At 69.9% G+C, this 113413-nt stretch carries 99 protein-coding genes, 10 tRNA genes, 1 other RNA gene, 3 pseudogenes and 1 riboswitch (1 of these 114 cut by a window edge); of the genes and pseudogenes, 45 read left to right on the forward strand and 68 right to left on the reverse strand.

The window, feature by feature from the left end; all coding sequences use genetic code 11:
* Positions 1 to 364: 364 nt before the first annotated feature.
* Positions 365 to 898: a MarR family winged helix-turn-helix transcriptional regulator gene (locus tag ACFYMC_RS12890; protein WP_388523431.1), complete on the reverse strand. Its 534-nt coding sequence runs from the start codon at positions 896 to 898 to the stop codon at positions 365 to 367.
* A 115-nt stretch (positions 899 to 1013) separates the two neighbouring features.
* Here ACFYMC_RS12890 and ACFYMC_RS12895 point away from each other — a divergent pair, with 115 nt between their 5' ends.
* On the forward strand, positions 1014 to 2306 hold the full coding sequence (locus tag ACFYMC_RS12895; protein WP_388523434.1) for an MFS transporter: 1293 nt from the start codon (positions 1014 to 1016) through the stop codon (positions 2304 to 2306).
* A gap of 97 nt (positions 2307 to 2403) precedes the next feature.
* Here the strand turns inward: ACFYMC_RS12895 and ACFYMC_RS12900 are convergent, their stop codons facing one another.
* A complete protein-coding gene (locus ACFYMC_RS12900; protein WP_388523437.1) occupies positions 2404 to 4176 on the reverse strand; it encodes a SpoIIE family protein phosphatase in 1773 nt (590 codons plus the stop codon).
* Between the two features lie 156 nt (positions 4177 to 4332).
* The gene (locus ACFYMC_RS12905; RefSeq protein WP_388523439.1) at positions 4333 to 5799 is read right to left on the reverse strand and encodes an NAD(P)/FAD-dependent oxidoreductase; all 1467 of its coding nucleotides are present in this window, start codon (positions 5797 to 5799) and stop codon (positions 4333 to 4335) included.
* A 349-nt stretch (positions 5800 to 6148) separates the two neighbouring features.
* Here ACFYMC_RS12905 and ACFYMC_RS12910 point away from each other — a divergent pair, with 349 nt between their 5' ends.
* Both ACFYMC_RS12910 and ACFYMC_RS12915 read left to right on the forward strand, forming a co-directional pair.
* Positions 6149 to 6907, forward strand: coding sequence for a TetR/AcrR family transcriptional regulator (locus ACFYMC_RS12910; protein ID WP_388523105.1), 759 nt, complete (start codon positions 6149 to 6151; stop codon positions 6905 to 6907).
* Positions 6908 to 7051: 144 nt separating this feature from the next.
* Positions 7052 to 8956 (forward strand): sigma-70 family RNA polymerase sigma factor, encoded by a 1905-nt coding sequence (locus ACFYMC_RS12915; protein ID WP_388523107.1) that lies wholly within the window; start codon positions 7052 to 7054, stop codon positions 8954 to 8956.
* A 9-nt stretch (positions 8957 to 8965) separates the two neighbouring features.
* Here the strand turns inward: ACFYMC_RS12915 and ACFYMC_RS12920 are convergent, their stop codons facing one another.
* The gene (locus tag ACFYMC_RS12920; RefSeq protein ID WP_388523110.1) at positions 8966 to 11158 is read right to left on the reverse strand and encodes an asparagine synthase-related protein; all 2193 of its coding nucleotides are present in this window, start codon (positions 11156 to 11158) and stop codon (positions 8966 to 8968) included.
* Between the two features lie 586 nt (positions 11159 to 11744).
* Between ACFYMC_RS12920 and ACFYMC_RS12925 the strand changes: the two genes are divergently transcribed.
* The 4 genes from ACFYMC_RS12925 (at position 11745) to ACFYMC_RS12940 (ending at position 16660) form a co-directional block, all read left to right on the forward strand.
* Complete coding sequence (locus tag ACFYMC_RS12925; RefSeq protein ID WP_388523112.1) at positions 11745 to 13397, forward strand: sporulation protein; 1653 nt, start codon at positions 11745 to 11747, stop codon at positions 13395 to 13397.
* Positions 13398 to 13520: 123 nt separating this feature from the next.
* Complete coding sequence (gene lhgO / locus ACFYMC_RS12930; RefSeq protein WP_388523115.1) at positions 13521 to 14765, forward strand: L-2-hydroxyglutarate oxidase; 1245 nt, start codon at positions 13521 to 13523, stop codon at positions 14763 to 14765.
* 64 nt (positions 14766 to 14829) lie between these two features.
* On the forward strand, positions 14830 to 15627 hold the full coding sequence (trmB, locus tag ACFYMC_RS12935; protein WP_388523118.1) for a tRNA (guanosine(46)-N7)-methyltransferase TrmB: 798 nt from the start codon (positions 14830 to 14832) through the stop codon (positions 15625 to 15627).
* A 43-nt stretch (positions 15628 to 15670) separates the two neighbouring features.
* Positions 15671 to 16660 (forward strand): PrsW family intramembrane metalloprotease, encoded by a 990-nt coding sequence (locus ACFYMC_RS12940; protein ID WP_388523121.1) that lies wholly within the window; start codon positions 15671 to 15673, stop codon positions 16658 to 16660.
* Here ACFYMC_RS12940 and ACFYMC_RS12945 read toward each other — a convergent pair.
* The 4 genes from ACFYMC_RS12945 to ACFYMC_RS12960 form a co-directional block, all read right to left on the reverse strand.
* The gene (locus ACFYMC_RS12945; protein WP_388523124.1) at positions 16593 to 17537 is read right to left on the reverse strand and encodes an aldo/keto reductase; all 945 of its coding nucleotides are present in this window, start codon (positions 17535 to 17537) and stop codon (positions 16593 to 16595) included. The two genes, ACFYMC_RS12940 and ACFYMC_RS12945, sit on opposite strands and share 68 nt — an antisense overlap.
* Before the next feature lie 50 nt (positions 17538 to 17587).
* Positions 17588 to 18730: a M23 family metallopeptidase gene (locus ACFYMC_RS12950; protein WP_388523442.1), complete on the reverse strand. Its 1143-nt coding sequence runs from the start codon at positions 18728 to 18730 to the stop codon at positions 17588 to 17590.
* A 50-nt stretch (positions 18731 to 18780) separates the two neighbouring features.
* Positions 18781 to 18914, reverse strand: a riboswitch (cyclic di-AMP (ydaO/yuaA leader).
* Between the two features lie 187 nt (positions 18915 to 19101).
* The gene (locus ACFYMC_RS12955; RefSeq protein WP_388523127.1) at positions 19102 to 20316 is read right to left on the reverse strand and encodes a PP2C family protein-serine/threonine phosphatase; all 1215 of its coding nucleotides are present in this window, start codon (positions 20314 to 20316) and stop codon (positions 19102 to 19104) included.
* A gap of 116 nt (positions 20317 to 20432) precedes the next feature.
* Positions 20433 to 20506: transfer RNA gene (locus tag ACFYMC_RS12960), tRNA-Met, on the reverse strand.
* A 449-nt stretch (positions 20507 to 20955) separates the two neighbouring features.
* Here ACFYMC_RS12960 and ACFYMC_RS12965 point away from each other — a divergent pair.
* The 7 genes from ACFYMC_RS12965 to ACFYMC_RS12995 all read left to right on the forward strand — a co-directional run bounded on the left by ACFYMC_RS12965 (position 20956) and on the right by ACFYMC_RS12995 (position 26797).
* Entirely contained in the window at positions 20956 to 21762 is an 807-nt protein-coding gene (locus ACFYMC_RS12965; RefSeq protein WP_388523130.1) for a hypothetical protein, read from the forward strand.
* A gap of 1056 nt (positions 21763 to 22818) precedes the next feature.
* Positions 22819 to 23301, forward strand: coding sequence for a hypothetical protein (locus ACFYMC_RS12970; protein ID WP_388523132.1), 483 nt, complete (start codon positions 22819 to 22821; stop codon positions 23299 to 23301).
* A gap of 146 nt (positions 23302 to 23447) precedes the next feature.
* A complete protein-coding gene (locus ACFYMC_RS12975; protein ID WP_388523135.1) occupies positions 23448 to 24677 on the forward strand; it encodes a helix-turn-helix domain-containing protein in 1230 nt (409 codons plus the stop codon).
* 56 nt (positions 24678 to 24733) lie between these two features.
* The gene (locus tag ACFYMC_RS12980; protein WP_388523138.1) at positions 24734 to 25174 is read left to right on the forward strand and encodes a hypothetical protein; all 441 of its coding nucleotides are present in this window, start codon (positions 24734 to 24736) and stop codon (positions 25172 to 25174) included.
* On the forward strand, positions 25171 to 25362 hold the full coding sequence (locus ACFYMC_RS12985; RefSeq protein WP_327284155.1) for a hypothetical protein: 192 nt from the start codon (positions 25171 to 25173) through the stop codon (positions 25360 to 25362). Before ACFYMC_RS12980 ends, ACFYMC_RS12985 begins: the two co-directional genes overlap by 4 nt.
* Positions 25363 to 25445: 83 nt before the next feature.
* Positions 25446 to 25907, forward strand: coding sequence for a glycine-rich domain-containing protein (locus tag ACFYMC_RS12990; protein ID WP_388523141.1), 462 nt, complete (start codon positions 25446 to 25448; stop codon positions 25905 to 25907).
* An 86-nt stretch (positions 25908 to 25993) separates the two neighbouring features.
* Positions 25994 to 26797 carry a phosphotransferase gene (locus ACFYMC_RS12995; RefSeq protein ID WP_327284157.1) on the forward strand — a complete coding sequence of 268 codons (804 nt, stop codon included), beginning with the start codon at positions 25994 to 25996 and terminating at the stop codon, positions 26795 to 26797.
* A 1011-nt stretch (positions 26798 to 27808) separates the two neighbouring features.
* On the opposite strand, the gene ACFYMC_RS13000 is transcribed toward ACFYMC_RS12995, so the two are convergent.
* The 5 genes from ACFYMC_RS13000 to ACFYMC_RS13020 form a co-directional block, all read right to left on the reverse strand.
* On the reverse strand, positions 27809 to 28786 hold the full coding sequence (locus ACFYMC_RS13000; protein WP_327284158.1) for a DUF4231 domain-containing protein: 978 nt from the start codon (positions 28784 to 28786) through the stop codon (positions 27809 to 27811).
* 298 nt (positions 28787 to 29084) lie between these two features.
* Positions 29085 to 30653 carry a hypothetical protein gene (locus ACFYMC_RS13005; protein WP_388523144.1) on the reverse strand — a complete coding sequence of 523 codons (1569 nt, stop codon included), beginning with the start codon at positions 30651 to 30653 and terminating at the stop codon, positions 29085 to 29087.
* A complete protein-coding gene (locus ACFYMC_RS13010; protein ID WP_388523147.1) occupies positions 30650 to 31696 on the reverse strand; it encodes a bifunctional DNA primase/polymerase in 1047 nt (348 codons plus the stop codon). The genes ACFYMC_RS13005 and ACFYMC_RS13010 overlap by 4 nt, the downstream gene beginning before the upstream one ends.
* 4 nt (positions 31697 to 31700) lie before the next feature.
* Positions 31701 to 32003 (reverse strand): hypothetical protein, encoded by a 303-nt coding sequence (locus tag ACFYMC_RS13015; RefSeq protein ID WP_079428917.1) that lies wholly within the window; start codon positions 32001 to 32003, stop codon positions 31701 to 31703.
* On the reverse strand, positions 32000 to 32221 hold the full coding sequence (locus ACFYMC_RS13020; RefSeq protein WP_388523445.1) for an integrase: 222 nt from the start codon (positions 32219 to 32221) through the stop codon (positions 32000 to 32002). Before ACFYMC_RS13020 ends, ACFYMC_RS13015 begins: the two co-directional genes overlap by 4 nt.
* Before the next feature lie 128 nt (positions 32222 to 32349).
* Between ACFYMC_RS13020 and ACFYMC_RS13025 the strand changes: the two genes are divergently transcribed.
* Together ACFYMC_RS13025 and ACFYMC_RS13030 are read left to right on the forward strand one after the other, a co-directional pair.
* Positions 32350 to 32853 carry a helix-turn-helix domain-containing protein gene (locus tag ACFYMC_RS13025; RefSeq protein WP_388523150.1) on the forward strand — a complete coding sequence of 168 codons (504 nt, stop codon included), beginning with the start codon at positions 32350 to 32352 and terminating at the stop codon, positions 32851 to 32853.
* Positions 32850 to 34448, forward strand: a pseudogene (locus ACFYMC_RS13030) (tyrosine-type recombinase/integrase); the annotation flags it as partial. The gene ACFYMC_RS13025 and the pseudogene ACFYMC_RS13030, both read left to right, overlap by 4 nt.
* Positions 34449 to 34485: 37 nt before the next feature.
* On the opposite strand, the gene ACFYMC_RS13035 reads toward ACFYMC_RS13030, so the two are convergent.
* From ACFYMC_RS13035 to ACFYMC_RS13050, 4 genes are all read right to left on the reverse strand, one after another.
* Positions 34486 to 34558: transfer RNA gene (locus tag ACFYMC_RS13035), tRNA-Lys, on the reverse strand.
* A gap of 261 nt (positions 34559 to 34819) precedes the next feature.
* Complete coding sequence (locus ACFYMC_RS13040) at positions 34820 to 36934, reverse strand: DEAD/DEAH box helicase (RefSeq protein ID WP_388523152.1); 2115 nt, start codon at positions 36932 to 36934, stop codon at positions 34820 to 34822.
* Between the two features lie 955 nt (positions 36935 to 37889).
* Positions 37890 to 38261: a fluoride efflux transporter CrcB gene (gene crcB / locus ACFYMC_RS13045; protein WP_388523155.1), complete on the reverse strand. Its 372-nt coding sequence runs from the start codon at positions 38259 to 38261 to the stop codon at positions 37890 to 37892.
* A complete protein-coding gene (locus tag ACFYMC_RS13050) occupies positions 38258 to 38773 on the reverse strand; it encodes a CrcB family protein (protein WP_388523158.1) in 516 nt (171 codons plus the stop codon). The genes crcB and ACFYMC_RS13050 overlap by 4 nt, the downstream gene beginning before the upstream one ends.
* Positions 38774 to 39082: 309 nt before the next feature.
* Here ACFYMC_RS13050 and ACFYMC_RS13055 point away from each other — a divergent pair, with 309 nt between their 5' ends.
* The 7 genes and pseudogenes from ACFYMC_RS13055 to ACFYMC_RS13085 all read left to right on the forward strand — a co-directional run.
* The gene (locus ACFYMC_RS13055) at positions 39083 to 39433 is read left to right on the forward strand and encodes a metallopeptidase family protein (protein ID WP_388523160.1); all 351 of its coding nucleotides are present in this window, start codon (positions 39083 to 39085) and stop codon (positions 39431 to 39433) included.
* A 299-nt stretch (positions 39434 to 39732) separates the two neighbouring features.
* Positions 39733 to 39805, forward strand: a tRNA-Glu gene (locus ACFYMC_RS13060).
* 38 nt (positions 39806 to 39843) lie between these two features.
* Positions 39844 to 39918, forward strand: a tRNA-Asp gene (locus ACFYMC_RS13065).
* Between the two features lie 48 nt (positions 39919 to 39966).
* Positions 39967 to 40043: transfer RNA gene (locus ACFYMC_RS13070), tRNA-Phe, on the forward strand.
* 278 nt (positions 40044 to 40321) lie between these two features.
* Positions 40322 to 40516: a hypothetical protein gene (locus tag ACFYMC_RS13075; protein WP_388523163.1), complete on the forward strand. Its 195-nt coding sequence runs from the start codon at positions 40322 to 40324 to the stop codon at positions 40514 to 40516.
* A complete protein-coding gene (locus tag ACFYMC_RS13080) occupies positions 40513 to 40905 on the forward strand; it encodes a type II toxin-antitoxin system death-on-curing family toxin (protein ID WP_388523166.1) in 393 nt (130 codons plus the stop codon). Before ACFYMC_RS13075 ends, ACFYMC_RS13080 begins: the two co-directional genes overlap by 4 nt.
* A 28-nt stretch (positions 40906 to 40933) precedes the next feature.
* Positions 40934 to 41044: pseudogene (locus ACFYMC_RS13085) on the forward strand (hypothetical protein); the annotation flags it as partial.
* A gap of 196 nt (positions 41045 to 41240) precedes the next feature.
* Here ACFYMC_RS13085 and ACFYMC_RS13090 read toward each other — a convergent pair.
* Entirely contained in the window at positions 41241 to 42077 is an 837-nt protein-coding gene (locus tag ACFYMC_RS13090) for a cytochrome c biogenesis CcdA family protein (RefSeq protein WP_388523169.1), read from the reverse strand.
* 10 nt (positions 42078 to 42087) lie between these two features.
* Positions 42088 to 42870 (reverse strand): DsbA family protein, encoded by a 783-nt coding sequence (locus tag ACFYMC_RS13095; RefSeq protein ID WP_388523172.1) that lies wholly within the window; start codon positions 42868 to 42870, stop codon positions 42088 to 42090.
* Between the two features lie 76 nt (positions 42871 to 42946).
* On the opposite strand from ACFYMC_RS13095, the gene hrpA reads away from it, so the two are divergent.
* Both hrpA and ACFYMC_RS13105 read left to right on the forward strand, forming a co-directional pair.
* Positions 42947 to 46930 (forward strand): ATP-dependent RNA helicase HrpA, encoded by a 3984-nt coding sequence (gene hrpA, locus ACFYMC_RS13100; RefSeq protein WP_388523175.1) that lies wholly within the window; start codon positions 42947 to 42949, stop codon positions 46928 to 46930.
* 87 nt (positions 46931 to 47017) lie between these two features.
* Positions 47018 to 47092 (forward strand) — tRNA-Asp (locus ACFYMC_RS13105).
* A gap of 468 nt (positions 47093 to 47560) precedes the next feature.
* Here the strand turns inward: ACFYMC_RS13105 and bldC are convergent.
* Positions 47561 to 47767: a developmental transcriptional regulator BldC gene (gene bldC / locus ACFYMC_RS13110; protein ID WP_003949541.1), complete on the reverse strand. Its 207-nt coding sequence runs from the start codon at positions 47765 to 47767 to the stop codon at positions 47561 to 47563.
* 525 nt (positions 47768 to 48292) lie between these two features.
* Positions 48293 to 49141, reverse strand: coding sequence for a hypothetical protein (locus ACFYMC_RS13115; RefSeq protein ID WP_388523448.1), 849 nt, complete (start codon positions 49139 to 49141; stop codon positions 48293 to 48295).
* 159 nt (positions 49142 to 49300) lie between these two features.
* On the opposite strand from ACFYMC_RS13115, the gene ACFYMC_RS13120 reads away from it, so the two are divergent.
* Positions 49301 to 50407, forward strand: a complete 1107-nt coding sequence (locus ACFYMC_RS13120; RefSeq protein WP_388523178.1) for a Leu/Phe/Val dehydrogenase — start codon at positions 49301 to 49303, stop codon at positions 50405 to 50407.
* A 306-nt stretch (positions 50408 to 50713) separates the two neighbouring features.
* Positions 50714 to 50977: a DUF3073 domain-containing protein gene (locus tag ACFYMC_RS13125; protein ID WP_388523181.1), complete on the forward strand. Its 264-nt coding sequence runs from the start codon at positions 50714 to 50716 to the stop codon at positions 50975 to 50977.
* A gap of 70 nt (positions 50978 to 51047) precedes the next feature.
* Here the strand turns inward: ACFYMC_RS13125 and purM are convergent, their stop codons facing one another.
* From purM to purS, 7 genes are all read right to left on the reverse strand, one after another.
* Positions 51048 to 52142, reverse strand: a complete 1095-nt coding sequence (gene purM / locus ACFYMC_RS13130) for a phosphoribosylformylglycinamidine cyclo-ligase (protein WP_388523183.1) — start codon at positions 52140 to 52142, stop codon at positions 51048 to 51050.
* Positions 52143 to 52174: 32 nt separating this feature from the next.
* Complete coding sequence (purF, locus tag ACFYMC_RS13135) at positions 52175 to 53692, reverse strand: amidophosphoribosyltransferase (protein ID WP_388523186.1); 1518 nt, start codon at positions 53690 to 53692, stop codon at positions 52175 to 52177.
* 165 nt (positions 53693 to 53857) lie between these two features.
* A complete protein-coding gene (locus ACFYMC_RS13140) occupies positions 53858 to 54670 on the reverse strand; it encodes an META domain-containing protein (RefSeq protein WP_388523189.1) in 813 nt (270 codons plus the stop codon).
* A gap of 60 nt (positions 54671 to 54730) precedes the next feature.
* The gene (locus tag ACFYMC_RS13145) at positions 54731 to 55522 is read right to left on the reverse strand and encodes a sterol carrier family protein (protein ID WP_388523192.1); all 792 of its coding nucleotides are present in this window, start codon (positions 55520 to 55522) and stop codon (positions 54731 to 54733) included.
* 148 nt (positions 55523 to 55670) lie between these two features.
* Entirely contained in the window at positions 55671 to 57920 is a 2250-nt protein-coding gene (purL, locus tag ACFYMC_RS13150) for a phosphoribosylformylglycinamidine synthase subunit PurL (RefSeq protein ID WP_388523194.1), read from the reverse strand.
* Positions 57917 to 58648: a phosphoribosylformylglycinamidine synthase subunit PurQ gene (gene purQ / locus ACFYMC_RS13155; protein WP_388523196.1), complete on the reverse strand. Its 732-nt coding sequence runs from the start codon at positions 58646 to 58648 to the stop codon at positions 57917 to 57919. Before purQ ends, purL begins: the two co-directional genes overlap by 4 nt.
* A complete protein-coding gene (gene purS, locus ACFYMC_RS13160; RefSeq protein WP_388523199.1) occupies positions 58645 to 58890 on the reverse strand; it encodes a phosphoribosylformylglycinamidine synthase subunit PurS in 246 nt (81 codons plus the stop codon). Before purS ends, purQ begins: the two co-directional genes overlap by 4 nt.
* 359 nt (positions 58891 to 59249) lie before the next feature.
* On the opposite strand from purS, the gene ACFYMC_RS13165 reads away from it, so the two are divergent.
* The 4 genes from ACFYMC_RS13165 (at position 59250) to ACFYMC_RS13180 (ending at position 60265) form a co-directional block, all read left to right on the forward strand.
* Positions 59250 to 59567, forward strand: coding sequence for an Lsr2 family protein (locus ACFYMC_RS13165; protein ID WP_388523202.1), 318 nt, complete (start codon positions 59250 to 59252; stop codon positions 59565 to 59567).
* A gap of 88 nt (positions 59568 to 59655) precedes the next feature.
* Positions 59656 to 59727 (forward strand) — tRNA-Gly (locus tag ACFYMC_RS13170).
* Positions 59728 to 59806: 79 nt separating this feature from the next.
* Positions 59807 to 59879 (forward strand) — tRNA-Gly (locus ACFYMC_RS13175).
* A gap of 313 nt (positions 59880 to 60192) precedes the next feature.
* Positions 60193 to 60265 (forward strand) — tRNA-Gly (locus tag ACFYMC_RS13180).
* Between the two features lie 83 nt (positions 60266 to 60348).
* On the opposite strand, the gene ACFYMC_RS13185 is transcribed toward ACFYMC_RS13180, so the two are convergent.
* The 6 genes from ACFYMC_RS13185 to ffs form a co-directional block, all read right to left on the reverse strand.
* On the reverse strand, positions 60349 to 61263 hold the full coding sequence (locus tag ACFYMC_RS13185) for a phosphoribosylaminoimidazolesuccinocarboxamide synthase (protein WP_388523205.1): 915 nt from the start codon (positions 61261 to 61263) through the stop codon (positions 60349 to 60351).
* A gap of 106 nt (positions 61264 to 61369) precedes the next feature.
* Positions 61370 to 62866 carry a N,N-dimethylformamidase beta subunit family domain-containing protein gene (locus ACFYMC_RS13190; protein WP_388523208.1) on the reverse strand — a complete coding sequence of 499 codons (1497 nt, stop codon included), beginning with the start codon at positions 62864 to 62866 and terminating at the stop codon, positions 61370 to 61372.
* 203 nt (positions 62867 to 63069) lie between these two features.
* Positions 63070 to 64887, reverse strand: coding sequence for a hypothetical protein (locus ACFYMC_RS13195; RefSeq protein WP_388523451.1), 1818 nt, complete (start codon positions 64885 to 64887; stop codon positions 63070 to 63072).
* Positions 64888 to 65445: 558 nt separating this feature from the next.
* Positions 65446 to 66699: a phosphoribosylamine--glycine ligase gene (gene purD, locus ACFYMC_RS13200; protein WP_388523210.1), complete on the reverse strand. Its 1254-nt coding sequence runs from the start codon at positions 66697 to 66699 to the stop codon at positions 65446 to 65448.
* Positions 66700 to 66759: 60 nt separating this feature from the next.
* Positions 66760 to 68940 (reverse strand): DNA polymerase III subunit gamma and tau, encoded by a 2181-nt coding sequence (locus tag ACFYMC_RS13205; protein ID WP_388523213.1) that lies wholly within the window; start codon positions 68938 to 68940, stop codon positions 66760 to 66762.
* A 67-nt stretch (positions 68941 to 69007) separates the two neighbouring features.
* Positions 69008 to 69106: signal recognition particle sRNA small type (ffs, locus tag ACFYMC_RS13210), an RNA gene on the reverse strand.
* A 72-nt stretch (positions 69107 to 69178) separates the two neighbouring features.
* On the opposite strand from ffs, the gene ACFYMC_RS13215 reads away from it, so the two are divergent.
* Positions 69179 to 69266 (forward strand) — tRNA-Ser (locus ACFYMC_RS13215).
* Positions 69267 to 69411: 145 nt separating this feature from the next.
* Here the strand turns inward: ACFYMC_RS13215 and ACFYMC_RS13220 are convergent.
* From ACFYMC_RS13220 to ACFYMC_RS13275, 12 genes are all read right to left on the reverse strand, one after another.
* Complete coding sequence (locus ACFYMC_RS13220; RefSeq protein WP_388523216.1) at positions 69412 to 70698, reverse strand: tyrosine-type recombinase/integrase; 1287 nt, start codon at positions 70696 to 70698, stop codon at positions 69412 to 69414.
* Between the two features lie 76 nt (positions 70699 to 70774).
* Positions 70775 to 71008, reverse strand: a complete 234-nt coding sequence (locus ACFYMC_RS13225; RefSeq protein ID WP_366259378.1) for a helix-turn-helix domain-containing protein — start codon at positions 71006 to 71008, stop codon at positions 70775 to 70777.
* Between the two features lie 486 nt (positions 71009 to 71494).
* Complete coding sequence (locus ACFYMC_RS13230) at positions 71495 to 72970, reverse strand: ATP-binding protein (protein ID WP_388523219.1); 1476 nt, start codon at positions 72968 to 72970, stop codon at positions 71495 to 71497.
* Between the two features lie 2 nt (positions 72971 to 72972).
* Positions 72973 to 73830, reverse strand: a complete 858-nt coding sequence (locus ACFYMC_RS13235; protein ID WP_388523222.1) for a bifunctional DNA primase/polymerase — start codon at positions 73828 to 73830, stop codon at positions 72973 to 72975.
* A gap of 88 nt (positions 73831 to 73918) precedes the next feature.
* On the reverse strand, positions 73919 to 74407 hold the full coding sequence (locus tag ACFYMC_RS13240; protein ID WP_388523225.1) for a hypothetical protein: 489 nt from the start codon (positions 74405 to 74407) through the stop codon (positions 73919 to 73921).
* A gap of 12 nt (positions 74408 to 74419) precedes the next feature.
* On the reverse strand, positions 74420 to 74863 hold the full coding sequence (locus ACFYMC_RS13245; RefSeq protein ID WP_388523228.1) for a hypothetical protein: 444 nt from the start codon (positions 74861 to 74863) through the stop codon (positions 74420 to 74422).
* Positions 74864 to 74877: 14 nt separating this feature from the next.
* On the reverse strand, positions 74878 to 75072 hold the full coding sequence (locus ACFYMC_RS13250) for a hypothetical protein (protein ID WP_376641185.1): 195 nt from the start codon (positions 75070 to 75072) through the stop codon (positions 74878 to 74880).
* A gap of 84 nt (positions 75073 to 75156) precedes the next feature.
* Positions 75157 to 75465, reverse strand: coding sequence for a hypothetical protein (locus ACFYMC_RS13255; protein ID WP_388523231.1), 309 nt, complete (start codon positions 75463 to 75465; stop codon positions 75157 to 75159).
* A 140-nt stretch (positions 75466 to 75605) separates the two neighbouring features.
* Positions 75606 to 77837, reverse strand: coding sequence for a cell division protein FtsK (locus ACFYMC_RS13260; RefSeq protein WP_388523234.1), 2232 nt, complete (start codon positions 77835 to 77837; stop codon positions 75606 to 75608).
* A 94-nt stretch (positions 77838 to 77931) separates the two neighbouring features.
* A complete protein-coding gene (locus tag ACFYMC_RS13265; protein WP_388523236.1) occupies positions 77932 to 78909 on the reverse strand; it encodes a DUF2637 domain-containing protein in 978 nt (325 codons plus the stop codon).
* Positions 78906 to 79436 (reverse strand): hypothetical protein, encoded by a 531-nt coding sequence (locus ACFYMC_RS13270; protein ID WP_388523238.1) that lies wholly within the window; start codon positions 79434 to 79436, stop codon positions 78906 to 78908. The genes ACFYMC_RS13265 and ACFYMC_RS13270 overlap by 4 nt, the downstream gene beginning before the upstream one ends.
* Entirely contained in the window at positions 79433 to 79726 is a 294-nt protein-coding gene (locus ACFYMC_RS13275; RefSeq protein ID WP_388523241.1) for a hypothetical protein, read from the reverse strand. Before ACFYMC_RS13275 ends, ACFYMC_RS13270 begins: the two co-directional genes overlap by 4 nt.
* A 712-nt stretch (positions 79727 to 80438) precedes the next feature.
* Here ACFYMC_RS13275 and ACFYMC_RS13280 point away from each other — a divergent pair.
* Together ACFYMC_RS13280 and ACFYMC_RS13285 are read left to right on the forward strand one after the other, a co-directional pair.
* On the forward strand, positions 80439 to 81209 hold the full coding sequence (locus ACFYMC_RS13280; RefSeq protein ID WP_388523244.1) for an XRE family transcriptional regulator: 771 nt from the start codon (positions 80439 to 80441) through the stop codon (positions 81207 to 81209).
* Complete coding sequence (locus ACFYMC_RS13285; protein ID WP_388523247.1) at positions 81206 to 81679, forward strand: NUDIX domain-containing protein; 474 nt, start codon at positions 81206 to 81208, stop codon at positions 81677 to 81679. The genes ACFYMC_RS13280 and ACFYMC_RS13285 overlap by 4 nt, the downstream gene beginning before the upstream one ends.
* Here the strand turns inward: ACFYMC_RS13285 and ACFYMC_RS13290 are convergent.
* From ACFYMC_RS13290 to ACFYMC_RS13300, 3 genes are all read right to left on the reverse strand, one after another.
* Positions 81667 to 82236 (reverse strand): HD domain-containing protein, encoded by a 570-nt coding sequence (locus tag ACFYMC_RS13290; RefSeq protein WP_388523250.1) that lies wholly within the window; start codon positions 82234 to 82236, stop codon positions 81667 to 81669. The genes ACFYMC_RS13285 and ACFYMC_RS13290 overlap by 13 nt on opposite strands.
* A gap of 11 nt (positions 82237 to 82247) precedes the next feature.
* Positions 82248 to 82694, reverse strand: a complete 447-nt coding sequence (locus ACFYMC_RS13295; protein ID WP_362266396.1) for a GntR family transcriptional regulator — start codon at positions 82692 to 82694, stop codon at positions 82248 to 82250.
* Between the two features lie 418 nt (positions 82695 to 83112).
* Positions 83113 to 83724 carry an HNH endonuclease gene (locus ACFYMC_RS13300; RefSeq protein ID WP_388523254.1) on the reverse strand — a complete coding sequence of 204 codons (612 nt, stop codon included), beginning with the start codon at positions 83722 to 83724 and terminating at the stop codon, positions 83113 to 83115.
* On the opposite strand from ACFYMC_RS13300, the gene ACFYMC_RS13305 reads away from it, so the two are divergent.
* The 4 genes from ACFYMC_RS13305 (at position 83690) to ACFYMC_RS13320 (ending at position 88184) form a co-directional block, all read left to right on the forward strand.
* Entirely contained in the window at positions 83690 to 84784 is a 1095-nt protein-coding gene (locus ACFYMC_RS13305) for a serine hydrolase domain-containing protein (RefSeq protein ID WP_388523257.1), read from the forward strand. The two genes, ACFYMC_RS13300 and ACFYMC_RS13305, sit on opposite strands and share 35 nt — an antisense overlap.
* A gap of 368 nt (positions 84785 to 85152) precedes the next feature.
* Positions 85153 to 86304, forward strand: coding sequence for a hypothetical protein (locus ACFYMC_RS13310; RefSeq protein ID WP_388523260.1), 1152 nt, complete (start codon positions 85153 to 85155; stop codon positions 86302 to 86304).
* Positions 86305 to 86359: 55 nt separating this feature from the next.
* Positions 86360 to 87646, forward strand: a complete 1287-nt coding sequence (locus ACFYMC_RS13315) for a NucA/NucB deoxyribonuclease domain-containing protein (protein WP_388523263.1) — start codon at positions 86360 to 86362, stop codon at positions 87644 to 87646.
* Between the two features lie 16 nt (positions 87647 to 87662).
* The gene (locus ACFYMC_RS13320) at positions 87663 to 88184 is read left to right on the forward strand and encodes a hypothetical protein (RefSeq protein WP_388523266.1); all 522 of its coding nucleotides are present in this window, start codon (positions 87663 to 87665) and stop codon (positions 88182 to 88184) included.
* A gap of 221 nt (positions 88185 to 88405) precedes the next feature.
* On the opposite strand, the pseudogene ACFYMC_RS13325 reads toward ACFYMC_RS13320, so the two are convergent.
* Positions 88406 to 88689: pseudogene (locus ACFYMC_RS13325) on the reverse strand (site-specific integrase); the annotation flags it as partial.
* Between the two features lie 264 nt (positions 88690 to 88953).
* Positions 88954 to 89481, reverse strand: coding sequence for a hypothetical protein (locus ACFYMC_RS13330; RefSeq protein ID WP_388523268.1), 528 nt, complete (start codon positions 89479 to 89481; stop codon positions 88954 to 88956).
* Between the two features lie 428 nt (positions 89482 to 89909).
* Between ACFYMC_RS13330 and ACFYMC_RS13335 the strand changes: the two genes are divergently transcribed.
* From ACFYMC_RS13335 to ACFYMC_RS13360, 6 genes are all read left to right on the forward strand, one after another.
* Positions 89910 to 90218, forward strand: a complete 309-nt coding sequence (locus ACFYMC_RS13335; protein WP_388523271.1) for a hypothetical protein — start codon at positions 89910 to 89912, stop codon at positions 90216 to 90218.
* 62 nt (positions 90219 to 90280) lie between these two features.
* Positions 90281 to 91702, forward strand: coding sequence for an ATP-binding protein (locus ACFYMC_RS13340; RefSeq protein WP_388523273.1), 1422 nt, complete (start codon positions 90281 to 90283; stop codon positions 91700 to 91702).
* Positions 91703 to 91844: 142 nt separating this feature from the next.
* On the forward strand, positions 91845 to 92804 hold the full coding sequence (locus ACFYMC_RS13345; RefSeq protein ID WP_388523276.1) for a phosphorothioated DNA-binding restriction endonuclease: 960 nt from the start codon (positions 91845 to 91847) through the stop codon (positions 92802 to 92804).
* Positions 92805 to 93172: 368 nt separating this feature from the next.
* Positions 93173 to 93307, forward strand: a complete 135-nt coding sequence (locus ACFYMC_RS13350) for a hypothetical protein (RefSeq protein WP_388523279.1) — start codon at positions 93173 to 93175, stop codon at positions 93305 to 93307.
* A 19-nt stretch (positions 93308 to 93326) separates the two neighbouring features.
* Positions 93327 to 93536 carry a hypothetical protein gene (locus ACFYMC_RS13355; protein ID WP_388523282.1) on the forward strand — a complete coding sequence of 70 codons (210 nt, stop codon included), beginning with the start codon at positions 93327 to 93329 and terminating at the stop codon, positions 93534 to 93536.
* A 181-nt stretch (positions 93537 to 93717) separates the two neighbouring features.
* Positions 93718 to 94542, forward strand: coding sequence for an alpha/beta fold hydrolase (locus tag ACFYMC_RS13360; RefSeq protein ID WP_388523285.1), 825 nt, complete (start codon positions 93718 to 93720; stop codon positions 94540 to 94542).
* A gap of 25 nt (positions 94543 to 94567) precedes the next feature.
* Here the strand turns inward: ACFYMC_RS13360 and ACFYMC_RS13365 are convergent, their stop codons facing one another.
* From ACFYMC_RS13365 to ACFYMC_RS13400, 8 genes are all read right to left on the reverse strand, one after another.
* Positions 94568 to 96109 carry an HD domain-containing phosphohydrolase gene (locus tag ACFYMC_RS13365; protein WP_388523288.1) on the reverse strand — a complete coding sequence of 514 codons (1542 nt, stop codon included), beginning with the start codon at positions 96107 to 96109 and terminating at the stop codon, positions 94568 to 94570.
* Between the two features lie 84 nt (positions 96110 to 96193).
* The gene (locus ACFYMC_RS13370) at positions 96194 to 96511 is read right to left on the reverse strand and encodes a hypothetical protein (RefSeq protein ID WP_388523290.1); all 318 of its coding nucleotides are present in this window, start codon (positions 96509 to 96511) and stop codon (positions 96194 to 96196) included.
* Positions 96512 to 96612: 101 nt separating this feature from the next.
* Positions 96613 to 98163 carry an ATP-binding protein gene (locus ACFYMC_RS13375; RefSeq protein WP_388523293.1) on the reverse strand — a complete coding sequence of 517 codons (1551 nt, stop codon included), beginning with the start codon at positions 98161 to 98163 and terminating at the stop codon, positions 96613 to 96615.
* A complete protein-coding gene (locus ACFYMC_RS13380) occupies positions 98160 to 98897 on the reverse strand; it encodes a response regulator transcription factor (protein WP_388523296.1) in 738 nt (245 codons plus the stop codon). The genes ACFYMC_RS13375 and ACFYMC_RS13380 overlap by 4 nt, the downstream gene beginning before the upstream one ends.
* 96 nt (positions 98898 to 98993) lie before the next feature.
* Positions 98994 to 100475: a streptophobe family protein gene (locus ACFYMC_RS13385; RefSeq protein ID WP_388523299.1), complete on the reverse strand. Its 1482-nt coding sequence runs from the start codon at positions 100473 to 100475 to the stop codon at positions 98994 to 98996.
* A 104-nt stretch (positions 100476 to 100579) separates the two neighbouring features.
* Complete coding sequence (locus ACFYMC_RS13390; RefSeq protein ID WP_388523302.1) at positions 100580 to 102796, reverse strand: MMPL family transporter; 2217 nt, start codon at positions 102794 to 102796, stop codon at positions 100580 to 100582.
* 355 nt (positions 102797 to 103151) lie between these two features.
* Positions 103152 to 103754, reverse strand: coding sequence for a TetR/AcrR family transcriptional regulator (locus tag ACFYMC_RS13395; RefSeq protein ID WP_388523304.1), 603 nt, complete (start codon positions 103752 to 103754; stop codon positions 103152 to 103154).
* Positions 103747 to 104094 (reverse strand): darcynin family protein, encoded by a 348-nt coding sequence (locus tag ACFYMC_RS13400; RefSeq protein ID WP_388523305.1) that lies wholly within the window; start codon positions 104092 to 104094, stop codon positions 103747 to 103749. Before ACFYMC_RS13400 ends, ACFYMC_RS13395 begins: the two co-directional genes overlap by 8 nt.
* Positions 104095 to 104185: 91 nt before the next feature.
* On the opposite strand from ACFYMC_RS13400, the gene ACFYMC_RS13405 reads away from it, so the two are divergent.
* Positions 104186 to 104953 carry an SDR family oxidoreductase gene (locus ACFYMC_RS13405; protein WP_388523307.1) on the forward strand — a complete coding sequence of 256 codons (768 nt, stop codon included), beginning with the start codon at positions 104186 to 104188 and terminating at the stop codon, positions 104951 to 104953.
* Positions 104954 to 105038: 85 nt separating this feature from the next.
* Here ACFYMC_RS13405 and ACFYMC_RS13410 read toward each other — a convergent pair whose 3' ends face one another.
* The 9 genes from ACFYMC_RS13410 to ACFYMC_RS13450 form a co-directional block, all read right to left on the reverse strand.
* On the reverse strand, positions 105039 to 106091 hold the full coding sequence (locus ACFYMC_RS13410; protein ID WP_388523308.1) for a TauD/TfdA family dioxygenase: 1053 nt from the start codon (positions 106089 to 106091) through the stop codon (positions 105039 to 105041).
* A 4-nt stretch (positions 106092 to 106095) separates the two neighbouring features.
* A complete protein-coding gene (locus tag ACFYMC_RS13415; RefSeq protein ID WP_388523310.1) occupies positions 106096 to 107196 on the reverse strand; it encodes an aspartate kinase in 1101 nt (366 codons plus the stop codon).
* A complete protein-coding gene (locus ACFYMC_RS13420) occupies positions 107193 to 108245 on the reverse strand; it encodes an aspartate-semialdehyde dehydrogenase (RefSeq protein ID WP_388523313.1) in 1053 nt (350 codons plus the stop codon). Before ACFYMC_RS13420 ends, ACFYMC_RS13415 begins: the two co-directional genes overlap by 4 nt.
* Positions 108242 to 109291 carry a DMT family transporter gene (locus ACFYMC_RS13425; protein WP_388523316.1) on the reverse strand — a complete coding sequence of 350 codons (1050 nt, stop codon included), beginning with the start codon at positions 109289 to 109291 and terminating at the stop codon, positions 108242 to 108244. Before ACFYMC_RS13425 ends, ACFYMC_RS13420 begins: the two co-directional genes overlap by 4 nt.
* A 49-nt stretch (positions 109292 to 109340) precedes the next feature.
* On the reverse strand, positions 109341 to 110327 hold the full coding sequence (locus ACFYMC_RS13430) for a transporter substrate-binding domain-containing protein (protein WP_388523318.1): 987 nt from the start codon (positions 110325 to 110327) through the stop codon (positions 109341 to 109343).
* Positions 110324 to 111634, reverse strand: a complete 1311-nt coding sequence (locus ACFYMC_RS13435; protein ID WP_388523454.1) for a methylaspartate mutase — start codon at positions 111632 to 111634, stop codon at positions 110324 to 110326. The genes ACFYMC_RS13430 and ACFYMC_RS13435 overlap by 4 nt, the downstream gene beginning before the upstream one ends.
* A 2-nt stretch (positions 111635 to 111636) precedes the next feature.
* Entirely contained in the window at positions 111637 to 112101 is a 465-nt protein-coding gene (locus tag ACFYMC_RS13440; RefSeq protein WP_388523321.1) for a cobalamin B12-binding domain-containing protein, read from the reverse strand.
* Between the two features lie 186 nt (positions 112102 to 112287).
* A complete protein-coding gene (locus tag ACFYMC_RS13445) occupies positions 112288 to 113223 on the reverse strand; it encodes a LysR family transcriptional regulator (protein WP_388523324.1) in 936 nt (311 codons plus the stop codon).
* A gap of 57 nt (positions 113224 to 113280) precedes the next feature.
* Positions 113281 to 113413, reverse strand: partial view of a hypothetical protein gene (locus tag ACFYMC_RS13450; protein WP_388523327.1) — the 3' portion only. Its footprint extends 56 nt past the window's final position; the window shows 133 of its 189 coding nt (coding positions 57–189); its start codon lies off the right edge, out of view; it ends in the stop codon at positions 113281 to 113283.

The following is a 113413-nucleotide window of genomic DNA, read 5'->3' on the forward strand; positions in this document are numbered from 1 at the left end:
ATTTCCCCTTTCGGCGTTTCCGACTCTACCAGATCCTTTCGGACCTGACTCCCAGTCAGCGGGCTTCGCCTTCCCGGCTGTTGGGCCGTTCCGACACCCAGAACTCTAGCGGATTTCCCAGGCGGCTCATAATCGAGCCTCGGTATTGAATTCGGGCATGCCGAATTCACCCCTACTGGGAGATCGTGCTGAGTTGGGCTGCCGCAACAAGGCGGCGGATGTGTGTCCCTAAAACCGTTGAGCTCCGGGACAACTCGAAGTACCTTACGGACCCGGACGGCGGGTGTCAACCTGCCCCTCAGGACTACCTCACGGTCCCCGGCGGGCGCACGGCGCTGATCCACCGCCCATCACGGGAGCGTCCTCAGCCGCGGTCCTGCAGGTCCTCCACGCGGTCCAGCAGGCGGGTGAGCATGTCTCCCAGGAGGCCTCGTTCGCCGATGGAGAGGTCCTGGAGGAGTTCCTCCTCGAAGACGGTCGCCATCCGCATCGCGTCGAGCCACTTGCTGCGACCCTCGTCGGTGAGCTCGACGATCACGCGGACCCGGTTGGACTCGTCCCGTTCCCGGGTGACCAGGCCCTCCGCCGTCATGCGGTCGATCCGGTGGGTCATCGCAGCCGGGGTCAGGCCCAGTTGCTTGGCGAGCTCGCTCGGGCCCATCCGATAGGGGGCGCCGGACAGGACCAACACCTTCAGCACCTCCCACTCGGCGTTGCTGATGCCGAGCGCCGCGGTCTGCCTGCCGTACGCAACGTTCATCCGGCGATTCAAGCGACTGAGGGCGGAGACGACCTTCTCGACCTGAGGGTCCAGGTCCTGGAACTCGCGCTGGTAGACCGCGATCTGCTGGTCAAGGGTGAGTTCGCTCAGGTCGTCGTTGTCCGCGGTGTCGCCCATGCCGCGAAGTATGCCACGCATGCGTTGGCTTCTAACTCCTTCGATGTGTACTCTTAACCATCGAAGTTTAGCTCTGAAGTCTTCATACCTAAGGTTGGTGAACGTGACCACGGCCATGGGCGCAGCGATGCGTCGGATCCAGTTGGGCAACGCGCTGAGCGCGTTCGGCATCGGCTTCACCGTTCCGTTCCTGTACGTCTACGTGGCGCAGGTCCGAGAACTGGGCGCGAGCGCGGCGGGTCTGGTGCTCGCCGTCTTCGCCGTGGCCGCCCTCGTCGTACTGCCCTTCACCGGTCGGGCCGTCGACCGGCGCGGTCCAGTGCCGGTGCTCATCGCCGCCGCACTCCTCGCCTCTGTGGGCGCCCTGGCGCTCGGACTGGCCGGCAGCCTGCCCGCCGTGCTGCTGGCGGCGGCCGGGCTCGGGGCCGGGCAGGCCGTGATGCAGCCGGCGCTCGCCACGATGATCGTGTGGTCGTCCACCCCCGTCACCCGCACCCGTGCCTTCGCCACCCAGTTCTTCCTGCAGAACCTGGGCCTGGGCATCGGTGGCCTCATCGGCGGCCAGATCGTCGACCCCGACCGTCCGGACAGCTTCCTCCTGCTGTTCTCCATTGAGGCGGTGATGTTCCTGGTGCTGGCTGCGATCGGGACGACCGTGCGCCTGCCGCGGGTACCGCACTTCAGCGGGGCCGCGCCCCGGCAGGCGGCCTCGACTTCCGGTGGCGGTTGGAAGCGGATCTTCCAGCACCGGGCCATGGTCCAGCTGTCGGTGCTGGGGTTCGTCCTCTTCTTCGCTTGCTACGGGCAGTTCGAGTCGGGTCTGGCCGCCTACGGCACAGAGGCCGCCGGCATCACGCCCTCGGCTCTCGGTCTGGCCCTGGCCGCCAACACCGCGGTGATCGTCCTCGCCCAGTTCGTGGTGCTACGGCTGGTGGAGCGGCGTCGCCGGTCCCGGGTGATCGCGCTCGTGGGGCTGATCTGGACGTTCGCCTGGGTCGTCGCCGGCTATGCGGGGCTGGGGCACGGTAGTCAGGCCATGGCCACGGCCGCCTTCATCTCCACCTATGCGCTGTTCGGCCTCGGTGAGGCGATGCTTTCGCCGACCGTGGCTCCGCTGGTGGCGGACCTGGCCCCGCAAGCCGCGGTCGGGCAGTACAACGCGGCTTTCGCTCTGGTCAAGCAGCTGGCGCTGGCCGTGGGCCCCGCGGTCGGCGGTCCGATGGGGGCCGCGCTGCACGGGCCGTACATCCTCACCTTCGTCCTCTTCTCACTCGGCATCAGCTGGCTGGCGCTGCGCCTGGGGCGGCAGCTGACCCCGGCGCAGGACAACCCGTCCCTGGTCCGGGTGTCTCGGACGGTCGCCTCCGGCCCGGTAGTGCCCCGGCCCGGCGAAGCGGTATCCGTCTGAGTACCGCTTCCCCGTCGCGAGGTGGAGGTCCGCCAGGATCACCCCCGGACGGCCCTTGAGGCCCCTGCGCCAGCCCGCAGGGGTCGACGGGCGTGGCTCAGTCGGGCAGGGCGAACTCGCACCAGACGGCCTTGCCGCCACCCGGCGTGCGACGGGAGCCCCAGGAAGAGGCGATGGTCGCGATGATCGAGATGCCCCGGCCCGCCTCGTCCGCGGGCTCCGCGCGACGGCGGCGCGGCAGGTGGTCGTCCCCGTCCGTCACCTCGATGATCAACCGGCGGTCGGTGCGGCGCAGCCGCAGCCGCATGGGGGGTGTGCCGTGTTGGAGGGAGTTGGCGACGAGTTCACTGGCCGCGAGGACCCCGAGGTCGCACAGCTCCACGGGGAACCTCCAGGAGGCGAGGACACCGGAGGCGAAGGCCCGGGCGCGGGGTGCGGCCTCGACTCCGCCCAGGAGTTCCAGCGCCGCGTTGTGGAAGAGCTCGGCATCCGGGCCGGTGCGCGTCGGGTGCTGGAGGACCAGGACCGCGACGTCGTCATCGTGGTCGGCACCGACGCCGAGGGCCCGCATCAGACGGTCGCAGATCACCTGGGGAGTACCGGTGGCCCCGGACAGCGCCCGCTCCAGGGCCGCCACGCCCTCGTCGATGTCCTCGCTGCGCCGTTCGACGAGGCCGTCGGTGTACAGCACCGCGGTGGCGCCGGGGCTCAGTGGAATGGTTCCGGAGGTGTGGAGCCAACCGCCGGTGCCCAGGGGCGGGCCGGTGGCGTCGTCGGCCCGGCGGACGGTGCCGTCCTCGTCGCGGACGAGGATGGGCAGGTGGCCGGCGGAGGCGTAGACGAGCCGACCCTCGTTGGGGTCGTGGACCGCATAGACGCAGGTGGCGATCTGACTGGCGTCGATCTCGGCGGCGAGGCCGTCGAGGAGTTGGAGCACCTCGTGCGGTGGCAGGTCGAGGCGGGCGTAGGCGCGGACCGCGGTGCGTAGTTGGCCCATGACCGCGGCGGCGCGCACCCCCCGGCCCATGACGTCGCCGATGACGAGAGCGGTACGGCCGGCGCCGAGGGTGATCACGTCGTACCAGTCGCCGCCGACCGCCGCCTCGGTTCCGCCGGGTTGGTAGGTGGCGGCGACGCGTAGATCGTCGGGCTCCTCCAACTCCTGTGGAAGGAGCGAGCGTTGAAGGGTGACGGCTGCCTCGCGCTGACGGCGTTCGCTGGTCCGAAGACGCTCGGCCGCTTCGGCGTGGTCGGTGACGTCCGCAAGGTGGACCATGACGCCGCCGGGTTGCGCTTCGCCGCCGTCCTCGGGAGTGCGGCCGGCGCCGGGCGCGCCGGCTTCGCCGTTCTCGGGCTCGGGGAAGGTCACCGGGGTGCAGGTGATCGTGTACGAGGAACCACTGGGCGCTCTACGGCTCTTGACCGTGCGTGGCTTGCGGCTGCGCAGCACCTGTTCGAGGAGCGGCAGCAGGCCGAGTTCCTCGAACTCCGGGAGGGCCTCGCGGGCGGGCGCTCCGATGGATCGGGCGCCGAACGCGGCGGCGTAGGCCTCGTTGACGTAGGCCACCCGGTGTTCAGGGCCGTAGACGAGCGCCACGTGGGCGGGGAGCCGACCGAGGATATCTCGGGCTGACAGGTCGTCAGGCGAGGGGAGGATCTGGGCGGAGGTGGAGCCGGCCGCGGTCGGACCGTGGCCCTCGTCCTCGGGGCCGCGGGGTGCGGGCTCTGGACCGCTCGGGTCGTTGCGACCGCCGCGGGCCGCGGGGACGGAGCCCTCACCGCGTTTGGACGGGCTGACCCCATGGTCGGTCCGCGCTGCTGCGCGGCGCTGCGTTCCGGGAAACCGGGCGCTCCAGCGGGTGAAGTTCACTGCGTTCAAGCCTCGTGGTGTCGCTCGTGGTCGCTGTGTCGCTGGTCCGGGGGTCCCCCGGCGGAGTTGACGGAAGGCGTCGCGGGGCGGGGGGCACTCGGCGGGCTGAGGCCACCTATGGTCACACGTCCAGTGTGACCGACCGCACTGATGACGTCAGGCCCCGCCGTCGGCGGTCGCCCCCCGTCCGTCTTCCCGCGGGGGCTGCGCCCCGGGATCAGGGGACGCGGAGGGAGGGGGTTGGGGGAACGGTGCGGCGGGGCCGCCGGTGGCGGCGAGTTCAAACTCGGCCCGCGGATGTTCGAGCGAGCCCAGGGAGACGATCTCCCGTTTGAAGAGCCCGGCGAGCGTCCACTCGGCGAGCACCCGGGTCTTGCGGTTGACGGTGGGGAGCCGGCTGAGGTGGTAGGCACGGTGCATCAGCCAGGCGGGGTAGCCCTTGACCTTGCGGCCGTAGACGTGGGCGACTCCCTTGTGCAGGCCGAGTGAGGCGACGGAGCCGACGTACGCGTGTTCGTAGTCGGTGAGGGGGCCTCCGCGGAGCGCCGCCACGAGGTTGTCCGCGAGCACCTTGGCCTGGCGCATGGCGTGTTGTGCGTTGGGGGCGCAGAGCACTCCGGGTTCGGTGGCGGTGATGTCGGGGACCGCGGCTGCGTCACCTGCCGACCAGGCGTGTTCAACGCCTTCGACGGCGAGTCGGGCGGTGCAGCGGACCCGGCCGTGTTCGTTGAGGGGCAGGCCGGAGGCGGCGACGATCGGGTTCGGTTTGACCCCGGCGGTCCACACGACCGTACGAGTGGGGAAGCGCTGGCCGTCACTCAGTACGGCGACCCGGTCGAGGCAGGACTCCAGACGGGTTTCGAGGCGGACGTCGATATTGCGTCGGCGCAGCTCACGCACCGTGTACGTGCCCATCTCGGGACCCACCTCGGGGAGGATCCGGTCGCTGGCCTCGACCAGCACCCATTTCAGGTCCGTGGCCTTGATGTTGTGGTAGTAGCGGGTGACGTAGTGGGCCATGTCCTCCAGCTCGGCGAGCGCCTCCACGCCGGCGTAACCGCCGCCGACGAAGACGAAGGTGAGGGCGGCGGCGCGGATCTCCGGGTCACGGGTGGCCGAGGCGATGTCCAACTGTTCGATGACGTGGTTGCGCAGGCCGATGGCTTCCTCGACGGTCTTGAATCCGATGCCGTGGTCGGCGAGGCCGGGCACCGGGAGGGTGCGGGAGACCGAGCCGGGCGCCAGCACCACTTCGTCGTAAGGGATCTCGACGGCGCCCGCGCCGTCTTCCTCGGTGGCGAGGGTGTGCACGGTGGCGGTCCGTTTGTCGTGGTCGATACGGCGGGCTTCGCCGATGACGATCCGGCAGCCGGGCAGTACCCGGCGCAGCGGTACCACGACGTGGCGTGGGGAGATCGAGCCTGCAGCCGCCTCCGGCAGGAAGGGTTGGTAGGTCATGTACGACTCGGGGGTCACCACCGTGATCTCGGCCTCCTCGGGCTTCAGCTCGTGCTGGAGTCCGAGTGCGGTGTACATGCCCACATAACCACCGCCGACGATGAGAATGCGCGTGCGCGACGGGGTTCCTGTGGCGCTTTCCTGGGAGTCTGCAGCCTTCACCAGTCCATGACGCACCGTGGCCGCCCGTTTGTCCACAGGCCCGGCAAATTGTGTGACCGCGAATCGCGCTGGCGTAGCGCCGGGGCACCTGCCGGGTGACCGTGTGTGTCCGCAGGTCAGGTCGGGGTGTCGAGGGGACGGCTAGGGACGGATCGGAGAAAGTGGACCCGAATGCTCCGATCGGGCGGTGGTCCGTACCTGACTCCCTCTGTTGTATTGACTCTCGCTCAACTATGTTCGTCATTGCCGGGGTGTCGGACCAGGAATCGACGGACCCTCGATGGCCATGACCCCTCGGCAACAGAGAGCGGGGAGTCTCCGGGGGGAGACATCATTACCGGGGGATACACACATGCATATGTCGGATTTCCATGGCACCACCGCTGTGGCGGCTGAAAACAACAGCCGCTTCGTCACCAGCGGCGGCTCGGGGCCTTTGATGCGTTCCACTCCGCTGCGCGTGGACGCACAGCGAAACCTGGAACACGTGCTTCGCGCCGCGCGCGAGGTCTTCGGCGAACTGGGCTACGGCGCCCCCATGGAGGACGTGGCCCGGCGCGCCAGGGTCGGGGTGGGCACCGTCTACCGACGGTTCCCCAGCAAGGACGTGCTGGTCCGCAGGATCGCCGAAGAGGAGACCGCCCGACTCACCGAGCAGGCCCGGGCCGCGCTCGGGCAGGAGGACGAGCCCTGGCAGGCCCTGTCCCGCTTCCTGCGCACCTCGGTCGCCTCGGGCGCCGGCCGGTTGCTGCCGCCGCAGGTGCTGCGAGTGGGCGTGGAGGGCGAGGAGACCGCGCCCGGGGCGCAGGCGGCGGTCGAGGCTCGGGTGCCTCAGCAACGCCAGGCCCTCGCCCCCGTCGGGCAGCCGGAGCCGCGTGCCGCAGAGTCGTCCTCGGCGGCGGAGCAGGACGGCGGGGCGGGTGCCCTGCTGGAGGTGGTCGGCCGACTCGTGGACCGAGCCCGGGCCGCGGGTGAGCTGCGCCCCGACGTCACGGTGGCGGACGTCCTCCTGGTGATCGCCACCGCGGCACCCGCGCTGCCGGACGCAGCCCAGCAGGCGGCGGCCTCGGCCCGACTGCTGGACATCCTGCTAGAGGGCCTGCGCACCTGAGCGACCGAACTACGGTACGTAGTACGGCGGTTCGCCAACCACCCTCGGATGAGTGGATGCGGACCGCTGTACTCCGCAGGATGCCTTCGATATGACACGCTGAGTCCGTGTTCAGGTCTGAGGATGTCCTGGAGGGCTAGCGCAATGAGCGCGGACGGACGTGAGGAGCCGCACCTCCGCGACCCGGACCCGGGCGCCAGTGAGGTGGAGGCAAAGACTCCACCCGCCCGCCAGGTGCCGCCCCAGCGCGCCGGCCGAGGCGGCCCGGGCGCCACTGACCTGCCGCCTTCCGACGGGGACCTGGTGCTCCGGCTACGGGCCGGCGACGACAGCGCCTACGCCGAGCTGTTCCGACGCCACTCGGACGGCGTACGGCGCTACGCCCGCAGTTGCTGCCGGGACGCCCACACCGCCGAGGACCTGACCGCCGAGGTGTTCGCCCGCACGTTGCAGGCGGTACGCGGCGGCGCGGGCCCGGACCAGGCGGTACGGGCGTACCTCCTCACCACCGTGCGCCGGGTCGCAGCGGCCTGGGCACAGACCGCACGCCGCGAACAACTGGTCGAGGACTTCGCCGTCTTCGCACAGGAGGCGGCACGCGGCGAGGACGGCGCCGTGGCCGCACGGGACACCGTCGCCGTGGGCGCCGATGTGCGGGCGATGCACGAGGCGGAACAGAGTCTCGCCCTCCAGGCCTTCCGTAGCCTGCCGGAGCGATGGCAGGCGGTGCTGTGGCACACCACGGTGGAGGAAGAGTCACCCAGCGAGGTCGCCCCGCTGTTCGGACTGACCGCGAACGCCACAGCGGTTCTGGCCAGCCGTGCCCGTGAGGGACTGCGACAGGCTTACCTCCAGGCCCATGTCAGCGCCTCCCTGACGGCCGGAGGCGACTGTGCCCGCTACGCCGACCGGCTGGGCGCCTTCGCCCGCGGCGGGCTACGGATGAGGGCCGAACGGGGGCTGCGCAAGCACCTGGAGGAGTGCGCGAGCTGCCGGCTCGCGGCCGGTGAGATCAAGGACGTCAACTCCGGCATTCCCGCGCTGCTCCCCGTCGCGGTCATCGGTTGGTTCGCCGCCGGCTACTCGATCAAGGCGGCCGGGGTCGTCGCGGGCGGGGCCGTCGGCGCGGCCGGCGCCGGAGCGGCGGCTGCCAGCGGATCGGGCAGCTCCGGCACGGGAGCCGGCGCAGCGGCGGTCGAAGGATTGGGGATGCCCGTCAAGGCGGGCCTCGCAACGGCGCTCGCGGCGGCGACGGCGGCGGGAGTGGTCTTCGCGTTGGTCGGCGAGGACACCGAGCCGCAGTCGCGGCCCGAGCCTGCGCCGCCGGTCGTCGCACCGGTCACCTCCGCCCCGCCACGGCCCCCTACCGAGCGACCGCCCACCAGTGCACCGGTCGTACCGGCGCCGGCGCCCCCACAGCGGGCGAAGCCGCAGCCCGCCCCCGTCCCGACAGCGCGGCCCACTCCCAGGCCAAGGCCTACGCCGAGCCGGAAGCCGTCGCCCGCCCCCGAGCCGACGCCGAAGCCGACACCCCCGAAACCAGCACCGAAGCCGCAGCGGACCCCGAAACCGAGCCCCAGCCCGCCGAAGCCCGCGCCACCGGCCCCAGCCGAGGACTTCCGGCTCCATCAGCTGCGCTATTCCGTGCTCGGGCGCCACCTGGACCCCGAACTCGAACTCGACCGGAGCAGTTGGCTGTGGAAGCGCTGGGGGCTGCGGATCGCCGGTCGGCAGTTCACTCACGGGGTGACCGTCAGCGACCGTTCCCGGGTCACCGTCACCCTCAACCGCCGGTGCACCGCCTTCTCCGCCTGGGTGGGCATGGACCATCTGCTGCCGCAGCACGGGGCAGCGCTCTTCTCCGTCTACGCCGACGGCACCCGGCTGTGGAAGTCGCCGTCCCTGACCGCGGGCGCACCGGCGGTCCCAGTGCAGGTGTCGCTGCGGGGGCGCAGCACCATCCAGCTGGTGGTGGAGCCCGATCCCGCCGCACGGCCGGCGCCGCCGTCCATGGCGAGCTGGGCGGACGCCGTGCTCAGCTGCCGCTGAGTGCTGCGCTCACAGGGCCCGGCGCTGCGGTACCCCCGCGGAGACGGCGCGTCGGCGCGGGGAGGACTCGCCCGTCCAACAGGTACCGCGGCGGGCGATGAGGCGGCGCAGCCACAGCTCGACGGAGACCAGTTCCGCGATGCCGTCCAGCGGTGCCGGGCGGCCCTCCGCGGCGTCCAGCAGCGCCTGGCGGACCACTCGGGCCTCGACCAGGCCAGCATCTGCCAGCAACGGGGCGGCGAAGAGCGCGAGGAGGTCATCGAGCGCTGCTCTCAGGCCCGCGCGGACCGCGGAGATGCCCGGCCCGGGCGCACTGGCACCCCAGCCCGCCGGCAGCTCGCGCACCCCGGCCCCCGACAGTACGGCCCGGAGGATCGCCGCCCGGGCACCGGGCTGGACCCGCAGGGCCTCCGGCAGGCCCCGGGCGGCGCGTACCACCTGGTTGTCGAGGTACGGGGCGTGCAGGCGTTGGCTGCGGACCTCGGCGGCCTGTTCGAGGACCCTCAGGTCACCGGCGTGCCGGGCGAGGGCGGCCCGGGCGCGTGCCTCTCCGGGACGGAGCGCCACCGTCGGGCGCCCGGCTGCCGCTTCCAGACGGACCGACACCTCGGCGAGGGCCTCCCCGGTCAACCACCGCGCCGCAGGACCTGGCCGGGCCCAGGCGAGCGCGCAGAGCGAGGCGTCCACGGGGCCGTCGGAGGTCGAATCAGCGTCCTGTTCGCGCAGCCGCAGGGCGGCATCGGACAGCCCCACACGGTAGGAGGTGCGTGCCAGTCGACGGGCCGCCAGGTAGACGGTGAAGGGCACGAACAGCGATTGCGCCGTCGGGCCTTCGGCGCGGGCGAGGGCCGCCACCGGACGCACCAGGTGGCGGCGACGGCGGTCCAGCAGCAGGTCCGCCAGCCTGGCCGGATGGGCGTCCAGGACTTGGCGGGCGCCGTAGCCCACGAGGTGGTCCGCGCTGCCGGCGGAGAGTCGGCGACGGTGCCGGTCGGCCGCCACCAGGCCGGGCCCGGGCTCGTCGGTCAGGGGTCCTTCGAGTTCGGCGAACGGAAGGGTGTCCGCTTCCCCCGTGACCACCACGTGGTGGAGCTTGGGGTTGGTGGCGATGGCCCGGGCCCGCTCCAGTTCGGCTTCCCGGCCACGCGGCGTGGCCAGGTCGTTGAAGGTGACGGCGAGCAGCCGCTCACCGGAGCCGGCTCGGTGTCCCAGGACGGATCCGGGCGGCCCGGGCAGGCCGGCGGCGAGCAGTGCCAAGGTGGCCGAAGCGCTGCCGCCGGAGAGGTCGGCACCGATGCCGGCGGCGGGCGCGCCGCGGGCCGCCCGGCGGTCGGCGGGCCCCATACCGGGCACCGGGCCGGGGTCGTACGGGAGCGTCTGGGGCGCATGGCGCGGTGCCGTCAGCCGCGCCCGCACGGCGTCGACGAGGGCTTCCCGCACCCCTTCCACCGCCCGGTCGGCTTCGGGCTGTGGCGCGGCGACGGCGAGTGAGGCCACCGGCTCGTACCCGGTGATCTCCCGCGAACCCTCGCGCAGGATCAGTGCGTGGCCGGGCGGGATCCGACGAACGCCCATGTAGGGGGTGCCGTCGCCGAGTGCTTCGGGGCTTTCGGGGCAGGCGAGCAGGGCGGCCAGGTGTCCGATGTCGAGCTGCGCCTCGATGAGGTCGGCGAGCGGCAGGGCGGCGGTGGCGTACGCGGTGCCGTTGGCCCACGGGGTGTAGAAGACGGGGCGTGCTCCGGCGAGGTCGCCGACCACCGTGATGCGGCGCCCGACCTGGACGACGGCGGTGTAGCTGCCGGGCCAGGTGGTCAGGTGCCGCAGTGCGCCGCCGCGCGCCGCGTAGAGGCCGACGCGCAGAGCTTCCTCGCTCGCGCCGCAGCAGCCGAGGACGGCGAGACGGGTGAAGGGGTCGGCGGGGTCGGCGACGACGGTGCGGATCTCGTCGGGTCGCCAGTCGCCCACGGCCCACAGGGGATCGGGGTCGCCCCACAGGAGTTGGGCGCCGACGGGCTGGACGGTGCGGGAGCTCTCCGCTGGACCGCCGTGGGGTTCGGCGCCGTGGTGACCGCCTCGGTGGGGGTGGGCGTCGGGGCCGCTGCCGGTGCGGGTGGCCCTCGCACGGCCACCCGCTGTCTCCCGTACGGCTCCGGCCGTACCGAAACTGGCGGCGATACTGCTCCAGCCCACCAACCATCGCATCGCCGCCTCCACAGGCTGTGGACCATTCCGTGCGGACAACTGGACGCGCGAAGGCGCGTAGTTGGGGTCCATGCTGCCACGGCGGAGGCGCGCGGGAACCGCCAAGGGGGGCGCACATGCAAATGAATGCGCCCCTGCACGGCGGTTTTTGGTGTTCCGTGACCCCCACCCGATAGGCGGCATTCAGCCATTCTTGGACGGGGCCTGGCAGGCGTGCGGGACTCCCGGCCCGGGAGGCGCAGACCACCCCCCGGACCAGTCCGCCACCCGCGGGGAAACAAGGCGGCGGCATCCCCCGGCCCACTGGTACCTGTGTATCCCTCGGATCCACGGAGCGGGCCGACCCACGCACCCCACATGGAAGCCGGGGGCCCAACGGGCCAGCCAGAGCGCACGGGCGGGCGCACGGCCACACGGCCGGAGCACGCCACCCCACGCCACCCCGCCCGCTGCACATCCGTACGGGCCACAAATCCGCCATAGGGAAGGCAGCCCCTTAACGCTTGGGATGCGGCGAACTACGCTGGGTTTACGAATGCCGGGTGCCTATGCCCCGGCGGCCGTCTGCGTGACTGAGGGGTGGCGCATGTCCAGGGAGCTCCGTGAGCCGAACGAGAAGCTCGGCGCCGTCCTCGCCCTCGCGGGCATCAGCAACGCGGGGCTCGCACGGCGCGTCAACGACCTCGGCGCCCAACGCGGGTTGACGCTGAGGTACGACAAGACCTCCGTCGCCCGCTGGGTGTCGAAGGGAATGGTGCCGCAGGGCGCCGCTCCGCACCTGATCGCCGCGGCCATCGGCGCCAAGCTGGGTCGCCCGGTGCCGCTCCACGAGATCGGCCTGGCCGACGCGGACCCCGCGCCCGAAGTCGGGCTGACCTTCCCGCGGGACGTGGGCGCCGCCGTCCGTTCCGCCACCGAGCTGTACCGGCTGGACCTGGCGGGGCGGCGCGGCGGCAACGGGATCTGGCAGTCGCTCGCCGGCTCCTTCGCGGTCTCGGCATATGCGACACCCGTCTCGCGCTGGCTGATAACGCCCGCCGACGGTTCGGTGGCGCGTGAGGCCCCTCCAGCCCTGGCGGAGCCGCCCCGGGGCGCATCCCGGCCGGCAGGCGCGGTACGTACCCGACACGCGCCGCCCGACGCCCCGCCCACGGTGCCGCTGCGGAGCCCGCGGGCGAGGGCGGTGGCCATCCCACCGCCCCGGGCCGCGGGCGACGACGGCCCGGTGGCCACGGACACCGCGCCCGCCGCGGGGCCCGCACCGGAAGCCGCAGCCACCCCGGCGGTCGCAGCCGAACCCACCGAGACCGTTCCCCAGCGCGTGGGGCACAGCGACGTGGCCAAACTCCGCGAGGCCGCCGAGGACGCCCGGCGCTGGGACTCCAAGTACGGCGGGGGCGACTGGCGCTCCTCGATGGTCCCTGAATGCCTCCGGGTGGACGCGGCACCCCTGCTGCTCGGCTCCTACACGGACGAGGTGGGACGGGCGCTGTTCGGGGCCACCGCCGAACTCACCCGCCTCGCCGGCTGGATGGCCTTCGACACCGGCCAGCAGGAAGCCGCCCAGCGCTACTACATCCAGGCCCTGCGGCTGGCCCGGGCCGCGGCCGACGTACCGCTCGGCGGTTACGTCCTGGCCTCCATGTCGCTCCAGGCCACCTACCGGGAGTTCGCCGAAGAGGGCGTGGACCTCGCCCAGGCCGCGGTGGAACGCAACCGGGGGCTCGCCACCGCACGCACCATGAGCTTCTTCCGACTGGTAGAGGCCCGGGCGCACGCCAAGGCCGGCGACTCCCAGGCCGCCGGCGCGGCCCTGCGGGCCGCCGAGAGCTGGCTGGAGCGTTCCCGGGCGGGCGACCCCGACCCGTCCTGGCTGGGCTTCTACTCGTACGACCGCTTCGCCGCGGACGCCGCGGAGTGCTACCGGGACCTGAGGCTGCCCCGGCAGGTGCGGCGCTTCACCGAGCAGGCGCTGTCCCGCCCCACCGAGGAGTACGTGCGCTCGCACGGTCTGCGACTGGTGGTGAGCGCGGTCGCGGAGTTGGAGTCGGGCAACCTGGACGCGGCGTGCGCGGCCGGCACCCGGGCGGTGGAGGTGGCCGGCCGGATCTCCTCGGCCCGCACCACCGAGTACGTGCGGGACCTGCTACACCGTCTGGAGCCTTATGGGGACGAGCCGCGGGTGGTGGAACTGCGCGAGCGGGCGAGGCCGCTGTTGGCGGCGACCGCCCCCGGGTGAGCACCCACCGGTGGCTGCTGGCCGGTTGGGGTTCCGTCCTGTGGGCATTGTCAGTGGGCGGGTGCAGTATCGGGGTGGGAGGTGGGTGCGGTGACGCGCCACAGGACGCGAGCGAGGCGGGGCGTGGGGCGGAGTACGAGTCAGGTCGAGGCGCGCGCCAGGTTCGCGGGAGCCGCGCTCGACTGTGACGTGCTGGTGATCGGCGGGGGCATCGTCGGACTGTCGACGGCCTACGCACTGTCCCGGCTGACACCGGGCACCCGGGTGGTCGTCTTGGAGAAGGAGTCGGGCCCGGCACGCCACCAGACAGGGCGCAACAGCGGGGTGATCCACAGCGGGATCTACTACCGGCCCGGTTCGCTGAAGGCGCGCTTCGCCGTGCAGGGTGCCGCGGAGATGGTGAAGTTCTGCGCTGAGCACGGGATAGCCCACGAGGTCACCGGCAAGGTCATCGTCGCCACCGACCGCTCCGAGCTGCCCCGGCTGCACGGCCTTGTGCAGCGGGGCCGGGAGAACGGCATCCCGGTCCGGGAGCTCGGGCGCTCCCAGCTCGCCGAGTACGAGCCCTGGGTGAGTGGCGTCGCGGCCATCCACGTGGCGACCACCGGCATCTGTGACTACGGACAGGTCACCGCTCAGCTCGCGGAGAGCTCGGCGGCCGAGGTGCTCTACGGCGCCGAGGTCACCAGGATCAGCCGCCGACCCTCCGGGATCGCCGTCGGCACCGCCGACGGGCGGGTCGTACGGGCGAAGGTCCTGGTCAACTGCGCGGGCCTGCACTGTGACCGCATCGCGCGGCTGGCCGGCGACGACCCGGGCATGCGGATCGTGCCCTTCCGCGGTGAGTACTTCGACCTGGCCCGACCCGACCTGGTGCGCGGTCTGGTCTACCCGGTGCCCGACCCGGCCTTCCCCTTCCTCGGCGTGCACCTGACGCGGGGCATCGGCGGCGGCGTCCACGTCGGGCCGAACGCGGTCCCGGCGCTGGCCCGCGAAGGCTACGGCTGGGGCGCGGTCAGCCCGCGCGACCTGGCCACTTCGCTGAGCTGGCCGGGTTCGTGGCAGATCGCCCGCAGGCACTGGCGGTACGGAGCGGGCGAGCTGCACCGCTCCCTGTCCAAACACGCCTTCACCCAGGCCGTCCAGCGACTGCTGCCCGCCGTCACGGAGGCAGACCTCCAGCCGGCCGCCGCGGGAGTCAGGGCGCAGGCGGTGCTGCGCGACGGCACCCTGGCGGACGACTTCCTGATCGAACAGACTCCGCGCGCCGTCCACGTCCTCAACGCTCCCTCGCCGGCGGCGACGGCCTCCCTGCCGATCGGCCGCGAGGTCGCCCAGCGAGCGCTGCGCGCGCTACAGGACGTCTGAGGCCCTGCCCCCGCCGGCGGCCCAGGCCGCTCGTCTGCGTGGAGCGCCATAGAATCGGCTCATTGTGTCTGAGCTTCGAAACCCCCAGCCCCAGCCGGACGCGGAGTCCGCGTACCAACCGCCGCGTTGGCGTACCGAGCCGCGCTTCCCAGACGGGCCCGCGCCCGACCCGGCCGGTTCCCACCACGAACGTCGGATCCGTAGCTTCCAGCCGCGCCGGAGTCGGGTGACCGCCGGCCAGGAGGACGCACTGCGCCGCCTGTGGGGCACCTGGGGCTTCGACATCGACGGCCGGAAGGTACTCGATCTCAATCAGATGTTCGATGGCCTGCCCGTGGTGGTCGAGATCGGCTTCGGCATGGGCGAAGCCACCGCACAGATGGCGGCCGATGACCCGGGCACCGGGATCCTCGCCGTCGACGTGCACACCCCCGGGCAGGGCAACCTCCTCGGCCTCGCCGAACGGATGGGCCTGCGCAACGTACGAGTCGGCAACGGCGACGCGGTCATCTTGCTGAGGGAACAGCTGCCAGCCGCCTCTCTGGCGGGCCTTCGGGTGTACTTCCCCGACCCGTGGCCCAAGAAGCGCCACCACAAACGCAGGCTGATCCAGGCCGAGTTCCTCACCCTGGCCGCCACCAGACTCGCCCCCGGCGCAATCCTGCACTGCGCCACGGACTGGGAGCCCTACGCGGAGCAGATGCTGGAGGTGCTCAGTGCGCACCCCGATTTCGAGAACACCCAGCCGGAAGGCGGCTACGCGCCACGTCCCGCCTCGCGCCCACTGACCCGCTTCGAAGGCCAGGGCCTCGACAAGGGGCACGTCGTACACGACTTGCTGTTCCGTCGCATCGAGAACTGAAGACGTCACCCCCCGTGCCCGCTCGGCTCGTTAGAGTCACAGGGTGTACTTCCGTCCGTCCCTCCCGTCCCCCCGTGCGGGCGCCCTGATCCTCCTGCTGGCCACTGCCGGCACGGTCATGGCGGTGCTGGTGCGGGAGCGGACCGGCACCGAGGGCTTCCTGGTCGGGCTGGGGCTCTCCATGCCGCCGGTCCCGCTGCTGGTCCTGGCCTTCCGCTGGCTCGACCGCAGCGGGCGGCCAGGGCTCTGGCCGAGCCGGCTGTTCGCTTTCAGCTGGGGCGCCTGCGCCGCCGCGCTGATCTCGCTGCTGGCCAACGGCTACGCGACCCGCTGGATAGCCTCGATGGTCTCCGACCCGGAGAGCGCCGACCACCTCGGCTCGCTCGCCGTGGCACCCGTGGTCGAGGAGATCGCAAAGGGCTCGGCCCTCCTCCTGCTGTTCCTCTTCTGCCGGACCCAGCTGTCCGGGATCCTCGACGGGGTGGTGCTCGCGGGGCTCACCGCTACCGGGTTCGCCTTTACCGAGAACATCCTCTACCTCGGCAACGCGTTCACCGAGGACCTCGATCAGGTGCCGACCGGCACCGCTCCGGCGGTTCTGGCCTCGCTGACCGCCGCGACCTTCTTCGTACGGATCGTCGTCTCCCCTTTCGCCCATCCCCTGTTCACCGTGCTCACCGGCATCGGGTTCGGGTGCGCCGCCTTGTGGGCGACGGCCCCTCTCGTTCGCCGGACCGCGGCCCCCCTGCTGGGCGTGGCCCTGGCGATGGGGGTGCACGCGGTGTGGAACGGCTCCTCGGTACTGGGCGAGTACGGCTTCTACGCCGTGTACGTGTTGTTCATACTGCCGGCGCTGGCGCTGCTGAGCTGGCTTGCCCTCTGGTTCCGGGACGGGTGCGCGGAGCAGTTGGAGACCGGCGTTCCGACCGCGGTGGCCGCGGTCGGAACGGTGACCCGACTGGACGTCACGCGGAGGCTGCCGTCAGCGCGTCCAGCTCCCCTTCCGTCAGCCGCAGTTCCGCCACCGCGATGAGCGCCGGGAGCTGTTCGACGGTGCGGGCGCTGGCGATCGGCGCCACGACGGTGGGCTGGGCCGCCAGCCAGGCGAGGGCCACCGTGGCGATCTCGACGCCGCGGGTCTCGGCGATCCCGTCCAAGGCGGCGAGCACACGTCGCCCCCGCTCAGTGGAAAGGTGCTTGCCGGCACCTTCGGCGCGGGCCGAGTCGACCTCGGCGCCCGGGCGGTACTTGCCGGTGAGGAAACCGGAGGCCAGCGCGTAGTAGGGCGCGGCGGCCAAGCCGAAGCGGGCGGCCGTCTCGGCGAGCGGGCCCTCGTAGGTGTCTCGGGAAACCAGGTTGTAGTGCGGCTGCAGGGCCACGTACCGGGCGAGTCCCTCACGCTCGGAGAAGGCCAGGGACTCGGCGAGGCGCTCGGCGCTCAGGTTGGAGGCGGCGATCGCGCGGACCTTGCCCTCCTTCACCAGCAGATCGAGGGCGCCGATGATCTCTTCCACCGGCACGGAGGGGTCGTCGAAGTGCGTGTAGTAGAGGTCGATGTAGTCGGTGCCCAGGCGGCGCAGCGACTCCTCCGCGCCTGCCTTGATGGTGCTCGCCGCCAGTCCCGTGTACTGGGGGTGCGCGCCGACTTTGGTGGCGACGACGACCTCCGCGCGGTTCCCGCGGGCGGCCAGCCACTCCCCGATGATCCGCTCGGATTCCCCGCCCGCGTTGCCGGGCACCCACGAGGAGTAGACGTCAGCGGTGTCGACGAAGTTGCCGCCGGCGGCGGCGTAGGCGTCGAGGACGGCGAAGGACTGTTCACGGTCTGCGGTCCAGCCGAAGACGTTGCCGCCGAGGGCGAGCGGGAAGACGTGGAGGTCGGAGGAGCCAAGCTGGCGAAGTGTGGTCATATGATCACTCAACTTCCAACGGATCACTCGTATTCCGACCGCCGGCGAAGTCAGACCCTCAGTCCCTTGCCCCGCAACCAGGCCAGCGGATCATTGGTGGAGCCGCCGACCCGGACCTCGAGGTGGAGATGCGGGCCCGTGACGTTTCCGGTGGCACCCACCCGGCCGATGGTCTCGCCGGCGCCCACGCTGCCGCCGGTCACCGACATCGAGGACAGGTGGCAGTACCAGACCTCGGTCCCGTCCGGCAGTTGGAGCACGATGCGGTACCCGTACGCACCGGACCAACCGGCCGAGGTGATCTTCCCCCCGTGCACCGCCTTGACCGGGGTCCCCGTCGGGGCGGCGAAGTCGAGGCCGGTGTGGTGGCCGGAGGACCACATGGAGCCCGCCGTGCCGTAGTGGGCGGTGAGCGTGTAGGCGGACGTCGGCAGGGAGTAACCCGAGGCCGCCTTGGCCGACTTGGCCTGCCTCTCCGCTTCGGCCCTCGCCTTGGCTTCGGCTTCCGCCTTGGCCTTCGCCTCAGCCTCCTTGCGCTCGGCCTCCTTGCGCTCGGCCTCCTGGCGCTCGGCCTCCGCCTTGGCCTCGGCCTCCTGGCGCTGCTGCTCGGCCTCTTCCGCGGCAGCCTCCGCCGCGGCCTCCGCGGCAGCCGCCTCAGCCGCAGCCGCAGCCGAGTCCTCCTGCTGCTCGGCCTGCTGCAGGATCCGGGCACGCAACACCTCGCCCGCATCGCTCTGTCCCGCCGCCGCCTGCTCGACGGTGACCCCGGCCATCGTCAGCGGAGCCTCCACCACGGCAGGCGCCTGCTGGCCACTCGCCGCACGCTCCTCAAGGGCGCCCTCGGCCCGGGTCGCCCCGCCCGCGTGGTCCTCGTCCTTACCCAGGCCGGTGCCGCCGATCAGGTCGCCCACCGTGGGCAGCGATATGGACACCGGCGGCTTGTCCTGGGCAGTGGCTATGCCGCCGGCACCCACTGCCGCGATGACGCCCACCCCGAGAACGGTGGAACTCCGCACCAGGCTGCCGCGCTGCTTGACCACCCGGTGACGCCCCCGGACGGGGCGGACCGAGTCCTCGGTCGGGCTCCACTCGCCCCAGGCGCCAGCCCCGAGTTCGACGCCGCCCTCCTCGCCGATCCCGTCACGGGCGACGAGCTCTCCGACCGCTACGGGCTCCGCGGACGGGGGAGTCATGAGCGCCTCGGCAGCGGCGGAGGCAGACCAGTTGGACGACACGAGGCGGTCCTTCCCTTCCTTCTCGCCTACCGGGTTAGCTGACGGGTTCGGAGCAGGAAGGTCTCCTACAGGCCAGTACGACCCGATTCACCCCAAGTTGGTGGTTCCCCGGTTCCCCTGTGGGATTCGGCGCGCACGCGCACGGTGCCGTCTCTTGCGACGGCTGAGACAACCGCGCTGCGTTATCGAACGTTAATAGAAGCAAGGGGTTGATTCCAAGCCGTAACCAGAATGAGGTTTGACCCGAAGTCACCCTGGAATGCGAAGAGGTTCGAGGCGGCTACGGAGTGTGCGAAGCGCGGGATCAAATCCCCCAAAGCAGAGCGGACTCACCGCTTCCAGCGCTGCCCTGGGGTCGGTCCGGACCGACCCCCTTCATCACCAGCCACCACAGCGACCGTCCGCCGCTTGACCGGCTGCCCCGCACCCGGCCTCCCCACGGCGAGCAACGCGAGGTCGTCCGTGGTCCCACCACCGGTGTGCCGCCGCACATCGGAGATCAACGCGGAGAGCAGCCCGTCCGGCCCCGGAAAGATCCGACCCCGCAGCCGCTCGGCCGGATCGTAGAAGACTCCCCCAGCATCACGAGCCTCCGTCAGGCCGTCGGTATGGAGCAGCAACATCGCCCCAGCGGGGAAGGGCCACTCCACCACCCGGCCCGGCAACGGCGCCAACTCCCCCAGGCCGAGCGGCAGCGCCGGCTCCTCGGGTGCCAGACGGTCCAACCGTCCGTCGGCGTAGAGCAGGAGCGGTTCCGGATGGCCACGGTTGAGCAACCGCACCACCAGCTCCTCCCGCGGCACCTCCGCCAGCACACACGTGGTGAAGCCCTCGGCGGCCTCCGACTCCGAGTACCGCGCCCGCTCCCTGACCAACGCCCGCTCCAGCCTCCGCGCCACCCCCTGAAGGTCGGGTTCCTGTTCCGCGGCCTCCCGGAAGGCGCCGATGACCACGGCGACCACCTCCACCGCGTCCAGGCCCTTGCCCCGCACGTCACCGACCGCGAGCCGGACGCCGAACGGTGTCTCCTGCACGGCGTACAGATCCCCGCCGATGAACGCGTCCGCATGCGCCGCCTCGTACCTCGCGGCCACCTCCAGGCCACCCAACCGCTCCGCCGGCTTCGGCAGGACGGCCCGCTGCGCGACCTCCGCCACCCCGCGGGCCGAGGCCAACTGCCGGTCACCACGGCGCACCACCCGGTTGATGAGCACCGCCAGAGCGGCGACGGTCAGCACCGTGAGGAGCTCGGTGACCGCCTCCATTCGCAGAGCGCTGCCCTGATGCAGGTGGAGGAGCACCAAGATGCCCCAAGCCGTCCCGCCCGTGATCAAGGTGGCACCCATCCCGAAGAAGGGAGCGGCCACCAGCGGAGCAGCGGAGAAGAAGGGGGAACCGGTGAAGTCGGCGGGTGTGAGCACGGCGAAGAGCAGGCCGAAGCAGATCAACAGCGGCGGTAGCAGCCGTACGAAACGCCGGGTGGCACCCAGCCTGGTGTCCGCACCCGCTGCATCCGCTGTGTGGCCCACCGGCTGCCCCGCCATGAGTCCAGGCTGTGCCCAGCGCGGCGGGCCAGCGAGCGCTGGCCCGCCGATCGGAGTACCTCCGGATACGACCAGGGCCCGAATCCATCAGATGGATTCGGGCCCTGGTCTTCAAGTAGCGGGGACAGGATTTGAACCTGCGACCTCTGGGTTATGAGCCCAGCGAGCTACCGAGCTGCTCCACCCCGCGTCGTTGAACACAAGCTTACGGCATCTCCGGAGTGCTTCTTACCAGCCTGCCCGGACCGGGCGCCGGATCCGCCGTGACCCGTGCGCGCGGGTGATCGAACCAGTCAACGGCGACGCCCGTCCGCCGGCGTCCGAGCCCACATCAGGCCCCCGCCATGGCCACTCCGAGCCGACTGGTGACCGGCACGACGAGGGTCCTGCGACCCCCGGATCCTCCGCCCGGTCCTGCCCCCGGAGCCGAGGTCGCAGGACCGGAACCGACGGACCCACGCCGGAATGTCGGGGCACCCCCTGGGCCATGGAGGCACCGTGCGGCGGACAGCGGGCGGTACGGGCAGCGGCGTGCGACATCGACTGACACAATGCCAGCCGATGCAACCGGCACCACGGGGTGGCCGTCGCCGTGATCGGCTGAAGTCTGCCTCCCGGACCGACCAGGGAGGGACGCCCATGACAGGACCGCGCCCGAGGCGGGCGACCAGTCCGGCCGCGCGCAGACTGCGCGGCCTCCAGCACGATCAGCCCGGCGGTGAAGGCGGCTCACCGCTGAAGGACAAGAGGGCTTGGGTAACGGCCGTGGTGTTCCCCGCCATCATGGTCATGGTCGCCGCCGTGGTTCCCGGGGGATTGGGTTGGCTCTCCGGCCTGTTCGCGGAGCCGCCGAGCCTGAAGGCGTACTCCAGCGGGCCGGACGGTTGCGTCCCTCGCTACTGGGCAGGGAGCACCTCCGAACTGAGGGTGGAGCCCGGCGCGCTCAGGTCCGGGGGCGTGCCCGTGGCGGACCCACGATGGGGCATGGTCGTCTCCGCTCCGGTCACTTTGCAGGCCAAGAGCGACCAGAGCATCGTGGTGACGGACCTGCGCGTTGACGTGATCTCCGCCAGACCCGTCCCGAGCACGGGGCAGGTCATCGACGCGGAGGATTGCGGCGGCGGGATCGACGTACGGCCCTTTGACGTCGACCTGGCCAGTCGGCCCGTATCAGTGAAGCCGGCGGTCATCCACCGGGCCGATGGCAGTCAGCTGCGGAACCCCGGCTTCCCGTTCAAGGTCTCAGCCAAGGATCCGGAGCAGCTCGAACTTCAGTTCCCGTCAGTTCGGGGAGACGTGCGCTTCTCCATCACGGTGGACTGGGTGTCCGAAGGGCAGCCGGGAAGCATCAGACTCGACAACGGTGGTGCCGGCTATCGCGTCATGGGGCTCGGAAGCCTCCCCCGACGTCCGCTCTCCGCTCTCCTGAAACAGACAACGCGCTGATCCACTGTGGCGCCCACCCGCCTGCGCCACGGCACGACGCCCCTCGCCCTGCCCTCCGCGGCCCGGCGACCGCAGGGCCGCGGTGAGGCTGGCCCAGCGGCGAGTTGTTCGTACCGCCTCACTCATCCCGGGCTCGCATCCGACCAACGCCCGTCCCGGCAACGGCGAAGCACCCCACCCGGTCGAAACCGGATGGGGCGCTGAGGCGCAGGTCAGAGGACGTTTCCTCACTCCTGCGAGCGGTAGGCCATGTCGGACTCGAACCGACAACCAACGGATTAAAAGTCGAGGAGCCGGAGTGATGTCGGCTGGGGCCCCGTTCCTGCCCATGCCGTTCCGGCTGGTCAGGACAGGTACCCCGGCCACCCCACCACCGGCCCGTGACACCCCGTCCGTAGGCGTCCGGGCTCACACCGGGCTCACCACACAGCCGCTCTGACCTGCACTACTGCCCGACACGACGAGGGGCTGTGGGCCCCAAGATCTCCTACTCCGCCAGTTCCTGACCCCGGCCCCAAGGAAGGCAGGACCGCGACCTGCGGACCGGCGCCCGACCGCCGAGGCGCCACCCACGAGTGATTTACACACTGCGGGTTGACTAGCCCTCAGTAAGAGGCTGTCGCGTGCAAGATCGGCTGACAGAATGCCAGTCGAATCGACCGGCAACAGGGGGTGGCCGTTGCCGTGATCGGTTGCGATCTGTCCCCTGGACCAACCAGGGGAGGGATAGCCATGGCGGGACCGCGGCTGAGGCGCGTGACGGGTCCGGCTGTGCGCAGACTGCGCGGCCTTCAGCACAATCAGACCGAGGGTGAGGGCGGCTCACCGCTGAAGGACAAGAGGGCTTGGGTAACGGCCGTAGTGTTTCCCGCCATCATGGTCATAGTCGCCACCGCAGTCCCCGGGGGGTGGGGTTGGTTCTCGGGTCTGTTCACGGAGCCGCCGAGCCTGAAGGCCTACTCCAGCGGGCCGGATGGTTGCGTTCCTCGCTACTCGGCACGGAGCCGCTCCGAGCTGAAGGCAAAGCCCGACGCACTCAGGGCCGAGGGGGTGCCGGTGGCGGACCCGCAGTGGGGTGAGGTCGTCTCCGCCCCGGTCACGCTGCAAGCAAAGACCGATCAGAGCATTGTTGTGACGGGTGTGCGCGTTGACGTGATCACAACCGAATCTGTCCCGACCACTGGCCAGGTGATCGATGCCGAGGGTTGCGGCAGCGGGATCGATGTACGGCCCTTTGACGTCGACCTGGCCAGTCAACCCGTGTCAGTAAAGCCAACCGTCACCAAGGCGGCTGACGGCAGTCAGAAGCGTGGTCCTGATCTCCCCTTCAAAGTCTCGTCCCAGGACCCAGAGCAGCTCGAACTGAGGTTCCCGTCAGTTCAGGGAGACGTGCGCTTCTCCATCACGGTGGACTGGGTATCCGAAGGGAAACCAGGAAGCGTCAAGCTCGACAACGGCGGCGCCGGGTTTCGCGTCATGGGGCTTGGAGGCCTCCCTCGCCATCCGCTCTCGGCCCTCTTGAAGCAGACCACTCCCTGATCTCGTTGCAGCGCCTATGCCGATGCCGTGTTTGTGTGAGGTAGAGAGGAGACAGAGTCAGGCCGACACCTCACACTCGGCCTGCCGCCTCGGTACCGTGCTGCTGAGCGGCCAAGGCCGGTCGCCCACATGCAGGGGGTGCGCTGATGTTGGAAGAAGCCGAGGAGATCGGCCGTCGCGTCCGGCGGGCGCGGCTGCGGCTCGGGATGCCGCAGGCCGACCTCGCTGCTGCCCTGGGGAAGACACAGGGTTGGGTGTCCAAGATGGAACGCGGCCTGATCGAACTGGACCGCGTCGGCCTGCTGAACCTCGTTGCCGCTGAGCTGCACGTGCATCCCAATGACCTGATCGGCCGGCCGTACGCGAGCAGCCCCGCAGAGAATCAGTGGCAGGTCTCGGCCGCCTCCATCCTGCGCGAGCTGCGCCGCTACGACCTGACGCCCGTATTCGACGGGGCTGCCCGCCCGTCCGGCGAGCTGTGGCGGGAAATGACCCGCCTGCACCGCCTGAGGGACGCGGCAGCCAACACGGCGATCCTGGCGACTCTGCCCGATCTGCTCCGCGAGGCGCGCGCCCTCGCCGAAGCCACTACCGGCCACGAGCGCGAGGAAGCGTTCGCGATCTACGCCGTGGCGTGCAAGTTCGCCCACACGGCCGCGCACGCCCTCGGGCACCCCGAGCTCGTCGCCATGGCGGCCGAGCGCGCCGCATGGGCAGCTCGCCTGTCTGCCGACCCCGTCATGCCCGCGCTCGCGGACTGGATGCGCGTCTGGGACATGTGGGCCACCGCCGACTGGGACGACTCGCTCACCCTGTCCGACAAAGCCATCGCCAGCGTGCAGCGCGAGTACGAGCTCGGCGACCCCCTCGCACTGCGAATGTGGGGCACGCTCCACCTGCGCGCAGCCGTAGCTGCGGCCCGCGCCGGCCGCCCGTCCGAGGCCGAGGAGCGGATCGGCCACGCACGCGACGCTGCCCGCCGCATGACCGGCCACCACAACCCACCTGTCTACGATCGCCACTCGGTCACGTTCTCCCCCGGCAACGTCCAGATCCACGCCATCAGCGTGGCCCTGGAGACGGGTGAGCAGAGCAAGGCCCTCGCCATAAACCGGGGCACCGCGCCCGAGCTCGTCGCGGCCCTCCCCAACTCCCGTCAGGGACACCACCACATGGATCTCGCCCGCGCGTGGCTGTGGGACGGCAACCGCGACCATGCGCTCGCCGAGCTGGAGACCGCCGAGCGGATCGCACCGCAGCTCGTACGGAACCACCCGATCGCCCGCTCGACCCTGCGCAGCATCGTCTACGCCGAGCGGATCGCCACCCGCGAGAAGCTGCGCCGCATGTCAGACCGCTTCCACCTCGACGGATGAGGGCGGTATTCCTCCGATTCATATTGACCCCCTGACGCGCCCCTAACTTCTGGGGCATGACAGGACGAGCAACTCCCCATCTCCCTTCTCAGGGCGGCGAGTTAGGCACTGCCGCCCCGTTCTACCCCCGGCTCGGCGATCTTGCCCGCGACACCGCCAAGGGTGGACAGATCGGCGTCGTGGTCTCACTCCCCGGTGTCGGCGCCGGCACGTACCACCTGAGCCCGCCCGGCGGCGGCGACAAGTGGACGGCGCCTGCCGACGGCACGACGCTGCGTCCCGTACCGGCGCAGGTCACACACATCACTCCGATGCACCGGGACGCCCTCTACGACTCCCGCGCGCAGCAGGGCGCCCTGCGAGTATCCGTCCACTACGAGGACGGCGGAACGGCCGAGTCACTGCTCGTCCTCACGCCCGACCAGGTGGAGCTGTACGCCTGCCAGTTCCAGCGGATCATCGCGCAGCGCGAGCAGGCCAAGGACGCTGCCGCGTGAGGTCGGGCCGCGCAGCTCACCGCCGCGCCACCGCTCGCGATCCCTTCGGGCTCCTCCTGAGCTGGATATGGGCCCTCGGCACGGTCGCGGGATTCACCGCCCTGGCCGCCACGGGTACCGCCGAGCTCGGACGCCACGGCGCCATGCCCGCACTCGCCGCGCCGGACGCTCGAATCCCGGCGCTCTGATCTCCCTGCCCACGCGGACGACCCCGCGCGGGCGGGGCGCCACACCGCATGTCCCGGCACCACTGACCAAGGAGGCATGGACCATGACCGTAATCCAGGAGCGTCCCGCGACCGACGCCCGGACTCTCATCGGCGCCACGTTGCGCGCGAAGCTCGCGTCCAACATGCAGGCCAAGTTCCCCGAGCTCAGCGACGACCAGGCCGAGCGCGGCATCGGCCAGATGCTCGCCTTCCTCGCCGCCGGCGCACACAGCGACACCCCGCTCAGCCCGTCCCCGCTCGTCGACGACTTCTGGCACGCCTTCCTGCTGCACACGCAGGCCTACCAGGACTTCTGCGGGCAGACGCTCGGCAAGTTCGTCCACCACCAGCCCGGGTTCCTCGACAAGGAGGAGCACGGCGGCGGCAAGGCCCTGCGCGCCCGGACGGTCGAGGCGATCGTCGCGGCCGGGTTCGTGATCGACATGGAGTTCTGGCCCGAGTTGGACCTCGCCGACTGCTCGCAGTGCCACGCCAACTGCCACAACAGCCCCAAGTACGCCTGACGCACCGCCTGCGGCCGGTCCTCTGCTTGTGCCACGCTGTGGCCGAGCCGGGGACCGGCCCCCTTTCCTGCACGAGGAGCACGCGGGTGGATCGCACCGCATGGCTTGAACTCCCGCCCGAGGCCCGCAGCGCCGTCGAGACCTACACCGGCCCGGTTGAGCACGCCGAGACGGCCGAGACGGGCGTCATGTCCCGACTCGCCTGCACCCTGCACACCCCCACCGGGCGCGTGTTCGTCAAAGGCACCCGCAGCGACGAGCCGACCGCGTGGATGTACGAGTACGAGGCGCGCGTCACCCGCGTCGCACCCCTCGCCCCCCAGGTGCTCTGGCAGGTCGATGCCGGCGGATGGCTGCTCACCGGATACGAGTACGTGTCTGGCCCCCACCCGGACCTCGCCCCCGAATCACCCGACCTCGGCCCTCTGATCAACGCGCTCACAGCCATGTCGGCGGCCCCGTGGCCGGGGCAGGTCCGTAAGAAGCCGCTCCACATCCGATGGGTTGGATTCTTCCCGGCCGACCGTTCCCCTGACCTTGAAGGCCGGGTACTCGTCCACAGCGACGTGTCACCGCTCAACATGTTGGCCACCGATGACGGCATCCGCGTACTCGACTGGGCCCTGGCCTGCCCCGGTCCGGCATGGGCAGACACAGCGTTCGTCATCCCTCGACTCGTCCACGCCGGCCACACCCCCCAGCAAGCCGAGGCGCTCGCCCGAACCGTCCCGGCCTACCGCGCCGCCGAGCCCTCGGTCGTCACCGCGTTCGCGCAGGCCCTGTGTGCCGTATGGGAGAGCCGCGCGGAGTCAGACCCAGCCCCCCACCGCGCTCCGCTTATCTCCGCCGCCCGAGCTTGGACAGCTCACCGTGGGTATGCCATGGCGTAAGGCTCGCCTTCGGGCCTGCTTTCTCGGTGCTCCCGCGCGCGGAGGGTGCTTCGACCGGTCGCGAGCCTAAGCCAGCCCCTATGCGCGCGAGGCGGGGGGAACCGGTTCCGCACAGCTTTGAGACGTTGTCAGTGCCCTGCGGTATTCGCGCGCACCCGCGCACAAGACGCGACCGGTCGCGGTCGGACACACCAATGACACCGGGGGACGCCGGGGACGAGGGGGACGCTCTTGGTTCTATCCCCTCTCCTTCTTCTCTCCTTCTCTCAGTAAGACAGAGGAGTGAAGGGGTGGAGTCGTCCCCCGCGTCCCACACATCGCCCCAGGTCAGCATCCGACAGGGCGAAAGGGGGACGACCTGCTGCTGACGTGCGTCCCCGTCGTGCCCTGCGCGTCCCCCGGACACGGAAACGTCTAGGAAGGGCCGGCGCTGGTTCGGGCCGCCCTTCCATCGATCAGCTGGAGCGGCCGGTTTACGAGGCGTCGCCTGACGAACGAGGGCGGTTTTGGGCAACGAGCGAGGCCATGTCTTGGCCCGGAGGAAGCCGCCACTCAACTACGTGCAGGCCAGCTAACGCGATGACTTCCTCTGGCACACCCAGCCTGTAGAGAGGCGTGGCTCTATAGCGGTTAAGCCAAGCGCTGCGTCTCTTTTGCTCACGCGGTTCAAGGTTTCGCCACGAGTCAAGGACTACTCCCGGCGGCATCGATTCCTCTGATGCCCGCTGCGCCACGATGTGTTGCACAAACGGGATGTACCCGGGATCACGCGCAAGCGCGACTAAGCACCAGGCGGTGGTTGGGGACATGGTCTCACCGTGAGCAGCGATGAGCCGGCGAGCCTTCCACTGCCAAAGTGGAGCGAGGAACCATCTCGCACTGTGCGCCCTCATTTTGGGTCTCTAGGAAGCAACGCCAACCACCCACACCTGACATCGGTGAAGTCACCGTCAGTTCTTAGCTCCATCGCGTATCCAGCACGCAGTTCTGCCGGAGTGCACCGAAGGAACATCAGCCTGCACGCTCTTCGCTCCCGGAGCTGGAGGTCTCCAACTGAAGCTCTCGCTTCCTCTGCTCTTCCTTCAAGCGCTCTACGTAGCGAGCGAACATCCTGAGTCGATCAGCCTCGGGAAGCGGCGGCTCATCATCCCGACCGGCATACTCATCGAGCATGAACTGCGACGCGTTGTAATGCTTCTCAATATCGTCGGCCGTCGACTGGAGATTGTATCCGCGTTCGCGGAATTTAAAATAACCAGTGATTCCCGCAGAAATTCCGACAAGTGCACTGAGAGCAGCTGTCGAGAGCCGCAAAATTTGACTACTGCCCTCATTCATGGCAGCAAGCGTGGACGTGATGATCGACCCAGTGATGATGATGCCCTGGAAGAAATTATGGACACGCCGGTTCTTGTTCGCTGATTTCCGATACTGATCGATCAGATCCAGCGATGCTTCGCGATAGATGCGAAGCCCCGAGGGCGAGTCAAGAGGAAGCATTGCGGCGGCAGTCTGCCGGTCCTGGAGAGCGTTCCGTAGCGCGCCGGTTCGATCAACGAGCTTCTTGCGATTCTTCCAGAGCGCCCACCCCATGGCGATCCAGAGGCCGTTGACGATGATGAGGCCAGCCCACCGGGTGAACACCGGCTGGGTCTTCCACAGCCCAACGATGACCGTGTAGCCCAGGAGGAATGTGAGAGTGATTCCACCCATCAGACACAGGAGATAGATCCTCTGAAGAGTCCGTGACGTCCGGAGATCGTCCTCGATCTCATCAAAGATCTTTACGCTGACTCGGTAGTGCTCTTGCCGTCGCGACTCATCGATCTCGGAGATACCAGCAGTTGGATCGATGCTTCCCTGACTCACTCGCGGCCCCCGCCTAGTACCACTCGCCTCAGCCGTCACCGAATAGATTGAAGTTAAGTGACGTAAGTTGGTGATCATAAATTTGGCCCGCCGGACCAGCAAGAGCGCCTTGCTGGCCATTATCGGCAGACTAAATCAGGCCAAGATCTTATTGAGGAAAGAGATCGATCCGAGTGGAGCCGGGGGTTACCCCGCGAGACTTAAGGGAAGATCGAACTTTCTTTCGAAGAATCACTGAGTTACTTTCAGTGAAGCTGCCCCTTTTGGTGACACCACAAGTCGCTCTGCTCCACTTCAGTCACTCAGCCCCCACGTGGAACGTCTTAAATCTGGGGTGCGGTACATGTCAGTGTCCACCTCCCTCCACCACGCAAGCGCTTCGCGACCACTGAGATCCGGAGCACGGTGTGGCGTGTGGCTAGGCAGTTGAGTGGCAGGTCACGGCGTAGACCTTGCCGTGTTTGTTGCTGCCCGAGGTACGCGCCACGTGGATGCCTCGGGCTCGGAGCGCCGGGGCGACCTGTCGGATGCGGGCGCTCAGTACGGCTGGTGTCTTGGGCCAGCCGTCCGCAAAGCCTCGCCCGTCGCTGCTGAGTTGCCGGTGAAGGTCGCCCATAGTGCCCTGCCAGCCGCCTGGTGGGAAAGCCGGGGAGGCCGTCCAGGCACGGAGGGCGCCGGCGACCGGGTGGCCGTCGAGGACGGCGTCGTTCAAGGCGTCCTGCGCCCCGTTGAACGCGGCGAGACTGCGCCAGCCCGTGACCCGGTCGAGCGCGTGCAGCAGCTCGGCGAAGTCGGCGAGTCGCGGGCGCTCGGTGAGATCGGCAGCGGCGTGCGGGAGGTCGGCCCATACCTCGGCGGCTAGGTCGAGCAGGGCTCCGAGGATGCGGGGGTGCGCCTGCGCGTACGCGGCCCACAGTGCGCCCGCGGTGCGTCGCTGGTCTCGGCGGATGGGTTGGAGTTCGAGCGGCATCATGCGTTCGGCGAGGTCGTTGCGGAGCGCGCCGAGGTCGATGCCGGTCAGTAGTACGGGCCGCTGGTAAGTGAGCACGTTCACGTCATCGTCGGTGTAGAGGGCGCGGGTCACCTGCGCGTCGCCGGTGACGATGCGGCACAGGGCATCGGACAACCAGCCGGGCAGCCCCGAAAGGTTGTCGAGGGCGAGCACCCATCCGGCCGCGGTGGTCGGGCCGAGGTCGCGCAGGTTCTCGGGTGCCTGCCGCAGGGGCGCGCGGGCCCCTTCGATGATCCCGGTGAGCATCTGGCCCGAGGTGCTCTTGCCGGTGCCCTGCTCACCGGTCAGGTACGCGATGGGGCGCGGCATACCGGGGCGCAGTGCAGCCAGGAGCCAGCCGATCGCGAGCGGCAGGGTCTCGGGAGTGAAGGGCAGCAGGGCGGAAAGTTCGCCGATGCCCTCGCGCCAGCCGCCGGCCGGGCGGTCGGGGCGGGGCAGTGGCCGAACCAGCTTGGTGCGGCGCCAGACCGGACCCGCCTCGGGGTCCGGGCACGTCAAGGTCCACCCGTCCGTGGCGATACGGACCGACTCCCCGTCGGGGCGGCCGAGGTCGAGCCAAGACACCGCCGTGTCCTCGGGGTCCGCAGCAACGCGCAGGTGCAGCTCAGTCTCGGGCACGCGCATGGCGAGCGCGTCGAGCGTGGCGACGGCGTCCGCGAGTGCGGTCTGCGAGGGCGTGCGGTCGTACTCGGTGACGTAGATACGGGTGAGGTGCTGCCGCAGGCTGCCGGTTCCGGTGTGCGCTGCTGCGCGCAACGGCACGGCAACGGCCGGCCCGTCGTACGGGACTGCGTACGGGGCGCCGTTGTGGTGCAGGTACCGGAAGCGGTTCTGCCCGAGGACACGCAGCACCTCGGCCTGCGGGGGCTGCTTCTCCTGCTTCGCGGCACGCGGCTGCTCCCCACCCTGCTCCGCCCGTGGGAAGGGGACGACCGAGCGGGCGGCGGCGACCGGGTCAAAGGCCGGAGGGATCATGCGGCGGCCCCGGTGTGCGTGCGCGGGTTCCGCTCGCCTGCGGTGAGGCCGGAGCGAATCGCAGCCCCGGCCTCACGGTCGGACAGCCCACCGTGCCGGGCCGCGTCGAGCAGTACGTCGACGAGTTGCCCGCGGTCGAGTCGGCCGGCCGCGCAGAGGGTGCCGAGGTTGAAGGAGGCGCGGTTGAGCGTGGCGTTCCGAGTGCCGGGCTGCGCCTCGGCGACAGTCCGCAGCTCGGCCTCGACGGCAGCCGCGGCGTACCCGCTGCCCATGGGGCGGGAGCGCCAGGGCAGCACCGTGCGGGGCCGCTCGGGGCGTACCCGGTGCCCGGTGCGGTCGAGGTCGCGCGCCAGCCAGACGGGCAACTCGGCGACCGTGCGGCAGTCACCGAGCGCGGTGTACGTGCCGGCGCGGGTGACCGTGCCCGGGGCCACGGCGTACGAAGCACCGGCGCGCACGTCGAGCTGCCAGCCCAGTGCGCCGGCGAGCGGGCGCCATGTCGTACCGGCCGGGGCACGGAACCAGTAGTGCAGTCCGCCGGAAGGGGTGAGCACGGTCAGTGTCTGCGGACCGCAGCCGGGCAGCGTCGCACGTCGCGCCTCGACGAGCAGAGCGAGGGTGTCGCGGCCGTCGGCGATGCTGCCGGGGGCAACGTCCTCGGGTAGGTCGACGCCCGGGAGCAGCTCGGACTGCTCCTCGGGAGGCTGTCCGCCGTGGCAGTCCACATCGAGGATCACCAGGCCGGATGGACCCGCGGCAACGCCGACGCCGGCGGACGGCATCCGGGCCCACCATGCGGCGATTCGCTCGGCGTCGGTGGTCGCTGCGAGCACACCGTGACAGGGGCGGCCGGCGGCGATGCACTCGCAGCCGTGCCCATCATGCGGGGCGTGATGAGGGTTGGGACGCTCCTTGGTCCCGGCTGCACAGCGGTCGCAGCCGCGCACGGGCAGCTTGGCACCCGGGGCAAGCGGGTGCACCGCGTAGCCCTGAGCGGCCAGCCACAGGGCGACGCGGAGCGGGTCAGGGGTCGGGGTCGTCAAACCGTCACCGCCCCAGCAGTGCGGCGAGGGTGGCCACGACAGCAGCGAGCCCGTCCGGGTCGGTGCCGTGCACCTGATACCCCGCGCTGCGAGCCAGTACGGCGGCGAGCGTCCGGGCGGTGTACTCGTCGATGTCGCGCGCACCCCCGATGAAGAGGCGCGCACGGAACCCGTTGGGTGTCGGGGTCAGCCCGCCCAACTCCCTGGTGGCGTCAGGAAGCACCGCCCACCCGTGCGAAACGGGCAGGCGGTAGCTCATCGTCGGCAGGGCTGCCGAGCGGCGAGGAGTGATCACCGGGCTACTCACGCGGCACCCGCCTCGGTCGGCTCCTGGCTCTGAAAGCCGAGGAAGCGAAGCAGGTCGTACCGAGTGACGCGGTACTGCCGCCCAAGGCGCAGGACCCGCACCGGGTACTCGCCGTTCTTGGCCAGGGCGTACCCGGTCGTTCGGCCAAGGGCCAAGGCTCGGTTCGCCGTGTCGAGGTCGAAGCTGACGGGCAGGGCCATCAACTCGGCCGCCGCCATTCCCTTCACGTTCTGATCTTCGAGCGGATACAAGTCATCCTCCAGAGGGTTGGGTACTTCATTCCCCCTGAGCATGATCCCCTAGATCGGCTGGTGTCAACCCCACCCAGGGTGTAGCGTCCATTCCCGTGGAGAATGAACAGGGTCAGCAGGCGGACACCATGTGGGGCTACGGCTACGAGCCTGAGAAGGCACTAGGCGAAGCCCTGCGCTCACTCCGTACGGCACGCGGCATGTCGCAGGAAGACGTGGCGACGATGATGAGCCGGAGCGGTTTCTCCTGGCGCCAGACAACGGTCGCGAAGACGGAAGGCGGTTCACGCCCCGTCCGCGTCAACGAGGCTGCCGCTCTGGCCCTGTGCTTCGGCGTCTCCGTTAATGAGCTGCTCGGCAACCAGGCGGACAGCCCGGAACAGTCGCTGATCGAATCGACGTACCGGGTGTCGTTCTCGCTCTACCTGAGCACTCGACTCCGCACCGAGGAAGCGCTCCGGCGCAAGGAAGCCGCAGAACGCGAGTACGAGGAATCCCTCGCTCAGCTCCGCGAGACGAAGCAGTCCTACGAAGAGGCAAGCCGGGCGTTCGAGGAGGCATTCCTCGAACCGTCCGGCGAGGGGGAGGAGAAGGATTGACCGGCTCGACCTTCAAACGGTGCGCCTGCCGCAACCCGGAGACGGGCAAGCAGTACGGGCAGTCGTGCCCCAAGCTCACACAGAAGCGCCACGGCCTGTGGAACGTCCGCCAAGAGCTGCCGAACGACAAGGACGGCAAGCGCCGCACCTTTCGCCGCTCGGGCTACGCCACGAAGAACGAGGCGCAGAGCGACCTCGACAAGCTGCGGGCGCTCCTCGGCATCCCGGGGGATGACGACCCCGACGGCCGCCTGCTCATCGGCGACCTGCTCGAAACGGTCGCTTCCAAGAAAGAGGCCATACCCGACTACGAGGAGACGCAGCGTCGGTTCCGTACCGGCCAGTCCCTCACCGCTCGGCTGACGGTCGGCGACTGGCTCGACCAGTGGCTCGCCGGCAAGCGGCGCCGCGATTCCACCCTCGACGGATACGAGTCGCACATCCGCGTCCACTTGAAGCCGTACATCGGGCAGCACCGCCTCGACCGGCTGAACGTGGGCCACCTGGTCGAGCTGTTCGACTCGATCGAGGAGCACAACGAGGAGATCCTCGTCGAGAACGCCAACCGGCGGGCGCAGGTCGCGCTGAGCAAGCCGACCACACCGGGGCGACCACTCCCCGCCGAGCGCGCGCGGATCGCCGCCGAACGCGCCAAGCTCGCCGAGATGAAGCCGTTCCGAAAGGTCACCGGGCCGGCGACCCGACAGCGCGTTCGGGCGACCCTGCGTGCGGCCCTGAACGATGCCATCGCGCAGCAGCTCATCACCTTCAACCCGGCGTCACATGTCGAACTGGAGACCGGTAAGCGGCCCAAGGCGCTCGTCTGGACCGAGGAGCGCATTGCCCAGTGGAAGCGGACGGGAGACAAGCCGTCGCCCGTCATGGTCTGGACGCCCGAGCAGACGGGCGCGTTCCTCGACCGCGCGGCGAAGCACCGCCTCTACGCGCTGTACCACCTGATCGCCTTCCGCGGCCTGCGCCGGGGCGAGGCATGCGGCCAGCAGTGGACAGACACTGACCTCGGGGGCGGGCTGCTCACCGTCGCCACTCAGCTCGTACAGCGCGGCTGGAAGGTCGAGGAGTCCGCGCCCAAGACGGACAGCGGCGAGCGCGTGGTCGCCCTCGACTCCGAGACGGTGAAGGTGCTCGCGAAGCACCGCAAGCGGCAGATGCGGGAGCGCCTCGCGTGGGGCGAGGCGTACGTCGACACCGGCCGGGTGTTCACGCAGGAGAACGGCGAGTGGCTCCACCCGGCATGGGTGACCGACCAGTTCCGGCGGCTGGCTGCCGAGGCAGGTCTGCCCCCGATCCGGCTGCACGACCTGCGCCACGGCGCGGCGACGCTCGCCCTCGCGGCCGGCGCCGAGATGAAGGTCGTACAGGAGATGCTCGGCCACTCCTCCATCACCATCACCTCGGACACGTACACCAGCGTCCTGCCCGAGGTCGCTCGGAAGGCTGCCGAGGCCGCAGTAAGGCTGGTCCCTCGGCAGGCCGTTCGTACCGCCGGGCTCACCTCGGGCTCACATCAGGCCACCGGGCGCCCCGGGCACAGCAAAGCGCCCCACCCTAAGAAGTCGGATGGGGCGCTAAGGCGCAGGTCAGAGGAAGGTTCCTCTACCTCGCGAGCAGTAGGCCATGTCGGACTCGAACCGACAACCAACGGATTAAAAGTCCGCTGCTCTGCCAATTGAGCTAATGGCCCTTGGCACAACACCCCCGAGCATAGCCGCACCGAGCCGCCAAGCCGATCGGGTATGGGACTCCCATGCGCGGCGGGGTGTCGGCGTGCCACACCCGAGTGGTGGGAAGGTCGGCCCTCCCACCAGCCGTCGCCGGGCTGGACGCGCTGCGCGTGACGTCCCGGCTGACTCACCGGATCCTATCGAACCGCGGCGAGACGCTGACAGGGCCCGTACGGCAGCGAACTGTCGTACGGGCCCTGTCAGGGCGTCAGGAGGTGCCGTCAGCCGTTGCGCTTCCAGCGCGGCTTGTCGTCGCGGCGGCCACCGAAGGAGCCCGAGCCGGCACCCCCACGGTGGTCGTCACGGCGGCCGTAGGGACGGTCGCCCGCGCCACCGGAGCGGTGACCGCCGGCCGGGCGGTCATCGCGGCGTTCGCGGTTGAACGGACGGTCAGCGGCGCCACGGTGCTCACGACGCTCGAAAGAACGACCACCACGGTCATCACGGTCACGGTTGAAACCACCACGGTCATCACGGTCACGGTTGAAACCACCGCGGTCATCACGACGGTCACGGTTGAAACCGCCCCGGTCGCCACGGTCATCACGACGCTCGAAAGAACGACCACCACGGTCATCACGATCGCGGTTGAAACCACCGCGGTCATCACGACGGTCACGGTTGAAACCGCCCCGGTCGCCACGGTCATCACGACGCTCGAAAGAACGACCACCACGGTCATCACGATCGCGGTTGAAACCACCGCGGTCATCACGACGGTCACGGTTGAAACCGCCCCGGTCGCGACGCTCGTAGTTGCCGCGCTCGTCACGACGCTCCGCAGCCGGTGCCGGCTCGGCGGCAACGGCGAGAGCAGCGGCGACCTCCGCCGCGTCGGCCTCGGCGGCCTCGGCGACGGCGGTCTCCGGGTCGTCACCGCGCTCGCGGGCGGCGCGGGCGACCAAGCGCTCGGCCTCCTCGCGGAGTTCGCCGGCACGGCGCTGTACGCGCTCCAGCTGCTTGGTGAGTTCGGCGACCTCACGCTCGGCCTGCTTGGCCGCGTTGCTGGCGCTGTCCGCCTGGACCTCGGTCAGCGACCGGGCGCCGGTGATCTCAGCGACCTCGGGGTCGAAGGCGCCAGCACCACCGACGATGTGGCGCGAGGCGTCGACGCCCGCGTCCTCCATCAGGCGGAAGATCTGACGGCGCTGGTGCGGCAGGGCCAGGGAGACCACGACGCCGGACTTGCCGGCGCGGGCGGTGCGGCCCGAGCGGTGCAGGTAGTCCTTGTGGTCACCGGCCGGGTCCACGTTGAGGACCAGGTCGATGCCGTCGACGTGGATGCCGCGGGCGGCGACGTCGGTCGCGACGAGCGCGTTGACGTAGCCGTCCTTGAAGTCGGCGAGCGTGCGGGTACGGGCGCCCTGGGTCATGCCGCCGTGCAGAGCGTCGGCCTTGACCCCGGCGTCACGCAGCTGCTCGGCAATCCGGTCGGCACCCAACTGGGTCCGGACGAAGATGATCGTGCGCCCCTTGCGGGCGGCGATCGCGGCGGTGACCGGGGCCTTGTCCTTCGGCTTCACGACGAGGACGTGGTGGGTCATGGTGGTGACCGCGCCGGCGGAGGGGTCGACCTCGTGGGTGACCGGGTTCACCAGGTAGCGCTTGACCAGGCTGTCGATCTCGTTCTCCAGGGTGGCGGAGAACAGCAGACGTTGACCGCCCGCGGGAACCTGGTCCAGGAGCTCGGTGACCTCAGGCAGGAAGCCCAGGTCGGCCATCTGGTCGGCCTCGTCCAGAACGGCGACCTTGACCTGCTCCAGCGAGCAGGCACCGCGGTTGATGACATCGCGCAGTCGTCCCGGGGTGGCCACCAGGACGTCGACGCCACGCTCCAGGGCGTAGATCTGGTTGCCCATCGAGGTGCCGCCACAGACGACCTTCATCTTGAGGCCGAGCACGTCGCCGTACGGCTGGAGGGCGTCCGCCACCTGCATGGCGAGCTCGCGGGTCGGGGTGAGGATGACGCCGCGGGGCTTCTTCTTCTCGGTGTGTCCGCCGGCCAGGGTGGCGAGCAGCGGAAGGCCGAAGGAGAGGGTCTTGCCGGAGCCGGTACGGCCTCGGCCGAGGATGTCCTTGCCGGCCAGGGCGTCCGGGATGGTCGCGGCCTGGATCGGGAAGGGGCTGGTCACGCCGTTCTGGGCGAGCTTGCGGACGACGCCCTCGGGGAGCCCGAGGTCGCCGAAGGAGAGGGTGGGCTCGGCGTCGGTTGCCGCGTCCTCGGTGTCGAGGTCGGCGGCGAGGTCGGCCTCAAGGGCCTCAGTCTCGATGGCCTCTACGGCCTCGACGAGGTCGCTCTCGGGCATGACGGAACGGTCAGAACTGGAAATGGACATGCGAAATGCGAAACCTTCCGGAGTCTCGGCACGCGCCCGTCAACTCCGTGTTTTCGCAAAAATTCGCAAATCGACCGCCTCAATGCGGTCAGCCACGGCAAGGGAGAGAACGCGCCACTCGGCCCTCATTTACGGCACTCTGCCGACGAGGGTCCTGGCAAATAGGATCAAACGATCTACTACCATACGCACCCTCCCCCCCTCCTGGCAAACGACCTCCGGATGCCCCCCTCCCACCTGCGAAAACACCTAGACCTCCGATTCCGGTTCTGCCGGTTCCGGAGCCGTGGACGGCTCCGGGGAGGCCGAGGGCTGCGGCGGCGCAGAGGGCTCCGGAACCGTGCTCGGGCTCGGGTTCGGCGGCTTGGGCGACGGGGCCGGCGTACTGGACCCGCCACCCCCCGGCTCCGGCGCGGGCGGACGAGGACCAGGACCGCTCGGCATCCCGCCGCCAGGGCTCGGAGCACCCGAGGGGCCCGTGGATGCCTTGGGGCTCGCCGACGGGCCGGGCTGGCCGGCCCCGTCTTCCTCCGCATCCGCCTCCGACTCGCCCTCGGCGCCCTTCTTGCCGTCGTCGACGACCCTCCCGACCTCACCCTGCGTCCCCGCCCGGCCGCCGCCCCCCACGGCCCCCGAGCCGACCGAGTCGGCAGCAGCCTCCCGCTTCCCGACGGACGCGGACGGCTCCGGCCCCGCCCCGTCGTCACTCACGCTCATACAGCCGGCGGACGCGGCCACGGCGAGCGCGGCGACGGCCATCCGGACCGGTCGGGTCACACGGTCCGGAACAGCCCTACGGACGGGGACGGAGAACGGGCGCACAGAAGGCACCTCCAGGGGGTCCCCCGGCTGGACCGGGGAGCGGGACGGGGCCCGCGACGAGCGGGGTCAACATTCCCAACTCCTGTTGCCCCGTTAGGGACACGCGTACGGCCTCAGTTCTCCGAAGCCACCGTCACAACAGTCCCTCCGTGAGCGTCCACCCCAGATGCACCGCGCCGAGCGCGATCAGTACCGAGGCGAGCACGTTCGCCACGGCGAGGAAGGTCCAACCCCGCTCCGCCAGCCTCAACGTCTCGTAGGAGAAGGTGGAATAGGTGGTCAAGGCTCCGCAGAGCCCGGTACCCAGCAGGAGTTGCACCCCCGAGGGCACCGCCCCGGCAGCCACCGCGCCGGTGAGCACGCCCAGCAGGAGCGAGCCGGACGCATTGACCGTGAAGGTTCCCCAAGGGAAGACCGAGTCGTGCCGGGTTTGGACCGACCGGTCCACCAGGTACCGCAGGGGAGCCCCCACCGCGCCGCCGAGGGCCACCAGGAACCAGTTCACCGGTCCCCCGTCCGGCCGGCGAGCAGCGCCCGGGTCAGCGCCGCACCCGCCCACACCGCCGCCAGGGCGCCGAGCAGTGTCGCGGCGGCGTACCCGAGCGCCGTCGCCGGCTCCCCCCGGTCCAGCAGCGCGGAGAAGCCCACCGCATACGTCGAGAAGGTCGTGAAGCCACCGAGGACGCCCACGCCGAGGAAGGGCCGCACCAGGTGGTGCGCCGTACGACCCCCCTCGCTCACGAGCACCATCAACACTCCGATCAGGGCGCAGCCGGTGACGTTGACCCAGAGGACCGACCAGGGGAAGTCGCCCGGCGTGCTCGGCCACCACAGCGTGGCCCCGTAGCGAGCCGCCGCTCCGATCGCTCCCCCCGCCGAACAGGCGCCCAGCAGCAACCAGCGCGCCGAACCGCCGGTCTCGGCGCGCTGCGCCGGTACGTGCAGATCCACATCGGGGTCGATCGCTTCCGCCCGGTCCTGTCGGACGCCCTCCGGCCGGGCATCCGGCCGGTTCACCCGCGCACCAGGGCGGGCAGCCGGTCGGCAGCGGTCCCGGAGCCGTGGGTGGTCTCGGGTGCGCGGGACGACCCGTGAGCTACCTCGTCCGGCCCCGGGCCCGGGCTTATCAGCGGGGTGGGGGAAGGTCTGCATGTCACCACGGGAGCCATTCTCGCGCGCCCCGGCCGTCCGGCGCGCGATCTTGTGACCACGGATCCCGCTTCCCGGGGCACCTGCCCTTGAGGAAGCGGACCCGCGACCGGCCCGGGCCGCGCTCCCGCGCGCCCGGGCCCAACGGGAGTGGTGGTCGTCACGGACAATGGCCCTGTGCTGGAAATGACGCGAGAAGCCTTCGAGGAACTGGTGTCCGATGCGCTGGACACGATCCCACCCGAGCTGACGCGGATCATGGACAACGTGGCCGTGTTCGTAGAGGACGAACCGCCCGCCCACGACCCCGAGCTCCTCGGCCTCTACGAGGGGACCCCCCTCACCGAACGGGGCGAGTGGTACGCGGGGGTCCTCCCCGACCGGATCTCGATCTACATGGGGCCGACGCTCCGGATGTGCGAGGGCCCGGAGGACGTGGTCCACGAGGTTGCCGTGACCGTGGTCCACGAGATCGCCCACCACTTCGGCATCGACGACGAGCGGCTTCACGAACTGGGCTGGGGCTGACCTCCGGAGCCTGCCGCTCGCCCGGCACCGCCCCGGGAGCCCGCGCGCCGAGTCCGAGGAGCCAGGGTCCCTTCACCGGCGGCTCGTCTCCGACGAACACCGCCACGTGGTTGACCAGTCCTCTCGGTTCGGCCGGAATCCGGCCCGCGGCCTCGGCCACCGGCTCGCCGAACCCCGCCCCGCCACGCCCAGCACCCGACCGCCGTCGCACCACAGGAAACCGTTTTGGCGATAGCTCCCCGCATCCCATATGCTTCTCACGTCCCCGACGCGCTGAGAAGCGCGCAGGTGGGCCCTTAGCCCTCATCGTCTAGTGGCCCAGGACGCCGCCCTTTCAAGGCGGTAGCACGGGTTCGAATCCCGTTGGGGGCACGCTTTACCTTGTGCGAGACTCGTCTCGCACAATGCTTGGTCCTGTGGAGCAGTTTGGAGTGCTCGCCACCCTGTCAAGGTGGAGGCCGCGGGTTCAAATCCCGTCAGGACCGCTGAAGCTCATCAGAGCTTCGCCCTCTCACCTTCGCGGTGAGTTCCCAGGCTGGGTAGCTCAGTTGGTACGAGCGATCGCCTGAAAAGCGATAGGTCGCCGGTTCGACCCCGGCCCCAGCCACCACCTTGAGAACGTCCCGGACGGCATGCCGTCCGGGACGTTCTCGTCGTGGGCCCCGGCGAAGACACCCCTGACCGCAATCGGCCCCCAAAGGCCTTGTGCGCTGCCACGGTGCTGACATGTCGGCACCGGAACGCTGCGGTTCCGGAGCGTCGAGCCCCGCCCGCTCCCGCGCGAGAGTCGTACTGCACCACGCCACCCGGCGTTCTCGCGCCCCCGCGGATAGAACACCTGTCCACCGAGGACAGCGACACCTGATACCTGAGCGGTATCGTGCGGGTGTGGCGATGGCACTCCGGCTCCCGGACGACCTCGACGCAAAGCTCACCGCGCGCGCCGAGCGCACCGGCCGCAGCAAGCAGACGCTCGCCATCGAAGCGATCCGCGACGCCGAGGCCCGCGCCGAACTCAACGTGCACGACATCCTGGCCGAGTTGACGGACCCTGACTCGGAGATCCTGGAATACCTCAAGTGAGCGAAGTCCGCTACGTCCAGTCGGACGAGATCCTGGCTATCGCAGCCAAGATCAACGGTACCGGCTACATCGTGCGTGACATTGGCTTGCTCGTCTCGGCCACCGAGCGACCACGCACCAACGTGTTCGGCGCCGTGCTGTACCCCACGCTCCACGAGAAGGCGGCGGCGCTGCTGCATGCCCTCGCCCGCAACCACGCGCTGATCGACGGCAACGAGCGCAACGCCTGGCTCACCATGCGCTTCTTCCTGCGCGTCAACGGCCTGCCCGCCGGGCATCCGGTCCCGCCCGCCGAGGAAGCGGGCCCTTTCGTCGAGGCCGTCGCCCAGGACCTTCTCGACGTACCCGTCATCGCCAAGGGACTCATGGAGTGGTTCCCGGTCCAGTAGTGGCCTGAACGAGCGGATCGAGGAGGCGATGTCGCCCTTTCGTCCCGTCCTGGGCCTCCTCGACGACAGCCCCGGAATCAACCAGGCGGTCGCCGAAGTGATCGTCGCGGAGACCAGTGGCGACATGAGCCGCTTCGCAAGCGACAAGCACCTCGCCTCCTGGGCCGGAGTCTGCCCCGGCCACCACTCCTCGGCCGGACCAGGATCACCAAGGTCCGCCCCGGCAACCCCCGTGTCAAAGGAGCCCTGGGCATCGCCGCCCTCGGCGCCTTACGCACCAAGGACACCTACCTCCAGGCCCGCTACAAACGGCTCACCGCGCGGGCGCCGGACGCTCACCCGTCGGCGTCACCGGCACGGGACGCCCGCCGCCACTGCGCCCAGCCGACTGCGAGGGCGAGCAGCGCCACGGATCCGAGCGAGGCCCAGTCGGGCACCGCGTCCGCGATCGCCCGGACCCGCTCCTCCACGGTGAACGAATCGTCCACGTCCAGCAGTCCGGGCAGCGCACTCGCCCCGTCGTACGCCAGGAACAGCCCACCGAGCAGGACGAAGAACGCGCCGGAGAGCATCGAGGTGGTGTGCAGCCGCAGCCGCCCGAGGGTGAAGCCCCGGCCGCGCAGCCAGGCGCGCCGCCCCAACTGCAGACGTTCCCAGAGCAGCGCCAGCAAGAACAGCGGCACGGCCATCCCCAGTGCGTAGACCGCCAGCAGGGCCCCTCCGTACACCGGGCTGCCGCTGACCGCGGCCACCGTCAAGACGCTGCCCAGGATCGGTCCGGCGCAGAAGCCGGCGAGTCCGTAGACCGCCCCCAGGGCGTAGACGGACACGGCCGTGGTCGGGCGGATGCGACCGGAGATCTCCGCGATCCGGCGGGAGGTGAAGCCCAGGCCCAGGATCTGGGCCGCACCGAGCCCGATGATCAGCCAGCCGCCGACGAGGACCAGTTCCTCGCGGTGGCCGTTGAAGAACCGCCCCGCGTAGGAACCCGCCGCGCCGAGCGGCACCAGGGTGCTCGCCAGCCCCAGGTAGAAGATCCCGGTACGGGCCAGCAGCCGGGAGGCGGAGTCGATCGAGTAGGCGAAGAAGGCCGGGAGCAGCAGGGCGCTGCACGGGCTGAGCAGCGCGAGGAGACCTCCGAGGAAGGCGGCCAGGTATCCGATGTCGGTCATCGCCGGTGGCTCACTTCGCGGCGGCGGCTCCGGCCGCCGCCTTCGCCGCACCTATGGCCCGCTCGAATGCGGCCAGCGGCTGGGCGCCCGCCAGGGGCTGGCCGTTGACCAGGAAGGACGGGGTTGAGGTGACGCCGATCCGATTGCCTTCCCCGGTGTCGCGGGCCAGCGCCTGCTCGGCCGCCGTGCTCCCCAGGTCCTTCTTGAAGCGTGCGAGGTCCGCCACCCCTGCTTCGCCGGCCAGTTCCAGCAGGCGCCGTTCCCCGAAGCCCTTCTCCTTGGCGTCCTCCGCGAAGGCCGCCCGGTGGAACTCCCAGAACCGGCCCTGCCGGCCGGCCGCCCAGGCGGCCTTGGCGGCGGCCTCGGACTCGGCTCCGAAGATCGGGTAGTTGCGCCATTCGATGCGCAGGGTGCCGTTCTCCACGTACTTCTCCACCAGCTGCGGCGCCGTGTCACGGGCGAACTTCCCGCAGTAGCCGCATCGGAAATCGGCGTACTCGATCAGCACGACCGGGGCGTCGACCCGACCGCGGGCCATCGGATCGCCGGAGTCCCGTCGGGCCAGCGCACTCAGCTCCCGCTGGGCGTCGGTGGGCTGCTCGCGCTGCGCCACCGAAGTCGCGCCGGACTCGGTGGACCGCTCGGGCGCGGTCGCCTGGTAGGAGGCGAGCCCGAGCAGTACGGCGGCCACCGCGATGCCGGCGCCGACCAGCAGGGGCTTGGCCGCGGAGGTGCCGGAGGCGCCCTTCTTGGGCCGGCCAGAGGTCTTGGGGTGCTTCTGAGGTGAGGACATCGTCCCGAAATGGTACGACCCGTGATCAGAAATGGGTTCGCCACCCACGCCCCACGGGTGAGATCCTCAATCAGGTATGTCTACTTCTTTCGCCGCCCTGCAGACCCTGCTCGGGGAGATCTCACTCCGCGACGCGCACCGCCTCGGCCGCCGGCTGGAGGGGGCGCGGCGCATCCGTAAACCCGAGGCGAAGCAGGCCGTCCTCGACGAGATCGCCGCGGAGGCCACGAAGGCCGCCGAGCGGCTGGCCCGGCGTGCCGCGGCCCGGCCCGAGGTGACCTACCCGGAGTCCCTCCCGGTCAGCCAGAAGAAGGACGAGATCGCCGAGGCGATACGGGATCACCAGGTGGTGATCGTCGCTGGCGAGACCGGTTCCGGCAAGACCACCCAGATCCCGAAGATCTGCATGGACCTGGGTCGTGGTGTGCGCGGCATGATCGGGCACACCCAGCCGCGCCGGCTCGCCGCGCGCACGGTCGCCGAGCGCATCGCGCAGGAGTTGAAGACCCCGCTGGGCGGGGCGGTGGGCTGGAAGGTCCGCTTCACCGACCAGGTGGACCAGGACGCCACCCAGGTGAAGCTGATGACTGACGGCATCCTGCTCGCCGAGATCCAGACCGACCGCGAGCTGCGGGCCTACGACACGATCATCATCGACGAGGCTCACGAGCGGTCCCTGAACATCGACTTCCTGCTCGGCTACCTGGCCCAGTTGCTGCCGAAGCGACCGGACCTGAAGGTGGTGATCACCTCCGCGACCATCGATCCCGAGCGCTTCTCCCGTCACTTCGGCGATGCGCCGATCGTCGAGGTCAGCGGCCGTACCTACCCCGTCGAGGTCCGCTACCGCCCGCTCCTGGAAGAGGACGCACAAGACTCCGACCGGGACCAGATCACCGCGATCTGCGATGCGGTGCAGGAGCTGCGGCGGGAAGGGCCCGGGGACATCCTGGTCTTCCTCTCCGGCGAGCGGGAGATCCGCGACACCGCCGACGCTTTGGAGAAGTTGAAGCCCTCCCGGGCCGCCGGGGCCGACCTGGAGCGCACCGAGGTCCTGCCGCTGTACGCACGGCTCTCGCACGCCGAGCAACACCGGGTCTTCCAGACGCACACGGGCCGCCGGATCGTGCTGGCCACCAACGTGGCCGAGACCTCCCTGACGGTGCCGGGCATCAAGTACGTCATCGACCCCGGCACGGCGCGGATCTCGCGCTACAGCCACCGCACCAAGGTGCAGCGGCTGCCGATCGAGCGGATCTCGCAGGCCAGCGCCAACCAGCGCAAGGGGCGCTGTGGTCGCACCTCGGACGGCATCTGCATCCGGCTCTACTCGGAGGACGACTTCAACGCCCGCCCGGAGTTCACCGACGCCGAGATCCTGCGGACCAACCTGGCATCGGTGATCCTCCAGATGACCGCAGCGGGCCTCGGTGAGATCGAGCGCTTCCCGTTCATTGACCCGCCGGACCACCGCAACATCCGCGACGGCGTCCAGTTGCTCCAGGAGCTCGGCGCACTGGAGACGGCCCAAAAGGCCGCCCCGGCAGCGAAGGGCGCGCGGCCCGCCGGGCAGGGGCAGCGGCTCACCCCGCTGGGTCGCAAGCTGTCCCAGCTGCCGGTGGACCCGCGGCTGGCCCGGATGGTCATCGAGGCGGAGAAGAACAACTGTGTCCGCGAGGTCATGGTGATCGCAGCCGCCCTGTCCATCCAGGACCCCCGCGAGCGGCCCTCGGACAAACAACAGCAGGCGGACCAGCAGCACGCCCGTTTCAAGGACGAGACCAGCGACTTCCTCGCCTTCCTCAACCTGTGGCGGTACGTGCGCGAGCAGCAGCGCGAACGCGGTTCGTCCAGCTTCCGCCGGATGTGCAAGCAGGAGTACCTGAACTTCCTGCGGATCCGGGAGTGGCAGGACATCTACGCCCAGCTGCGCACGGTCGCCAAGTCGATGGGCATCGAACCCAATGACACGGACGCGCCCGAGCAGCACATCCACGTCTCGCTGCTGGCCGGCCTGCTGTCGCACATCGGCTTGAAGGACACGGAGAAGAACGAGTACCTGGGGGCACGATCGGCGAAGTTCGCGGTCTTCCCGGGTTCGGCGCTGTTCAAGAAACAGCCGAGGTTCGTGATGTCTGCCGAGTTGGTGGAGACCTCCAGGCTCTGGGCACGGGTCAACGCCAAGGTGGAGCCCGAGTGGATCGAGCCGCTGGCCCAGCACCTGGTCAAGCGGACGTACAGCGAGCCGCACTGGGAGAAGGACCAGGCGGCGGTGATGGCCTACGAGCGGGTGACGCTCTACGGGGTGCCGATCGTGGCCCAGCGGAAGGTCAACTACGGTCGGATCGACGCGGAGGTCTCCCGGGACCTGTTCATCCGCAACGCCTTGGTGGAGGGCGACTGGCGCACCCACCACAAGTTCTTCGCGGACAACCGTCGGCTGCTCACCGAGGTCGAGGAGCTGGAGCACCGTGCCCGCCGGCGGGACATCCTGGTGGACGACGAGACGCTCTTCGACTTCTATGACCAGCGGGTGCCCGAACACGTCGTGTCCGGTGCTCATTTCGACTCCTGGTGGAAGCACAAGCGTCATGAGGAACCGGAGTTCCTCGACTTCGAGCGCGAGATGCTCATCACCGAGAAGGCCGCGGGCGTCACCAAGGACGACTACCCCGACTCCTGGCGACAGGGCCAGTTGAAGTTCCGTGTCACCTACCAGTTCGAGCCGGGAGCGGACGCGGACGGCGTCACCGTCCACATCCCCCTCCAGGTGCTCAACCAGGTCACCGAAGAGGGCTTCGACTGGCAGATCCCGGGGCTTCGGGCGGAGGTGGTCACCGAGCTGATCCGTTCGTTGCCCAAGCCGATCCGCCGCCACTACGTCCCCGCGCCCAACTTCGCGGGCCGCTTCCTGGACACCGCGGTGCCGTTGCAGGAGCCGCTGCCTCTCACGCTGGCGCGGGAGCTGAAGCGGATGGTGGGCGTTGCCGTGGCGGCCGAGGACTTCGATCTGTCGAAGGTGCCGGACCATCTGAAGGTCACCTTTCGTATCGTCGACGAGCGGCGCCGCAAGATCGCTGAGGACAAGGACCTCGAAGCGCTGCGGCTGCGTCTGAAGCCCAAAGCCCGCCAGGCCCTGTCCAAGGCCGCCGCGGCCACCGCGGAGCGCGCCGGCGGCGCGTCCGTGGAACGGACGGGGCTGACGGACTGGACCATCGGCAGCCTGTCGAAGGTCTTCGAGACCCGACGCGCCGGCCAGCCGGTCAAGGCCTATCCGGCGCTGGTGGACGAGGGAGCCAGCGTGGCCGTCCGGCTCTTCGACACCGAGGCGGAACAGCAGCAGGCGATGTGGCGGGGCACTCGCAAGCTGATCATGATGAACATCCCGGTGAGCCCGGCCAAGTTCGCCTCCGACCGGCTCAGCAACCAGCAGAAGCTGGCGCTCTCCCGCAATCCGCACGGCTCCGTCCAGGCCCTGTTCGAGGACTGCGCGACGGCAGCCGCGGACAGGCTCATCGCCGACCACGGCGGGCCGGCCTGGGACGAGGAGGGCTTCCGCAAGCTGTACGACAGGGTGCGGGCCGATCTGGTGGACGTCACCGTGCGGACGGTCGGCCAGGTGGAGCAGGTCCTGGCCGCCTGGCAGGCCTGTGAGCGGCGCCTGAAGGCAACCGGCAGCCCCACCCTGGCCGCGAACGTCCAGGACATCAGGACGCAGTTGGCGGCCCTGGTGCCGACCGGCTTCGTCACCCTGACCGGGCTGCGGCGGCTGCCGGACCTGATGCGGTATCTGGTAGCCGCTGACCGGCGGCTCCAGCAGATGCCCACCGGGGTGCAGCGGGACAGCACCCGGATGGCGAAGGTCCACGAGATGCAGGACGAGTACGCCTGGTTGCTGGAACAGCTTCCCGCGGGGCGACCGGTCCCCCGTGCGGTGACCGACATCCGCTGGATGATCGAGGAACTGCGGGTCAGCTACTTCGCGCACGCCTTGGGGACGGCCTATCCCGTCTCGGACAAGCGCATCGTGAAGGCCATCGACGCGGTGGTCGGGAGCTGAGCGACTCATGATCGAGCCGGGTTCGACCGCACCCCCTGACCTCCTGTAGAGTCTGTCTCGCAGCCGCGCCAAACGGCCGCAAAACCTGGTCCTGTGGAGCAGTTTGGAGTGCTCGCCACCCTGTCAAGGTGGAGGCCGCGGGTTCAAATCCCGTCAGGACCGCATCAATCGGAGCCCGTATCCCCTTGGGGATACGGGCTCCGACGCGTTGGCCTGGTGACAGCGCGTCATGTAAGGGGCGCCGGTAAGGGGCGCCCCTCGGTTCTACCCGTCGAGTGAAGGTCCTGGGAGCCCTCGCCCTCGTAAGGGTGATTTGCCGGGTTAGGGATACTATTCCCGTGTGACGCGAGTCACCGAATGGGTTTTTGAAAGATGCACGTTTAGCCGCCCCTTAGGTCAGCTCAATTTAATATGTGCAATGGCACCCACCCCTCACCAGCAGGAAGAGCGCATAAAAAGATCGCGCTGGACCCGGCGGAGTCCAGCGCGATCGAACGACTTACGCACCTGACATACGGAGCGGCGGAGCCTGTTGGGGCAGGTTCCCGTCGTGTGGAGCCGTTGGGCGTCAACGGGTTGGGGGACCCGGCAATTGCCCGGTAATGCAGGGTGTTACAGCGATACGGCGGTTCAGGCCTCGCTGCGCTGCTGCGGAATTCCCGCAAGCAGGGCGCGAACCTCCGCCTCGCGGTACCGGCGATGTCCACCAAGGGTGCGGATGGACGTGAGCTTGCCTGCCTTTGCCCAGCGGGTGACCGTCTTCGGGTCCACGCGGAACATCGTGGCGACCTCAGCCGGGGTCAGCAGCGGCTCGGCATCAGGGGTGCGAGCGGTCATGAGCGGCCTCCTCGGGAGAACCGAACCAATCTCGGTTCTTTCCTCTAAATTCTGCACCTTGGCCCGCGTTGCCCGAAATGGCAGACGCGGGCCGAGTCGGTTATAGGACGAACGGCTTGTCCTCGGCACTACAACTACACCATCTGTCCAGCCTCGTCGGCCAAACCGATGGAATTGCCCTCTGAGGTGTTCATCAGGCACGGAAGACGATGGACCATCCCATAGCGGACAGTCACCCCACCGTAACGATCAGTCACAGAGCGATCAGGAGCCCTCAGACCCCCCATAGCGTGTAATGCTGAGCATTCCGCCCATAGTTGGACGGAAGGAACCCTCCCCGGACTCCTTGTCCTATTTTGGCACGAGGGTAGGGGAACGGCGCAAGGGTGCAGTTAGTGCGTTCCATCACCCTTGAGCCAAAGGCCCGGATCAGGACGTAGGTCCCGGCCCGAAGTCCTGACCCTTACTGAAATCTGGCTCAACCACAAGATCCGTTCGCGAAAAGCTCACCGCGCCACACCTGTCTCAGTTCGCGAAGAGCCGCTCACGCACCAACCGCCAACGTTCCGCCAAGCCCTCCCACGCCTCCTGGGCCACCCGGGAGTCACCGGCCGCCAGCGCCCCCAGGCCGGCCGCGAGATCCCCCGCCGAATGGTCCGCCGCGAGCTGCTCCCGAGCGAGCGCATGGACCAGCCCCCCGTAGTCCAGCTCCACGAGCGCCCGTGGATGGAACTCCTCCAGCCACCGGCCGACCTCCACCAGCCCCTCGACCAGCAACTCCTGCCCCTCGGCGGCCCGCAACGTCCGCAATGCGCGGGCCACCCGTCGCCGGGCCTGCACCATCGGCGTCCGGTAGCGCAGCAGCACACCCTCCTCGTACCTCCGCTCCTCGTCGGAGAAGAGCACGAACCAGCGCAGCGGCACCTGCCACGCCGCGGAGCGGATCCAGGGCCGCGCATCGGGATTGCGCTCGCGCCACTGCTCGTAGTCGGCGACCGCCTGCTGCCGCACCACCGGCGGCAGCGCCGCGTCCAACACCGGTGCGGGGAACTGCGTCGCCAACTCCTCCAGGGCCAGCCAGCCGCGCAACCGGGTCCGCCAGGGGCACACCACCAGCACCCCGTTCCATTCCGCGACGAAGGCGTCGGCACTCTCCTTCGCCGGCACCGCCACGGGCGGAAACGACAGCAAACCCGCGAGAGAGCGGCGCAGTTCGTCCTGGTAGGTGGGAATGTCGCTACGGGCGCCGTACCGGGCCCAGTGAGAGCGCTCCGGTTCCGCGAAGGCCACCAGGGGCTCGTACACCCGCAAATAGGTCGCGTACGGGACGGTCAGCGCGGCGGCGGGGCCCGCCGGGGAAGGGTCGGTCACGATGTGGACTCTCCCCCTCGACCCTGCGGGGTACTCCGGGAGAGGGTGATCCCCGCTACTGGCTCCCTGAGGTGGCCCAGGAGGTCTTACGCTGCTCCACGACACAGCCCTCCCCACCCACAGGAGGGCCCTTCGCCGCATCTATCCATGGGAGTCACCACCGTGACCGAAATGACCGACGGCGTCCTGCACACCCTGTTCCGCACGGAGCAGGGCGGTCACGAGCAAGTCGTGCTGTGCCAGGACCGAGCCAGTGGCCTCAAGGCCGTCATCGCCGTCCACTCCACCGCCCTGGGTCCGGCCCTCGGCGGCACCCGCTTCCACGCCTACGCCTCCGACGAGGAGGCCGTGCAGGACGCGCTCAACCTGTCGCGCGGGATGTCCTACAAGAACGCCCTCGCCGGCCTCGACCACGGCGGCGGCAAGGCCGTGATCATCGGCGACCCGGAGCAGCTCAAGAGCGAGGAACTCCTGCTGGCCTACGGTCGGTTCGTGGAGTCCCTGGGCGGGCGCTATGTGACCGCCTGCGACGTCGGCACCTATGTCTCGGACATGGACGTGGTCGCCCGCGAGACGCGCTGGGCGACCGGCCGCTCCCCGGAGAACGGCGGGGCGGGCGACTCATCGGTACTCACCGCCTACGGCGTCTTCCAGGGCATGCGGGCCTCCGCCCAGCACCTGTGGGGCGACCCGACCCTGCGCGGTCGGAAGGTGGGCGTCGTGGGGGTCGGCAAGGTGGGCCACTACCTCGTGGAGCACCTCCTTGAGGACGGGGCGGAGGTCGTGATCACCGACGTCCGCGAGGAATCGGTGCGCCGCATCCTGGACCGCCACCCGGGCAAGGTCACCGCGGTCGACGGCACCGAGGCGCTGATCCGGGTCGAAGGCCTGGACATCTACGCTCCCTGTGCGCTCGGCGGCGCCCTGAACGACGAGACCGTGCCCGCGCTGACGGCCAAGGTGGTGTGCGGCGCGGCCAACAACCAGCTCGCGCACGCCGGGGTGGAGAAGGACCTCGCGGACCGCGGCATCCTCTACGCCCCGGACTACGTGGTGAACGCCGGAGGTGTCATCCAGGTCGCGGACGAGCTGCACGGCTTCGACTTCGACCGCTGCAAGGTGAAGGCGACCAAGATCTTCGACACCACGCTGGCAATATTCGCACGTGCGAAGTCGGACGGGATTCCGCCAGCTGCGGCGGCGGACCGCATCGCCGAACAGCGGATGGCCGAGGCACGCGGTGCGGTGGCTGTGGCCACCGCTGTCTGAGGTCTCCTGGAAGGACGGTCCGCACACCGATGCGGACCGTCCGCCGGTGCCGCGGCGAGACGGAACTCACTGTGCTTCGGCGGGTCGGCCGTCGATTAGGGGCTAAAATCGCAGCTGACCAGCGGGGACGGGGCGTCCCGCCGGCACTGTTCCGAGGCGCGTCATGCGGGCGGCGTACCGTATGGCCGCGGAAGCAGGTACCGTTGAAGCCCTACGGACCGGTCTCTCGCCGAGAGTCCGTTCCGACTCATGAACGCGTGTCAAGACTCTGGGGCCGTCGAGCCCCGTCACCGAGGGGGTCGAGCCATGGGGCGCGGCCGGGCCAAGGCCAAGCAGACGAAGGTCGCCCGCCAGCTGAAGTACAACAGCGGCGGGACTGACCTGTCGCGTCTGGCCAACGAGCTGGGCGCTTCGACTTCGCATCCGATTTCGAATCAACCACCTAACGGTGAGCCATTCGAAGAGGACGACGAGGAAGACGACCCGTACGCCCGCTACGCGGATCTGTACAACGAGGACGAGGACGAGGACGAAGAGTCCGGTCCCACTTCTCAGCGTCGCGGCGCTTGACGCGCCACAGCGCACAGCTGAAAACACCCAACCCGGTCCGGGGCCTGCTCCGGACCGGGTTCTGTGCTGCTCAGCTCGCGTAGTCGCCGGTCAGGGTGGCCCCTTCGGTGCGCTCCCCGCGGTCGAGGATCTCGCCGGCGACCCAGGCGTCCACCCCGCGGTCGGCCAGTGTGGTCAGTGCCACGTCCACCGACTCGGCGGGCACCACCGCCATCATTCCGACGCCCATGTTCAGCGTCTTCTCCAGTTCCAGCCGCTCGACCTGACCTGCCTTGCCGACCAGATCGAAGACCGCGCCCGGGGCCCAGGTCGAACGGTCGACCGTGGCGTGCAGGTGATCCGGGACGACCCGGGCGAGGTTGGCCGCGAGGCCGCCCCCGGTGATGTGCGAGTACGCGTGGACCTCGGCCGTCCGGGTGAGTGCGAGGCAGTCCAGCGAGTAGATCTTGGTGGGCTCCAGGAGCTCCTCGCCCAGGGTCCGGCCGAACTCCGCGACCTCCTGTTCCAGGGCCATCCCGGCCCGCTCGAACAGCACATGGCGGACCAGCGAGTACCCGTTGGAGTGAAGCCCGGAGGAAGCCATCGCGATCACCGCGTCACCCGTGCGGATACGGTCCGCCCCCAGCAGGCGGTCGTACTCGACGACACCCGTGCCGGCGCCGGCCACATCGAAGTCGTCCGGGCCGAGGAGCCCCGGGTGCTCCGCGGTCTCGCCACCGACCAGGGCACAGCCGGCCAGCACACAGCCCTCGGCGATGCCCTTGACGATGGCCGCGACCCGCTCGGGGTGGACCTTGCCCACGCAGATGTAGTCGGTCATGAACAGCGGCTCGGCGCCACAGACGACGATGTCGTCCATGACCATCGCCACCAGATCGTGCCCGATGGTGTCGTACACGCCCATCTGACGGGCGATGTCGACCTTGGTGCCCACGCCGTCCGTGGCGGAGGCCAGCAACGGACGCTCGTAGCGCTTGAGGGCGGAGGCGTCGAAGAGGCCGGCGAAACCGCCGAGGCCACCGAGGACCTCGGGGCGCTGCGTCTTCTTCACCCACTCCTTCATCAGCTCGACCGCGCGGTCGCCCGCCTCGATGTCGACGCCCGCGCTCGCGTAGCTGGCGCCGGTGCCCGCGTGCGGAGCACGCCCAGAAGATTCAGTAGACATGCTGAAGAGCTTTCGTGTCGTGCTGCAGGGGGTTACGGGCGACGGAGCGCGTCGGCGGCGTCCGTGCCGCCCAGCAGCTCGGTCTCCAGCAGCTGCTTGCCGAGGAACTCCGGGTCGGGCAGCTCCATCGGGTACTCACCGTCGAAGCAGGCTCGGCAGAGGTTCGGCTTCTCGATGGTGGTCGCCTCGATCATCCCGTCGAGCGAGATGTAGGCGAGGGAGTCCGCGCCCAGCGACTTGCCGATCTCCTGGACCGACATGCCGTTGGCGATCAGCTCGGCCCGGGTCGCGAAGTCGATGCCGAAGAAGCACGGCCACTTCACCGGCGGAGAGGAGATCCGGATGTGGACCTCGGCCGCGCCGGCCTCACGGAGCATCCGCACCAGAGCACGCTGGGTGTTGCCGCGGACGATGGAATCGTCCACGACCACCAGGCGCTTGCCCCGGATGACCTCCTTGAGCGGATTCAGCTTGAGTCGGATACCGAGCTGGCGGATCGTCTGCGAGGGCTGGATGAAGGTGCGCCCCACATAGGCGTTCTTCACCAGGCCCGAGCCGTACGGGATGCCGCTCGCCTCCGCGTATCCAACCGCGGCGGGGGTCCCGGACTCCGGGGTCGCTATCACCAGATCGGCGTCGGCCGGGGCCTCCTTGGCCAGCCGCCGGCCCATCTCGACGCGCGAGAGGTAGACGTTCCGGCCCGCGATGTCGGTGTCCGGCCGCGCCAGGTAGACGTACTCGAAGACACAGCCCTTCGGCTTCGCTTCCGCGAATCGGGAGGCGCGCATGCCGTTCTCGTCAATGGCGATGAGCTCGCCGGGCTCCACCTCGCGGACAAAGCTCGCACCGCAGATGTCCAGGGCCGCGGACTCGCTCGCCACCACCCAGCCGCGCTCCAACCGGCCGAGCACCAGCGGGCGGATGCCCTGCGGGTCTCGGGCTGCGTAGAGGGTCCCCTCGTCCATGAAGACCAGGGAGAAGGCGCCGCGTACCTTGGGCAGGACCTGGGCGGCGGAGGCTTCGATGGTCAGCGGCTCACCCTTGTCATCGGTCTGGCCCGCCAGCAGGGCGGTGACCAGGTCGGTGTCATTGGTGGCGGCCACCTGGGTGGCCCGGCCGTCCTTACGGGGCAGGTCGGCGACCAACTCGGCGAGCTCCGCCGTGTTGACCAGGTTGCCGTTGTGACCGAGCGCGATCGAGCCGTGCGCGGTTGCACGGAAGGTCGGCTGCGCGTTCTCCCACACCGAAGCGCCGGTGGTTGAGTAGCGCGCGTGACCCACGGCGATATGTCCGCGAAGGGAGCCGAGGGAAGTTTCGTCGAAGACTTGGGAGACCAGTCCCATGTCCTTGAAAACTAGGATCTGGGAGCCGTTGCTGACTGCGATTCCCGCGGACTCCTGTCCACGGTGCTGCAGCGCATACAGTCCGAAGTAGGTGAGCTTGGCGACCTCTTCACCCGGGGCCCAGACACCGAAGACGCCGCAAGCGTCCTGGGGGCCCTTCTCGCCGGGGAGCAGGTCGTGGTTGAGTCGTCCATCACCACGAGGCACGCCACCGAGTGTAGGCGAGATCGACCACTGGTCCGAATTGGGGAAGGCAGGGAAAACTCACAGTACGCACGGTCAGCCGCCCCGACACAGGGTGACTGTCGCCCTGCGGGGTGATCCGCCCCGGCCGCAGAGGGCCCGCACCGCCGGGCCGGGGCGGCCACGGAGCTACTTCGCGGCCACCGCGCCGAGGCCGAGGTCGCCGTCCTTGGCCGTGAGCCTCAGCTCGCCGCCTTCGATCCGGTAGTGGAGCGGCCCTGACTGGAGGACCCGCCCGAGGGACTCCTCGGCTCGATCCACCGGTCCCGGACAGGACATGGTGGTGGTGGCCAGCAACCCGAAGCTGACCGTGGTGTCAAAGACGGTGGCCTGACTGGTGAGGGTGTTGCAGCCCAGATCACCCTGCACCGCACCGTCGGGACCGATCTTCAAGAACGCACGGGAGGCCACTTCGGCCGGGAGCGCGGTGGCGGCGTCCTTGGCGTACAGGGTGGTGAGCTTCCAGCGGGTGCCGACCAGGGGCTTCGGATCCTGGGGGGTCTCAGAGGTGGACTTCAGGTTGATCACATCTCCTTCGGCAGTGGTCAGCTGGAGCCTCTGGGCGCTCCCCCGCGCCCGCAGGTCCCCGCTGAAGAGGCGTTGGAAGGCCGCCTCGAAGGCCTGTTCCGCACCCGCGCAGCCTCGCTCGGTGACGGAACCGGGGGTGACGGTCAGCAGGTCGCGACCGACCCGGACGCCGGACTCGAAAGTGTTGCACCCGTTGTTCCCCCGGGCTCTGTCGCCCTCGATCAGTAGGTGGGCGCCAGTCGGTGCGGGCAGCCGTTTGCCGCCTTCGGTCAGTTCCTGCACGGCCCAGCGGGTGCCGACCAGGCGGTTGCCGGCACCCGGTGCGGCATCGTCGCCGGCTTCGGTGGCGCTGCCGCACGCCGCCAGCGGCAGCGTGGCAGCCAGGGCAGCGAGAGTGAGACGCAAGGTACGCATACCGCTGTGACGGAGCGACCCAGGTTCAGGTTCCCGGACACTCCATCGGCCTTGCCCGCATCAGCTCATGACGGGCAGTACGCCGGACAGATCGGCGCGCTCACCGCTGGCCCGCACCGCCACCGCCTCCAGGGCTTCCTGCCACGGGACGCGGCCCGTGGCCAACCTGACCCAGGTCAGCGGATCGGCCTCCACCACGTTCGGCGGGGTTCCGCGGGTGTGCCGGGGCCCGGCGATGCACTGGACCACGGCGAACGGCGGGATGCGAACCTCCACCGAGCCGCCGGGGGCCCTGACGGCGAGAGCGTCCGCGAGGACCCGGGTGCAGGCCGCGAGGGCCTGCCGCTCGAACGGGATCGACAGGCCGCCCGCCCGGTTGAGGTCATCGGTGTGCACGACGAGTTCCACGGTCCGGGTGACGAGGAAGTCGGCCACGCGCATGCCGCCGATGCCCAGTGCCAGGAGCCGGTCGTCGGGGAGGACCGTGAGCAGTTCACCGAGCCGGGCCGCGGTCCGCTCGTACAGCACGCCCAGCGGCTCCTCGGGGCCGGTGCGGTGCGCGTCCGCGATCTTGGCGGCAACCGGTGCGGTGACCGAGGGCCAACTCTGGACCGTCACCTGAGCCGAGTTCGCCGCCGGCCTCGCCGCCGCGTCGGCGAGCGAACCGACCGCCCAGGCGAGGTGGGCCGCGAGGTCGGCCACCGTCCAACTACCCACGTGCGTGGGCCTGGCCAGCGCCTCCTCGTCCAACTCCTTGACCGCTTCAGCCACATGCGCGAACTGGACCGTCACCGCGGTGCGGATCTTCGCGGGGTCGTAGCTGCGGGGGCGTGGCTTCCTGGCAGGTGGCATGCCACCGAGCGTACGGGCTCGGCGCCCCCGCGATGCCGGTCACCAGCGGCACCCGGGGCATGGCACGGCAACGGCCCGGTGCGACGCCCGTACCGGGGTACGGTTGCCGCACCGGGCCGCCGGTGCCACGGTGTCGCGGGGCGCGGGCTCAGGCCAGCAGCGCCGGGATCGTCGCCTCGTGCGCGGCGCGCAGCTCGCTCAGCGGGACGCGGAACTCACCCTGTACCTCGATCTCCTCGCCGTCCACCACACCGATGCGGGTGGCCGGCAGGCCGCGGGCGCCGCACATGTCGGTGAAACGGAGCTCCTCGCTGCGCGGAACAGCCACGATGGCCCGACCGGCGGACTCGCTGAACAGGAAGGTGAAGGCGTCCAGCCCCTCGGGAACCACTACCCGAGCGCCGTTGCCGCCGCGCAGACAGGACTCGACGAGCGCCTGGACCACACCACCGTCGGACAGGTCGTGCGCCGCGTCGACCATGCCGTCGCGGGAGGCCGAGATCAGGATCTCGGCGAGCAGCTTCTCCCGGCCCAGGTCCACCTTGGGCGGCACGCCGCCGAGGTGGTCGTGGACGACCTGCGACCAGGCCGAGCCGCCGAACTCCTCGGCGGTGTCGCCCAACAGGTACAGCAGCTGGCCGGCCTCGGCGAAGGCCATCGGGGTACGGCGGTTGACGTCGTCGATCACACCGAGGACGGCCACCACCGGGGTGGGGTGGATCGCGGTCTCGCCGGTCTGGTTGTACAGCGAGACGTTGCCCCCGGTGACCGGGGTCCCCAGCTCCAGGCAGCCGTCGGCCAGACCGCGGGTGGCCTCGGCGAACTGCCACATGACGTCGGGGTCCTCCGGCGAGCCGAAGTTCAGGCAGTTCGAGATGGCCAGCGGCTTGGCGCCGGTTGCCGCCACGTTGCGGTAGGACTCCGCCAGCGCCAGCTGCGCCCCGGCGTACGGGTCGAGCTTGGCGTACCGGCCGTTGCCGTCGGTGGCCATGGCCACGCCCAGGTTCGACTCCTCGTCGATGCGCACCACGCCCGCGTCCTCGGGCTGCGCGAGGACGGTGTTGCCCTGGACGAAACGGTCGTACTGATCGGTGACCCAGGACTTCGAGGCCTGGTTCGGGGAGGCGACCAACGCCAGGACCTGCGCGCGCAGTTCCTCGGAGGTCTGCGGTCGGGCCAGCTTGCCGGCGTCGTCGGCCTGGAGGGCGTCCTGCCACGCGGGGCGAGCGTAAGGGCGGTGGTAGGTGGGGCCCTCGTGCGCCACGGAACGCGGTGGCACGTCCACGATCTGCTCGCCGTGCCAGAAGATCTCCAGCCGCTCACCCTCGGTGACCTCACCGATGACGGTCGCGATGACGTCCCACTTCTCGCAGATCGCCATGAACCGCTCCACGTGCTGCGGCTCGACGATGGCGCACATGCGCTCCTGCGACTCGCTCATGAGGATCTCCTCCGGCGAGAGGGTCGCATCACGCAACGGGACGGTGTCGAGTTCCACCCGCATGCCGCCGGAGCCGGCCGAGGCCAGCTCGGAGGTCGCGCAGGACAGGCCGGCGCCACCGAGGTCCTGGATGCCGGCGACCAGCTTCTCCTGGAAGATCTCCAAGGTGCACTCGATGAGGAGCTTTTCCTGGAAGGGGTCACCGACCTGCACGGCGGGGCGCTTGGCCGGACCGGTGGACTCGAAGGTCTCCGAGGCCAGGACCGAGACGCCGCCGATGCCGTCGCCGCCCGTGCGGGCGCCGTAGAGGATCACCTTGTTGCCCGGACCCGAGGCCTTGGCCAGATGGATGTCCTCGTGCTTCATCACGCCGATGCAACCGGCGTTGACCAGCGGGTTGCCCTGATAGCAGGCGTCGAAGACGACCTCGCCACCGATGTTCGGCAGGCCCAGGCAGTTGCCGTAGCCGCCGATGCCAGCAACCACACCGGGCAGCACCCGCTTGGTGTCCGGGTGGTCGGCGGCGCCGAAGCGCAGCGGGTCCACGACGGCGACCGGGCGGGCTCCCATGGCCAGGATGTCGCGGACGATGCCGCCTACACCGGTGGCCGCGCCCTGGTAAGGCTCGATGTAGCTGGGGTGGTTGTGCGACTCGACCTTGAAGGTCACCGCATAGCCCTGGCCAACGTCGACGACACCGGCGTTCTCTCCGATCCCGACGAGCATGGCGTCGTTCTCGGGGGTCTTCTCGCTGAACTGCTTCAGGTGCACCTTGCTGCTCTTGTACGAGCAGTGCTCGGACCACATGACGGAGTACATGGCGAGCTCGGCGCCGGTGGGGCGACGGCCCAGGATCTCCCGGATCCGGGCGTACTCGTCCTCCTTGAGGCCGAGCTCCTTCCACGGCTGCGCCGCCTCCGGGCTCTCCGTGGCGTTCTTGACGGTGTCGAGACTCATGCGCTTACCAGCTTCTTCAGGATCGAGGTGAAGAATCCGAGGCCGTCGGTACGGCCCGTCCCGATCAACGGCTCCACCGCGTGCTCGGGGTGCGGCATGAGTCCGACGACGTTGCCCGCCGCGTTGGTGATGCCGGCGATGTCGCGCAGCGAACCGTTCGGGTTCACGTCGAGGTACCGGAAGGCCACCCGACCCTCGGCCTCCAGTTCGTCCAGCGTGCGCTCGTCGGCGGTGTAGCGGCCGTCCATGTTCTTCAGCGGGACGGAGATCTCCTGGCCGACTTCGTAGTCCCCGGTCCATGCCGTGGAGGCGTTCTCCACCCGCAGCTTCTGGTCGCGGCAGATGAAGTGCAGGTGGTTGTTGCGCAGCATCGCGCCCGGCAGCAGATGGGCCTCGGTGAGGATCTGGAAGCCGTTGCAGATGCCGAGCACCGGCATGCCCGCGCGGGCCTGCTCGATGATCGTCTCCATGACCGGGGAGAACCGGGAGATGGCTCCGGCCCGCAGGTAGTCGCCGTAGCTGAAGCCGCCCGCGAGTACGACGGCGTCGACCTGGTGGAGGTCCTTGTCACGGTGCCACAGCGGAACCGGTTCGGCGCCCGCGAGGCGTACGGCGCGCAGCGAGTCGCGGTCGTCCAGCGTTCCGGGAAACGTGACGACACCGATACGAGTGTTGCCGCGGCCCGAAGGGCCTCCGTCACGGGTGGTGGGTGACGGGTGGGCGGTCACGACTCCACCTTCACGGTGAAGTCTTCGATGACGGTGTTGGCGAGGAACTTTTCGGCCATCTCGTGGATGCGGTCGAGGGCGGCCTGGTCGACCGGTCCCTCCACCTCCAGTTCGAAGCGCTTCCCCTGGCGGACGTCCGCGATCCCCTCGAAGCCCAGGCGCGGCAGTGCACGCTGCACCGCCTGGCCCTGGGGGTCGAGGATCTCCGGCTTGAGCATGACGTCGACTACGACGCGTGCCACTGGCACTCCCGTGTGGTGGTTGGTGCGAAGGCGGTGTCATCAGCGTACCCGCCCCAAATTTCTACGCGGGTAGATATCCTGCACCCCAGATCACGTGAAGGTTTCGGTGGGCAGACCCTCACGCAAAATCACCCAGAAAACCCCGTGCTCGGCATTGCGGCGTGACACGCGACAGAATTAACTGGGCTTCACAATGAGTCGACTATCGCGGTACAAAGGATTCCTCAGGGAATCCCTGAGAAAGTCGCATTGTGACGAAACATCCACACTTTCGACATCACCGCATGTCAGAAGGGCTTCCGGACACCAAGCCGGGAGGCCGGACGAGGCGGAGAGGTCGCGCGAAGGGACCGATATCCGTGGCGCAGCGAGTTGTAGTCACCATCTCCGATGACATCGATGGCGGAGAAGCAGCGGAAACGGTTGTCTTCGGCCTGGACGGCAAGACCTACGAGATCGACCTCAATCTTGCCAATGCAAAGAAACTACGGAAGGGCCTGGAGCCTTACGTGACGGCCGGTCGTCGCCAGGCCCGCTCCGGGAAGGCCTTCAAGCACACGTCCCTGGCCCCCGACCCGGCCGTGGTGCGGGCCTGGGCCCTGTCGAACCAGGTGGACGTCCCCTCCCGTGGGCGGATCCCGAAGAAGGTCTACGAGGCGTACAACGAGGCCCACTGAGAGCCGATTTGCCATCCACCCCACCCCTTCCGCTAGTGTGTGGATCACGCCGAGGGGCCAGGCCGAACAGCCACAACCCCGAAGTCGTGCGGGTGTAGTTCAGTAGCAGAACATCCCCCTTCCAGGGGGAAGGCGCAGTGTGCAATTCCTGTCACCCGCTCTGCATCACTTATCGGACCACTTCAGTGGATCAGGTAGAGTAGTGCTCGCACCGTCCAGTGAGAGCTGGTCGGAGGCATGCGGACGTGGCTCAGTTGGTAGAGCATCACCTTGCCAAGGTGAGGGTCGCGAGTTCGAATCTCGTCGTCCGCTCTTGTGGAAGGACCCCGATCAGAGATCGGGGTCCTTTTCGTTCCCCCGATAGGGCCGCTGCCACCGGTTTCGCACGGGACCACCGCCCGAACCATGTGACCATCGCCACGCCTCCACCGTCGGACCCGCTCCGCCTGAGCCGCCCCCGCACCACCCGCCCGGGGAGGAACGGCCCCGGGTACGGCCGAGATCAGCGTTCGACCCCTGCCCCCGCCCCTCCGGAAAGCCGCCCACGATCGCCACCGGCCCACCGGAAACGGGTGCTCCCCACCGTCCACCGGTTGGGTATAGTGGGTCCCGCGCTACGGCGCATGCGGACGTGGCTCAGTTGGTAGAGCATCACCTTGCCAAGGTGAGGGTCGCGAGTTCGAATCTCGTCGTCCGCTCTTCGCCAGAAGGCCCCGGTCATCGTGACCGGGGCCTTCTGCGTGTTTCGGGAGGTCCGCGGCTCCGGACGGCACCGACCCCGTCAGCTCCAGCGCGTACCGGTGAGCACCTCGAAGGCCTCGATGTACTTCGCACGCGTGGCGTCCACGACCTCCTGAGGCAGCGCCGGGGGCGGCTGCTCGCTCTTGCGGTCCCAGCCGGAGGCGGCAGAAGTCAACCAGTCCCGCACGTACTGCTTGTCGAACGAAGGCTGCGGGTGGCCCGGCTCCCAGGAAGTGGCCGGCCAGAAGCGCGAGGAGTCCGGAGTAAGCACCTCGTCAGCGGCGACGAGCGTGCGCCCACCCGCACCGTCGGAGGCGAAACCGAACTCGAACTTGGTGTCCGCCAGGATGATCCCGCGCTCACGGGCGATGTCCCGGGCCCGTCCGTAGACGGCGAGGGTGGTCTGGCGCAGCAGCGCCGCCGTCTCGGCACCCACCTGGTGGGCGACCTCCTCGTAGCTGACGTTCTCGTCGTGCTCTCCCACGGCCGCCTTGGTCGCAGGGGTGAAGATCGGAGCGGGAAGCTCCGAACCGTCGCTCAGCCCCTCCGGCAGGCCGATACCGCAGACCGTGCGGTTCTCCTGGTACTCGGCGAGGCCGGAGCCGGCCAGATAGCCGCGGGCCACGCATTCCACCGGAACCATGTCCAGGGACTTGCAGACGAGGGTGCGACCCGCCCAGTCGGCCGGGGCTCCGGAAGGCAGCTCCGTACTGATGACGTGGTTCGGTACCAGATCCGTGAGCTGGTCGAACCACCACAGCGAGAGCTGGGTGAGCACCCGACCCTTGTCGGGAATCTCGGAGGGCAGCACCCAGTCGTAGGCGGAGATTCGGTCACTGGCGACCATCACGAGGTCACCCGCTTCGTTGCGGTACAGCTCCCGCACCTTGCCGGTGTGGAGATGGACCAGCCCCGGCACCTGAACCGGCTCGGGCTTTTCGACGAATCCGGACACGGTCTCTCCTTGTGGTTCCGTATGAGCCCCTCGATTCTCCCGCACGCCGGGGAAACCGCCGCTCAGGGGGTGGCCGCGGCGACAGCGGACCCCCGCGCGGCTCCGTTCAGTCGCGCTTGCAGATACGGTCCAGCAGGTTGGCGGTGGCTCGCTGGACCCGCTCGTCCACATGACCGGGCCGGTCGAGGGCCGGAGACCAGGCGAAGGTGCCGGAGGCGAACACCCAGGCACCGCTGGGCGCCTGATAGAGCGAGGTCTCCTGGTGGCGCTTCACACCACCACCGTCCCGGTAGGGGGAATGGGCCAGCAGGATCCGCCCCCGGTGCTCCGGGAGCGCCGTGCGCGGAAAGTACCGGTCCGCCTCGCCCGCCACCAACCCGTCGATCTCGTCCCCCTCGACGGCTCCGGTGGCATCCCACAGCCAGTGGCCCGCGTTGCGCACGATCAACGGTCGGGGCTCGGGCACCCGCCCGGCGTACTGGATGCCCAGCAGCTGCTGCTCCGGCCGGTCGGCCTCCCGCCACAGCGCCGAACGCCCCGGACCGCGACGCTTGCGGCAGGTCAGCAGCCGATCGGGTACGCCCGAGGGCGAAGGGCCCAGCTCCACCTGCCAGTAGAGGGTGTTCGCGGACAGGAAGACCAGCGAAGTGCCCTGGTCGCGAGCGAGTTCGACGGCACGGCGCATCTGCACCGACCAGTACTCGTCGTGGCCGGGGAAGACCAGCCCGCGGTACTGGCCGGGATCTACTCGGCCCGCATGGAGATCGCGGATATCCGCGTAGGCCAGGTCATAGCCGTACCGTTCCGCCCACCGGATGAAGTCATAGGCGTGGCCGACGTGCAGCGGCAGACCAGCACCCGCGTACGGGCGGTCGAAGGAGACCGTGATCGCCGCGTCCTGCTCCCCGAGCAGCCGCCCCTGCTCGTCCCAGGCGTGGTAGAGACTGGCGCCGGTACGGCCGTCCTCCGGATAGAGGTTGTACGCCTGCCAGGTCACGTCCGGAAGCAGCAGCAGCAGATCCGCTCGCTGATCGTCGCGAACGGTGAAAGGAACGTGCGAACGGTAGCCGTCCACCGTGGTCAACACCGCGACATAGGCGCCGACCTGCCAGTACGAGGGGACCTGGAGCCGCCAGGACAGCCACCAGTGATGGCAGGAGACCGTCCGGTCCGCGGTGAGCGGAGCCGGCTGGACGATGCCGGGCAACCGGGGGCTCGTGGTGATCTGGGCGGCGCCGTCACCGCCGTAGTGACCGATCCGGTAGACGTCCACCGAGAACTCCTGCGGTGGGTCCACCGTGATGTGGAAGTCAATGGCATCGCCAGGAGCCACCGCACCGGTGGAAGCGAAGCCCTTGATCTGACGGTGCACATCGTCCGCGGTCCGCGGAACGCCGGTGCGGCGTGGCCGGGGCACCGCTCCCGGATGGTCGGCTCCGAGCGCGGGCAGAACCGGGTCCACGTACCAGGGCACGACCTGGCCGGTGTCCCCGAAGTAGTGCTCACCACCGCGGAGCCACGGCAGAGGGCCCTGTCCGAACGGATCCGTCACCGCGTGCGCGAGGGCACCCGACTCCCACCGCCGGATCTGTTTCGCACCCATTCGACTCCCCCTCCCACCACTCCCCCGCCCAGCCTCAAACCAGCACATCACATTAAGCGCGCACCCCGTTACCGTTCGTCGCGAATTGGCTTGACGGCCCCCCTGCGCCACGGGAACCGGCTCCGGCGGGGCCGACCCAGCAGGCTGGACCACCGCCGGTGGAACGGAGCGGCGAAAGCCCCGGCCTCAGGCTCCCGCCCCGCTCAGACCAGCCGTACCGGTTTCTCGGGGCGCACGCCGAGACTGCTGAGCCAGGACTGCAGGGGCTCCGGATCGCCGTCCTCCACCAGGGTCAACACGCGAGTGCCCAGATCGGTGCGCCGCTCCCCACCGACCAGAAGGGCCGGGCCGTCCAACCAGTCCAGGCCAGGAGCCGCACCGGCGGTGTCCACCGCGGCGCAGCACACCATGGCGGTGACGTGGTCCGCGAGCAGGTCCCTGCCCGTGCGCGGCGGCTGTAGCGGGAACAGCGGCACACCGCCCCCGTCCGAGGCACCCATCTCGCCCGGCGCACCCGGCGCCGGCGAAACCGCCTCGTCCCTCGCCGTCTCGGCGCTGATCCGCGCGGCCAGGGTGTCCGTGCAGCCGCCCTCCAGGTAGGTCATCACCCGGGCCAGAGTCGGCCCCTGGCCACCGGGCCCCGCTGCTGACGGCACCGGCCGAGCGGCGTCGCCGCCGTGCCGGTCGGCCACGGGCGCGCCGTCCTCGACGGGCGGAACGGGGCGCGGCCCAAGGTCGGGTTCCGCCGCTGGCGCGGCGATCAACGGCAGCGGCGGCTCGGGCGGGGCGATCGCGTCCAACGCACGCAGCAGCCGGGCGGCCTCCAGACGCCACTTGCGGTCCACCACTTCCTCCGGGTACTGCTGCCAGTCCACCGGGGACCACTGCGGGCCGGGCTCGGTCGGACCACCGTGGAAGAGCCGCGCGGCCAACAACGAGGCGGCCTCGTCCACCGCCCCGGGCTGCTCCAAGAGATCACACGCCGGGCGCTCGCCCAGACGGGAAGTGAAACCCTCGGCGAGCCGATCCCGCCGGGAAAGCTCGGTCAGCGCGGACACCACTCCCGCGTCCAGCCGGGAGGGCCAACGCCCCATCCGCCACGCGGGCAGCGCGACCCGGGTCAGCAGCCGGTCCCAACCGGCGTAGGCGAGACCGACCTGTTCCTGGGCCACGATGCGCAGCCCGTAGTCCACGCTCTGCGCCCGCTCGGAGGCGGCGGCGGCCACTGCGCGCTCCATCTCGGCCACATGGGTGCGGCAGCGCTCCAGCAGCAAACGGGCCAGTGCGGCGATCCAGCCGAGCGCCACGGTCCGCACCCGGCCCGCCGAGGAGCGGTCCACGATGGCCGCCGCCGCATCCAGGCCGCGTACGAACCTGCGGGCCGCGGCTATGTCCGGATGCACGGACGGCCCGGTGCCGGCCACGACCGGGGCGAGCACGGCCCGGAGCTCGGCCACCCGCATCCACCACAGGAAGGGCGAGCCGATCACCAGCACCGGCGCGACGGGCTCCGCCGCCTCGCCGGAACCTCCAGCGGGCCCGCCCACCAGCGGCTGCGGCGGCCTGGAGCCCGCTGGCCGGGGGGCACCCGAGCCACCCGTGGACCGCCGGGCCGCACGACGGTGCGCCGGATGGCTGCGGTCTTCCAACCAGCTGTCGCAGTCCGGGGTCAGCGCTATCGCGGAGGGCGCCGGCACTTCCAGGCGGTCCGCGAGATCTCGCACCAGCCGGTAGAGGTCGGGCGCCGAGGTCTCCGTCAGCGGGACGGTCGGGCTCATCGCGGGCCGCGCACGGGCCACCACCGCGGCGAAGACCAGGGCTGGCAGCAGCACCACGAACGCGAGCACGCCGACCAGCACGGTCGCCGTGGACCAGGCGCCACCCGCCAACCTTCCCGTCAAGACGCCCACCGCCAAGACGACGGCCACCGCCGCCGGCAGCAGCGCGGCAGCCAGCGCGGTGCTGCGGACCCGTAGCACCGCGAGGGCACGGGCCCGTGCCGCCTGCGCACCCGCTTCCATGCCAAGACCGGTACCGGACACGGTCGGTGTCACCCCCTCTGCCCTGCGTCGGCTTTGCTCATTCCCCCACTGTGACACCCGCCCCGGACATCGCAATGCCGGTGGGCCGAGTGCCGGAACGCTTGCGCCGCACCCTAGTTGGGGCATGGACCCGCGTCAGCCGGATGGCCGAGCGGTCACCCGATGGAATGCCCTTGGGTAAAGGTGGATGCGGGAGCACTTGGCCGGATGCAACCGGCTCCTCAGGGGTTGGGGAGGATCCGCTGCCTGCTCCCTCGGACACTCCCCGGCACAAGCACGAAGGGCCGGGTGCGGATTTCTCACGCACCCGGCCCGAACACCGAATCCCCAACGCTCCCGTTGAAGGGCCCGGGCCCGTGCGGCACCCAGGCCCGAGTCATCCACGCCGCTCCGATGTGCCCGAGGCACCGGTGATCCCCGGTCCGGGCCCGGAAAAACCAACCGTATTGGGCCATCCGAATGGTTGTGGCGCCGGGACGGCGGCCGGGGGCGCGCTCCGTCAGCCCGCGGGCCCCGGCCCCGAAAAGGAGCCCCGGGTCAGAGCCCCGCAGCCGCCTTCGCCGCGATATCGGTGCGGTGCTGCGCACCGTCAAGCCGAATCCGCTCCACGGCGCTGTACGCCCGTTCGCGCGCCTGGGCCAGATCCGCACCGGTAGCCGTCACCGACAGCACCCGCCCCCCGGCGCTCACGACCGCCTCGCCCTCGTACCGGGTACCGGCGTGCAGGACATAGGCGTACGGGGCGTCCTTGGCCGCGACCTCCGCCAGCCCCTCGATCGGATCCCCGGTACGCGGCGGCCCCGGGTAGTTGTGGGACGCGATGACGACCGTGACTGCGGCCTCGTTCCGCCAGACCAACGGCGGCTGTGCGTCGAGGGTGCCCCGAGCAGCGTTCAACAGGACTCCGGCGAGCGGAGTACGCAGCCGCGCCAGCACCACCTGGGTCTCGGGGTCGCCGAAGCGAGCGTTGAACTCGATCACCCGGACTCCTCGGCTGGTGATCGCCAAACCCGCGTACAGCAGACCGGAGAAGGGGGTGCCGCGCCGCCGCAGTTCGTCCACGGTCGGCTGGAGCACCGAGTCCATGACCTCCTCGACCAGCCGGGGGTCCGACCAGGGCAGCGGCGAATAGGCGCCCATGCCACCGGTGTTCGGACCCTCGTCGCCGTCCAGCGCGCGCTTGAAGTCCTGGGCCGGCTGGAGCGGGAGGACGGTGACACCATCAGTGATCGCGAAGAGCGAGACCTCCGGGCCATCCAGGTACTCCTCGATCACCACCCGCTCGCAGGCCAACGCGTGGGCGCGGGCTTCAGCCACGTCGTCGGTCACGACCACGCCCTTGCCGGCGGCCAGACCATCGTCCTTGACCACGTAAGGAGCGCCGAAGGCAGCGAGCGCCGCCTCGATCTCCTCCGCCGTCGTACAGACGTAACTGCGGGCCGTAGGCACGTTCGCCCCGGCCATCACGTCCTTGGCGAAGGCCTTGGAGCCCTCCAGACGAGCGGCCTGCGCGGACGGGCCGAACACGGGGACGCCTGCCGCACGCACCGCGTCGGCAACCCCGGCGACCAGCGGTGCTTCGGGACCGATCACCACAAGATCGGCGTTCAGCCCACTGGCGAGCTCAGCCACGGCTGCGCCGTCGAGGGCATCCACCCGGTGCAGTTCCGCCACCTCTGCGATCCCGGCGTTGCCCGGGGCGCAGTGGAGCGCGGTGACGTCGGGGTCGAGAGAAAGAGAGCGGCACAGGGCATGTTCGCGGGCGCCGCCGCCGATGACGAGGACCTTCACGGGTGCAGCCTAGCCCGCTCGGCTCGGCACCCTTTGTGCGGGCACCCGAAGCGCTGCCCGCTACTCGTTCGTATATTCCTCCACGACCGTCGCCCCGAGCTCGCGCACGATGAGGTCGTGGCCGGTCAGGGCGGAGTCGACGAGGTCCGGATCATCCTCTTCGGGCATATCGTCCTCCAGCGCCACCGCGGGCCGCTCGGGAGGCGGCTGCGGAGCGGGCGCGGGAGGCGCGGCGGGCTGCGGAGCAGGCTGCGGGGTGTACGCGGGGGCCGGCGGTGGGGGCGGGGACGGAGCGGGCCTCGGGGCCGCGAACCCAGCCGCGGCCGGCTGCCCCGACCCACCGACAGCAGGGCCCCCGCCGGCGTCCACCACCGCCTCGATCTTCCAGTGCACCTGGAACTGCTCCGCCAGCACCTGCTTCAGAACGTCCTCGCTGCCGCTGCTGGCGAAATTGTCCCGGGCCCCCGCATTGGGGAAACCGAGCTGGAGGGTGCTCCCGTCGAACCCCTTCACCTGCGCGTTCTGGCTCAGCAGGATCCAGGTGAACCGACGGCGGTTCTTCACCGCCTCCAGCACGCTCGGCCACATCGCCTGCACCTGCCCGGCACCCTGCGCCATCCCCGGCGAGGCCGGGACCGAAGTGGGGGCCGCTGGCTGGGTAGCCGGCGGAGGGGGAACCGCGGCAGCGCCCCGGGCCGCCGGCTGGCCAGCGCCGGGCCAGGCGCCTGGCTGCGGGGACTGCTGGGGCGGGGCGGGCTCGGGGGGCTGCTGCGGGGGGTGCCCGGATCCCGGCTGTACGGCGCTGGGCCACGCCCCCGGGACGGAGCCGGCGACCGGCCGCGCCGCGGGAGGAACCGGCGGAGCAGTGGCCTCCGGGGCGACGGGCGCAGGAGCCGGGGCGGGGGACTGAGCGGGGGCCGGAACGGGAGGCGCCGGGGGCTCGGCGGAGGCTTGGGCAGGAGCCACCGGCGGGCGCACGGCGGCACGAGCGGCGGCCACGCCACCGCCCGGGGCCACCGGATGCGCCTGGGGACCGGGCTCGTATCCCATCGCCGGCAGGGCCGCAGGAGCCGCGAAGACGGCACCGCCCCGCTCCAAGCGGTCCAGCCGGGCCTGCACGGAACGCTCGTCGTCGAAGGCGGCAGGCAGCAGCACCCGCGCGCAGATCAGCTCCAGTTGGAGGCGCGGCGAGGTGGCCCCGCGCATCTCCGTCAGCCCCGTGTTGACCAGATCGGCCGCCCGACTCAACTCGGCGGCCCCGAACACCGAAGCCTGGGCCTGCATCCGCTCCACCACGTCGGCGGGGGCATCGATCAGGCCCTTCTCCCCCGCATCGGGCACGGCAGCGAGGATCACCAGGTCACGCAGCCGCTCCAGCAGGTCCGCGACGAACCGGCGGGGGTCGTTGCCCCCCTCGATGACCCGGTCGACGACTTCGAAGGCCGCCGCCCCGTCACCGGCCGCGAAGGCGTCCACCACGGCGTCCAGCAAGGAGCCGTCCGTATAGCCCAGGAGGGCGGTCGCCATGGCGTACGTCACACCGTCTTCGGCGGCCCCGGCCAGCAGTTGGTCCATCACGGACATCGAGTCACGAACCGACCCCGCGCCCGCCCTCACCACCAATGGCAGCACGCCTTCTTCCACCGGAATGCCCTCACGGCCGCAGACCTCGCCCAGGTAGTCGCGCAGGGTGCTCGGCGGGACCAGCCGGAAGGGGTAGTGGTGGGTGCGCGACCGGATCGTGCCGATGACCTTCTCCGGCTCGGTCGTCGCGAAGATGAACTTCAGGTGCTCCGGGGGCTCTTCGACCACCTTCAGCAAGGCGTTGAAGCCCGCCGACGTGACCATGTGGGCTTCGTCGATGATGTAGATCTTGTACCGGCTGGACGCCGGGCCGAAGAACGCCTTCTCCCGCAGGTCCCGGGCGTCGTCCACACCACCGTGCGAGGCCGCGTCGATCTCGATCACGTCGATCGAGCCGCGGCCGTTGCGCGCCAGGTCCTGGCAGGACTGACAGGAGCCGCAGGGGGTGGGGGTGGGGCCCTGCTCGCAGTTCAGGCAGCGCGCCAGGATGCGGGCGCTGGTCGTCTTGCCGCATCCGCGCGGCCCGCTGAACAGATACGCATGATTGACCCGGTTGTTCCGCAGGGCCTGCATCAGCGGAGCAGTGACATGCTCCTGCCCAATGACCTCGGCGAACGACTCGGGGCGGTAGCGGCGGTACAGCGCAAGGGACGACACGTCTACGAGGTTATCCGGGCCCACCGACAACCGGAGCCCGCACGGCTCCCCCGCGCACACCCCCCGAACGCAAAGCGCCCCCCACGCACCCGCCAGAGCCCACTTACCCTTGCTGCCTTCCGGCCCTGGGGGAGTTCAGTGAGATAGCGCCACGTGAGGGGCTGGCCCCAGAGTAGCGGATGGAACGCCCGGGGATCGAGTTCGCTAGCACTCCCCAACGTCTTGTATTGTTTGCCGCGGAGGATTCGCCTAGAGGCCTAGGGCGCACGCTTGGAAAGCGTGTTGGGGGCAACCCCTCACGAGTTCGAATCTCGTATCCTCCGCCAGTGCCTCACCGGGCACGATGTCGAAGGCCCTGACCCGCTTCTTGCAGGTCAGGGCCTTCGACGTTGTCTGGGCTGAGTTGGCACGCTCGGGCCGCGCGAACTGCGTAGCGGCAGCCCCTTGTGATCTTCCGTCTCAGTTTCCGTCTCAGTTGGGGTCTGCGGACCCCTTTTCCGAGCCTTGTCCGGCCTCCCCGTCCACCGCCTCGACCACCCCCCAGAGGGCGTCACCGACCTGCTTGGCGACGTTCTTCAGCATCGGGCCGGTGATGTGCATATAGCGGGCCCGCATCCGTGCCGAGCCTCCCGGCTCCCATCCCATGATGGCGTCCACGATCACGTCAGGAACCCCGAGCAGGAGGAGCACGGTCCCAGCGGTGTGCCGGGCATCATGCAGCCGCCCGTCTCGCACGCCCGCGTCCTCCAGTAGCTGCTTCCACTGGTGGTAGTCGGTGTTCGGGATGAGCGGGCCGCCCGTCGGCTGCGCGAAGACGTACCCCTTGTCCTCCCACAGCTCTCCGGCTTGCTGCCGTTCCCGAGCCTGTTCCTCCCTATGCTTGATGAGCAGCTTGATGAGCGGGCCCGGAAGCCCGATGGTGCGTCGGCCGGCGCGGGACTTGGTGTTCTTGAACTCCCGCCGGATCTGCCGGCGGTCCCGGCAGTAGCCAGCCTTTCGACCACAGGTGCCGCCGCACCCGTGCTCGTACTTCGGCCGTAGCCGGTTCTTCCGGATGCGGATGTACCCGGCGTCCAGGTAGACGTCTTCCCACATGAGCCCGAGAGCCTCGCCCTGGCGCAGCCCGAGCGCCAAGGCGATGACCCAGCGTGCGCTGTTGCGGAGCTTCGACGCCTTCACGAGGAGACTCTGAATCTCCTCGATGCTGTACGGCTCGATCTCCTCCTCTTCGAGCCGCGGGGCCTTCGCGATCTCAGCGACGTTCTTCGCGACGTGCCCGCGTCGGACCGCTTCGCTGAGCGCGACCCGGATGGTTCGGTGGACGTGATGAGCGGTCCCGGCAGCGCTGCCGTTCTTCTGCATCCGCTCGTAGAACTCCTCCAGGTGCTCCGGCTCCAACCGCTCAAGCTTGTGGGCCCCGATGCCGGGAACGAGGTGGACCCTCACGTCCACCTCGTAGCCGTCGTAGCTGTTCTCGCTGACGTACTTCTTGGCGATGTTGGTCACCCAGTGCTCAAGCCACGTCTTGACGGTCCACTGTTGCCCCGTCTTTCGTACGGTCCCGGCCTTGCGCTGCCGCTCCAACTCACGTACGGCTTCGGTGACTTCGGCCCGAGTCTTGCGCTCGATGTGGCGGCGGTCGGGCTTGCCGTCGGGGCGGACTCCGACCGTGACACGGCCGTGCCACTTTCCGTCCTTGCCCAGGTAGATGGACGACGCCCCGTTGGGCTGCCGCGTTCGCTTCTTGTCTTCCGCCACTGGCGGGCTCCTTCGGGTTGGGGCGGGAATGCGGCCGGGGCGCCACCCCGTGAGGTGGCGCCCCGGCGTGAGGTGATCAGGCGGCGCGCTGCTCAGCGCGGCGATGCGCGAGGTAGGCGGCGGGGGCGTCGGCGGGGACGCGCCGGAGTCCGCCGATGGTCAGGGACTCCAGCTCTCCGGTGCGGATGAGGGCGTAGCAGGTGGTCCGGCCGATGCGGAGGCAGCGGGCGGCTTCTTCGACGGTCAGGAGAACGGGGGCCGGGTCGGCAGCCTCGGCGAGTGGTGCGATGTCCACGGTGGCGATGCTCACGGAATGGTCTCCTCTGGGACGGTCCCGTCGGGGAGTCGTGGCGGTGTCTAGGGCGCAGGAGTCCGCGTGTGTCCGAGGTTCGGATTTCTGCGTCACGGCGTCACGTGCGTCATTTACGCCTTTGACCTGTGCGTTTGCGTGACGCGCCGTGGATGGGGTGCGTCACCGGTGCGTCACGGCTTCGTCGTCTGTGACACGGGGCGTGACGCAGGTGACGCACGATGACGCAGCCGATCGGTTCTGCGTCACGCCTGTTCTGGCAGGTCAGGGGCCGGTTTCCGTCGGCAGTGACGCAGGTGACGCAGAGTCTTCCCACTTAGGAAAAGAGAGGGGGTGGTGTCTGTTGTTGTGCGCAGCTCAGGACATGAAGAAGGAGCCGCTTCGCGGCACGTCCTTCGGCAAGGTGCTGCGCACCGAACAGCAAGAGGAGCACCCTGCGCGGTGTCGGCCCCGGTGCTCCTCTTGCTGTTGTGCGGTGACCTTGCGTCAGAACGCGGTGCCCTGTTGCGGTACGGGTGCCGGGGCGGGCTCGGTCAGCTCGATGTAGCGGGCCTCGCGGGTGCGTCCCCAGTCGACGTTCAGGCCGCGCGCCGCGAGGGTGGGCTGAAGCCGCTTGAGGCGGTCGGAGAGGACCTTTCCGGTCGTCGGCCACCCTTTAGGCAGGGGACGGCAGTCCTCGCCGCTGTACAGCCGCGTCAGGAGGTGCAGCCACTCTGCGGAAGTCATCCGCTGTTGCTCCCCGGGCTGCATGTCGGCCGCGTACTGAAGCACGGTCTGCGCGAGGAGGTCGCCCTCGATGACGTCGTCGTTGAGGTCGTCGAGTCCGGCCCGGTAGGCGGGCAGCGCTCCGAGACCCATCGCGGTGTCGAGCTGCGCGCACAGGTGCGCGAAGTCCGCCATGCGCAGATCCGTCGGCGTCTCCGCCGACGCAGCGCGGACCTTGACGGTCAGGTCGAGCAGCGAGCCGAGCACGACGGGCAGGACTTGCGCGTACTCCGTCCACAGCTCCGCCTCGGTGCGCCGCACCTTCGGCCGTTCCAGCCGGAGCGGCAGGAGACGTTCGGCGAGGTCCGGGCGGATGACACCCACGTCGATACCGGTCAGCAGGAGCGGGCGGCGGTAGCGGGCGCGGAAGACATCTCCGTCGGTGAACAGGGCCCGCTTGACGGACTCGGCGCCTGTGACGATGCAGCACATGGCGTCGGACAGGTCCGGGGTCATGTGGGAGAGGTTGTCCAGGGCGGTGACCCATCCCGCGGCGACGGCCGCGATCAGGTTGTCCTCGTCCTTCGGGGCGCGGCGCAGGTCGCTGCTCATGCCCTCGATGATGCGGATGAGCATCCGGCCGGCCGTCGACTTGCCCGCGCCCTGCGGTCCGGTCAGGAACGGGGCGGGGACGGGGACGGACGGTTCCAGGCAGCCGACCAGCCAGGCCATGGCCAGGCATTCGGTTTCGGCGTTGACGAAGTTGCATAGGCGGAACAGCAGGTCGATGCCCTTGCCGTCGGTGTTCTTCTCCGGCAGGGGGAGTTCGCCGGTGAGCTGGGTGCGGCGCCAGCACACCTCACGCGGGTCGGGGACGCGGATGTCCCATCCGGTGGGGTGGATGCGCACCGACTGGCCGTCGCTGCGGCCGAGGTCCAGCCAGGTAGCGCCGTCGAAGCCGGGGGCGACGCGGATGTGCACGCTCTGGGTGGTCTCGTTGAGTGCGAGTGCTTCGATTAAGTCCAGCGCCTCCTTGAGGGCGGTGCCGTTGAACACGCCGACGCCGTCTTTGAACAGGCCGACCATGAGTTCCTGGCGGTGGCTCCCCGTCGTGCCCTGGGAGCGGATGGGGCGGGCCACGGGGTGGCCGTTCTTCTGCGCGTACACGGTGCCGTCGGCGGTGCGGAAGTAGCGGAACCGCTCCTGTGCGTACTCGGCGATGATTTCGCGGGCCGGGGTCTTGTCGTCCTCGGACATGGCTACAGTCCCAACCTCGTGCGGGCGTTGGCCCAGGCGTCGGCGCAGTGCCGGGGGCTCTCGCCCTTGGCCTGCGCGGCGGCGAACAGCCGCGCCGTGTGGTCCTCGGTGAGGCAGCCGCACCGACCGTGCGTCGAGAGCACGGCCAGGAACGTGGCATACACGGCCGCGTGGATGCCGCTGGACGCCCCGTTGATGCGCTCCACGGCCATGGCGATGCCGCGTTCCAGGAACGCGGGCGTGCGATGCGGGCATGCGCCCTCTGCAGCTCGTGCGGGGAGCGCGTCGATGCACGGGGCCTGGTAGACGGTGGGAGCCTTCACGGTCAGCGCCCGCACGGAGTCGGGGAGCTGGGTGAGGGTTCCGGTGCCGGGGCCTCGCCAGCGGGCGTAGGCCATCGTCGACTTGATGTCGACGCCGTCGCGCACGCCGTTCGCGGAGGTCATGACGCCCTGGTAGATCCAGTGCTGTCCGCGCGTTGTCACCACGGTGCGGGTGGCCGGCAGGGTGGCGCGGGCCCAGGTGACGGCGTCGGCGTGGTCGAGGTCGACGACGGTCAGGCCCGCGCCGCCCGGGTGGTAGGCGACCGCCGCCGCGTCCCGCCACGCTGCCGCCCACTGGGGGGAGTTGAGGGTCCACGGGTCGGTGGTGGCGGCGGCCCAGCCGTGGCACGGGTGCGGGCAGGTGCAGGGGCCGGGGGTCTTCATGTGGGGACGTCCGCCGCACGCGGTGTACAGGCAGGCGGGGCAGTTGGCGAAGGGCACCTTGCCCCGGCGCAGCGGCAGGACGGGCAGGCCGTCGGCCGCGAGTCGCAGGGCGGTGCTGAGGTGGTCTCGCCGGATCAGGGCGGGATGGGTCATGCTGGGGTTTCTCCTGCTCTCTTGGAGGGATGGGAGAACCCGGGGCGGGCGCGGCTTGTGGAAGAGATGGCGCCCGCCCCGGGCGCAGCTAGGCGCAGGTGCAGTCGGGGCGTTCGCCGCTGCCGTCGGCGCCGCACCCGCAGCAGTGCGGGTAGACCTCGCCGTCGTCGTCCTCCGCCGCGCACTGGGGGCAGTCGGCGAACTCGTCTCCGTCGTCGCTGGTGTCGTAGCCGAGCGGGCTGAGGGCTGAGTGGACCTGGTCGAGGGCTTCGGCGAGACGCTGGGCGCGGCCGATGGCGACGCGCGCCGTCTGGACGGCAGTGGATGCGGCCTGGTCGGGGTCCTTGCCGCCGTCCACGGTGAGCCGCCCGGCCGTGTGCGCGTCGGTCACGGGCTGAAGCGCCTGGGTGATGGCCTGGGGCAGCATGCGGGACAGGTGCGCGAGGTTCCCGATCAGGCTGTAGGCGTCGCTGGGGTACTGCCAGTCCGTCCCGGGCGTGCGGGTGGTGTGGTTGATGGCGCGGACGGCCTCGGCGGCCTGGTCGGCCAGCGCTACCGGGCTCTGGGGGTGATTCATGGCGTGCCCCTGTCAGGTGTGGAAGTGGTTGCGCTTGATGACGGCCTTGCGGATGTTGACCGTGGTCGTGCCGCGCGATCCGGCGAAGAGCTGGACGGCGATGAAGCCGCCGAAGATGACGGCGGCGAGGATGATGAGCTGGGTGATGAGCGCGGTGAGGGCGGCGATGAACGTGGTGAGCATCAGCAGTCCGCCGCACACGGCGGCGAAGCCGACGCCCCCGAGCGCGATGTTCACTGCGGCCCGCGAGACGGGCGGCTTCGCGGCGACCGGTTCGGGCTTGGCCGCGTCGATGGCGTAGCCGGTGACGACGCGCCCGTCGGGCAGGACGATGCTCTGGACGGCGGGGATCTGTCCCGGCTGGACGGGCACGATCGGCGCCGGGGCCGGGATCGGGGTGGGGTAGTGGACCGTGCCGGCCGTCTCGGTCGGACGGTAGGGGGTGGGCTGGTTCACGGCGGGGTCTCCTGTCAGGGGCGCAGGCTGGCGAGGAAGTTGAAGACGGAGGCGCACAGGCTGCGGATCGGCTCGTCCGCGCCGGTTCCGGCGGTGAAGAAGCCGAGCAGGAACAGGACGATGGCGGGCCCGATACCTCCGGCCTTGGCCCTGACGATGAAGACGGCCGCGATGCCGAACAGGAGGATCGCGGAGAGGTTGACCGCCACGGCGGTGCTCCCTTCAGTGGGCGGGGCAGGAGGACAGCAGCAGACCGAGGGCGACACCCACGAGCGCGAGGCGAACGAGCGCCCTCATGCGGTCGGCGTCTTCCGCGCAGCGGGCCCCGTGGTCTTGGCGGCGGCCTGGTCGGCGGCGCGGCCCGCGCGGTAGGTGCGGGCCCACAGGTTGTAGAGGTGACGCCCGACGCGTATGCGGATGCCGTGGCCGTCGCAGCGGCGGCAGTGCTTGCCGCGCTTGGGCTTGCCGCGGCGGGTGTAGGTGAGCTGGAAGCCGAGTCCCTCGCAGCGGCGGCAGGACTTCCACGGGGAGACCGCACACACTCCTGCGTAACCGAGTGTGAGCAGCACGATGAGGGCGCTAGCGAGCAGGGGAAGGGGCATGATGGCCTCTCTGGGCAGGTTTCCGGGGTTTCCGCAGGTGGGTCGCTAGGTGCTAGCGACCTGATCAGGGCATCTTTGAGTCGCTAGCGAGGTTGCTAGGTCTAGCGACCTCGCTCGCTAGACCTAGCGGCCCCTCGGCCCTACTTGTCGCCCCGCTTCTTGTTGCGCTGCGTAACGGCGTCGATGATGTGCTGACGCTCGATGCCGCGCCGGTTGGCGCCCCTGCCGTCCTCGGTCTTGCCCCACACCTGGCCCGTGGAGATGCCGTACGGCTTCAGGGCGGCGGCGAGCTGGTCGGCCTTGGCCCGGCCCTCCAGCTCCGCCCATTCGCCGTAGACGGCGGGGGCGAACTCGGCGAGGCGGTCGACGACGGTCTCCGACCACACCTTGTCCTCGCTGCGTCCGAGGACGGCGGCGATGTCGTCGAGGATCGCGTCAGCGCTACGCGTCTTGCTGGTCTCGCCGACGGCGTCGCCGGACAGCGTGCCCTCGTCCTCGCGCAGAGCGCGGGCCCGGTCCAGGATGGTGTCCGCGTCCCGGCCGGTGGCCAGGTAGGTGCGCACGATCCCGGAGTCGTCCGTCATGCCCTTGAGCAGGCCCACGCCCTTGTGGGACTTGAGCAGCTTGGACGCGTCCAGGCCCTCACCGTAGGAACCGGCACCGAGCACGACCTCAGAGACGTGGTAGGAGCCGACGCGCAGGGAGAAGCGGGCCTGGTGCTGGTCACGCAGCACCGACGGGCACGCGGTGTCGTCGGGCTTCTGCGTGGAGTTCATGACCGACACCCCGACCGCCGGCGCGACCCGGGCGAGGTAGACCAGCAGATCAAGGATGGTCTTGCCGTGGGTGGGGTGCTGCAAGTACTCCTGCACCTCATCGACCACCACGAGCGTGAGGGGCATGTTCAGCTTCCGGTCCCGGCTGATCTCCGGCGTCAGCTTGCCCTCCGGGCAGATGTGCAGGGGCAGTTCGGACAGCCGGTGGTAGCGGTCCTCCACATCGGCCTTCAGTTCCATCAGGGCGTTGACCAGGTGCATGACCGGGTCGAAGCCGTCCCGGGGGACGATGCCGAAGCCGATCCGGTGGGCGACCTTCGCGAAGGAGCGCCAGTCCGGAGACGCCTTGCCGTCGAACACGATCAGGCGCACGTCCGGGTCCAGCGCGGCGGCGAGCGCGATGGTGCGGGCGGAGAACGTCTTGCCCTGCCGCGGCACCGCGCCGACCAGCAGCGACAGCCACAGCATGGTGGCCATCACGGGGTTGCCGCGCTCGTCGACGCCCCAGGGGAAGGGCTTCCAGAAGTCCACCCTGGTGGCCCCGAGCAGCGGCGTCTTCCCGGACGGGACGGCGAGCGGGTCACGGTCGGCGATCCAGTAGGAGACGCGCCGGCCGCTGGTCTCGTCCTTGTCCATGAAGAGCTGGGTGGGGGCGATGTCCATGCCGGACGCGAGGCGCGAGTGCGCCTTGAGGGCGTCCTCGAAGGTCATGCCGTACGGCAGGTCGACGACCACGCGCCAGCCGTCCCCGTCCCGGCCGATCGGCCGCGGGAACGCGATCGTCTGGTCCTTCGTGGTCAGCTTCGCGGCCTCATGGGCGCGGATCACGATGTCCGAGGACAGCTTGCGCTTGCGGAACGTCACCTTCGCGCGGTCGATGAGCGGCTTGTCCGCGGGCGTGCCCCCGAGACCGAAACCCGTGGTCAGGGTCACGATGCACAGGGCGAGCAGCCAGGTGGGGGCCATCACCCACAGCAACAGAGCGATCGTGAGGCCGACGGCGCTGGACACGGTCGCGATGATCGAGCGCATCCGTACCCGGGCGTCCCGCTGACGCGACAGCTTCAGGTACGTCGCCGCGTCCTCGTCGAGGACCGAGGCCAGACGCAGGGCCCGGCCCTCGGTGTCGAACACCCAGCGGCCGACGGCCGACGACCAGCGCCAGGCACCGCGCGGGCTGTAGGCGACCAGCTTGGGCGTGTAGACGCACGGCAGGCGCCAGGCGTGGTAGCCGAGCATCGTGGAGTAGTGCCGCACTGCCCACTTACGGACGGCTGTGCGCTGGTCAGGAAGCTTCACCCACTCGGGGAAGACGGGCTGGCGGACCTTGTCGCGCTCCTGCATCCACTCGGTGATGGACGGCGGGTACGTCTCTTTGGGCGGGTCGACGCTGGCGCCCTCGGTGAGTCCTTCGGCCTCGGGGTCCTCGGTGTCGGGGAGTTCGGCCACCCACTCGCCCGGCTTCACCTCCGGTGCCGGCGCGTGCTCGACGGTCGCCGGGGCGGGGGCCTTCTTGAGCTTGAACGGCAGGACGGACGCGGACTTTTCCTCTTCCGGCGCCTCGGTGGGCGGACCGGACACGTTGATCTCGGTCATGCTGAAGGTGCTCCTTCAGGAGAGTTGTAGGGGGTCGGCCGCCGCGGTGGAAGGTGAGCGGCCGAACCCCGAGGCAGGTGGTCAAAGACGGCGGTCACTGGCTCGCAATGGCGAGACCAGCGCGCTGGCCCGCGTCGGGCTCGCGGTGCTCGGCGTAGCGGGTGGAAACCCAGCCGACCGACCAGCCGGACAGCTCCGCCGCCTGGCGCACGGGCAAGCTCGCCGTGAACGCGGCGGCCACGATCCGGCGCGCTTCGTCCTCGGGTAGCTTGCTCTCAGCGGGACCCCGGCTCAGGAGTTCACGGCGTTCACGCTCAACGGCCTGAGCGCGCTCGCGCTGTTCCGCTTCGGCACGCTCGCGGGCCTGGCGTTCACGCGTCTCACGCTCGCGTTCACGCTGTTCATGCTCGCGTTCACGGCGTTCACGAGCCTCTCGCTCGGCAGCCTCGGACCGCTCACGGGCTTCACGCTCCTCGCGGCGCTGCCGCTCTTCCCGCTCGACCTGTTCGCGGGCCAGGTTCGCTTCGTGGTCGCGCTGTTCACGCGCCAGCCGCTCCGCGTGCTCGCGCTCCTCACGGGCCTCCGTACGGGCCCGCTCGGCACGCTCGCGGGCCGCCCGCTCCCGCTCCTCGCGCTCGGCTTTCTGCCGGGCTTCCAGGTCGCTGACGGCGCGTGCGATGGCCCGCCGGTAGGCAAGACCGGTCTCGGCCGTGACGATGAGCAGGAGGGGCGCCACGGCGTGGACGGACATGCCGACCAGGTCTTTCTTCAGCGCGGAGTCGGCAGTGTTGAGCGCCAGCGTCATCAGACCGGTCATCCAGCGCAGCACCACGGGCCAGCGTCCGCCGTGCCCTCCGAGGCGGGCCAGCACGTCATCAAGCTTGACCACGATGACCACGGCCGCGTCGACCACGAGAGGCAGGATCGGGGCTGTCCAGTCCCACGCGTCGGCGGTGTGCCTAGCCATCAGCGGCGTGACCGTGAGGACGGAGAAGAGCATCGCCCCGAACACGATCAGCCACGTGCCGACCGACAGAGCCCTTTCGGCTGAACGGATATGAACAGCGTTCACGCCGCACCCCCGACCGGTTCCGCGAGCGGGGTCAGCGAGCCGCGGAAGCCGCGCGCCGCGGCGTCGTACGTGAACGTCGACAGCAGCCATTCCGCATCCGCCCAGAACCGCCGGGCCGGACCCCATCCGCGGTCGTCGGAGACGCCGTGGGTGGCGGTGTCGGCGTACGCGTCCTGAACGCTGCGGTAGACCATGACCGGGGTGCCGTAGTGCACGAGCACGAACACCTGCCGGGCCGGTACGAGTGCCTTGGTGAGGTCCTCGCGCAGGCGCCGCAGCTCGATGTCCTTCAGCAGAAGGTCTTCCTGAGCCGCGCTCAGTTCGTCCAGGGCCCTGGCAAGGAGCTTGCCGACCTCGTCCGCGGTCTTCTCCGCACGCTCCGCGCGGTCGGTGACGGCGAACAGCTCCTTGATGTGCCGGCCGGACGCCTCCTTCTTGGCGTCGGTCGCCTGGCGGGCCCGCTCGAACGCGGCCTGCCTGTCGGCCTCCATCAGCGCGAGGCGCTTCTTGGTGACGATGCGGATCATGCCGCCGCCCCCTTCCGGACCAGACGGGTACAGGCGACGGGCCGGGCGAGCGGGACGACGTTGAACAGCTCCGCGGCGTGCTCCTCGATCGCCGCGGCGGCGATGCGGATCGCGTCGTCCGGCATGCCGGGGTCGTCGGCGAGGATGTCGCGGGCCGCGTCCAGGCGGGCCGCTCGCTCCATCTCGCTCTCGCCCTTCACTCCCAGCCACAGCTCAACCGGGGTGCCAAGGGCCAGTTCGACGAAGTCGGCGGGGGTCACGGCCTGGTGGCCGCTGATGTACGAACGCATGACGGAACTCCTGATCACTGGAGGGATGGGAGAGACACCGGGACGGGCGCGGCTTGTGGAAGAGATGGCGCCCGCCCCGGGCGGAATGGAGAGTGCCTCGACCGGGAGTCGAACCCGGCCTTCGACCATCGAGGCGGTGAAACACGTCATCGTCACTGCTCTGACGCCAGCAGGGCGGCACCCACCAGGCGGCACCCACCATCAAGGCGGGGTGTTCTCCGGAGCTGATGGGCGTGGCATTGCCGCCGTCGACATCACCCGGCCGACGCGGGGGCGGTCTCACTCTTGCCGCCACGTGCGTTGGGGCCCCGCTGTACTTCCCCACACCCGAAGATCCGGGTGGCGCTGCCAAGCGCGTAGGGGGAGAGCCACGTCCATCACAGCGGTTTGCCCCCGGACCCTCGCCCTAGGCACCTACCGTGACCGCCGCTCTCGCGTCAGCCCCGCACGATCACTGTCCAGTTGTTGCGCCTCCGCCGGGTCGTACGTGACGACCGGAAGAGGAACATGTATTACGTGTTCCTCATCATGCAGAGAGAGGTTCGCTCCGTCAAGCCCTTCGACTTTTTGGGTTCCTGCGAGCCGCTCGCTGCGATGTACCTACAGATTGGCTTCAGCAGCGAAGACGATCGACTCCGCACATGTACGACCTGCGCACGACTTCGGTACGGTGAAGTCGTACCAAGTCGTCCCACTCGGGGGAGAGTTCGGCATGGCCAACGAGAAACTTCGCGGAGCGATCGTTGAGAGTGGCCTGACGCTCGATCAAGTAGCGCAGCGGCTCGGGGTGTCGGCGAAGACGGTGGAGCGCTGGATCAACGAACCGAACCGCAAGCCCTACCGGCGCTTTCAGTACGCCACGGCCTCGCTCCTTCAGTGCGATGTCTCCTACCTCTGGCCCGAAGAGCGCACGTCATCAGAGGTCACCGAGGCCGGAAACGCTGAGCTGATCAAGCTGTACCCGCACCGGTCCGTCGTCCCCAACCGTCTTTGGCCCCAGCTCTACGCGCAGGCCAAGGAGTCGTTCGACGTGCTCGTGTACTCGGGTTTCTGGCTCACGGAGGACGCGGCGTTCCACCGAGTCGTGAAGGAGAAGTCAGCGGCCGGCACCCGTATCCGCTTCATGCTCGGAGACCCGGACAGTCCCGCGGTGGCGGTGCGCGGCGAGGATGAGGGGATCGGGCCAGCCATGGCCAGCAAGATTCGAAACGCCCTCATCAACTACAGCTCGCTCTTCGGACTTCCCGGAGTGGAGTTCCGGCTCCACAGCACCACGCTCTACAACTCGCTCTACCGGGCCGACAACGAGATGCTCGCCAACGGCCACCTGTACGGGGTCGGCGCGTACATGGCCCCTGTCCTGCACCTTCAGCGCGTTCCCGGAGGTGAGCTGTTCGACGCATACGCTGAGAGCATCGAACGAGTCTGGGAGGCGGCCCGGCCCATCTCCTCTCCCGCCGACTGCGGAGGTCTGCACGCATGAGCCGTATCGACTACTTCCGGGACCCCAACGCGCCCAAGGCGAACTCGGTGGTCCCCTCCGTCACGGCGGTCGTCCGCGACGACGCGGGGCGGCTTCTGCTCATCCACAAGACCGACAACAACCTGTGGGCACTCCCCGGAGGCGGTCACGACATCGGCGAACGCATCGGCGACACCGTCGTTCGGGAAGTGCTTGAGGAGACGGGAATCACGGTCGAGATTGACAGCGTCTCGGGCCTCTACACAGACCCTCAGCACGTCCTCGCGTACGACGACGGAGAAGTCCGACAGCAGTTCTCCATCTGCTTCCGAGCGCACCCCACGGGCGGCACCCTGCGTACGAGCAGCGAATCCAAAGAGGTCCGCTGGGTCGACCCGGCGAACCTCGATGACCTGGACATCCATCCGTCCATGCGGCTGCGCATCACACACGGCCTGGACGAGACTCGCCATGAGCCCTACATCGGCTGATCTGCGGTCTGCGCCCGGACGAGGCGCCCCTCCACACGTCGCGCCGCTGCGTGGATCTCCGGCGCCGCGCGCTGGATGAAGCGGCCGACGATCGTCTCAGGCCCATACCGCTGCACGATTTCGTTAAGGCGGTCGGCCGGCGCGGTATGCGTGCCGTCCGGGGTCGTCGTCATGTCGCAGAAGAGCAGGGCGTCCACAAGGTCAGGACGCTCAAGCTCGAACTCGGTCTCCAGCTCGTGCCGGAGCCCTCGCTCCTCCGCCTCCAGGAGGGCACAGGAGTGGTGCGCCACGAGACGGACGACCCGTTCGTCTGCCCCTTTCTGATCACGGAGGAAGCGGGCCCCGTCGAGCGGATGGAATCCCGTGAGCGCGATCTCCGGCGAGTACCCGATGTCATGCAGCACCGCGGCTGCTTCGAGAAGCTCCGCGTCGTCGCCAAGGGTCGGAGCCAGGGAGCGGGCCCGCTTCGCGACACCAAGGGAATGCGCCCACCTCCGGGGCAGCGGCTCGGCCAGCAGCGATTCAGATAGCGAGTACGCCCACTCAGTCAGTCCCATGGTGGCCAAGGCTACGGCCCTACCGCAGGACTCGGGAGAGCGCGCACTGTGCGCCCCTTGCCGTGAACGGTGGCGAGCAAGCCCGTTCCCTCCATGTGCGCGAGCCCTCGGCGGACAGCGGTACGCGATACGCCGAATCGCTCGCAAAGCCTCGCCTCCGACGGATACGCGTCCCCGACGGCCAACGAGTCCTCTTCGATCACCGCCACCATCCGTTCAACGAGCGAGCGGCGGTCACCGCCCTGGGATACGCGCCAGCCGATACCCGGCGCAGACTCCAGCACGCCCTCAGCTTCCAACGTCTTGAGCGCTCGGCGGATCGTGTTCCGCGCCACCCCGTGCTCGCGCATGAGGTCAGCCTCGGACGGCAAACCGCTCCCGTGCCGGCCGCCCTCGATCTCCTGCCGCAGCGCCTCCGCGATGACCAGGTAGGTTCCGCGCGGACTGGCCTCTGTCACTTGGGCTCCCCTCGGCTCACTCTCTCGCTCCCTGCCAAGCCTCCCACGGCCGTCCGGCATCTCGTCATGGCCGTTCACGGGACCGTGCCCCGCCTGGCCGCTCCGTCTCAGTTTCCGTCTCATTCAGCCCCGTCCGTCGGCGTTCACGTCCGTACGCACTGCGGGTTTTCCGGGGCCCGAGAACGGCCCTGAACACAGGCGGACGCTTGCGAATATGGCCCTGACCTGCACCAACAGACTTGGAAAGCGTGTTGGGGGCAACCCCTCACGAGTTCGAATCTCGTATCCTCCGCAGCCGCCCATCAGGGCAAACGAAGGGTCCGACCGCTCAGCGGTCGGACCCTTCGTCGTCGTGTGGTCTCAGTTTTGGTCTCAGTTGTTTGTGGGTGCCCGTCGCGGCGACGTTCAGCCCGACGGCTTACGCCTGGAAGGCGGCCCGCAGCTCGTCGTCCCGCAGAAGATCCAGGACGCCCGGCTCCTCGACCGCGAAGACGTGGGGTGCCTCCTCGGACACGGCCTTGTGCAGCGCCGCGTAACAGACGTCGGCGAACGGCTGGGTGCGCATGCGGTAGATCTTGCGGCGCATGTTCCTGACATCGCCGACGGCCCGGGCCTGGGCCCAGCCCCGCAGGTCGTCGGCCAGGTTCAGCCAGGCTTCGGCACGGACCCGTGGACGCTTCCCCTCGTTCAGGCCGCAGACCTTGATCGTCCACTCGCCCTTCGGCGAACCCTCGACCGGTCGATAGACGCCGCTGGCGAGCCCCAGGTCCAGGTGCTCGAAGGGGTCCTCGCGGGTCGGGTCGATGAGGAGAGAACCGACAAGGCCGTCGCCGCGGTGCTTGTTGCCCTTGAAGCGTGTGTTGCAGGTGGAGCAGGCCAGCAGGAGGTTTGGCCAGTAGAAGGTCCGCAGGGCGCATCGGGATTTGGGGACGAAGTGGTCCACCGTGTCCGCCAGGTGATTGCCGCAGTACATGCAGCAGTCCACACCGGGCGCCATGTCCTCCAACGCCTCGCGCACCGGCCGGTACACGTCCCGGTACCTGTGGGGTGGCGTCGCAGACCCCGAGACCGGCCGTCCGTGGACACGGGACACCCTGCAACTGGTCTACTCGGCGACCAAAGGAGCCACCGCGACCGCGGCACACATGCTGGTCGAGCGCGGACTGCTGGACCTTGACGCGCCGGTGGCGAAGTACTGGCCGGAGTTCGCAGCGAACGGCAAGGCGGACATCCCCGTCCGCTGGCTCCTGTCCCACCAGGCCGGCCTGGTCGCCCTGGACCAACCGCTGCCGCTGGCAGAGGCACTGTCCTGGGAGCCCATGGCAGTAGCCCTGGCGGCACAGCGACCCCAGTGGACTCCGGGCACCGCACACGGGTACCACGGCCGAACCTGGGGCTGGCTGGTCGGCGAAGTGATCCTCCGGGCCTCCGGCCGCTCACCAGGCCGCTTCTTCGCCGACGAGATCGCGCGCCCCCTCGGACTGGACTTCTTCATCGGCCTGCCGGCGAGCCAGCACGACCGGGTCAGCCGCATGGTGTACCGGCGACCGGCCGTAGACCTTACGACGGTGCCGGCCGAGTCGGTCCCCGAGGAGCTCCGCGAACAGGTCGCCGCTTGGCGGGACCCGAACTCCTTCAGCAACCGAGCGTTCGCCGTCACCGACCCGGCCGCGATCGACTTCGACTCCCCCGAGGTGCGGGCCGCGGAACTCCCGTCCTCCAACGGCATCGGCACCGCACGGGCCCTCGCGCGCATGTACGCCGCGCTGATCGGCGAGGTAGACGGCGTACGCCTGCTCGCCGAGGAGACCCTGTCCGCGGCGATCCAGGAGCAAGCCAACGGCCAGGACCAGGTCATGGTGATCCCGAGCCGATTCAGCACCGGATTCATGCTGCCCACGGAGGGCAACCTCATGACCGGCCCGAACGCCTTCGGCCACACCGGCCGCGGCGGCTCGCTCGGCTTCGCCGACCCCGCACAGGGCATCGCCTTCGGCTACGTCATGAACCACATCGTCAGCGGCTCGGACGATGCCCGCGCGGCTTTGCTGACCGAAACTGTCCGGAAGTCGCTCGCGAAATCAGCGTGATCAAGGGCTGGGCAGGGGCGAGGCGCTCCCCTCACACGCCGCCGGTTGCCGTTCAGGCGACTGAGCGTATGGCTGCCTGCAGGCACTGACTGTCGACGAGGCAGGGCTTGGCGTCGATTTCTGCCCAAGCGCACGCATCCAGCCGACTACGCGTACAACCACACTTTCGCCTGGCGGAGGGGGGTAGGTTCCTGACGACCACACCATGATCGTTTTCAGGGGGGACCTTGTCGCGCCTGCGTTCAAGGCTCGCGGCGCTGATCTGCGCCACGGCCACAGCCCTGCTCGTGCCGTCAGCGCCGGCCAGCGCGTCGGCTCCGAACTACTCGTGCAGCCTCGACTACAGCGCACGAATCACGTTCTGGGCCATGACCTGCAGCCAGCCCGGTGAGCCGATGATCGGAGGCTTCGGAACTTGGAGAAACGTTCCGATCACCTTCGATGCCGTAGACCCCAGCTCGGCCACGGTGCAGGCCGCGAACTACCTGCGCATCACTCCCAACACCGAGGAGTCTGCGCCGAGGTGGATCGAGATCGGCCTGTACGCGGCGAAGACCGGGCGGACCACGCAGAAGTACGGCCCGAGCTGGTTCGAGCTGACCGCATCCGGCGGTCGCACCAAGGCGATCACCGCCGGCATCAATCCCACAAAGCCGGACGGCCGCACCCACACCTACATGGCTGTCCGCCAGAGCAGCGGCAACCAGTGGGACGTCCTCTACGACTTCAACAAGGTCGGCCAGACCAGCAGCCAGTACAAGGTGCCTCGCGGGAATTCCAACCGCATCGACATCGGCCTGGAGGTGACCGGACCTCAGTTCACGAACGTTCCCGCCATCGCCAACCGCATGCAGTTCATGACCGAGAACAAGAACTGGCAGCGCGTCGCCTCCCAGAACACCGCCAGGGTGGTCTCGCTCCCCGTTTGCAGCGCGGCGCAGAAGCCTCCGTACTGCTTCAGCAGCCGGCTCACCGGCGGCACCGCCTTCACGCAGTGGACGGTGAGCAAGCCCCGGAAGCCGAGCACCCTCTCAGCGTCACAGACCGATGCCGTCACCACAGTCGTCTCGGGACGGCCCCGCGGGACGTTCAACGGAGTCGACCAGGGCGCGCTGCGGACTTGCCTGGAGCAGAGCCCAAACAGCTGTCTTGAGACGGTTCCCGGCCTGTCCGAGTGCGTGATGACAGCCCGCGTCTGCAACGAGGCAGCGCTCCGCGCCAACCAGGCATCTTCGTGGGCTGCGGGCCCGCTCGGGTCGAGCGCTGGCGCAGCGACGCCTTCCATGGTGCGTGCCGATGCCGCTTCAGCCTTCGGGGTCGCACCGAGCGCAGTCACCGTCACCGCTCCGATCGGCAGCTACGCACTCGCCGGCTCAGAGTCCACGTGGACAGTCACCTCGACCGCACCGACCCGTGGCCTGCGCGATGTCGGCCGCATGTTCCGTGGCTTCACCGCGCATTACTCGGCCAGGACCGGCGCGCTGGTGGATGCGTGCTGGGGACGCATGTGCGACTCGTGACGCCTCCCGCCCTTTCGCATCCAGCCATACGCCTCTCTCGAAGGACGAGCCCTCGATGAGCCGACGCCCTCTGACCAGCTCCTTTGTCCGCAGCTTCGCCGCCGCAGCGGCGCTGGCCGCTCTGATCACAGCCCCGGCCGCCGCCAGTCCGACTCCGGCGTCGGACGCCAGCCAGTCATCCGCGCCTCAGGCATTCGTCGACGCGTCGGCGCTGCCCCCCGCCCTGCTCCGTGGGCTCAACAGGCCGGTGCCGTTCGCCGAGTACGCCAAAGTCCAGCACCGCGACATGACTTCGGCGCCGGCACCGGTTCCTTCCGCCGCCTCCAGCGAGACGGAGCTGCGCAAGAAGTGCGCCCTCCACACGGGTTCGGCCAAACATCCCAGAGGCTGGATAGCCACCCGCTTCACCAGCTGCCAGAAGCGGCCCTACGACCTGGTGCTGCGCGACGTTCGGGGTACCAGGGCCATCGGGCGCCTGTGGTTCGACATGTGGACACTCGGGTTCGCCTCCGATGGTGAGCGCCGCGTGAAGTACGCCACCAGCATCGAGAACATACGGGTGCAGACAGTGGCCGGCGAGGACGCGACCAAGTGGCGGGTCGGGCAGCACCTGCGTCACGACATTTATGCCAGTGGGAGCGACCCCGATCCGAGGGTCGACGCTCCTGCGGTCAAGGAACGCGACGAGCTGCTCGGAGTCTGGGACCGAGATCCGAGGTGGACGCTCACGTACACATCGCCGGACAAGGGCCCCCTGTACGCGCGAGGCAATCAACAGCGCGTCCTCAGCACGATCTCCCTGGACGTGACCGCCGACTCACCGAACGCGAGTCCCTACTCCCAGCCCAACGCCCATTACTCCAACGTCCGGTTCGACTACGCCGGCCCGGTCGGCGGCAAGTACAAGGGCACCGTCTTCACGCAGGCTCGCGTGGAGCTGATACTCAGCCGCAAGGACCCGAAGATCAAAGAGAGCACGCAGCACATCTACGACGCCCTGAAGCGGCCCTACCTCACCTTCCCGTCCTTCGCGGGGAAGAGCGTGCCAGGCGACAAGGAACCGCTGCACCGGCTGGTCGACGCCACCAAGCAGAAGGACCAGCGCAAGAAGTCGATCAGTGAGTGCAAGAAGGTGTGGGGCGACTACAGCCACACTGGTCTCGAGTGCGACGAGTACCCCTTCGCGAGCACCAAAGAGGGCTCGAAGAAGGGTGACAACCGATTCTCCGTCCGCCTGATAGACGGGGGCGACAACGGGGAAGGAGGCCGCCGCATCAACACCATGTACACCACGAACCGAGTGCTCGACGACGACCCCTTCTACGTCAAGATCACCAACTGACCGAAAGGCTGTCCCCATGCCGCTCCTGAGCGAGTACAGCGTCAAAGCCACCCCGGACCGCCGCGTCGTGCAGGTCTACGACGCCGATGCCTACCTCGGCGGCGATGACGCATGGGAAGCAGCCAAGGAACAAGTGGTGGGCGGGGACGGCCGCCACCTGTACTTCCTCAGCATCCAGCCGGTCATCGACGCCACCGTCACCATCCGGGTCTGGGACGCTCCGCCGGCCCCGCCCACCGACGCAGAGGGGTATGTGCCCGTCACCCTGGAGTCCCCGACCGGAATGCTCGTGGTCAACCAGCTCACCATGGGCCCGGCAGGCGACACGGAGCTCCCGCGCCCAGGCGTCTACGAGGGCCACGCGTGGTGGACCGGCCGGCAAGCCACCGCCGACTACTACAACCAGGTCCTGTCCCAGCCGGAAGACGACGAGGACTTTGACCTCGACGAAGCCTGGGAAGACTGCCCCGCCGAGGAGCACTACACCCTCGACCTGGCCTTCACCCGGGAGCTCGCACCGGCGGACAACGCTTCCTGAACAGGCCGCCTGGTCTCAGTTCTGGTCTCAGTTCTGGTCTCATTCAGCCCCGTCCAGGGCTGTTCGGACAAGGCCACCTCGATCGCTCCGCCGCAGGTCAGGACGCATGCGGCCCCTGCCAGACGGGCGTACGAACATCTGGAAAGCGTGTTGGGGGCAACCCCTCACGAGATCGAATCTCGTATCCTCCGCCAGTGCCTCACCGGGCACTTCGACGTTCCTCAGACCTCGTTGTCCTGGTCTTTGTCCATAGGGACTGTCTCCGGGGTCCCAGATGGCTTCGGCGATCTTCCGGCCCATGTCCTTGAGCATGGCGTCCGGCCCATGCAGGTATCGGGCCCGCATCCGGGGCGACGTCCCCGGTTCCCACCCCATGATCTGGTCGTTGACGCGATCCGGGACGCCGAGCAGCATGAGCACGGTGGGCGGCCGTGTGCCGGGCGTTGCGAACCCCCGCGTCTTCCAGCAGCCGCTTCCAGTCGCGACAGTCCGTGTTCGGGCTCAGTCCCTTGTCGGGCATCTCGGCCGTGGGTGCTGGTTGGGGTCAGTCTCGAAGGGGCCTTGACCCCGAATCCTGAACACACGAGACACCGGATCCTGAGGATCTGAGAGAGGATGTAGCACCACCGACGCCCGCTGTCACCCCACCCTCTTAGCGTCAGCGGCAAGGCAACTTCGGGTCTCGCAGGCTCAGCCCTGTGCGGGTAGGGCGCGCGCTCGACAGGACGGCAGCCCAGAGAATCACAGGGCCGGGAGCACGATGGGCCGTTCAGCACAGGGGATGCGTGACTGTGGCGTCGGGGATGTCGGCGGCTTTGTAGTGGCTGTAGCGTCCCGTCAGTTTCGCTTTGGTGTTGAAGGTCTTGAAAGTGAACTGACCATGACTCCTTCCGTCGCAGTTGAAGCGGAACGCGTTGGTGGTCACGGTGGGCTCGTCGATCAGCCCGTTGTAGACCAGACCGAAACCACCGCTCTTCACCGGGTTCCCTTGCCCGTCACGGATCTCGAACTGCCCTGATACGTGGCAGTTCATCTGGCTCCAGCCGATGGTCTGTCCACGCCAGCATTTCGCCTGGAAGGAACCATGAGGCCCGCCGTAGGTACCGAGACAGGCCTGCCAACGCGCTGAGGTCCATTGGTCGGAACTGTAGCTGTCCGTCTTCGGGGTGCAGGTTTCGTCGGCGGCCTGTCGAGCGGCAGGTGCTACGGAAGCGGAGTGCGAGGGAGCCGCGGCTGTCGTTGCGGCCACCGTCACGCAGACGGCAGCTACAACACGGATCATCTTGGTCGTCTTCACATGCCAAAGAACGATGACCAGCGGGAAACGGTCACTCCGAAGGCGTCGGCCAACCGACCTGCCGCGCGAACCCCCGCGAACGCCCCGGACAGCCACTCGCACCGTTGGAAAGCGCGTTGAGGGCAACCCGGCATCCGCGGATCACAGGGGTACGACATCCTTGAAAGCCTGCGGCGAGTCCCTCACCGCCATGGTCCTGATCTCGCGAGGTGCCCGGCGTGCTCCAGGCGCGGAGGGACGCGGCGTCCCCTCCGGGGCCACCTTCGGTAGGGGAACTGGCCGACCGTCTTCAGCGCCCGGGATCGGTGGCACCTGCCCTGCCGCGGCTCGCGCTCCCGCAGTTCCAGGTCATGGGCACGGGAACGGGGGTTCCTGCTCCAGGACCGTCACCGCTACGGCCCGGCCCGCATGCCCGGGCCCTGCGGGTCGTGTCGGATCTGGGGCCACTGATCGGCTGGTACCGCCCCCTCGCCGACTCGTCGCCGGACGGACCGTCTTCCGCCATCGTGATCCGCGAGGCCGAACTCCTCGGCGCACTCGGGCGGGGCACCTTTTCCGTCATCGGCATCCACCTGCGGAGCGGCGACGCGGAGGGGCTGGGCGTCGCGTGCCGGCGGCTGCTGCCCCCGGCCACCGCGACAGCCCGGACCGGCGCCGACCGCACCGCCGTCGTCCACTGGCACACCTTCCGCGCGCTCCCCCGCATCCATGGCGTCGTGAGCGCCGCACTCGAATAGGGGAAGAATGGTAGCGGCAGCGATAGTATCTCTGTCGATACCATTGCTCGCGGGAGGCTTGCATGCGGCGCTTCATCGGTCGGGACCGGGAGTTGCACGTGCTCGGCAACGCCCTGCGGTCGGTCCAGGATGCCGCCGGCTCAGCAAAGCCGGGACGGTGCATCCTCATGCGCGGGCGGAGGCGAGTCGGCAAGTCCAGCCTCGTCGAGGAATTCCTCCGGCGCACCGAGGTGCCGTACCTGTTCTTCACCGCGGCGGGCGGCACGGCGGAGGACGAGCTGACGGAGTTGCTCGACGCCGTCGCCAGATCCACCCTGCCGGAGCGAGCACTGTTCTCGGAGGAGACTCCAGAGCAGTGGAACGCAGCATTCAGGCTGCTCGCGGAGATCCTTCCCGACGACGGCCCAAGCGTGGTCGTCATGGACGAGGTTCCGTACCTCATGGACCGCATCGACGCCTTCGAGGGCATGCTCCAGCGGGCGTGGGACCGTCTGCTCAGCCGCAAACCCGTACTCCTCCTCCTGGTCGGCTCCGACCCGTCGATGATGGAGGCGCTGAACAGCTACGACCGCCCCTTCCACCAGCGGGGCCGGGAGATGGTCGTGGGACCGCTGAACCCGGCCGACATCGGCGAGATGCTCGACCTTGCGCCGGCCGTGGCCTTCGACGCCGCCCTGATCACGGGTGGGCTTCCGCTGATCTGCGCGGAGTGGCGGCCCGGAGTCGACGTCTGGGAGTTCCTCCGCGACTCACTGGACAACCCCATCTCCGCCCTGCTGGTCTCCGCCGAGCGGTCCCTGGCCGCCGAGTTTCCGCCGCATGCGATGAGCCGGGAGGTGCTGCGGGCCATCGGAAGCGGGGAGAGAACCTTCACCAACATCGCTCGCGCCTCGGGCGGCATCGCCCACAGCACGCTCACCCGAGCCACTGACGTCCTGACCGAGAAACGGGTGGTGGCAGCCGAGCTACCCCTCTCGCTGAGGCCGTCGAAGGAACGCCGCTACCGCGTGGCCGACCCCTACCTTCGGTTCTGGCTCGCGTTCCTGGACCCGCACATGGCGGAGATCGAGCGGATGCGGGGAGACCTCACACTGAGCCGGATCAAGGAGCAGTGGACGAGCTGGCGGGGGCGTGCGATCGAACCCCTCGTACGAGAATCCCTCGCCCGCCTCCTGCCGGACGGGCTCCTGCCCGCCGCCCCCGCGATCGGCGGGTACTGGACCCGCAGCAACGACGTCGAGATCGACCTGGTGGGGGCGGACCGGCAGCCGGTGGCCAAGGAACTTCTCTTCCTCGGGTCGGTCAAGTGGCTGGAGAGCTCCGCGTTCGACAACCACGACCTGGCCACGCTGCAAAAGCACCGGGCCGCGATCACCGACGAGCCGGTGCCACTCGTAGCGGTCTCGCGCAACGGGACCACCTGTTCTGGGCTCCAGGCGGCATACGGCCCCGGAGAACTCATCGGCGCCTGGCGCGGGGCGTGATCAGCGGCTGGACTCCCGTGGCTGCAGTTCTGGCCCTATTCGTTTCGGGCAAATGGTCAATCAACTGCGCACGGTTATGTCCGCAAAGGTTCAGACGCAGGTGCGTGCGTGTCCGGGGCAGCGGTCACTACGATCGCCGGTCATGGACTGGCTGGAGCGGACCGCGACGTTGAGGCAGTGGACCAAGGGCGGGGCCCGCGCTCCCCACAAGCCGCTGCTCTTCCTGTACGCCCTCGGCCGGTTCCAGCAGGATGCCGACTGCGGGTTGTTCTACAGCGCGGTGGAGGAGGACCTGAAACGGCTGCTGGCCGAGTACGGTCCGCCCAACAGGACGACGCCCGCCTACCCGTTCCACCACCTGGTCAGCGACGGAGTGTGGGAGGTGTGGACCGACCACGGGCCTGGCAGTCCCGGCAGCGCGGTGCGGGAGCTGCGGGCAAGCGGGGCTGTCGGGCGGCTGTCGCCGGAGCTGCGGACGGCACTGCGGCGGGAGCCGTCGCTGCTGGGCCGGATGGCACGCGTGCTGCTCGACCTGCACTTCCCACCCTCTCTGCACAGCGAACTGTGCGAAGCGGTCGGGCTGGAGGTGGAGCCGGTGGAGACCGGACTGCTGTCGTCGGCGCGACGGCAGAGGGACCGGCGGATGCGGGAGCTGGTGCTGACGGCTTACGAGTACCAGTGCGCCTTCTGCGGCTACGACGGGCGGATCGGAGCGGTGCCGGTCGGCCTGGAGGCCGCGCACGTGCGCTGGTGGGCGTTCGACGGCCCCGACGAGATCGACAACGGCCTCTGCCTGTGCGCGCTCCACCACAAGCTCTTCGACAAGGGCGTACTCGGCGTCGGAGACGGCCACCGCGTCCTCGTCTCGCAACACTTCGTCGGGCGTAGCCCCGCTGCCCGCGAGCAGGTTCTTGCGCTCGCGGGCCGTCCCCTCATCGGACCGCAGCCGGGCGTACGCCCCGTGGCGGCGCGCCACCGCTCCTGGCACACCAGCCAGGTCTTCCACGGCTCCCCGCGCCCGGACGCGCATCCTCCACTGAGTGGATCTCGCGCGGGCTCGCACATCGGCCCGCAGGGCAACGCCCGTGCTCCCACGGGTTGAGCACGCGCGTTCCGGTCCGGGCCAGGTGCTTGACGTTCCGGGTCACCTGGGTCCACGCGTTCGCGAGGGCAGTGGCACAGCGATCAGCGCATCTGGCGGATCGATTCTGGTTCCGACGCTCTTCAGCTTCCGAACGAGTTCGCATCTCGCATCCTTCGTAGCCGCCGTCCTCAGCTCCGACCTCGCGATAACGAGACGATAACAACGCACGAGGCTGCCGTCGGTGCCCGCTCCTTCCCAGTGCACCAGTCTTCGAGCAACGGGAGCACAGAGCACATGCACACCAGAATCGGCAGGTTCCTGGCCGCAGCGGCGTCCCTCACCACGATGGCGGTCCGGCCGCGGCCGAAGACGACAGGACCGGGCGGGTGCTCGTCGTCGTGGCCGACTTCTCCGACCGCGCCCACCCGGACCCCGCCGCGATGCGGGCCAACTCCGTCGACAAGCACTTCGGCACCGAGGAGTCCCTGACCACGTACTACCGCGCGGTCTCCCGTGCTTGAGGGCGTCTACGCCTACCGCGTGAACGACGGCCGCCACCACACCGCGGTCCCGATCATGCTGTCCACCACCGACCGCAGGGCGGGCATCACCGAACTCCGCGACGACGCCAGCGGGGTCACCGTGACGCTCACCCTGGCCACCGTGGCCGGCACCGGGCTCCTGCTCGGCGGCGCGTTCCTGGCGACCCGCCACGCCCGCTCTCGACGCAAGCCCTCCCGGGGCCACTGACCGGCACCCGCAGGGGCGGCCGATTCGCCCCGCTGAGGGGCGAATCAGACCGGATGGGTAGGTCTGCCGATGCGCGTGCGCCGGCCCGCGAGGGAGCCTGGTGACGGCGCTCCAGGAGAGGAGCGACAGGGGCGCTCCCTCCCCGGCTCGAAAGCCGGGGGTCCACGGAAAGGAGGACCCGATGAGTAACAGGGACATCGGACGCACCGTCACGGACCGGCGTTTCGAGGTACTGGCGCCCGACGGGACGTCGATCGCGGTGTGGGCCGAGGGGGCAGGACCGGCGACGGTGATGGTGCACGGTTCGCTCCAGGACCACACGGTCTCCGCCGCGCTGGTGGCGGAGCTGCGCTCGGGCCTGGCCACGTTCGCCGTGGACCGTCGGGGCTTCGGCGCCAGTGGTGACGGCCCCGAGTACGCGATCGAGCGGGAGTTCGAGGACGTCGCCGCCGTCGTCGACGAGGTCGCGGCGCAGGCCGGGGGGCCGGTCGCCCTGTGGGGCCATTCCTACGGGGCGAGCGTCGCCATGGGCGGCGCGACGCTCACGGGCAACGTCAGTCACCTGGTGTTGTACGAGCCCAGCCTCGGGCTCGCTTACCCCGAGGGATGGATCGAGGCGGTCGAGGACGCGCTTGCCGAAGGGGACGCCGATACGGCGATCGTCCTCGTGCTCCGGGACCTGCTCGAATTCACCGAGGACCGGATCGCGCAGCTGCGCTCCGGTCCGCAATGGTCGGTCCGCGTCGCTGCGGCGTCGACCGTGGCGCGCGAAGCGCGCGCCGAAGCGGGATGGCGATACCGGCCGGGCCAGTTCGACGCGGTCACGGCGCCCACCTTGCTGCTCTCGGGCTCGCAGAGCACCCCGGCGATCAAGCGGGCCACCCGGCTTGCCGCGGAGGCGGTCCCCGGTGCCCGGATCCACGTCCTCGACGGGCACGCGCACATCGCCCACCGGACCGACCCCACCCTGGTGGCCGAGATCGTGCGGGAGTTCGTCTCGACGTAGGTCCCCCAAGGCGCTGGACGATGACTCAGCCGCGTAGGAGGTCGTGCTCCATGGCGAAGAGGGCGGCGGCGCGGGTCGAGTTGCCGATCTTGCCGTAGACGTGTTGGACGTGGTGCTCGGCGGTGCGGCGGGAGATCACGAGCCGGCTGGCGATCTCCGGGTTGGTCAGGCCGCGCGCCATGAGGCGCAGTACCTCGACCTCCCGGTCGGTGAGTCCGGCAGGCTGGCTCCGGCGCACCGGCGGCGGTGTCTGTCCGGCGGCGTCGACGACGGCTCGTACGCAGTCGGTGTCGAGACCGCCGGCCTCCGCCTCCTCGGTCAGCAGGGCGGCGGCGCCGGCGGGAGTTCTGGCCGGCCGGTGGGGGCGGTCCTGGGTGGCCGCCTGGAACACGTCGGCAGCGGCGAGGATCCGGGCGGACACGGGGATCGCAGAGGCCGGCAGCCCGTGGTGGTGGCCGCTGCCGTCCAGGCGTTCGTGGTGCAACCCCGCGATGCGCCCCAGTGGTTCGAGTACCGGCGAGCAGGCCAGGATCCGCTCCGTGTAGTACGGGTGGAGCCGGACCCGTTCGCGTTCGGCACGGGTCAGGGGCCCCGGCGCGTCCCAGACCCCGCTCGGCACGCCGACCCTCCCCAGGTCGTGCAGGAGGGCGGCGCACCGCAGGTCCTCGATCTCGCGCCCCGCGAGACCGAGGAAACGGGCTGCGTGTTCGGCCAGTTCGGTGACCCCCGAGGAGTGCCCCAAGGTGTGGTTCGCCTTGAGGTCGACCATGTCCGCGAAACTGCGGGCCACTTGATCGAGCTCGCTCCGGGTGACGTACCGCACCGGCGGAGGCTCGGCTTCCAGGACCGCCTCCCAGCAGTCCACGGCGTCGATCTCGCGCAGCAGGGCGGGCCCGTGACGCTGGAAGAGGTGGACCAGCGAAGGGTCGAACCATCCACCGGCGCGCCGCTCGACCATGGTTGTTGCGGCGTCCACCCCACCCGCGCGGTGGAACAGCAGCGCCTGGTTGGCGACCTCGCCGATCCGAGCGGACAGGCAGATCTCGTCCTCGGCCAGGCCCTGCGGCAACCCCTTGCCGTCCCAGCGCTCGAACTGCTGGTACAGGCCGTCTTGAACCTGCTGTCCGAGGCCGAGCCGCCCGGCGAGCAGCGAGGCCGCTTCGCAGACGGACCGCAGGATCGCCCTTCCGTGCCGCAGGTCGCCCAGGACGGCCCGTGCGAACAGCCTCGGTCGGTGCGGGCCCGCGCCCCTCCCGATGCCGAGCATCAACTCGAACGTCTCGCGCGGGCTGGCGAAGTCCACCGGTTCGGCGGCGGATCGCGACACCAGCTCGTCGCCCCCGTAGACGCGTGCTTCGACGGCGGCGGTGGCGGTACAGCCCAGGTGGCGCAGCAGTGAGGCGGTGTAGACCTCCCGGACCTGCTGGTCGGGCAGGTCGAGGGCTCGGGCGAGACCCGTCGCCAGCAGGCACGACCGGATCGCCTTCTCCGGTGGCTGCCCCATGCCGAGGTCGGTGGCGACCGACAGGGCGGCCAGCAGGTCCATCAGCCGCAGCTGGTTCCGCATGGTCACCCCCAGCCGTAGGCGCGTACCCATTTTCCCACCGGTGCGGCCGGAGGGGGATCCGACCCGGCCCCTCTCCCGCTTCCGTCAGTCCGCGTCCTCGCTGGCCAGGCGGAGGGCCAGCTCCTGAAGGACCAGCTCGGTGGAGGGCTCGAAGCCGGTCCGGTCGTACGCGTCGGCGACCACTTCGAAAGCGGCGACGAAGCCGCTCACCAGGGCGCTCAGCGGAACGGACAGCTGGTCGAGCACGGCCCCGCCGACTTCTTCCGGCGGGGCCCCGGCCGGTACCAGGAACTGCCCGGGCGTCACCTCTCCGAGCAGGTCGGAGACGAGGTCCTCGTCGAACCCACCGCGCAGAGCGGTCAGCGCGGCGATGGCCTTGAGTTTGATCTCGTTCTCGGTCACGGATCGAGCCTACGAGCGGGGCGGCCGTGATCGCGCGTACCGGCCTCCCCTGGTCGTGGCGGGGCGACATGCGGCCCCGGCCACAGGACGGCGGCCGGCGGTCACTCGGGCGGCGGCAGCACGATCTTGAAGGTGCAGCCCCGCCCCGGCGCGGTGTCCAGGTCCAGCCGGCCCCCGTGCGCGGTGACCAGCGACAGGGCGATGGCCAACCCCAGGCCGGACCCGCCACCGGCGGCTCGGCTGCGGGAGCCGTCCGTACGGTAGAAGCGTTCGAAGACCCGGTCCGCTTCTTCGGGGTGGAGGCCGGGCCCCTGATCTGCCACTTCGAGCACCGCATGTCCGTCGAGGGTGCCGACGCCGATCCGGACGGGAGTTCCGGGCGGCGAATGGGTGACCGCGTTGCCGACCAGGTTGGTGACCACCTGGCGCAGCCGCGCCTCGTCCGCGAGGGCCGGCGCCGTACCGGGCCGACCGCCGCCGAGGCCGGTGAGGGTGACCGGACGCGTGGGATCCAGGGCCCGTACGTCGTGCAGGGCGTCGGCGGCCAGGGTCCGCAGGTCCATCGGGGCGAGGTCGAGGGGGAACGCCAGGTCCTCGTGCGTCCCCGGGACCGGGCGGTGCGCGTCCGCGTCGAGCCGTGACAGCAGCAGCATGTCCTCCACGAGATCGGCCAGTCGCTCGGCCTCGCCGGAGATCCGGCGCATGGTGTGGTCGATGTCCTCGCGGGTGGGCAGGGCGCCCATGCGGTAGAGGTCGGCGTATCCCTTGATCCCGACCAGCGGGGTGCGCAGTTCGTGGCTGGCGTCCGCGAAGAAGTGCCGCATCCGCAGTTCGGCGTCCGCTCGGGCCCGGAAGGCGGTGTCGATCTCGGTGAGCATCTGGTTGAGGCAGCCGGTGAGCCGCCCCACTTCGGTTCCGGGGCCGGCCAGTTCGGGTACCCGCCGGGAGAAGTCACCGGCAGCGATCTCCGTCGTGGTTTCCTCGATACGGGTCAGTGGGCGCAGGCCGGAGCGGACCGCGAACCAGCCTGCGACGGTGAGCGCGGCCAGGAGCACCGCGCCGGCGGTGAGCGAGGTGCGCCGAGTCTTGGCCACGGTGCTGTCCACCTCGTCCAGGGAGACCGCCACCGTCACGCTCCCCCGTTCCCCGGGGTCCTCGGTCGGTGCGGCCTCCCCGGTGGGGCTGATCCGCTGCTCGGCGAGGGGGAGGGTGATCACCCGCCAGCGCTGGCCGTGATCCTGCTGGGCCGGCACGGTGAAGGGCTGCCCCTGCCGGGCGAGTACCGCGTCGTGGTCGAGCACCGGAAGCCGGGGACCGCCGCCGGGCAGCGCCGTGCCCGCCCGGTACTCCCTGCGGTCCTGGCCCGCCGCGTCGGCGTAGGTCACGGTGGTGTGCCCGAAGAAGCCGAGCCCGGCGACGGTCTGGGGGACCCCGGTGTCAGCCGGCGGTGCCAGCCGGGCGGCGATCTGGGCCGTGGCGGCGAGCCGGTTGTCGATGCGGTCTTCCAGGTAGCCGCGCAGGACGGTGCTGACGATCACGCTCGCGGCGAGCAGTCCAACCGCGACCAGGGCGATGGACAGGCACAGCAGGCGGCTCCGCAGCGACAGCCGGGAAAGCGGGTGCCGGAGTCGGCCGAGGAGCGGCGGGGTCATCTGCGCGGTCCGCGCATCACGTACCCCGTGCCGTGCACGGTGTGGATGAGTTTGGGTTCCCCGGTGTCCACCTTGCGCCGCAGGTAGCTGATGTAGGTGTCGACGATGCTCGGATCACCGCCGAAGTCGTAGCGCCACACGTGGTCGAGGATCTGGCCCTTGGACACGGTGCGCCCCGCATTGGCCATCAGGAAGTGCAGTAGCCGGAACTCCGTGGGGGAGAGCCGTACCGCCCTGCCGGCCCGGGTGAGCAGGTGGCCTTCCGGGACGAGCTCCAGGTCGGCCAGGACCAGGGTGGTGGGCGGTTCTCCCATGGTGCGGCGCAGCACCGCGTGGATCCGGGCGATCAGCTCCTCCAGGTCGAAGGGCTTGGTGATGTAGTCGTCGCCGCCCAGCCGCAGCCCGTTCACCTTGTCCCGGGCGCCCTCCCGTGCGGTGAGGAAGAGCACCGGGACGTCGCCCCCTCGGCCCGGTACCGGCCTGGGGTGGGCGCGCAGCCTGCGGATCACCTCGAAGCCGTCCATGTCCGGCAGCATGACGTCCAGGAGGACGAGGTCGGGCGGGCGGCGGGCGGCGACGTCCAGGGCCTCCTGCCCGCTCGCCGCCGCCTCGACGGCGAAGCCGGCGTAGCGCAGGGCGGCGGGTAGCAGCTCCCGTACGGTCGGTTCGTCGTCGACCACGAGGAGGCGGGCCACGGGCTCCTCGTCGTGCTGCGGGTGGATCGGCTCTGGCATGGCTTGGCTTGCCGCCTCGGGTCAGCTGGGGACGGGCCTTGCGTTCGGGACATCACAGGTTATTCAGGGCGCGCGGTAGGACACCACCCGGTGCCCCTACCCGGGCGTCGAGGGGGCCGGGAGCCTCGTCCCTTCCCTTGTGGCGACCCTCAGCGCACGGAGCCGGCTGCCGGTGTAGCCGGCGAAGAGGCCGAGCAGGAGCCCGGTGAGGGGCGCCAGGCCGCTGCCACCGTCCAGGGCCGCCGTGACGCCGCCGAGGTCCATGCCCAGGACGCTGAAGCCCAGGCCGGCGGACCCGTGGGCGAGCGCCGGCAGGACGAGGGCGGCCAGACACACCAGTGCCCCCAGCCGGAGGCCGAGTTCCAGATGGCGGCTCAGGAGGGCTTCCGTTTCCTGGCGTGCGGTGCGGGACGGGGTACGGGCGGCGGCGAGGTACCCCGCGGCCAGCAGGAAGCTCAGGAGCAGCGCCAGGCCGATCAGCCAGACGGGCAGGCCCGCCACGGTCAGGCCGCCGAGGTCCACGGTCCGCTCCGCGGCCCCCGTGGTGCTCTGGCCGGCGGCAGTGGTGTCGAGTCCACCGCCGAGTCCTTGGAACAGCCCGCCGCCCTGGGCCCGCTGGCGGTGACGTTCGGCCTGCCACGAGGAGCCGAGGCCGGAGCCGAACAGGGCGACCAGCAGGTTGGGGGCGGTCAGCAGCAGTCCGCCGGCGGCCTTGGCCGCCTCGCCGCGGCCGGTCAGGGTCGCGGTCGTGGTGAGGGTGGCCAGCGCCGCACCGAGGAGGCAGACGGCGGCGCCGAGCCCGGTGACGGCTGAGGCGACCGGATTCCACTTCCTCCGTGGCCGGCTGGCCTCGACGGCTTGGGGCATGTGGGTGCGGCGGGCGACCACGCAGCCGAGGCCGAGCACCGCCACGACCCACACCAGCCCCAGGAACACCACGGACCCGGCGTCCGCCTCGAATCGGACGGTGGACAGGCCCTCTTTGAACCGGTCGAGGAGGGCGCCCCCCGCCTGCGGCGCGGCGCCGCCGCCGAACGTGCCCAGCGCGCTCGGCGGCAGCCTCAGCTCACCTCGGGCCAGGTGCGCGACGGCCGGGAAGAGGAGGGCGGCGGCGCCGAGGGCGCCCAGGGCCCTGGCGAGGAACACCGCTCGGGTCGGACGGGCCCGTCGCCGCAGCGGGCGGAAGAACCCGAGGCCGAGCACGACCGTCCCCAGGAGCGTCAGCGTCAGGGGGAGGAAGCTGACCGTGCCCTCCACCGTGAGGACGGGGCCGCCGGTGGAACCGGCCAGCAGGTCGAGGAGGCTCGCGCCGCCCTCCGGGGCCGGGGCGCCGGTGGTGGCCGAGGAGAGGGTGAGCCGGCCCCCCACGGCCATGCTGGTGAGCGCCGCCGTCAGCGCGGCGGACGGTCCCAGCTCCGCCGCGCCAAGCGCGGCGAGCGCCAACTGTCCGGTCGCTGCCATCACGGCGACCGCGGCCAGGAGGGCGCCGGCGCCCTCGGCGGCGTTCCGCAGGGGGCTGGCGGGGTTGCGGGCGGGCGCCTGGGGGCGTTCGGGGGCCGAGCGGACCGTGGCGGGCATGCCGGTTCCTTCCGTTCTGCGGTCTTCTGGGGGCGTGCTCGGGCGCGGCGGGCGGCGGAGGGGCTCTGGGCGGGCCGCCCGCTCGCCGCCGCCCGGCGGAGTTCTCAGGTGGACAGGTCGGCCCGCTCGGTGGCGGTGGAGGCCTTAGGCGGTGCGCTGGTGGGATCTGGGGCGGTGTGTTGCGTCCCCTCCACGTCCACCGTGGGCACGATGCGGTCGAGCCAGCGCGGCAGCCACCAGGCCCGGTGCCCGAGGAGGGCCAGGGCCGCGGGCACCAAGGTCATCCGGACCAGGAAGGCGTCCAACAGGACAGCGACGGCCAAGCCCAACCCGATGGTCTTGACCATCTGTTCACTCGAACCCATGAAGCCGGAGAAGACCGCGATCATGATGATCGCCGCTGCCGTCACCACCCGGGCGCTGTGTTCGAAGCCGCTGCTGATCGCGGCGTTGGGCGACTGGCCGTGGACGTATGCCTCGCGCATGCGGGTCACCAGGAAGACCTCGTAGTCCATGGCGAGGCCGAAGACCACGCCGATCATGAAGATCGGCATCATCGACATCACTGGCGCCGGCGCCGACACCCCGAACAGTGACCCGAGCCAACCCCACTGGAAGACGGCGACGACCGCGCCCAGTGCCGCGGCGATGGAGAGCAGGAAGCCGAGCGCGGCCTTCAGCGGGACCAGGACGGACCGGAAGACGGCGACCAGCAGCAGGAAGGCCAGGCCCACGATGAGGGCGAGGTACGGCAAGGTTGCGTCGCCCAGCTTCCGTGAGACGTCGATGCTCATCGCGGTGGGACCGCCCACCAGCAGATGCGCGCCGTCGGCGTCGCGGAAGCCGGGCTGGCGCAGGATCTCCACGAGCTCTCTCGTCTGCGCGCTGCCGGGTGCGGTGTCCGGTACGACGTTCAGCACGGCCGTGGTCCCGGCCGCGTTCAGACGCGGCGGGGAGACGCGCGCCACCTGGTCCAGTTGCTCGACGCGCCGGGCGGTACCGGCTGCGGCGGCGGTGGCGTCACCACCGCTGCTGGCCTCGACGACGACCAGCAGCGGGCCGTTGTAACCGGGGCCGAACCGTGTGCTGAGCAAGTCGTAGGCGCGGCGCTGGGTGCTGGCGGCGGGCTGGCTGCCGTCGTCGGGCAAGCCGAGCTCCAAGGACGCGGCCGGTACGGCGATCAGGGCCAGCACGGCGGTGCCGGACAGCAGGAAGGGCACCGGACGGCGGGTGACCAGCCGCGCCCAGCGCACCCCAAGCGCAGGCCTCACCGCGGCGGCCGGCGCGGGGAAGATCCGGCGTGGCCGACGGTCGCGGGCGGGCCGGCACCGGTTCCCGGCGATGCCCAGGAGGGCGGGGACCAGGGTGAGAGCGATCAGGACGGCCAGGGTGACGGTGCCGGCGGCGGCGAGTCCCATCTGGGTGAGCAGGGGGATGTTCACGACGGTCAGGCCCACGAGGGCGATCACCACGGTCAGGCCGGCGAACACCACGGCCGAACCGGCCGTGCCCAGGGCCTGTCCGGCCGCGTCCTCACCACTGAGACCCGACGCCAGTTCCGCCCGGTAGCGGGAGACGACGAACAGCGCGTAGTCGATGCCCACGGCCAGGCCGAGCATCGTGGCGAGCACCGAGGTGGTGGAGCCCAGGCCGAGCGGTTCGGCCAGCACCTTGATGACGCACGTGCCGATGCCGATCCCGACAAGTGCGGTCAGCATCGGCAGTCCGGCCGCCACCAGTGAGCCGAAGGTCCAGATGAGGACCAGCGCGGCCACGGCGAGGCCCACGACCTCGCTGGAGTGGCCCGCTTGGGGACTGGAGACGGCGTTCCCGCCCACTTCGACGTCGAGCGTGTCGGTACGCGCCCCCTGCACGGTCGCAAGGAGGGCGGCCCGTGACTCCTCGGCCAGTTGTGGGCCGGCGACCTGGTAGGTGACCTGTGCGTAGGCGGTGGTGCCGTCGGCGCTCACCGAGCCGGTCTGGAAGGGGTCGGTCACCCGTCCCACTTGGGGTGCGCCACCGAGTTCGTGGACGGTCTCGGTGATGGCCCGCTGCACCTCGGGAGCGCTGACCTTGCCGTCCTCGGCGTGGAAGACGACCCGGGCGGTGGCTCCGGCGGCGTTCTGTCCGGGGAAGCGCTCGTCGAGCAGGTCGTAGGCGCGTTGCGCTTCGGTGCCGGGCATCGAGAAGTCGGTGGGCGGGGCCTGGGGGGCGCGGCCGGCGAGTACACCGGCGAGGATGAGCAGCCCGATCCATGCCGAGGTGATGTACCACCGCCTCCGGTGGGAGAGTCGGCCTAGCGTGCGGAGGAAGTCGGCCACCAAGGGCTCCCGGTCAGATCGCGGCTCAACGGGTGGGAGGGCACCCGTCCCAGATGGTCCGGCGGCTCGCGCGGGTGGTGCGGCGGCGATCGCTGCGGCAGGGGCGGGCGGCGCGTCCGGCCGCTCGTGGCGGGGCTTGTCGCCCGGGCCGCAGGAGCGCATCCGGAGCGTCCCATCCGGTACTGGTCGCTTCCGGAGAACTTCTGGGAGTTTCCTGTGAAGGGCGCGCCTGCCCTGGCCGCGCGGCCGGGGCAGGCGCCTTCGGGCAGGGGCCTGGGCCGGAAGGACTCAGGAAACTCCCAGGTCCTCGGTGGCGGTCGGTGTGCCGGTGCGCGGCCCGGGACCACCGGGCGGATCAGGTGGGCGTCCCGCCGGGCTGCGGATCGATGACCAGGGCGGCCAGTTCCCGGGCGAGCGCCTCGGGTACGGGGTCGCCGGTCACCAGGAGGCGGAGGTAGACGGGCCCGAGGAGCACGTCGACGGCCAGGTCCGGGTCGGGCGTGCGCAGCCGGCCCTGGTTTTCGGCTCGACACAGGATCTGGTGCAGGATCTGCCGACGTTCGCGTTCGACCTCGTGCAGTGCGTCGGCGAGTTCGGGCGAGCGGGGGATCTCACCGACCAGACCGGCGATGATCCGCCCGAGGTCGGTGCCGACCAGCAGGCGGATGGTGTTGGTCAGGACGGTGATGAGGTCGGTGGCGGGGTCGGGGGTGCTCGGGGCCGAGGGGTTGACCTGGGCGAAGGCGTCCCGGACGGCGGCGGCGATCAGTTGCGTACGGTCGGCCCAGCGCCGGTAGACGGTGGGCCTGGAGACTTGGGCCCGGGCGGCGACGGCTTCGACCGAGACGCCGCCGGCGCCGCTGTGCGCCAGCAGTTCGACGGTGGCGCGCAGAATGCGCGCCGACGCCTCGCTGCTGCGCGGTCGTCCCGCGGCCGGGCTCGGGCTCGGCTCAGCCATCGGTCAGCGGTCCTTGGCCGGCGAGGGTCTTGTCGTAGGCGGCGAAGCCCTCTTCGACACCCATGACGATCTTCTTGACCTCCAGATAGGGCACCGAGAAGAGTTCGGTGTCGCGGACGGCCTCCCAGAACAGGTAGTAGGCGTTGAGGTCTTCGGTCTCGACGAACAGGACGTCGCTGTATTCGGCGCAGAACGCCTCGGCGTCGAACCAGCGCAGTCGGATTCCTCCGCTCCGTGCGGCCAGTTGTGTGACCGACTCCCAGACGCGGGCGCGTTCGGTACGGTCCAGCCGGAGCCAGGCGGGCTGGAACTGCAGCATGTTCATGATCACGTAGGTCATGGGGCGCTCCTTCTTGTCCCGGGGTCTCCCCGATGCACGGCAATTACTTTACAGTGCTGCACTGTAAAGGAATGTGCGAGGAGGAGCACCCATGCCCGGTCACCCCGCGGAACCCACACCACCGAAGTACGAGAACACCCCGCCACCACTGACCCTGATCACCGGCGGCACCGCGGGCGTCGGCCTGGCACTGGCCCGCCAACTCGCCGCACGCGGCGAACCGGTGCTCGTCTGCGGACGCGACCGGGACCGGGTCGCCACCGCCGACGCGCTGCCCGGCATCGAGGCAGTCCGCTGTGACCTCACCTCCGAGCCGGAAATTCACGCCCTGCTCGCACACGTCCGCACCCGCGGGGGGCTGAGGATGCTCGTCAACAACGCGGCTGTCCAGTTCGACCACCTGCTCCACTGCGACGAACCCGCGAGCCTGCTCCGCGATGCCGACACCGAGATCGCCACCAACTTGACCGCCCCCGTCAAACTGACCGCCCTCGCCCTTGGGCTGATGGCCCACGGAGGCGTCCTGGTCAACCTCACCTCCGCCCTCGCACTGACGCCCAAGAGCAGCGCACCGGTGTACTGCGCCACCAAGGCCGCGCTGCGCAGCTACACCACCGCCGTGCGCTACCAACTCGCCGGGCGCGGCATCCGGGTGGTCGAGGCCGTGCTGCCGCTGGTCGACACCGCGATGACGGCCGGCCGCGGCACCGGGAAGATCAGTCCGGACGAGGCCGCCACCGCCCTCCTGCGCGGACTGGACCGCGGTACCCCCGTCGTCCTCGTCGGCAAGGCCCGCACCCTGGCCGCACTGCACCGCTGGGCACCCGCGTTGGCGGCGCGGCTGCTCCGGGACGGCTGACGTGGACGCGGGGCAGGGGCCGCCGGAACCACCCGCGGCCCCCGAGGCTCCCGCACGCGCCGCAGCACCCGCCCCACCGGGCGCCTCAGAAGTGCACTCGCCGGTCCTCGGGGGTCACCCGGTAGCGGATGTCCCACAGGTTCCGTCGCACGTAGGTGCGCTGCAGCCAGCGGTCCCGGCCGTCGTAGCGGGCCGTGAAGGTGGAACGGGCATGGACACCCTTGCGGTTGTTGATCAACAGGGCCTGGCCCGGGCGCAGGAACACCTCGTGGGCCACCTCCCGGCAGACCGACTGGAGCTGGTCCAAAGCCGCCTGCGCACCGCTCGTCAGGGCCCGCACCCCGTTGGCCGAGATGACGATCTCCGGGTGCACCGCGTCCCCGCTGATCAGCGGCACCGGATCGGACAGCACCTCACTGCCCGCCGCCACGTCACGTACGTAGCTGCCGGGGGCGTTGAGCCGGAACAGCGGTGAGCGCAGGGCCTCCAGGGCGGAGGGTGCCAGCGCGGCCGAGACGTCCCGGGCGTCGGCGTAGTAGGTGCCGGCAACCCCCTCGTGGTCCGCACGTACACAACTGAGCACCAGAAAATCGGGGTTGGCGATGTCATAGCGACCGATCACGTCATGCGTGATGTCACTGTGGAAGTTGAGGAAGACCTCGGATCCCTGGTTGGTCTGCGTCATCGACCCACCCGCCACCGGAATCACGTCGTGGACGAGCTGGCCGGACTTCTCCGTTCGGACCCCGATGGGCTCACCGAGCAGACCGCTCAACCCCAACAGGACGCCCTCGGCCACGAAGGTCGACTTGTCACGGCTCGGTCCACCGTCCACCGGCGTGGCCGGTACCGCAGGGTCCACCGGGAGGTTCTCCACCAGGGCCACGCCGGCGGTGTCGATGTGGCGCCCGAAGTCCAACACCTGCTGGAGCGTCCCGGTGGGCAGGCCGGCGAAGACCTGGAGCCAGCGGGCCATCGAGAAGTCGATGTCGGCGTACGGCTCGGTGACGTCCAGCAGTTGGGCACCCAGGGCGTCGCGTACCTCGTCCGGCAGCGTGATCCGGGTGAAGGTCGCCGCCGAAGAGCGCCGGGGGATGATCCGGTCGGCTTCGAGGGGAGGCTCGGTGAAAGTGGTCAAGGGTTCACGCTCCTATCAGCTGCGGCTCGGGGAACCCGGCGCCGGGGTGGTGGAGTTCGTCGTGCAGGCGTTGGGCCAGGTGCAGGGCCTCGTCCTCGCTGGCCGCAAGATGGGTGGCGACCTTGCTGCCGCGCAGCGCGGTGACGGGGACGCCCGCGTAGACGCCGGGGATGAGGCCCTTGCGGCGCTGGAACTCCGCAAGGTCCACGAAACCTCCCACGACGGCGACCAACGGGCCCCCGGTCAGGCGGATCGTGTCGATGTTGGCGGCGTGGAAGGCGGCGAAGGCCAGGTCGGCTTCGGCGTCGCTGTCGTACGACAGAGCCACCGAACGCTGGTTGAGCACCACCGCCGCGGCCGAGGCACCACGCGTCCCGATCACCGAACCCTCGGTGAAAGGAGCCCGGTTGAGTCGGCATACGATCTCGACGCGGTGCTTCTGCGCGAGCCGCACCGACCTGCGGTGCAACACCTTGGCTCCGTAAAGGGACATCAGCGCGGCGATGTTGTAGGAGACCTCCTTCAACAAGCGGGTGCCACTGACCAGATGTGGGTCCGTGCTGTAGATGCCGTCTACATCCGAGTGGATCTCACAGCGCGGCGCACCGACGGCGGCGGCGATGGCCACGGCGGACAGGTCGGAACTGTTCTTGCCCAGCCAGGTCGGGCGGCCCTGGGCGTCCGCGGCCTGCCCGCCCGGTACCACCACGATGTCGTGGTCCGCGAGCGCGGCGCGCAGCGGCCCCGGGTCGGTGTGCTCCAAACGGGCCCACATGAAGGCGGAGTCGGTCAGCAGACCCAGCTGGTGACCGGCGAGCACGGTGGCGCGGCGGCCACCGCGGTGCAGGGCGGTGGCGAGCAGCTGAGCGCCGATGGTGTCGGCCAACGTCAGCAGGCCGGCCACCGTCTCGTCCTCCGGGTGCGGGTTGACCTGGCTCAGGCGTTCCCGGAACTGCTCGGTCTCCCCCGGCTGCCCGCTGACGACGACCACCAGTTTGCCGCCCTCGGAGTCCATCCGCTCCCCGAGGGCCCGGGCGAGGTCGCCGTACGCAGCGAGGGTACGGAAGCTGGACCCGCCGAACTTCAAAACGGCAGGAGCGGTCACAGCGTGCCCCGATCGACCAGCTCTTCGGCGATCTGGACCGCGTTCAACGCCGCTCCGATGCGCAGGTTGTCCGCGACCAGCCAGAGCCAGAAGGCCCTGGGGTTGTTCTGCGTCTGCCGGACCCGGCCGACGTGCACCAGGTCGGAGCTGTCCACCACGGCCGGCGTCGGGAAGGCGGTCGGGGCCTCACGGTCGTGCACCTCGACCTCCGGCAGCGCGGCCAACACCTCCACCAACTCGGCCCGTTCCACCGGCGACTGACACTCGACGTAGACGGACTCCGAGTGGCAGTTGGCGACCGGCACCCGCACGCAGGTGGTCGTGATGTCCAGGTGCGGCAGCGCGAGGATCTTGCGGGACTCCTGGAGCATCTTCTCCTCCTCCAGCGTGAAACCGGAGTCGAGAAAACGGTCGATCTTGGGGATCACGTTGAAGGCGAGCCCGGGCGGGAAGTGGTGCGGCTCGTACTCGGCGCCCGCGTCCTGGAGCGTCGCACGGCTGGACTCCTGGAGCTCCTCCACTCCCGAGTAGCCAAGGCCGGAGGCGGCCTGATAGGTGCTGACGACCGCGTTGCGGATGCCCCAGCGGTCCTCGATCCCGCGCAGCAGCCGCACCAGCGGGATCGTCGAGCAGTTCGGGTTGGCGACCACCCCGCTCTTCGGCCTGCGGTCCAGCTCGTGGGCGTTGACCTGCGGGACCACCAGCGGGGTGTCCGGGTCCATCCGGAATGCGATGGTGTTGTCGATGACCAGCGCACCGGCGGCCGTGGCCACCGGCACCCACTTCTGGCTGACCGAGGTGCCGGCCGAGAAGAAGGCCACGTCCACCGAGGCGAAGTCGAACTCCTCGATCGCTTGGACCTCGTAGGCGCGGTCCTCGACGTTCAGCACCCGGCCGGCCGAGCGCGCGGAGGCCACCAGGTGGAGCTCTCGGTAGCGCATGCCGCGCTCGGCGATCAGCTCGATCAAGGTGGTGCCGACGGCGCCGGTGGCTCCGACGATGGCGATCCGCGGGGCGGTGACGGCCGAGGCATCGGTGACGAGGGTCATCGGGACTCTCCGATCAGGATCTGGTCGGCCGCGGCGCTACCACCCGCGGCCGTGGACGTGGCCACGGAGGCAGCAGCGGGAACAGGCTGCGGTGTGGCGGGGGCGGGGGCGGGAACGGGCATCTCGGCAGCCGGGCGCGAGGGGAACAGCTTCCAGCCGAGGTTGACCCCGAGGCTGGCGCCGACGATCAGCGGGATGCCGAGCGCCTGGAGCCAGCTGATCCGGTGCCCGTAGACGGCCCAGTCGGCGAGCATCGCGACCGCCGGGTAGACGAACGCCAACACCGCGATCTTCGGAGTGGGCAGCTTCTGGTACGAGGAGTACATCAGGACGTACATCAGGCAGGTGTGGATCAGCCCGAGGCCCACCAGCCAACCCCAGTCGGCGCCCAGCCCCTGCATGTCACCGAAGGACGCAAAGGGCAACAGCAGCGGAATGCCGAGGGTGACCTGGATCAGCGCGACCAGATGCGGTTTCACTCCGGTCACCCGCTTGGTGATGACCGTAGCGAAGGCGTAGAACACCGCGGCCAGTAGCGCCTGCCCGAGCCCGATCAGGTACGTGCTGTTGCCGCCGTCCCGGAAGTCAGCGACGGTGATGCCAGCCACCAGGACCAAGCCGACGAAGGCGATGCCCAGCCAGCCGAACTTGGTCGCGGTCAGCTTGTCGCGGAAGAGCACGGCACCGAGCAGCACCACGTAGAACGGCTGCGTGTGGTAGACCACGGTCGCCACCGAGATGGACGTCGCCTCGTAGGACTCGAAGAGGAACGCCCAGTTGAAGACGATGAACACGCCGCCGAGAGCGGCCAGGCCGACCTTCTTCGGCGTGAAGCCGTGGTCCTTGAAGAAGCCGCGCACCGCGCAGTAGAGGCCGAGCGCGAGGGCGCCGAAGAGGCAGCGGAAGAAGACGACGTTGAAGGGCGAGGCGCCCGACTCGACGACGAAGACCCCGAGGGTTCCGGAGAGGACCATCGCGAGCGTCAGCTCTATGGACCCTCTGAGCTCCGTACTCGCAGCCGGTTTGGGTGTGGTGTCACTACTCATGGGAAGTTCCTTCGCTCGGAGGGGGACGGGCAGGGATACGGGGGAGCGTTCACTGGAGCGGCACGGCGTAGTGCAGACCGCCTCGGGTCCACAGCTCGTTCAGCCCGCGCGGTACGCACAGCCCGGATGCGGCGCCCAGGTTGCGTTCGTAGATCTCGGCATAGGTGCCGGTGGCCTGGAGGACTCGGGCGGCCCAGCCCACGTCCAGGCCCAGCGCCGGGCCGTGGCCGCCGGCGAGCCGCGCGGCCTCCGCCAGCGCGGACGCCCGGTTGCCGGGACCGGCTTCGTCCACGTGGTGTTCCGCGGCCACCAGCAGTTGCAGCACCCATCGGCACAGCCGGTACCAGTGCGGGTCGTCATCGCGGACGGCGGCGGCCATCGGCTCTCGGGAGATCGCGGTGTCGAGGATGCGGTGCGCCCCGGGGTCCGCCAACGCGGCCCGCTCCCCGGCCAACGCGATCCGGTCCAGGACGTACGCCGCGCACTCCCCGGAGGCGTAGGCAGCCAGGGTCTGCGCCGGAGTCGCGAAGGCCACCGGCTGTACAGCCAGGCCGCGGCGCCCGTACCAGGCGGCGAGGTTGGCGGCGCTGGTGGTACCCGCCTGCACGGCCACCGGGCGGCCGGCCAACTCCTCGGGGCACTCGATGCCGCTGTCGAGCGGGACCAGGAAACCCTCACCGTCGTAGGCGGTCACACCGGCGAACAGGACCGGCCACTGGGCTTCGCGACCAAGCGTCCAGGTGAGGTTGCACACCGTCAGGTCGGCCGTGCCGTCGCCCAGCGGCGCCAGCCGGTCGGCCGGGTCCCGGGGCAGCCAGCTGACCCGGTCCCCCTCACCGAGGACCGCTGCGGCGACGGCTCGGGCGACGTCCGCGTCCAGACCCGTCATACTGCCGTCCGCCTGCTGCTGGGACAGCCCACGGATGCCACGGCTGACGACGGCGCGCACGGTGCCGCGCGAACGCACCGCGTCCACGGTGCGGATGCGTTCCGCCGGATCGGTGGAGGGGTTCAGCGCCGGGGTCAGGATGCTCATGTCAGGCTCCACTGGGTCACTCGGGTCAGCTGCTCTCGGTCGAAGCGGCGCTCGTTGTAGCCGAGCATCTCGATCAGGCCCTGTGCCGACAGCGGCCTGCGGCCCGCGAGGTCCGCTCCGCGCAACGGCATCGCACCCGGCTGGGCCCAGCGCAGCAGCCCTCGCTCGTCGACGTAGGCACGGGACTTGTTGGCGTTGTCGCGGTGCAGGCAGAAGGGCACGTCGAGATGGCCGCGGGCGAAGGCCCGCACCAGGGCGGCGCCGACCGTGGCACCCAGCTGAAGGGTGCTGTCGACCAGCATCCGGGCTTCCTCGTACAGGCCGGTGCTGGTGGGCAGTTCGGGCCTGCCCCTTTGGTACTCGTCGGCCGCTACGGCGGCAGCGAACTCCAACGCGTCCACGTTCTCGGACACGGTGGGAATCCGGTGCGCCTCCGCAGGGGTCTTGACGATGAGGCGCTCGGTACCACTGCGCACGGCCAGCCGCGCGCTGTCCTGGAGGATCCGGAAGGAACCGACGGGGGTCCGTGGATAGACGCCCATGTACGTGTAGAGCACCACGTGCCAGTCGATACCGCCCAGCCGCTCGCCGGCCAGTCGGCGAAGCGCCGCAAGTGCTTCCAAGTCCTGCCCGGGATGGGTCTGTTGGGCGTAGCTCAGTGAGATGCTGGTCAGACCGTGCTCGGCGAAGAACAGCGCCTCAAGCACGCTCAGCGCCACCAGCAGGCTGGGCGGGCAGAGCTGACCGAGCATGCAGCCGCCGAAGCTCTCCAAGTGCATCTGGTCTTCCTGGGCGGCGATCAGATCGCAGCAGCGGGACCAGGCTTCGACGGCCTGAGTGAGCGGGGCACGACTGTACGGCAGGCAGTAGGAGACGGGACCGCCCTCGGTGGCGTCGACACCCGCCGCCACCATGGCCTCGAAGAGCGGGTAGGGCAGGGCGGAGCCGTGCCGCACCTGGAGCGGGAAGTCCCGCCCGGTGACCCCTTGGAGCATCCCCATGGTGGCCTGTGGGCCGTGGGCGACCAGCGGGAAACCGTTGAGGTCGGCGCCGGTACGCAGGGCCTGGCGGGCCGAGTCGTGGTCGTTCACCCTGGTGTAGCTGTCGAGGGTCACCGTGCCGACGGAGGTGGCCCTTGCCGCGCGCACGGCGAGCAGTCCTTCGCGCATCACATTGAGATCGGCGAAACCCATGCGGGGCTGCACCACGAGTCGTTGTTCGGCTTTGGCGCGGTGCACGAAGGCGGAGAACCGGTTGCGGCGGCCGGTTCCGGTGAGCTCCGCCGAGCCGACGGGAGCGGGGGCCATGCTCACGCCGCCTCCTTCGCACCGGCGAGGGCCAGTTGGGGCGCCGGAGCCAGACCTCGCAGGAACTCGTCGAAACTTCGCAGCGATCCCTCGGACTCGAAGACTCCGTCGAAGCCGCCCTCGGCGAGTTTCTCGATGAACTTGACGTTCTCCGGGCCCCGGACGCCCAGCTTTCCGCCGATGACCACCCGCAGGTCCTTGAGGTCGGGCTCGCTCCGAATCTTTCGGATCAGCCGGAGACCGTCGAGATGTCCGTGGCCGTTGACGGTGCTCAACACCAGTACGTCAGGACGCTCGGCCCGGCATTCGTCGATGATTACCTGGTCGGGCACACAGGCGCCCAAATTGTGGACTTCCCCGCCGTACTCTTCCAAAAGAAGCTGGAGAAATACGAGGTTCCACATGTGCGCATCCGAAGAAACACTGGACACGACGAATTTTCGGGCCGGGCGCATGAGGTCTGACATGAGTTTCTCCGCATGGTGAAGGGCGTGGCCTGGAAAATCCTGTCCGGAGGGGACTACCGCGTCCAGCTTCGGCCGCGCGGATTAGTTGATGCCGGTCATCGCGATTCCCGATTCAAGAGCACGGAAATCGGATGGAAGGCGCCTGGCACGGAAGAGGACCGCCGTGCGGCGGGGCGCCCCTCCCGGTCAGGCCACGTGCCGCTCCACGGACAGCGCGGGCCCGTTGCCCGACTCGTACTCGGCAGCCATGCACTCCACGGTCCGGTCGACGAACAACCGCATTTCACGGGTCTGCTGGCGGCCACGGCGCCAGGCGAGTTGCGTGAACACCTCGAAGGGGGGTTCCCAGGCCAGGACCGCGAAGGCGCCGGCGGCGATGTCCTCGGCCACCGTCATCGCGGGCAGCAGGCTCACCCCCAGCCCCGCGGCCAGGCCGCGCTTGATGGACTCGATGTTGCCGAACTCCAAGAAGGGCACGGGCTCACCCGATCCCTTGTTCAGCTCGGCTTCGAAGAGCTCGCGGTAGGCGCAACCCGCTTCCGGCGCCAGCACCTGCACCTCCCGCAGTTGGTCGAGTCCGACCCGGTGCTCCTTGGCCAGCGGGTGGTCGGGCGCGGCCACCACCACCAGCGGTTCGGGGCCGAGCACCTCGCTGTCCACTCCGGGGTGACTGGTCTGCGCCTCCATCAGGAATCCCATGTCGAAGACGCCTTGGCGCAGCGAGTGCAGGGTCTCCGCACACAGGCTGGGGCGCAGTTGCAGCTGGAGCTGGGGGTATCGACGGTGGAAGAACTCCAGCACCGGTGGCATTCGGTAGGAGGTGATGCTCTCCATGGTGCCGATGGTCAGCAAGCCGGAAGGCTCGTCCGCGCCCGCGGCACGGCCTCGGGCCTCGCCGGCGAGCGCGACCATCTGTTCCGCGTACGGAAGGAAGCGCTGACCGGCCGGAGTGAGCTGGATCTTCCCGGAGAGGCGTTCGAAGAGTACGACTCCCAGGGACGATTCAAGGCCCTTGATCTGCGCGGTGACGCTGGACTGCGCGTATTTCAGCTCGTTCGCCGCCCTGGTGAAACTGAGCAGCGTCGCGACTTTGTGGAAGGTGGTCAATTGCCTGATGTCCACGGAGACTCCCGAGTATCGGTTGGGGCGGGTGAGCTGCGCTGGGGAGCGTCGTCTCGGTCACTGCCAGGTCCAGCTGTCCCCGCTGGAGCTCGGGGTGGGGGTCGGCTCGACGAGCGGGGCTGTCGGCACCCCGTTGGTCGACGGACTGGGGGCGGCGGGCGAAGCGATGGCGGCCACCGGAACGGCGAGC

The organism is Streptomyces sp. NPDC006879 (assembly GCF_042869595.1).
Taxonomy (GTDB): Bacteria; Actinomycetota; Actinomycetes; order Streptomycetales; family Streptomycetaceae; genus Streptomyces.

Excerpts from the sequence above, each read along its gene's own strand:
- ACFYMC_RS12890 (WP_388523431.1), bottom strand. The coding sequence starts at position 898 with ATGGGCGACACCGCGGACAACGACGACCTGAGCGAACTCACCCTTGAC.
- ACFYMC_RS12895 (WP_388523434.1), top strand. The coding sequence starts at position 1,014 with ATGGGCGCAGCGATGCGTCGGATCCAGTTGGGCAACGCGCTGAGCGCG.
- ACFYMC_RS12910 (WP_388523105.1), top strand. The coding sequence starts at position 6,149 with ATGCATATGTCGGATTTCCATGGCACCACCGCTGTGGCGGCTGAAAAC.
- ACFYMC_RS12915 (WP_388523107.1), top strand. The coding sequence starts at position 7,052 with ATGAGCGCGGACGGACGTGAGGAGCCGCACCTCCGCGACCCGGACCCG.
- ACFYMC_RS12920 (WP_388523110.1), bottom strand. The coding sequence starts at position 11,158 with ATGCGATGGTTGGTGGGCTGGAGCAGTATCGCCGCCAGTTTCGGTACG.
- ACFYMC_RS12925 (WP_388523112.1), top strand. The coding sequence starts at position 11,745 with ATGTCCAGGGAGCTCCGTGAGCCGAACGAGAAGCTCGGCGCCGTCCTC.
- ACFYMC_RS12945 (WP_388523124.1), bottom strand. The coding sequence starts at position 17,537 with ATGACCACACTTCGCCAGCTTGGCTCCTCCGACCTCCACGTCTTCCCG.
- ACFYMC_RS12950 (WP_388523442.1), bottom strand. The coding sequence starts at position 18,730 with ATGACTCCCCCGTCCGCGGAGCCCGTAGCGGTCGGAGAGCTCGTCGCC.
- ACFYMC_RS12955 (WP_388523127.1), bottom strand. The coding sequence starts at position 20,316 with ATGGCGGGGCAGCCGGTGGGCCACACAGCGGATGCAGCGGGTGCGGAC.
- ACFYMC_RS12965 (WP_388523130.1), top strand. The coding sequence starts at position 20,956 with ATGACAGGACCGCGCCCGAGGCGGGCGACCAGTCCGGCCGCGCGCAGA.
- ACFYMC_RS12975 (WP_388523135.1), top strand. The coding sequence starts at position 23,448 with ATGTTGGAAGAAGCCGAGGAGATCGGCCGTCGCGTCCGGCGGGCGCGG.
- ACFYMC_RS12980 (WP_388523138.1), top strand. The coding sequence starts at position 24,734 with ATGACAGGACGAGCAACTCCCCATCTCCCTTCTCAGGGCGGCGAGTTA.
- ACFYMC_RS12990 (WP_388523141.1), top strand. The coding sequence starts at position 25,446 with ATGACCGTAATCCAGGAGCGTCCCGCGACCGACGCCCGGACTCTCATC.
- ACFYMC_RS13000 (WP_327284158.1), bottom strand. The coding sequence starts at position 28,786 with ATGGCCAGCAAGGCGCTCTTGCTGGTCCGGCGGGCCAAATTTATGATC.
- ACFYMC_RS13005 (WP_388523144.1), bottom strand. The coding sequence starts at position 30,653 with ATGATCCCTCCGGCCTTTGACCCGGTCGCCGCCGCCCGCTCGGTCGTC.
- ACFYMC_RS13020 (WP_388523445.1), bottom strand. The coding sequence starts at position 32,221 with ATGGCGGCGGCCGAGTTGATGGCCCTGCCCGTCAGCTTCGACCTCGAC.
- ACFYMC_RS13040 (WP_388523152.1), bottom strand. The coding sequence starts at position 36,934 with ATGTCCATTTCCAGTTCTGACCGTTCCGTCATGCCCGAGAGCGACCTC.
- ACFYMC_RS13090 (WP_388523169.1), bottom strand. The coding sequence starts at position 42,077 with ATGACCGACATCGGATACCTGGCCGCCTTCCTCGGAGGTCTCCTCGCG.
- ACFYMC_RS13095 (WP_388523172.1), bottom strand. The coding sequence starts at position 42,870 with ATGTCCTCACCTCAGAAGCACCCCAAGACCTCTGGCCGGCCCAAGAAG.
- hrpA (WP_388523175.1), top strand. The coding sequence starts at position 42,947 with ATGTCTACTTCTTTCGCCGCCCTGCAGACCCTGCTCGGGGAGATCTCA.
- bldC (WP_003949541.1), bottom strand. The coding sequence starts at position 47,767 with ATGACCGCTCGCACCCCTGATGCCGAGCCGCTGCTGACCCCGGCTGAG.
- ACFYMC_RS13125 (WP_388523181.1), top strand. The coding sequence starts at position 50,714 with ATGGGGCGCGGCCGGGCCAAGGCCAAGCAGACGAAGGTCGCCCGCCAG.
- purM (WP_388523183.1), bottom strand. The coding sequence starts at position 52,142 with ATGTCTACTGAATCTTCTGGGCGTGCTCCGCACGCGGGCACCGGCGCC.
- ACFYMC_RS13140 (WP_388523189.1), bottom strand. The coding sequence starts at position 54,670 with ATGCGTACCTTGCGTCTCACTCTCGCTGCCCTGGCTGCCACGCTGCCG.
- ACFYMC_RS13145 (WP_388523192.1), bottom strand. The coding sequence starts at position 55,522 with ATGCCACCTGCCAGGAAGCCACGCCCCCGCAGCTACGACCCCGCGAAG.
- purL (WP_388523194.1), bottom strand. The coding sequence starts at position 57,920 with ATGAGTCTCGACACCGTCAAGAACGCCACGGAGAGCCCGGAGGCGGCG.
- ACFYMC_RS13190 (WP_388523208.1), bottom strand. The coding sequence starts at position 62,866 with ATGGGTGCGAAACAGATCCGGCGGTGGGAGTCGGGTGCCCTCGCGCAC.
- ACFYMC_RS13195 (WP_388523451.1), bottom strand. The coding sequence starts at position 64,887 with ATGGAAGCGGGTGCGCAGGCGGCACGGGCCCGTGCCCTCGCGGTGCTA.
- ACFYMC_RS13230 (WP_388523219.1), bottom strand. The coding sequence starts at position 72,970 with ATGTCCGAGGACGACAAGACCCCGGCCCGCGAAATCATCGCCGAGTAC.
- ACFYMC_RS13235 (WP_388523222.1), bottom strand. The coding sequence starts at position 73,830 with ATGACCCATCCCGCCCTGATCCGGCGAGACCACCTCAGCACCGCCCTG.
- ACFYMC_RS13240 (WP_388523225.1), bottom strand. The coding sequence starts at position 74,407 with ATGAATCACCCCCAGAGCCCGGTAGCGCTGGCCGACCAGGCCGCCGAG.
- ACFYMC_RS13255 (WP_388523231.1), bottom strand. The coding sequence starts at position 75,465 with ATGCCCCTTCCCCTGCTCGCTAGCGCCCTCATCGTGCTGCTCACACTC.
- ACFYMC_RS13260 (WP_388523234.1), bottom strand. The coding sequence starts at position 77,837 with ATGACCGAGATCAACGTGTCCGGTCCGCCCACCGAGGCGCCGGAAGAG.
- ACFYMC_RS13270 (WP_388523238.1), bottom strand. The coding sequence starts at position 79,436 with ATGATCCGCATCGTCACCAAGAAGCGCCTCGCGCTGATGGAGGCCGAC.
- ACFYMC_RS13275 (WP_388523241.1), bottom strand. The coding sequence starts at position 79,726 with ATGCGTTCGTACATCAGCGGCCACCAGGCCGTGACCCCCGCCGACTTC.
- ACFYMC_RS13280 (WP_388523244.1), top strand. The coding sequence starts at position 80,439 with ATGGCCAACGAGAAACTTCGCGGAGCGATCGTTGAGAGTGGCCTGACG.
- ACFYMC_RS13285 (WP_388523247.1), top strand. The coding sequence starts at position 81,206 with ATGAGCCGTATCGACTACTTCCGGGACCCCAACGCGCCCAAGGCGAAC.
- ACFYMC_RS13290 (WP_388523250.1), bottom strand. The coding sequence starts at position 82,236 with ATGGGACTGACTGAGTGGGCGTACTCGCTATCTGAATCGCTGCTGGCC.
- ACFYMC_RS13305 (WP_388523257.1), top strand. The coding sequence starts at position 83,690 with ATGTCCTCCAACGCCTCGCGCACCGGCCGGTACACGTCCCGGTACCTG.
- ACFYMC_RS13310 (WP_388523260.1), top strand. The coding sequence starts at position 85,153 with ATGACCTGCAGCCAGCCCGGTGAGCCGATGATCGGAGGCTTCGGAACT.
- ACFYMC_RS13315 (WP_388523263.1), top strand. The coding sequence starts at position 86,360 with ATGAGCCGACGCCCTCTGACCAGCTCCTTTGTCCGCAGCTTCGCCGCC.
- ACFYMC_RS13320 (WP_388523266.1), top strand. The coding sequence starts at position 87,663 with ATGCCGCTCCTGAGCGAGTACAGCGTCAAAGCCACCCCGGACCGCCGC.
- ACFYMC_RS13340 (WP_388523273.1), top strand. The coding sequence starts at position 90,281 with ATGCGGCGCTTCATCGGTCGGGACCGGGAGTTGCACGTGCTCGGCAAC.
- ACFYMC_RS13345 (WP_388523276.1), top strand. The coding sequence starts at position 91,845 with ATGGACTGGCTGGAGCGGACCGCGACGTTGAGGCAGTGGACCAAGGGC.
- ACFYMC_RS13360 (WP_388523285.1), top strand. The coding sequence starts at position 93,718 with ATGAGTAACAGGGACATCGGACGCACCGTCACGGACCGGCGTTTCGAG.
- ACFYMC_RS13365 (WP_388523288.1), bottom strand. The coding sequence starts at position 96,109 with ATGCGGAACCAGCTGCGGCTGATGGACCTGCTGGCCGCCCTGTCGGTC.
- ACFYMC_RS13375 (WP_388523293.1), bottom strand. The coding sequence starts at position 98,163 with ATGACCCCGCCGCTCCTCGGCCGACTCCGGCACCCGCTTTCCCGGCTG.
- ACFYMC_RS13380 (WP_388523296.1), bottom strand. The coding sequence starts at position 98,897 with ATGCCAGAGCCGATCCACCCGCAGCACGACGAGGAGCCCGTGGCCCGC.
- ACFYMC_RS13385 (WP_388523299.1), bottom strand. The coding sequence starts at position 100,475 with ATGCCCGCCACGGTCCGCTCGGCCCCCGAACGCCCCCAGGCGCCCGCC.
- ACFYMC_RS13395 (WP_388523304.1), bottom strand. The coding sequence starts at position 103,754 with ATGGCTGAGCCGAGCCCGAGCCCGGCCGCGGGACGACCGCGCAGCAGC.
- ACFYMC_RS13400 (WP_388523305.1), bottom strand. The coding sequence starts at position 104,094 with ATGACCTACGTGATCATGAACATGCTGCAGTTCCAGCCCGCCTGGCTC.
- ACFYMC_RS13405 (WP_388523307.1), top strand. The coding sequence starts at position 104,186 with ATGCCCGGTCACCCCGCGGAACCCACACCACCGAAGTACGAGAACACC.
- ACFYMC_RS13420 (WP_388523313.1), bottom strand. The coding sequence starts at position 108,245 with ATGACCCTCGTCACCGATGCCTCGGCCGTCACCGCCCCGCGGATCGCC.
- ACFYMC_RS13425 (WP_388523316.1), bottom strand. The coding sequence starts at position 109,291 with ATGAGTAGTGACACCACACCCAAACCGGCTGCGAGTACGGAGCTCAGA.
- ACFYMC_RS13430 (WP_388523318.1), bottom strand. The coding sequence starts at position 110,327 with ATGAGCATCCTGACCCCGGCGCTGAACCCCTCCACCGATCCGGCGGAA.
- ACFYMC_RS13435 (WP_388523454.1), bottom strand. The coding sequence starts at position 111,634 with ATGGCCCCCGCTCCCGTCGGCTCGGCGGAGCTCACCGGAACCGGCCGC.
- ACFYMC_RS13440 (WP_388523321.1), bottom strand. The coding sequence starts at position 112,101 with ATGTCAGACCTCATGCGCCCGGCCCGAAAATTCGTCGTGTCCAGTGTT.